Source organism: Paucibacter sp. PLA-PC-4 (assembly GCF_026241155.1).
Lineage (GTDB): Bacteria > Pseudomonadota > Gammaproteobacteria > Burkholderiales > Burkholderiaceae_C > Roseateles_E.
In genome coordinates this window covers 1-100,372 of record NZ_JAPFGP010000020.1, presented here as the reverse complement: position 1 = coordinate 100,372, position 100,372 = coordinate 1, and the positions used below count along the sequence as shown (strand labels likewise).

General features: G+C 64.7%; 82 protein-coding genes and 1 pseudogene. 46 read left to right on the top strand and 37 right to left on the bottom strand.

All coding sequences use genetic code 11. The annotated features are described in order from the left end of the window. Positions 1-377: 377 nt before the first annotated feature. From OOZ63_RS24720 to OOZ63_RS24620, 21 genes are all read left to right on the top strand, one after another. On the top strand, positions 378-968 hold the full coding sequence (locus tag OOZ63_RS24720; protein WP_266008322.1) for an XrtA/PEP-CTERM system exopolysaccharide export protein: 591 nt from the start codon (positions 378-380) through the stop codon (positions 966-968). A 92-nt stretch (positions 969-1,060) separates the two neighbouring features. Then, the gene (locus OOZ63_RS24715) at positions 1,061-2,641 is read left to right on the top strand and encodes an XrtA system polysaccharide chain length determinant (RefSeq protein ID WP_266008319.1); all 1,581 of its coding nucleotides are present in this window, start codon (positions 1,061-1,063) and stop codon (positions 2,639-2,641) included. Then, the gene (locus tag OOZ63_RS24710; protein WP_266008318.1) at positions 2,642-3,574 is read left to right on the top strand and encodes an XrtA-associated tyrosine autokinase; all 933 of its coding nucleotides are present in this window, start codon (positions 2,642-2,644) and stop codon (positions 3,572-3,574) included. A gap of 58 nt (positions 3,575-3,632) precedes the next feature. Next, positions 3,633-5,111: a TIGR03016 family PEP-CTERM system-associated outer membrane protein gene (locus tag OOZ63_RS24705; RefSeq protein ID WP_266008321.1), complete on the top strand. Its 1,479-nt coding sequence runs from the start codon at positions 3,633-3,635 to the stop codon at positions 5,109-5,111. A gap of 3 nt (positions 5,112-5,114) precedes the next feature. Beyond that, entirely contained in the window at positions 5,115-6,212 is a 1,098-nt protein-coding gene (locus OOZ63_RS24700; protein ID WP_266008317.1) for an XrtA/PEP-CTERM system-associated ATPase, read from the top strand. A gap of 29 nt (positions 6,213-6,241) precedes the next feature. Further along, positions 6,242-7,345, top strand: a complete 1,104-nt coding sequence (gene wecB / locus OOZ63_RS24695) for a non-hydrolyzing UDP-N-acetylglucosamine 2-epimerase (RefSeq protein WP_416234781.1) — start codon at positions 6,242-6,244, stop codon at positions 7,343-7,345. A 19-nt stretch (positions 7,346-7,364) separates the two neighbouring features. Beyond that, positions 7,365-8,228, top strand: a complete 864-nt coding sequence (locus OOZ63_RS24690; protein ID WP_416234780.1) for an XrtA system polysaccharide deacetylase — start codon at positions 7,365-7,367, stop codon at positions 8,226-8,228. After that, on the top strand, positions 8,225-9,271 hold the full coding sequence (locus OOZ63_RS24685; RefSeq protein ID WP_266008314.1) for a FemAB family XrtA/PEP-CTERM system-associated protein: 1,047 nt from the start codon (positions 8,225-8,227) through the stop codon (positions 9,269-9,271). Before OOZ63_RS24690 ends, OOZ63_RS24685 begins: the two co-directional genes overlap by 4 nt. Positions 9,272-9,310: 39 nt before the next feature. Continuing rightward, the gene (xrtA, locus tag OOZ63_RS24680; protein ID WP_266008313.1) at positions 9,311-10,858 is read left to right on the top strand and encodes an exosortase A; all 1,548 of its coding nucleotides are present in this window, start codon (positions 9,311-9,313) and stop codon (positions 10,856-10,858) included. A 41-nt stretch (positions 10,859-10,899) separates the two neighbouring features. Continuing rightward, the gene (locus OOZ63_RS24675; protein ID WP_266008312.1) at positions 10,900-12,183 is read left to right on the top strand and encodes a nucleotide sugar dehydrogenase; all 1,284 of its coding nucleotides are present in this window, start codon (positions 10,900-10,902) and stop codon (positions 12,181-12,183) included. Positions 12,184-12,186: 3 nt separating this feature from the next. Further along, positions 12,187-13,362, top strand: a complete 1,176-nt coding sequence (locus OOZ63_RS24670) for a TIGR03088 family PEP-CTERM/XrtA system glycosyltransferase (protein ID WP_266008311.1) — start codon at positions 12,187-12,189, stop codon at positions 13,360-13,362. Positions 13,363-13,367: 5 nt separating this feature from the next. Continuing rightward, positions 13,368-15,329 carry an XrtA/PEP-CTERM system amidotransferase gene (locus OOZ63_RS24665; protein WP_266008310.1) on the top strand — a complete coding sequence of 654 codons (1,962 nt, stop codon included), beginning with the start codon at positions 13,368-13,370 and terminating at the stop codon, positions 15,327-15,329. After that, positions 15,326-16,549, top strand: coding sequence for a TIGR04063 family PEP-CTERM/XrtA system glycosyltransferase (locus OOZ63_RS24660; RefSeq protein WP_266008309.1), 1,224 nt, complete (start codon positions 15,326-15,328; stop codon positions 16,547-16,549). Before OOZ63_RS24665 ends, OOZ63_RS24660 begins: the two co-directional genes overlap by 4 nt. Before the next feature lie 6 nt (positions 16,550-16,555). Then, entirely contained in the window at positions 16,556-18,478 is a 1,923-nt protein-coding gene (gene asnB, locus OOZ63_RS24655; protein WP_266008308.1) for an asparagine synthase (glutamine-hydrolyzing), read from the top strand. Then, positions 18,475-19,704, top strand: a complete 1,230-nt coding sequence (locus OOZ63_RS24650; protein WP_266008307.1) for a TIGR03087 family PEP-CTERM/XrtA system glycosyltransferase — start codon at positions 18,475-18,477, stop codon at positions 19,702-19,704. Before asnB ends, OOZ63_RS24650 begins: the two co-directional genes overlap by 4 nt. Further along, on the top strand, positions 19,701-21,017 hold the full coding sequence (locus OOZ63_RS24645) for a nucleotide sugar dehydrogenase (RefSeq protein ID WP_137940684.1): 1,317 nt from the start codon (positions 19,701-19,703) through the stop codon (positions 21,015-21,017). Before OOZ63_RS24650 ends, OOZ63_RS24645 begins: the two co-directional genes overlap by 4 nt. Beyond that, a complete protein-coding gene (locus OOZ63_RS24640; protein WP_266008306.1) occupies positions 21,014-23,137 on the top strand; it encodes a glycosyltransferase family 4 protein in 2,124 nt (707 codons plus the stop codon). The genes OOZ63_RS24645 and OOZ63_RS24640 overlap by 4 nt, the downstream gene beginning before the upstream one ends. Further along, positions 23,134-24,516, top strand: a complete 1,383-nt coding sequence (locus OOZ63_RS24635) for a phenylacetate--CoA ligase family protein (protein ID WP_266008305.1) — start codon at positions 23,134-23,136, stop codon at positions 24,514-24,516. Before OOZ63_RS24640 ends, OOZ63_RS24635 begins: the two co-directional genes overlap by 4 nt. Next, entirely contained in the window at positions 24,509-25,828 is a 1,320-nt protein-coding gene (locus OOZ63_RS24630) for a putative O-glycosylation ligase, exosortase A system-associated (protein ID WP_266008303.1), read from the top strand. The genes OOZ63_RS24635 and OOZ63_RS24630 overlap by 8 nt, the downstream gene beginning before the upstream one ends. Then, positions 25,828-26,778, top strand: coding sequence for a polysaccharide deacetylase family protein (locus tag OOZ63_RS24625; RefSeq protein WP_266008320.1), 951 nt, complete (start codon positions 25,828-25,830; stop codon positions 26,776-26,778). The genes OOZ63_RS24630 and OOZ63_RS24625 overlap by 1 nt, the downstream gene beginning before the upstream one ends. A 2-nt stretch (positions 26,779-26,780) precedes the next feature. Next, complete coding sequence (locus OOZ63_RS24620; protein WP_266008302.1) at positions 26,781-28,304, top strand: polysaccharide lyase; 1,524 nt, start codon at positions 26,781-26,783, stop codon at positions 28,302-28,304. Here OOZ63_RS24620 and OOZ63_RS24615 read toward each other — a convergent pair. The 20 genes from OOZ63_RS24615 to OOZ63_RS24520 all read right to left on the bottom strand — a co-directional run bounded on the left by OOZ63_RS24615 (position 28,298) and on the right by OOZ63_RS24520 (position 50,624). Further along, complete coding sequence (locus tag OOZ63_RS24615; RefSeq protein WP_266008300.1) at positions 28,298-29,509, bottom strand: hypothetical protein; 1,212 nt, start codon at positions 29,507-29,509, stop codon at positions 28,298-28,300. The two genes, OOZ63_RS24620 and OOZ63_RS24615, sit on opposite strands and share 7 nt — an antisense overlap. Then, positions 29,506-30,600 carry an acyltransferase family protein gene (locus OOZ63_RS24610; RefSeq protein ID WP_266008299.1) on the bottom strand — a complete coding sequence of 365 codons (1,095 nt, stop codon included), beginning with the start codon at positions 30,598-30,600 and terminating at the stop codon, positions 29,506-29,508. Before OOZ63_RS24610 ends, OOZ63_RS24615 begins: the two co-directional genes overlap by 4 nt. 22 nt (positions 30,601-30,622) lie before the next feature. Further along, on the bottom strand, positions 30,623-31,582 hold the full coding sequence (locus tag OOZ63_RS24605; RefSeq protein WP_266008297.1) for a hypothetical protein: 960 nt from the start codon (positions 31,580-31,582) through the stop codon (positions 30,623-30,625). After that, a complete protein-coding gene (locus tag OOZ63_RS24600; RefSeq protein ID WP_266008296.1) occupies positions 31,579-32,196 on the bottom strand; it encodes a hypothetical protein in 618 nt (205 codons plus the stop codon). The genes OOZ63_RS24605 and OOZ63_RS24600 overlap by 4 nt, the downstream gene beginning before the upstream one ends. A 1-nt stretch (position 32,197) precedes the next feature. Next, positions 32,198-33,880, bottom strand: a complete 1,683-nt coding sequence (locus tag OOZ63_RS24595) for an asparagine synthetase B family protein (RefSeq protein ID WP_266008295.1) — start codon at positions 33,878-33,880, stop codon at positions 32,198-32,200. 12 nt (positions 33,881-33,892) lie between these two features. Next, positions 33,893-34,816, bottom strand: coding sequence for a sialate O-acetylesterase (locus tag OOZ63_RS24590; RefSeq protein ID WP_266008293.1), 924 nt, complete (start codon positions 34,814-34,816; stop codon positions 33,893-33,895). Then, entirely contained in the window at positions 34,813-35,847 is a 1,035-nt protein-coding gene (locus tag OOZ63_RS24585; RefSeq protein WP_266008292.1) for an acyltransferase family protein, read from the bottom strand. The genes OOZ63_RS24590 and OOZ63_RS24585 overlap by 4 nt, the downstream gene beginning before the upstream one ends. A gap of 15 nt (positions 35,848-35,862) precedes the next feature. Then, positions 35,863-37,818, bottom strand: coding sequence for an acyltransferase family protein (locus OOZ63_RS24580; protein ID WP_266008291.1), 1,956 nt, complete (start codon positions 37,816-37,818; stop codon positions 35,863-35,865). A 5-nt stretch (positions 37,819-37,823) separates the two neighbouring features. Continuing rightward, complete coding sequence (locus tag OOZ63_RS24575; protein WP_266008289.1) at positions 37,824-39,140, bottom strand: glycosyltransferase family 4 protein; 1,317 nt, start codon at positions 39,138-39,140, stop codon at positions 37,824-37,826. Between the two features lie 60 nt (positions 39,141-39,200). Beyond that, a complete protein-coding gene (locus tag OOZ63_RS24570; RefSeq protein ID WP_266008287.1) occupies positions 39,201-40,403 on the bottom strand; it encodes a glycosyltransferase family 4 protein in 1,203 nt (400 codons plus the stop codon). A 127-nt stretch (positions 40,404-40,530) separates the two neighbouring features. Next, positions 40,531-41,838: a glycosyltransferase family 4 protein gene (locus tag OOZ63_RS24565; protein WP_266008286.1), complete on the bottom strand. Its 1,308-nt coding sequence runs from the start codon at positions 41,836-41,838 to the stop codon at positions 40,531-40,533. 16 nt (positions 41,839-41,854) lie between these two features. Further along, positions 41,855-43,300 carry a lipopolysaccharide biosynthesis protein gene (locus OOZ63_RS24560; protein ID WP_266008285.1) on the bottom strand — a complete coding sequence of 482 codons (1,446 nt, stop codon included), beginning with the start codon at positions 43,298-43,300 and terminating at the stop codon, positions 41,855-41,857. Next, positions 43,297-44,283 (bottom strand): glycosyltransferase family A protein, encoded by a 987-nt coding sequence (locus OOZ63_RS24555; RefSeq protein ID WP_266008283.1) that lies wholly within the window; start codon positions 44,281-44,283, stop codon positions 43,297-43,299. Before OOZ63_RS24555 ends, OOZ63_RS24560 begins: the two co-directional genes overlap by 4 nt. Positions 44,284-44,288: 5 nt before the next feature. Beyond that, positions 44,289-45,374: a GNAT family N-acetyltransferase gene (locus tag OOZ63_RS24550; RefSeq protein WP_266008282.1), complete on the bottom strand. Its 1,086-nt coding sequence runs from the start codon at positions 45,372-45,374 to the stop codon at positions 44,289-44,291. Continuing rightward, complete coding sequence (locus OOZ63_RS24545) at positions 45,371-46,657, bottom strand: glycosyltransferase (RefSeq protein ID WP_266008281.1); 1,287 nt, start codon at positions 46,655-46,657, stop codon at positions 45,371-45,373. Before OOZ63_RS24545 ends, OOZ63_RS24550 begins: the two co-directional genes overlap by 4 nt. Then, positions 46,657-47,883 (bottom strand): DegT/DnrJ/EryC1/StrS family aminotransferase, encoded by a 1,227-nt coding sequence (locus OOZ63_RS24540; protein WP_266008280.1) that lies wholly within the window; start codon positions 47,881-47,883, stop codon positions 46,657-46,659. Before OOZ63_RS24540 ends, OOZ63_RS24545 begins: the two co-directional genes overlap by 1 nt. After that, entirely contained in the window at positions 47,880-48,602 is a 723-nt protein-coding gene (locus tag OOZ63_RS24535; protein ID WP_266008279.1) for an ABC transporter permease, read from the bottom strand. The genes OOZ63_RS24540 and OOZ63_RS24535 overlap by 4 nt, the downstream gene beginning before the upstream one ends. After that, positions 48,599-49,492 (bottom strand): hydrolase 1, exosortase A system-associated, encoded by an 894-nt coding sequence (locus OOZ63_RS24530; protein WP_266008278.1) that lies wholly within the window; start codon positions 49,490-49,492, stop codon positions 48,599-48,601. Before OOZ63_RS24530 ends, OOZ63_RS24535 begins: the two co-directional genes overlap by 4 nt. Then, entirely contained in the window at positions 49,489-50,340 is an 852-nt protein-coding gene (locus tag OOZ63_RS24525; RefSeq protein ID WP_266008277.1) for a hydrolase 2, exosortase A system-associated, read from the bottom strand. Before OOZ63_RS24525 ends, OOZ63_RS24530 begins: the two co-directional genes overlap by 4 nt. Before the next feature lie 32 nt (positions 50,341-50,372). Next, positions 50,373-50,624: an acyl carrier protein gene (locus tag OOZ63_RS24520; protein ID WP_137940664.1), complete on the bottom strand. Its 252-nt coding sequence runs from the start codon at positions 50,622-50,624 to the stop codon at positions 50,373-50,375. A gap of 234 nt (positions 50,625-50,858) precedes the next feature. On the opposite strand from OOZ63_RS24520, the gene OOZ63_RS24515 reads away from it, so the two are divergent. Both OOZ63_RS24515 and OOZ63_RS24510 read left to right on the top strand, forming a co-directional pair. Continuing rightward, positions 50,859-52,484, top strand: a complete 1,626-nt coding sequence (locus tag OOZ63_RS24515; protein WP_266008276.1) for an acyl-CoA ligase (AMP-forming), exosortase A system-associated — start codon at positions 50,859-50,861, stop codon at positions 52,482-52,484. Next, positions 52,481-53,731 carry a pyridoxal-dependent decarboxylase, exosortase A system-associated gene (locus tag OOZ63_RS24510; protein WP_266008275.1) on the top strand — a complete coding sequence of 417 codons (1,251 nt, stop codon included), beginning with the start codon at positions 52,481-52,483 and terminating at the stop codon, positions 53,729-53,731. Before OOZ63_RS24515 ends, OOZ63_RS24510 begins: the two co-directional genes overlap by 4 nt. Positions 53,732-53,738: 7 nt before the next feature. Here OOZ63_RS24510 and OOZ63_RS24505 read toward each other — a convergent pair whose 3' ends face one another. The 9 genes from OOZ63_RS24505 to OOZ63_RS24465 form a co-directional block, all read right to left on the bottom strand. Next, the gene (locus OOZ63_RS24505) at positions 53,739-55,643 is read right to left on the bottom strand and encodes a bifunctional 2',3'-cyclic-nucleotide 2'-phosphodiesterase/3'-nucleotidase (protein ID WP_266008274.1); all 1,905 of its coding nucleotides are present in this window, start codon (positions 55,641-55,643) and stop codon (positions 53,739-53,741) included. Between the two features lie 57 nt (positions 55,644-55,700). After that, complete coding sequence (locus OOZ63_RS24500) at positions 55,701-56,330, bottom strand: sensor histidine kinase (protein ID WP_266008273.1); 630 nt, start codon at positions 56,328-56,330, stop codon at positions 55,701-55,703. Positions 56,331-56,333: 3 nt separating this feature from the next. Then, positions 56,334-57,959, bottom strand: coding sequence for a response regulator (locus OOZ63_RS24495; RefSeq protein WP_266008272.1), 1,626 nt, complete (start codon positions 57,957-57,959; stop codon positions 56,334-56,336). 149 nt (positions 57,960-58,108) lie between these two features. After that, entirely contained in the window at positions 58,109-60,700 is a 2,592-nt protein-coding gene (acnB, locus tag OOZ63_RS24490; RefSeq protein WP_266008271.1) for a bifunctional aconitate hydratase 2/2-methylisocitrate dehydratase, read from the bottom strand. Between the two features lie 49 nt (positions 60,701-60,749). Beyond that, complete coding sequence (locus OOZ63_RS24485) at positions 60,750-61,157, bottom strand: type II toxin-antitoxin system VapC family toxin (protein WP_137940658.1); 408 nt, start codon at positions 61,155-61,157, stop codon at positions 60,750-60,752. After that, positions 61,154-61,420: an AbrB/MazE/SpoVT family DNA-binding domain-containing protein gene (locus OOZ63_RS24480; RefSeq protein WP_266008270.1), complete on the bottom strand. Its 267-nt coding sequence runs from the start codon at positions 61,418-61,420 to the stop codon at positions 61,154-61,156. The genes OOZ63_RS24485 and OOZ63_RS24480 overlap by 4 nt, the downstream gene beginning before the upstream one ends. Before the next feature lie 112 nt (positions 61,421-61,532). Then, positions 61,533-62,135, bottom strand: a complete 603-nt coding sequence (locus tag OOZ63_RS24475; RefSeq protein ID WP_266008269.1) for a hypothetical protein — start codon at positions 62,133-62,135, stop codon at positions 61,533-61,535. Between the two features lie 108 nt (positions 62,136-62,243). Continuing rightward, a complete protein-coding gene (locus tag OOZ63_RS24470; protein ID WP_266008267.1) occupies positions 62,244-63,254 on the bottom strand; it encodes an HpcH/HpaI aldolase/citrate lyase family protein in 1,011 nt (336 codons plus the stop codon). 79 nt (positions 63,255-63,333) lie between these two features. Beyond that, the gene (locus OOZ63_RS24465) at positions 63,334-64,323 is read right to left on the bottom strand and encodes a malate dehydrogenase (protein ID WP_266008266.1); all 990 of its coding nucleotides are present in this window, start codon (positions 64,321-64,323) and stop codon (positions 63,334-63,336) included. Between the two features lie 262 nt (positions 64,324-64,585). Between OOZ63_RS24465 and OOZ63_RS24460 the strand changes: the two genes are divergently transcribed. The 13 genes from OOZ63_RS24460 (at position 64,586) to OOZ63_RS29155 (ending at position 80,728) form a co-directional block, all read left to right on the top strand. Next, complete coding sequence (locus tag OOZ63_RS24460) at positions 64,586-65,347, top strand: GntR family transcriptional regulator (protein WP_266008265.1); 762 nt, start codon at positions 64,586-64,588, stop codon at positions 65,345-65,347. 95 nt (positions 65,348-65,442) lie between these two features. Next, on the top strand, positions 65,443-65,886 hold the full coding sequence (sdhC, locus tag OOZ63_RS24455; protein ID WP_266008264.1) for a succinate dehydrogenase, cytochrome b556 subunit: 444 nt from the start codon (positions 65,443-65,445) through the stop codon (positions 65,884-65,886). Positions 65,887-65,902: 16 nt separating this feature from the next. Further along, positions 65,903-66,262, top strand: a complete 360-nt coding sequence (sdhD, locus tag OOZ63_RS24450; protein ID WP_266008263.1) for a succinate dehydrogenase, hydrophobic membrane anchor protein — start codon at positions 65,903-65,905, stop codon at positions 66,260-66,262. After that, positions 66,262-68,058, top strand: coding sequence for a succinate dehydrogenase flavoprotein subunit (gene sdhA, locus OOZ63_RS24445; RefSeq protein WP_266008262.1), 1,797 nt, complete (start codon positions 66,262-66,264; stop codon positions 68,056-68,058). The genes sdhD and sdhA overlap by 1 nt, the downstream gene beginning before the upstream one ends. 13 nt (positions 68,059-68,071) lie before the next feature. Further along, positions 68,072-68,776: a succinate dehydrogenase iron-sulfur subunit gene (locus OOZ63_RS24440; RefSeq protein WP_137940649.1), complete on the top strand. Its 705-nt coding sequence runs from the start codon at positions 68,072-68,074 to the stop codon at positions 68,774-68,776. 22 nt (positions 68,777-68,798) lie between these two features. After that, entirely contained in the window at positions 68,799-69,074 is a 276-nt protein-coding gene (locus OOZ63_RS24435) for a succinate dehydrogenase assembly factor 2 (protein WP_266008261.1), read from the top strand. 27 nt (positions 69,075-69,101) lie between these two features. Further along, the gene (gene gltA, locus OOZ63_RS24430) at positions 69,102-70,412 is read left to right on the top strand and encodes a citrate synthase (RefSeq protein ID WP_137940647.1); all 1,311 of its coding nucleotides are present in this window, start codon (positions 69,102-69,104) and stop codon (positions 70,410-70,412) included. A gap of 238 nt (positions 70,413-70,650) precedes the next feature. Beyond that, positions 70,651-71,661, top strand: a complete 1,011-nt coding sequence (locus tag OOZ63_RS24425; RefSeq protein ID WP_266008260.1) for a LacI family DNA-binding transcriptional regulator — start codon at positions 70,651-70,653, stop codon at positions 71,659-71,661. 24 nt (positions 71,662-71,685) lie between these two features. Beyond that, the gene (gene rbsK, locus OOZ63_RS24420) at positions 71,686-72,612 is read left to right on the top strand and encodes a ribokinase (RefSeq protein WP_266008259.1); all 927 of its coding nucleotides are present in this window, start codon (positions 71,686-71,688) and stop codon (positions 72,610-72,612) included. Positions 72,613-72,635: 23 nt separating this feature from the next. Continuing rightward, a complete protein-coding gene (locus OOZ63_RS24415; RefSeq protein WP_266008258.1) occupies positions 72,636-73,598 on the top strand; it encodes a nucleoside hydrolase in 963 nt (320 codons plus the stop codon). Positions 73,599-73,608: 10 nt separating this feature from the next. After that, a complete protein-coding gene (locus tag OOZ63_RS24410) occupies positions 73,609-74,931 on the top strand; it encodes a TRZ/ATZ family hydrolase (protein ID WP_266008256.1) in 1,323 nt (440 codons plus the stop codon). Positions 74,932-75,060: 129 nt separating this feature from the next. Continuing rightward, complete coding sequence (purL, locus tag OOZ63_RS24405) at positions 75,061-79,056, top strand: phosphoribosylformylglycinamidine synthase (RefSeq protein WP_266008255.1); 3,996 nt, start codon at positions 75,061-75,063, stop codon at positions 79,054-79,056. 127 nt (positions 79,057-79,183) lie between these two features. Next, positions 79,184-80,728 carry a methyl-accepting chemotaxis protein gene (locus OOZ63_RS29155; protein WP_323055785.1) on the top strand — a complete coding sequence of 515 codons (1,545 nt, stop codon included), beginning with the start codon at positions 79,184-79,186 and terminating at the stop codon, positions 80,726-80,728. 18 nt (positions 80,729-80,746) lie between these two features. Here OOZ63_RS29155 and OOZ63_RS24390 read toward each other — a convergent pair whose 3' ends face one another. Further along, entirely contained in the window at positions 80,747-81,733 is a 987-nt protein-coding gene (locus OOZ63_RS24390; RefSeq protein ID WP_266008254.1) for an LLM class flavin-dependent oxidoreductase, read from the bottom strand. 136 nt (positions 81,734-81,869) lie between these two features. Next, complete coding sequence (locus tag OOZ63_RS24385) at positions 81,870-82,934, bottom strand: S1C family serine protease (RefSeq protein WP_266008253.1); 1,065 nt, start codon at positions 82,932-82,934, stop codon at positions 81,870-81,872. A 29-nt stretch (positions 82,935-82,963) separates the two neighbouring features. On the opposite strand from OOZ63_RS24385, the gene OOZ63_RS24380 reads away from it, so the two are divergent. From OOZ63_RS24380 to upp, 3 genes are read left to right on the top strand one after another with little or no spacing between them, the layout of a single operon-like run. Continuing rightward, the gene (locus OOZ63_RS24380) at positions 82,964-83,680 is read left to right on the top strand and encodes a DUF1624 domain-containing protein (protein WP_266008252.1); all 717 of its coding nucleotides are present in this window, start codon (positions 82,964-82,966) and stop codon (positions 83,678-83,680) included. Next, positions 83,677-84,423 (top strand): 23S rRNA (guanosine(2251)-2'-O)-methyltransferase RlmB, encoded by a 747-nt coding sequence (gene rlmB / locus OOZ63_RS24375; protein ID WP_266008251.1) that lies wholly within the window; start codon positions 83,677-83,679, stop codon positions 84,421-84,423. Before OOZ63_RS24380 ends, rlmB begins: the two co-directional genes overlap by 4 nt. Before the next feature lie 29 nt (positions 84,424-84,452). Further along, positions 84,453-85,085, top strand: coding sequence for a uracil phosphoribosyltransferase (gene upp, locus OOZ63_RS24370; RefSeq protein ID WP_137940635.1), 633 nt, complete (start codon positions 84,453-84,455; stop codon positions 85,083-85,085). A gap of 39 nt (positions 85,086-85,124) precedes the next feature. Here the strand turns inward: upp and OOZ63_RS24365 are convergent, their stop codons facing one another. Genes OOZ63_RS24365 through OOZ63_RS24355 form a run of 3 tightly spaced genes read right to left on the bottom strand, consistent with a single transcriptional unit; the run spans position 85,125 to position 87,269 of the window. Further along, a complete protein-coding gene (locus OOZ63_RS24365; protein ID WP_266008250.1) occupies positions 85,125-85,673 on the bottom strand; it encodes a chromate transporter in 549 nt (182 codons plus the stop codon). Next, complete coding sequence (locus tag OOZ63_RS24360; protein ID WP_266008249.1) at positions 85,670-86,251, bottom strand: chromate transporter; 582 nt, start codon at positions 86,249-86,251, stop codon at positions 85,670-85,672. Before OOZ63_RS24360 ends, OOZ63_RS24365 begins: the two co-directional genes overlap by 4 nt. Before the next feature lie 10 nt (positions 86,252-86,261). Then, on the bottom strand, positions 86,262-87,269 hold the full coding sequence (locus OOZ63_RS24355; RefSeq protein ID WP_266008248.1) for a D-2-hydroxyacid dehydrogenase family protein: 1,008 nt from the start codon (positions 87,267-87,269) through the stop codon (positions 86,262-86,264). A 107-nt stretch (positions 87,270-87,376) separates the two neighbouring features. Here OOZ63_RS24355 and OOZ63_RS24350 point away from each other — a divergent pair, with 107 nt between their 5' ends. Next, positions 87,377-87,883, top strand: coding sequence for a DUF1993 domain-containing protein (locus OOZ63_RS24350; protein WP_266008247.1), 507 nt, complete (start codon positions 87,377-87,379; stop codon positions 87,881-87,883). 13 nt (positions 87,884-87,896) lie between these two features. On the opposite strand, the gene OOZ63_RS24345 is transcribed toward OOZ63_RS24350, so the two are convergent. Further along, positions 87,897-88,373 (bottom strand): hypothetical protein, encoded by a 477-nt coding sequence (locus OOZ63_RS24345; protein ID WP_266008246.1) that lies wholly within the window; start codon positions 88,371-88,373, stop codon positions 87,897-87,899. A 272-nt stretch (positions 88,374-88,645) separates the two neighbouring features. On the opposite strand from OOZ63_RS24345, the gene OOZ63_RS24340 reads away from it, so the two are divergent. The 6 genes from OOZ63_RS24340 (at position 88,646) to OOZ63_RS24315 (ending at position 97,721) form a co-directional block, all read left to right on the top strand. Then, positions 88,646-90,535, top strand: a complete 1,890-nt coding sequence (locus OOZ63_RS24340; RefSeq protein ID WP_266008244.1) for a tetratricopeptide repeat protein — start codon at positions 88,646-88,648, stop codon at positions 90,533-90,535. Next, positions 90,532-92,883, top strand: a complete 2,352-nt coding sequence (locus OOZ63_RS24335) for a type I secretion system permease/ATPase (RefSeq protein ID WP_266008242.1) — start codon at positions 90,532-90,534, stop codon at positions 92,881-92,883. The genes OOZ63_RS24340 and OOZ63_RS24335 overlap by 4 nt, the downstream gene beginning before the upstream one ends. A gap of 13 nt (positions 92,884-92,896) precedes the next feature. Continuing rightward, the gene (locus OOZ63_RS24330; protein WP_266008240.1) at positions 92,897-94,093 is read left to right on the top strand and encodes an HlyD family type I secretion periplasmic adaptor subunit; all 1,197 of its coding nucleotides are present in this window, start codon (positions 92,897-92,899) and stop codon (positions 94,091-94,093) included. Positions 94,094-94,165: 72 nt separating this feature from the next. Then, positions 94,166-95,611 (top strand): TolC family protein, encoded by a 1,446-nt coding sequence (locus OOZ63_RS24325; protein WP_266008239.1) that lies wholly within the window; start codon positions 94,166-94,168, stop codon positions 95,609-95,611. 48 nt (positions 95,612-95,659) lie between these two features. Further along, complete coding sequence (locus OOZ63_RS24320) at positions 95,660-96,625, top strand: WxcM-like domain-containing protein (RefSeq protein ID WP_266008238.1); 966 nt, start codon at positions 95,660-95,662, stop codon at positions 96,623-96,625. Beyond that, positions 96,618-97,721, top strand: coding sequence for a DegT/DnrJ/EryC1/StrS family aminotransferase (locus OOZ63_RS24315; protein WP_266008237.1), 1,104 nt, complete (start codon positions 96,618-96,620; stop codon positions 97,719-97,721). The genes OOZ63_RS24320 and OOZ63_RS24315 overlap by 8 nt, the downstream gene beginning before the upstream one ends. A 4-nt stretch (positions 97,722-97,725) precedes the next feature. On the opposite strand, the gene OOZ63_RS29150 is transcribed toward OOZ63_RS24315, so the two are convergent. Next, positions 97,726-98,199, bottom strand: coding sequence for an acyltransferase (locus OOZ63_RS29150; RefSeq protein WP_323055784.1), 474 nt, complete (start codon positions 98,197-98,199; stop codon positions 97,726-97,728). 105 nt (positions 98,200-98,304) lie between these two features. After that, positions 98,305-100,372: pseudogene (locus tag OOZ63_RS24300) on the bottom strand (heme utilization protein); the annotation flags it as partial.

The window sequence follows — 100,372 nt, the reverse complement described above, 5'->3', positions numbered from 1 at the left end:
CTCTCCGGCGGCAGCATGCGTGCTACCGCTCTGTCCTTGAATGCTTGTCCGTACCTTGCCAACTCGTTCTCACTGCGCCCCCAGGTTCATCGTTCTATCGGGGCGACAAGTATTTTGACGCGGGGGGTTCGTGAGCCAGGTGCCAAGGGTGTCAAATAGTGGGCATCCGCCACGGCGGCTGGGACCGTCACCCCAGGTTTGTTTGCCTTACTGCTGTGGCATGATCCATTGCGCTGGGGCCGCGCGGGCATCGGTATTGAGTCCGAACATGTCATGCCCTTGGATGCTGTAAGGGTCCACACAAGACCAACTGATTTTTGAGAGGACTTGCCTTGAATACTCGCATCGCTTGCACTTCGCGCGGACTCTGTCTGGCTTTGCTGGTGGCGGCCGCTGGCCTATTTGCCGGTTGTGCCAGCAACAGCTCCAAGTATCCGGCAGCGCCGATTTCTGCGGCGACCCAGGACTACAGCTACATCGTCGGTGCCGGTGACAATCTCAATATCATTGTCTGGCGCAACCCAGAACTGTCGATGTCGGTGCCGGTACGGCCGGACGGCAAGATTTCCACGCCTCTGGTCGATGAAATGGTTGCCCAGGGCAAGAATTCCGTGGAAATCGCGCGGGATATCGAAAAGCAACTCGGCCGCTATGTGCGTGATCCGGTGGTGACCGTGATCGTGACAGGGTTTGTTGGCCCCTTCAGCGAACAGATCCGGGTGGTCGGCGAGGCTGCGAAGCCGCAATTCTTGGCTTACAAGCAAAAGATGACACTGCTGGACGTGATGATCGCAGTCGGAGGCTTGACCGACTTTGCCGCCGGCAATCAGGCGACGATTTTGCGCTCCTCCGAAGGCAACAAGCAGTACTCGGTTCGCTTGACCGATCTGATCAAGCGTGGCGAGGTGTCGGCCAATGTGGAAATGCGGCCCGGCGACATCCTGATCATTCCGCAAAGCCTGTTCTGAAGCCAGACCGGGTTTCGAGCCCCCTGGCGAACTGAGTTCAGGGGTTTCTTGTCTATTGCCAGCGTGCCTTGCTTGTCTGCAGGCGAATCTAGATGGATTTATTGATAGCCCAGATTCTTTCCATTGCGCGCAGCATGTGGAAGTACCGCTGGCCCGGCGTCCTGGTGGCCTGGGTGACTGGGGCCGTGTGTGCCACGGTCGTGTTCATGATGCCCGATCGCTATCAGGCCAGTGCCCGCATCTTTGTGGATACACAGTCGATTCTCAAGCCGCTGATGTCGGGCTTGGCCGTACAGCCCAATGTGGAACAGCAGGTCGTGATGCTGAGCCGCACTTTGATCAGCCGGCCAAATGTCGAGAAACTGGTTCGCATGGCCGATCTCGACCTAAAGAATCAATCCAAAGCCCAGCAAGAGGCCACGATAGAGACCGTGACCAAGTCGCTGTCGATCGGAAGCACGGCCCGCGACAACCTCTACACCCTGTCTTATAGGGACGAGGATCCCGAGACGGCCAAGCGGGTGGTTCAGTCCTTGGTTTCTATCTTCGTCGAGTCCAGCCTTGGCGCTAGTCGCAAAGACACGGCGACCGCTGCGACCTTCATCAACGAGCAAATCAAGAATTACGAGGCCAAGCTCGAAGAGGCCGAAGGGCGTCTGAAGGAATTCCGGTTGCGCAACCTGCAGACCATGTCCAGCGATGGCCGTGATTCGGCTTCGCGCTTGACCGAGATGAGCGCTCAACTCGAGCGCGCGAAGCTGGAGTTGCGTGAGGCCGAGAATGCACGCGATGCCACCAAGCAGCAGATCGATGGCGAGCGTTCGCGCGGCGCCAACACGACGACGCAGAGCCTGCTGCAGGAGTCGGCGCTGAACGTGGCCACACCGGAGATCGACTCCCGTCTTGAGGTGCAGCGTCGCAATCTGGACTCTCTGCTGCAGCGCTACACAGACCGACACCCTGACATCATCAGTACGCGCAAGCTGATTGCCGATCTTGAGGAGCAGAAGAAGCTCGAGATGGCCAGTCTGCGAAAGGCGGCGATGGCCGCCCCTCAGGGTACTGGTGCGGGATCGAGTCTTGTGCAGCAGGAGCTTAGCCGCATGCTGGCCACTACCGAAGTTCAGGTGGCTTCCTTGCGCGCCCGTGTCGCCGAGTACACAAGCCGCTATGGGCAGGCGCTGGCCGCGCTGAAGACCGCGCCGCAACTGGAGGCTGAAGCCGCACAACTGAATCGCGATTACGCGATCCACAAGAAGAATTATGAGGATCTGGTGTCGCGGCGCGAGTCCGCGGCGATGTCCGGCGAACTTGACGTGGCATCGGGTGTTGCGGACTTCCGCTTGATCGACCCGCCGCGGGCCTCGTCCAAGCCGGTGGCTCCGAATCGCTTGTTGCTGCTGGGCGGCGCCTTGGCTGTGGCCCTGGCGGCCGGTTTGTTTACCGCTTTTGCCGCGAGCCAGCTGCGCCCCGTGTTTCATGATGGCAATCAGCTGCGTATTCGCACCGAGTTGCCCGTGTTGGGCGTAGTGTCGAGGCTTGCAACCGATGTCGAGCGCCGCAGGGAGCGTATTGACCTGCTTCGCTTCGGTGCGGCGTCGGGCGGTTTGGTGGGTGTTTTTGCCCTCGGTTTGGTGGTCATGGCGCTGCTGATCAGCAGACAGGCGGGTTGAATGAGTAGTCTCATCGAACAGGCGGCGCAGCGCCTAGAGCAACTGCGCAATGCCGGCGTCATGTTGCCCGGCGATACGCTGAGCAAGGGTGCCGAGCCGCTGCCGTCTGCGCTGCCGCGCGCAACGGCAAGTCAGGCGGTCGTCGAGGAGACGGCGCAGTTGCAGCAGTCAAAGAAGGTCGATCTGGACCTCAATGCTCTTGCAGCACAGGGCTTGCTCACCCCCAATGCGCCCCGCACCCATATTGCCGACCAGTATCGTGTCATCAAGCGGCCGCTGATCAAGAACGCGATGGGCAAGGGTGCAACCACGCTGAATCACGCCAATTTGATCATGGTGACCAGCGCCTTGGCCGGCGAGGGTAAGAGCTTTACTTCGCTAAATCTGGCGATGAGCATTGCCGCTGAGATGGACAACACGGTCATGCTGGTTGATGCCGATGTGGCGCGGCCGTCGGTCCTGCGCATGCTGGGTTTGCCGCAAGGCCCGGGACTGCTGGATGTGCTGGAAGACCAGGTCGATATGGCCAGCGTCTTGCTACGCACCAATGTTGACAAGCTGACGATCTTGCCTAGCGGCACACCTCATGCGCGCGCTACTGAGCTGCTGGCGAGCGACGCAATGAGCCAGTTGCTGGAGGACATGGCCAAGCGTTACCCGGACCGCATCATCATCTTTGATTCGCCGCCCCTGTTGCTGACCACCGAGTCGCGCGTGCTGGCCTCCCATATGGGGCAGATTGTCGTCGTGGTGCATGCCGACAAGACGCCGCAAAGCGCGGTACAGCAGGCCGTCGCAACCATCGAGTCCTGCCCGGTCAAGATGCTGTTGCTCAACCAGGCGCGCTCCAATGCGGCCGGCAGCTATGGCTACGGGTATGGCTACGGGTATGGCTATGGCTACGGGCACGACAATGCAATTCAGAAGGTTTGAATCCGGGCTTTTTAGTCGTCGTGCGACTGGCGTGGCCCAATGCGCCCTTGTTCCCGTGATGTTGCTCGGCGCTGTGCAGGCGAGTGCGCAAAGCGCAGCACCCGCATCCAAGTTGCTGGTGCAGCCTCGCATCAGCCTGTCCAGCACGCTGACGGATAATCTACGGCTTCGAGATGAGGGCAAGGATGCCGCTCTGATCACGACGATCGCACCCGGTATCAGTGTCAGCAGCGGCACGGGGCGTGTGCGTGGTTCGCTGGACTATTCGCTCAACGGTGTGATCTACACCAAGAGCGAAGCCTCGGGCCAAGTGCAGAACAATCTGGCGGCCAAACTCAGCGTCGAGGCGATCGACAATTGGTTCTTTGTCGATGCCCAGGCCAGTGTCGGACAGCAAACCGTATCTGCCTTCGGTACTCAGTCCACGGACCCCACGCTGCGTAGCGGCAACAGTTCTGAGGTCGCCAGACTCAATGTCTCGCCCTATATCCGGGGCCAGTTGGCGGGCATCGCCAGCTACCAGGTGAGCGCTAATCTACTGGAGAGTCGAGCGAAGGATTCAGTGGCTGGCGATTCCAGCAGCCGCTCCCTTTCCATGCAGCTCAATGGCTTGAGTCCGGGCAGCCTTGTGAATTGGTCTGCCTCGTTGAGCGATCAGCTCTCGCAGGCGCGTGGCGGGCGTGAGGTACAGACCCAGTCCGCAACGGCCACCTTGGTGGTCAGGCCCGATGTCGACTGGGACTTCGGCGTGACCGGCGGTGCCGAGCGTCAGAACTTCCAGAGTCTGGCCGAACAAAGTAGCACCATCTACGGGGTCAACGGGAACTGGACGCCGACCGTGCGCACCAAGCTGGCGGCGAACTGGACTCACCGCCGCTATGGCAATTCTCACGGCCTGACTTTCGAACACCGCATGGCCCGCTCGGTTTTGCGACTCACCGACAACCAATCGGTGAACACAGGCGGCTTGCAGGGACAGGCCAATGTGCTGAGCAACTACGAGCTGTTCTACATCCAGTTTTCCTCCCTCGAGCCCGATCCGGTGCGGCGTGATCTGCTGGTCCGCAGTTTTTTGCGCAATCTGGGTCTGGATCCGAACGCACTGCCGAGCGGTGGCTTTCTGGGCGGCGGCGCCAGCCTGAGCCGGAGCCAGGCCTTGTCGCTGTCCGTTCAAGGCGGGCCCAGGACCACGCTCACCATGACATTGAGCCAGACCAAGAGCCGCAATCTGGACCAAGACTCGCCGAATAATGGGGACCTGTCCCAGACCGGCCTCGTCAACCAGCGCATGGTGTCGATGAGTCTGGCCCATCGACTGACACCGAATTCCTCGGCCAATGTGCTGTTCTCCCAGCAACGCAGCCGCGGTTCAGCAAGCGGGCAGCAAACCGATATGAAGTCCCTGACGGCCAACTGGAACGGCAAACTTGGCGTGCGCACTAATGTCCAGTTCGGCCTGCGCCATACCCGTTTCGACAGCCCGTCTCAGCCTTACCGCGAGAGTGCGGCAACCGCCACCGTCGTCCAACAGTTCTAGCCCATGTATGAAGCATTTTTTGGGCTGAGCAGCAAGCCGTTCCAACTCAGCCCAGACCCCAACTTCTATTTCGGTAGCAAGCAGCACCGGCGCGCCAAGGCCTATCTCGACTATGGCGTGTTGCGCAATGACGGCTTCATCGTCATCACCGGCGAGATTGGTGCTGGCAAGACCACCTTGCTGCGCGGCCTGCTGGACAGTCTGAACCGCAGCAATGTCGTGATCGGCAATCTGGTCACGACCCAGCTCGATGCCGAGGACACCTTGCGCATGGTCGGTGCGGCCTTCGGCGTACGGGTCAAGGACCTGCCTAAGTCCGAGCTGCTGATGACCTTGGAGGCCTTCTTCGTCAATCAGACCAGCCAGGGCAAGCGCTGCCTGCTGATCGTCGACGAGGCGCAGAACCTGACTGCGCGGGCTGTCGAAGAGCTGCGTATGCTGTCCAATTTCCAGTTCGGCAACCAGTCTTTACTGCAGACCTTTCTGGTCGGCCAGCCCGAGTTCCGCAACATCCTTCAGCGCCCCGAGATGGAGCAGTTCCGGCAGCGTGTGGCTGCCACTTGCCACATCGGACCGTTGGATGAGGACGAGACGCAGCGCTATATCGAGCACCGCCTCAAATGCGCCGGCAGCAGCGGTAGACCCAGCTTCGAGCTCGATGTCTTTCCTCTGATCTACAAGTCCAGCCAGGGCATCCCGCGGCGCATCAACTCGCTGTGCGACCGCTTGCTGTTGCTCGGTTTCATGGGTGGCAAGACCCATCTGCAGGTGGCTGATGTCAACGAGGTCCTGCGCGATTTGGCCCAGGAAAGCGAGACACCGCTGAAGGCAAGCCCAGGTGGCGCGGCCGGGGTGCCGCTGGATGTGGATCTGAGCCGGCTCAAGCTAGGCGATCTCAGCGGCCTGTCCGGCGAGATCGCGGCGCTGAATCAGGACCAGCAATCAGAGCGACTGCAGCGGCTGGAGAGCAGCCTGATCAGGCTGGAGCGCATCAATCTGCAGACACTGGGTCTCTTGCAGAAGCTGGTGGAGGCGGTGCGCCCCGCAGGCGCCGCAGCAGCCCCCAGCGCACCGACCGCCGTGCCGACCGAGACCAAGTAATGACAGACACAGTGACACTGGCCCCCGTGATGTGCGTGGTGGGCGCGCGGCCTAACTTCATGAAGATGGCGCCAATCCTGCGCGCTTTGGCCGCTCATCAGCCGCCGATCCCGGCTCTGCTGGTGCATACCGGCCAGCACTACGACACCGACATGAGTAAGAAGCTCTTTGTCGACCTGGGACTGCCGCAGCCCGATCTGAACCTCGAGGTCGGCTCGGGCAGCCATGCCCAGCAGACGGCCGAGGTGATGCGCCGCTTCGAACCGGCGCTGGATGAGTACAAGCCCTCCTGCGTCCTGGTGGTTGGCGATGTCAACTCGACCCTGGCCTGCACGTTGGTAGCCGTCAAGAAAGGCGTGCCGGTGGCCCATGTCGAGGCGGGCCTGCGCAGCTATGACCGCAAGATGCCCGAGGAGATCAACCGCCTGCTGACCGACCAGGTGGCCGATCGCCTCTACACCACCGAGCGCAGCGCCGCGGACAATCTGGCACGTGAGGGCATCGCACTTGAGCGGATATGCTTTGCCGGCAATGTGATGATTGACTCGCTGGAGGCCAGCCGCCCGCTGGCGCGCGCGCCGGCCCAAACATTGCGCGATCATGGCTTGGATTCGGCGCTGGTGTCCGGGGCTTACGGCGTTGTCACGCTGCACCGCCCATCGAATGTCGATGACGCCGCGACTCTGAAGCACCTGCTCGGCCTGCTGGCCCAGGTCGCGCAAGACCTTCCCCTCGTGTTCGCCCTGCACCCGCGTACCCGCAGCAATATTGAGCGCTTCGGCCTGCAGACCATGCTAGATCCGGCCCGCGTGGCCTTGCTGCCGCCCCAGGGGTATCTGGAGATGCTGGGCCTGATGGCCGGCGCCGCCATCGTGCTGACAGACTCTGGCGGCCTGCAGGAAGAGACCACGGCGCTGGGCGTGCCCTGCCTGACGCTGCGCGAGAACACCGAACGTCCGATCACGGTGGAGCAGGGCACCAACACCTTGATCGGGCTGAACGGCGAGGCCTTGCTGCGTGGCGTCGCCGAGGTGCTGGCCGGTCACGGCAAGCGTGGCCGTGTGCCCGAATTCTGGGACGGCCATGCCGCCGAGCGCATCGCCGCCGATTTGTGGCAATGGCTCAAACCTTAACGAGAACAGCCCTATGTTGATGCCCAGCCGCCAGCCGCGCAATGCGATGACGATCGACGTGGAAGACTATTTTCAGGTCTCGGCCTTCGCACCCTATATCGCCCGTAGTGACTGGGACGCGCGCGAATGCCGAGTCGAGCGCAATGTCGATCGCATCCTTTGTCTGCTGGAGGAAAGCGGCACCCACGCGACCTTCTTCACCTTGGGTTGGGTGGCCCAGCGCTATCCCGCGCTGGTGCGCCGAATCGTCGCCGGCGGCCATGAGCTGGCCAGCCACGGCTACGGCCACGAACGCGCCAGCGACCTGAGCCCGGAGGCCTTCCGCAGCGACATCACGCGTGCCAAGGCGCTGCTCGAAGACATCGGTGGCCAGCCGGTGCTGGGTTATCGCGCGCCGAGCTTCTCGATTGGCGAGGGTAATCTTTGGGCGTTTGATGAGTTACTGGCCGCCGGCCACCGCTATAGCTCCAGTGTCTACCCGATCCAGCACGACCACTACGGCATGCCCGACTCGCCGCGCTTTGCCTATCCGGTACGAGAGGGTTTGCTTGAAGTGCCGGTGACAACCCTGCGCCTGGGCGGTAAGAACCTGCCTTCCAGTGGCGGTGGCTATTTCCGGCTGCTGCCTTACGCGCTGTCGCGCTGGCTGATAGCCCAGGTCAACCGAGTCGACCAGCAGTCGGCGGTGTTCTACTTCCACCCCTGGGAGATTGATGTCGACCAGCCGCGAGTGGCCGGCATCGACGCTAAAACGCGTTTCAGGCATTACGTCAATATCCCCCGCACCGAGGCCCGCATTGTGCGGCTGCTGCGGGACTTTGCCTGGGGCCGGATGGACGAGATATTTCTGGGTCAGACCGCGTCCGTCGCGACCCAACGATGAGCGCTCCCGTCACCATCCGACGCCTGCATGCAGGCGATGGCCCGGCCGTGACAGCTTGGGATGCCTTTGTTCTGGCCTGCCCGCAGGCAACCTTCTTCCACCGCGCCGGCTGGCAGCGCCTGGTCGGCGAGATCTTTGGCCACCGCTGCTTCTTTCTCTATGCCGAGCGGGAAGGCCGTATCGAGGGCGTCTTGCCGCTGGCTCAGGTCAAGAGCATGCTGTTCGGCCATGCGCTGGTGAGCTTGCCCTTTGGCGTCTATGGCGGTGTGGCCGCCGAGACCGAAGCTGCTGCCGATGCGCTCGAGGACGAGGCTCAGCGTATTGCCAAGGAGCTCGGTGCCGATCACCTGGAGCTGCGCCATGTCCGGCCCCGCCACAGCGACTGGCCGCGCCAAGATCTCTATGTGACCTTTCGTAAAGAGATCCTGCCAGAGGAAGAGGCCAACATGCTGGCCATCCCGCGCAAGCAGCGGGCGATGGTGCGCAAAGGCATCAAGAACGGGCTGCAAAGCCATATCGATGCCGACGCCGGCCGCTTCTTTGCGCTGTATGCCGACAATGTGCACCGACATGGGACGCCGGCCATGCCCAGACGCTATTTCGAGGCATTGCTGCGCGAGTTTGGTCGCGACTGCGAGGTACTGACGGTCACCGATGCCCAGGGCACCCCCCTCAGTTCGGTGGTGAGCTTTTATTTCCGTGACGAAGTGCTGCCCTACTATGCCGGCGATGCAGAGGCGGCGCGCGAACTGGCCGCCAATGACTTCAAATACTGGGAACTGATGCGGCTGGCCTGTGCGCGCGGACTGAAAGTCTTTGACTACGGCCGCAGCAAGCAGGGCACCGGCTCCTATGCCTTCAAGAAGAACTGGGGCTTCGAGCCGACGCCGCTGACCTACGAATACTGCCTCTACAAGCGCGATACCGTGCCTCAGAACAACCCGTCCAACGCCAAGTACCAGCTCTTGATCAAGACCTGGCGCCGCATGCCCTTGGCCTGGGCGAACTGGTTGGGTCCTTTCATCGTCCGCAATCTTGGCTGAGGAGGCCGCGATGTCCGTGCTGCACCGGTCGAGATTCGCATGAGCAGCGTGGCTCCGCAGCTGTCAGCTCCATCGCTGCCCCAGGCTTGGCGCTTGGCGCTGCCTTTGTTCGGGCTGCTGCTCCTGCTCGTGCTGCTGCTGTTTCGCGAGACAGCTCTGGTGATGGTGGGCATCTGGCAGCGCTCGGACACCTTCGCCCATGCTTTCGTCGTGCCGCCGATCTCGCTGTGGCTGATCTGGCGTCAGCGCGAGGCCCTGGCCCGGCTTGTGCCGCAGCCAAGTTTCTGGTTTGCCATTCCCTTTCTGGCGACTGCCCTGGCCTGGCTGCTGGGCGATCTGGTCGCGGTCAATGCGCTGACTCAGCTGGCCTTGGTCGCCATGCTGGTACTCAGCGTGCCTTTGGTACTGGGTCACCGGGTCGCCTGGCAAATTGCCTTTCCACTGGCTTTTCTGTTCTTTGCTGTGCCGATCGGCGAGTTCATGATGCCGGCGCTGATGGAGGCGACAGCGGACTTCACCGTGGCCGCACTGCGCGTAAGCGGGGTGCCGGTCTACCGCGAAGGCCTTCAATTCGTGATCCCTTCGGGCAACTGGTCGGTGGTCGAGGCCTGCAGCGGCCTGCGCTATCTAATGGCCTCGGGCATGGTGGGCACCTTGTTCGCCTACCTGAACTACAACTCGCTGCGTCGGCGTCTGGTCTTCATGGCCTTCGCCTTTGCATTGCCGCTGCTGGCGAACTGGCTGCGCGCCTACATCATCGTGATGCTGGGCCATTTGTCCGACAACGCGATTGCCACCGGCGCCGACCATCTGGTCTATGGTTGGGTGTTCTTCGGCATCATCATGTTGGCCATGTTCATGGTCGGCGCGCGTTGGGCCGAGCCGCCGGAGTCCGTCCAGCTCCCGATGGTGCCGGCCCAACCAGGCTCGCGATCCGTCTGGATCGGCGCGCTGTTGGCTCTGGTGATTGCGCTGTTGCCGCTGTCGGCACTGATGCTGATGCCCGGTGGGAGTGGTGGGCGCGCGCCGGCGCTGACGGCTCCCAAGCTGCAGGCTTGGGCCCAGACACAGGCCGGCCTGCCTGACTGGACACCTATGTACCGCAAGCCGGCGGCCGAGCTGCAGGCGGCCTATGTCGGACCGACGCAGCAGCCGGTTGGGCTCCATATTGCCTACTACCGCAGCCAGACCTATGACAGCAAGCTGGTCAGCTCTCTGAATCAGTTGGTGCGATCCGAAGACAAGCAATGGACGCGCATGGGCGGCCAGAGCCAGACCTTGAACCTGGATGGCCACAACCTGTGGCTGCGCGGCAGCGAGCTGCGCTCGGCCGGAACCCGGATGCTGGTCTGGCAGTTCTACTGGATCGATGGCCGCCTGACAGCCAGTGATGTGCGAGCCAAGCTCTACGGCGCCTGGCAGCGCCTGAGCGGTCGGGGCGATGACGCCGCAGCGGTCATCGTGTACACAGTCAAAGACACGGACAATGCGGCTTCGGCACAAACGCTGCTGCAAAGCTTTTTGCAGCAGAACTGGGGCGCCATCGAGGCGCAACTGCAGCAAGCGAAAAAAGAAGCGGCGCGCTGACAGCCGCGACATAGGCATCTGGGATGAACAAGGAACAAGCGATGAGCTCGACGGTAGCGGTGATCGGACTGGGTTATGTGGGCCTGCCCCTGGTGGTGGAGTTCGGCAAGCATATGCGCACCATCGGTTTTGACATTGCGCAGGCCAAGGTCGAGTCCTGCCAGCGCGGTGTCGACCCTTCGCGCGAGCTCAGCGACGAACAGGTGCGCGAGGCCACCCATGCGGTCTACACGGCCGACCCTGCCCTGTTGGCCGAGGCCGACATCATCATCGTCGCCGTCCCCACGCCGGTGGACGAGGCCCATATCCCCGACTTCCGTCCGCTGATCGGATCGAGCACAAGCGTCGGCCGCCATATGAAGAAGGGCGTGACCGTGGTCTATGAGAGCACCGTCTACCCTGGCGCCACCGAGGAGGTCTGCATCCCTGTGCTGGAGCGCGAGTCTGGCCTGAAGTGGAAGGAGGACTTCTTCGTCGGCTACAGCCCTGAGCGCATCAACCCGGGCGACAAGGAACATACGCTGACCAAGATTCTGAAGATCGTCTCCGGCGATACGCCGGCCACGCTTGACAAGGTCGCCAAACTCTACGAGACCATCATCATCCCGGGCGTTCACCGGGCCTCCAGCATCAAGGCCGCTGAGGCCGCGAAGGTGATCGAGAACACCCAGCGAGACCTGAACATCGCGCTGATGAACGAGCTGGCCATCATCTTCGACAAGCTGGGCATCGATACCAGCGAGGTGCTGGAAGCGGCCGGCACCAAGTGGAACTTCTTGAAGTTCAAGCCGGGCCTGGTCGGTGGCCATTGCATCGGCGTTGACCCTTACTACCTGACGCACAAAGCCGACATGATCGGCTACCACCCCCAAGTCATTCTGGCGGGCCGGCGCATCAACGACAGCATGGGTAAGTTCATCGCCGAGCAGACCATCAAGCACATGATCGCCAGCGGAAGCTATATCAAGGGGGCCCGGGTCAACGTGCTTGGCCTGACCTTCAAGGAGAACTGCGGCGATCTGCGCAACTCCAAGGTGATCGACATCATCAACGAGCTGAAGACCTATGGGGTCGAGGTCTTCGTGACCGACCCGCAGGCCGAGGCAGATGAAGCAATGCATGAGTACGGCGTGCGTCTGCTGCCCTGGGACGAGCTGCCGCGCGCCGACGCCATCGTCGCGGCGGTCGCGCACAAGGAATACGCCTCCTTGGGCATCGACGACCTGGGCAAGAAGCTCGTCAAGAATGGCGCCTTCATCGATGTCAAGGCTGCCTTCGATGCGCCGGCCCTGATTGAGGCCGGCTATAAGGTCTGGCGTCTGTGAACGATGAGTGATGATTGCCGCCCGCTGATCCTGCACGTCGTGTATCGCTTCGATACCGGCGGGCTCGAGAACGGGGTGGTGAATCTGATCAACGAGATGGACCCGCAGGCCTATCGCCATGCGGTGTTGGCGCTGACCGAAGTGACCGAGTTCCGGCAACGTGTGCGTCGAAGCGATGTGAAGTTCATCGCGCTGCACAAGCCGCCCGGCCATGGCTTCTGGCTCTACCCCAAGCTCTACCGCTTGCTGCGCGAGCTCAGACCGGCCGTCGTGCACACCCGCAATCTGGCCGCGCTGGAGGTGGTGGTGCCAGCCTGGGCCGCCGGTGTGCCAGTGCGTGTGCATGGCGAGCATGGGCGCGATGTCGGCGACCTGGACGGCACGCACCGAGGCTACCAGCGGCTGCGCCGTCTTTATGGCCTGTTCGTGCACCGCTTCGTCGCACTTTCGCGCGACCTTGCCGGCTATCTGCACGGCAAGGTCGGGTTGCCGCAAGCGGCGATCCGCCAGATCTACAACGGCGTCGACATCCGGCGCTTCCAGCCTGCCGCGAAGCGTGAAGCGCTGGCCGGATGCGACTTCGGAGCACCCGAGCATTTCATCATCGGTACGGTGGGCCGCATGCAGACCGTTAAGGACCAGACGAACCTGGCCCGTGCCTTCGTGCTGGCCCTACAGCAGCGTCCCGATTTGCGGCCCCGTTTGCGCCTGGTGATGGCCGGTGCGGGTCCGCTGCGCGAGCAGGCGCAGCAGTTGCTGGCCGAGGCCGGCGTGGCCGAGCTGGCCTGGCTGCCCGGCGAGCGCGCCGACGTGGCCGGCTGGATGCGTGGGCTGGATTGTTTCGTGCTGCCCTCGCTGGCCGAAGGGGTGTCGAACACCATTCTGGAAGCGATGGCCTGCGGCCTGCCGGTCATCGCGACCGCGGTGGGCGGCAACGTGGAGCTGGTGGAAGAGGGCCGCAGTGGGTTGCTGGTGCCCGCCGCCGACCCCCAGGCCTTGGCGGCGAGCCTTGTCAAGTTGGCCGATGATGGAGCGTTGGCGCGCCGACTCGGCGCGACGGGGCGTCGGTCGGTCGAGCAGCGCTTTGCCATGCCGGTGATGGTGGCGGGCTACCAGGGCCTGTATGACGAGCTGCTAGCCGCCAGGGCGCCCGAGCGGATTCAAATGATCAAGAGCTGACGAACATGTGCGGAATCACCGGTATTTTTGACACCCGCAATGCACGCGAGATCGATCCTGCGCGGCTGCAGCGCATGAACGACTCGCAATGGCATCGCGGCCCCGACGAGGGCTCGCTGCATACTGAGCCAGGTCTTGGCTTCGGCCATCGCCGCCTGTCCATCATCGACATTGCTACCGGTCAGCAGCCGCTGTTCAATGCCGACCGCTCTGTGGTCATCGTCTTCAATGGCGAGATCTACAACTACCAGAGCCTGATGACCGAGCTGCAGGGGCTTGGCTACCAGTTCCACACCAAGAGCGACACCGAGGTCATTGTCCATGCCTGGGAGGCCTGGGGCGAGGCCTGCGTGCAGCGCCTGCGCGGCATGTTCGCGTTCACGATCTGGGACCGCAACAAGCAGACCCTCTTCATCGCGCGCGACCGCCTGGGCGTCAAGCCCATGTATTACGCGCTGCTGGATGACGGCCATCTGCTGTTTGGCTCCGAGTTGAAGTCGCTCCTAGCCTATGACGACGGGCGGGGCGGTATGAAGCGTGAGCTCGACCCGTTGGCGGTCGAGGAATACTTCGCGCTGGGCTATGTGGCCGAGCCGCGCTGCATCTTCAAGCAGGCCAGAAAGCTCTCGCCGGGCCACAGCCTGTGCCTGCGCCGGGGCGAGCCGATGCCCGAACCCAAGGAGTACTGGGACGTACGCTTCACGCTCGACAACCCGATGAGCGTTGAGGACGCCAGTGCCGAGCTGCAGGCGCGGCTCAAGGAGTCGGTGCGGCTGCGCATGATTGCCGAGGTGCCACTGGGTGCCTTCCTGTCCGGAGGCGTTGATTCCAGTGCGGTGGTCGCGACGATGGCCGGCCTCTCCGACGGCCCCGTCAACACCTGCTCGATCGCCTTCGACGATCCTGCGTTCAATGAATCGGCCTTCGCCCAGATCGTCGCCGACCGCTACAAGACCGACCATCGCGTCGAGACTGTCAAGAGCGACGATTTCGATCTGATTGATCTGCTCGCCCGACTCTACGATGAACCCTATGCCGACAGCTCGGCGATCCCGACCTACCGCGTCTGCCAGTTGGCGCGCAAGCATGTGACGGTGGCCTTGTCCGGTGATGGCGGCGACGAGAGCTTTGGCGGCTACCGCCGCTACCGGATGCATCTGATGGAGGAGCGCATGCGCGGCGCGCTGCCGGCCGGGCTTCGCCAGCCGCTGTTCGGCATGCTGGGCCGTCTGTATCCGAAGGCCGACTGGGCGCCGCGGGTGTTTCGAGCCAAAACCACCTTCGAAGGCATGGCGCGCAGCTCGGTGGAAGCCTATTTCCACTCGATCTCCATCCTGCGCGGGCCGATGCGCGAGCAGCTGTTCAGTCCGCGCTTTAAGACCGAGCTGGCTGGCTACAACGCCGAGGCCGTGTTCGATCGCCATGCCGCCAAGGCCGGCACCGACGACCCGCTGGCCCTGATCCAGTACCTGGACACCAAGACCTATCTGGTCGGCGACATCAACACCAAGGTCGACCGCGCCAGCATGGCCCACTCGCTGGAAGTGCGCGAGCCGCTGATGGACCATGAGCTGGTCGAATGGCTGGCGACTCTGCCGTCCAGCCTGAAGATCCGCGGCCAGGAGGGTAAATACCTGTTCAAGAAGTCGATGGAGCCGAAGCTCAGCGACGAGATCCTCTACCGCCCGAAGATGGGCTTTGCCGTGCCGCTGGCACGCTGGTTCCGTGGCCCTTTAAAGCAGCGAGTGCGAGACGCGGTGCTGGGTGATCGCCTGGCAGCAACCGGCTGGTTCAACCCGGCCTATCTGCGTCATCTGGTTGATGCCCATCAAAGCGGTGCCAGCGATTACAGCGCGCCGCTGTGGACCTTGCTGATGTTCGAGGCCTTTTTGCGCCAGGTTGTCGATGGCGGCAACAGCACCTTGAGCCAGCCGACCGGCGCCAAGGAAGCGGTGGCCTTCACATGAGTCTGCGCGTTCTCCATGTGCTGGACCATTCGCTCCCTCTGCACAGCGGCTACAGCTTCCGCACTGCCTCCATCTTGCGCGAACAGCGGGCCCTGGGCTGGACCACCTTGCACATGACCACACCCAAGCAGGGCCACGGCCCGGCGCTGGCCGAGGAGGCCGGGGGGTGGCGTTTCCATCGCACGCCCAGCGAGCCCGGCACCGGCCTGATCCGCCAGATGCAGCTGACTGCGAAACGTCTGCGCGAGCTGGTGCTGGCCGAGAAACCGGACCTGATCCACGCGCATTCGCCCTTGCTCAATGCCTTGCCCAGCCTGTGGGTCGGGCGGCGCCTGCGCCTGCCGGTGGTCTATGAGATGCGCGCCTCCTGGGAGGATGCGGCGGTCGACCATGGCACGACCACCGAGGGCAGCCTGCGCTACCGTGTCTCGCGCGCGCTGGAGAGCTTCGCGCTGGCGCGTGCCGACCAGGTGACGACGATTTGCGAAGGGCTGCGCCAGGACATCGCGATCCGCGGCATTCCGAACGAACGTATCACGGTGATCCCAAACGCGGTCGATGCCGAGGCCTTCCAGTTCGGCGTCCCGCCCGATGCCGCACTGCGCGAGCGTCTGGGCCTGAGCGGCGCCACGGTGTTGGGCTTCGCCGGTTCCTTCTACGGCTACGAGGGCCTGCATCTGCTGCTGGAGGCGGCGGCCCGGCTGATGCCGTCGATGCCGCAGCTGCGCCTGCTGCTGGTCGGCGGCGGGCCGCAGGAAGAGGCGCTGAAGGCGCAGGTGCAAGCCTTGGGTCTGCAGCAGCAGGTGATCTTCACCGGCCGGGTGCCGCATGCCGAGGTGCAGCGCTACTACGAGCTGATCGACATCCTGGCCTATCCCCGCCTGCCGATCCGGCTGACCGAGCTGGTCACGCCGCTGAAGCCGCTGGAGGCGATGGCCCAGGGGCGCATGTTTGTGGCCTCCGATGTCGGCGGCCATCGCGAACTGGTGCGGCACGGCGAGACGGGCCATCTGTTCAAGGCCGGTGATGTTGGGGCCTTGGTTGCCGCGATCAGCGCTTTGCTGGCCGAGCGCGAGCGCTGGCCGCAGATTGCCGCGCAGGCCCGGCGCTTTGTCGAGCAGGAGCGCACCTGGGCGCGCAGCGTGGCGCGCTACCAGGAGGTGTACCGCCGGGCTCTGCAGCGCCATGGCCGCACGATTCCCCAATCTTTCGAGGCCTGAACCCCTATGTGTGGCATTCACGGCATCTACCGTTTCGATGCAGCGCCCGTCAATCCGGCCGAGCTGTCGGCAATGGGGCGCGTCACCCAGCACCGTGGCCCCGACGATGAGGGGCTGCATGTCGATGGCCCTTGCGGCATCGCGATGCGTCGGCTCTCCATCATCGACCTCTCCGGCGGCCACCAGCCGCTGTCGAATGCGGATGGCAGCCTCTGGCTGGTCTGCAATGGCGAGATCTACAACTACCGCGAACTGCGCGCCGAGCTGCAGGCCAAGGGTTTTCATTTCAAGACCGGCTCCGACAGCGAGGTGCTGCTGCATCTCTACGATGCCGAAGGCGACGACTTCGTCCATCGTCTGAACGGCATGTTCGACTTCGCGCTTTGGGACGCGCGCCGCCAGCGCTTGCTGATCGGGCGCGACCGGGTCGGTGTCAAGCCGCTGTATGTGATGCAGGACGGCCAGCGCCTGGCCTTTGCGACCGAGGCCAAGGCCTTGTTGGCCCTGCCAGGAGCCAGCGCCGAGCTCGACCGCTCGGTGCTGGCCAGCTACTTGCAGCTCGGTTATGTGGCCGCGCCGGGCAGTATCTTCAAGGGCATTCGCAAGCTGCCGCCGGCGACGCTGCTGGCGGTCGAGCGTGGCCAAGTGCGCGAGTGGCGCTACTGGCGGCTTGCGCCCGGCGTGCGCCATGATCTGGACGAGCGGGGGTGGATCGACCGGGTGCGCAGCGAGTTGGACCGCTCGGTGCGCATGCAGATGGTCAGCGATGTGCCGATCGGGGCCTTTCTGTCCGGCGGCGTCGATTCCAGCGCGGTAGTCGGCTATATGGCCCAGCATTCCAGCGAACCGATCCGCACCTATGCGATCGGCTTCGAGGGCGGCGAGGCCGAGGCGCTCTACAACGAGCTGCCCTATGCGCGCCAGGTGTCACAGCTGTTCGGCACGCAGCACAAGGAGATCCTGGTCAAGCCCGATGTCGTCGGCCTGCTGCCGCAGCTGCTCTGGCATATGGACGAGCCGCTGGCCGACACTGCCTTCATCACCACCTATCTGGTCTCTCAATTCGCCCGCCAGGACGTCAAGGTGATCTTGTCCGGCGTTGGCGGCGATGAGCTGTTCGGGGGCTATCGCCGCTATCTGGGCGGCCACTATGCGCAGCGCTACCAGGCGCTGCCGGGCTGGATGCGTGGACTGATCGGTGCCGCCGCCGCGCGGTTGCCGGCCGACCGCCATTCCGGCCTGCTGAACACGCTGCGTCTGGCCAAGGGCTTCATCGCCTCGGCCGATATGGGCGCCGATGCCAGATACCAAAGCTATCTGCAGGTGCTGCAGCCGCAGTTGATCGCCGGCCTGCTGCTGGACGGAGGCGCGGGTAAGGACCCGCTGGCCCGTGCCTTCGAGACCGCCGGCCATGCCGACGAGCTCAACCGAATGCTGGCCGTCGATGCCGAGACCCAGCTGCCCGACGATCTGCTGCTGCTGACCGATAAGATGAGCATGGCGGTCTCGCTGGAATGCCGCGTGCCTCTGCTCGATCATGAGTTGCTGGAGCTTGCGGCCTCGATGCCGGCGGCCATCAAGGTCAAGAACGGCCGCCTCAAGCATGTGCTGAAGCAGGCGCTCGACGGCATGCTGCCGCCCGAGATCCTGGATCGCAAGAAGCGCGGCTTCGGCACGCCGATGGGCGCCTGGCTCAAGCGCGAGCTGGCGCCGCTGCTGCGCCGGCTGCTGAGCCCCGAGGTCATACGAGCTCGGGGCCTGTTCGTGCCCGGCGTCGTGGCCGCGCTGATAGCCGACCACGAAGCCAACCGCATCGACGGCACCGACTCACTGCTGGCGCTGATGAATCTGGAGATCTGGAGCCGTATCTATTTGGACCGGCGCGACCCGGCCGATGTGGCCCTGGAACTGAAGTCCTATCTCGCATGAACATTCTCTATCTCTGCCACCGCTTTCCGTTCCCGCCCAAGCGCGGCGGCAAGATCCGGCCCTTCAACATGATCCGCCACCTCAGCGCGGCCGGCCATCGGGTGACCGTGTGCTCACTGGTGCGGGCCGAGGACGAGGGCGTCGAAGGGCAGGGCATCGCGCCGCACTGCGAGGCCTTCGAGATGGCGCGGGTGCACAACCCGGTGCAGTTTCTGAGGATGATCGTGCGTCTGCCGCTAACGACGCCCTCGTCGATGGGCTACTTCTATTCGCCGGCGCTGCGCGCGCGCGTCGACACGCTGCTGGCTAGCCGGCGTTGGGACCTGATCTTTGTCCACTGTTCGTCGGTGGCACAGTATGTCGAGCATGTGCAGGACATTCCTAAGATCCTGGATTTCGGCGATATGGACTCGCAGAAATGGTTGGAGTACGCGAACTACAAGCCGTTTCCGCTCTCGCTGGGCTACCGGCTCGAGGGCTACAAGATGCTGGCGGCAGAGAAACGCCTGGCGCGGCGTTTCGATATCTGCACCGCGACCACGCGTGCCGAGTGGGAGACGCTGGACGGCTACGGCACCGGTGCGGCCACGGATTGGTTCCCGAACGGGGTTGACGCCGAGTTCTTCTCGCCCGGCGAGCAGCCCTACGATGCCGACACCGTCAGCTTCATCGGCCGCATGGACTACTACCCGAACCAGGAGTGCATGGCACGCTTTTGCGCCGACGTTTGGCCGCTGCTGCGCGCACAGCGGCCGGCGATGAAGCTGCTGATCATCGGCGCCGATCCCTCGCCGCAGATGCGCCAGCTCGGCGAGTTGCCGGGCGTCACGGTGACCGGCTCGGTGCCCGATGTGCGGCCCTATGTGAGGCAGTCGGCCGTGATGGTTGCGCCCCTGGCGATCGCGCGCGGCACGCAGAACAAGATTCTCGAGGCGATGGCGATGGGCGTGCCTGTGGTCACCAGCAGCTGCGCGGCCGGCGGCGTGGACGCCGAGGATGGTGCCCACTTGCTGGTGGCAGACACGCCGCAAGAGATCGTCGCGGCCATCCTGCGTGTGGCCGGCGATGCACAGGAACGCGAGCGGCTGGCCCGGGCCGGGCGTGAGCGCATGCTCAGCCACCATGCGTGGCCGCGTTCGATGCAGCGGCTCGATGGCATCATTGCCCGGCTCGTCGACCCATCCGGAACGAAACACAATACAAAGCAAGAGGCAGGTGTGGCATGAAGATCAGTATTTTTGGGCTCGGCTATGTTGGCGCGGTGTCGCTGGCCTGTCTGTCGCGCGACGGTCATGAGGTGATCGGCGTCGATATCGAACAGGCCAAGCTGGAGCTGATCCGCGCCGGCAAGACGCCGGTGGTGGAGGAGGGCATGGTCGAGCTGATGGCCAATGTGGCGAGCAGCGGCAAGGTCAGCGTCACAGTCGATGCGAAGCAAGCTGTGCTGGCCAGCGAGATCTCGCTGATCTGCGTCGGCACGCCCTCGGCGCCCAATGGCAGCCAGGACCAGGGTGCGGTGCTGCGCCTGGCCGAGCAGATTGGCCAGGCGCTCGCCGAGAAGAGTGAGCCGCACGTGGTGGTGTTCCGCTCGACCCTGGTGCCGGGCACCGTCGAGGACGTGCTGCGTCCAATCATCGAGCGGGTTTCGGGCAAGCGTGATGGTGTCGACTTCCACCTGTGCTTCCAGCCCGAGTTCCTGCGCGAGGGCAGCTCGATCCGCGACTACGACAAGCCGCCGTTCACCATCATTGGCGCCAACCACGACTACCCCATCGAGCGCCTGCAGGCTTTGTTCGGCCATCTACCGTGCAAGTTCATCAAGACCTCGGTGCGCTCGGCCGAGATGATGAAGTACAGCTGCAACAACTTCCATGCGCTGAAGATCACCTTCGCCAACGAGACGGCCCGGCTTTGCGATGCGCTTGGTGTCGATCCCTTCGAGGTGATGGATCTGGTCTGCCAGGACACGCAGCTGAACATCTCGCGCGCCTACTTGCGCCCGGGTTTTGCCTTCGGCGGCTCCTGCCTGCCCAAGGACCTGCGCGCCACCACCTATCTAGCCAAGACCCATGACCTCGAACTGCCGATGCTGGCCGGCATCCTGCCTTCCAACCGCCAGCATCTGGACCAGGCTCTCAACAAGCTGCTGGCCCAGGGCAAGCGTAAGGTCGGCTTCATCGGCCTGTCTTTCAAGACCGGCACCGACGATCTGCGCGAGAGCCCGCTGGTGACCCTCGCCGAGCAACTGATCGGCAAAGGCATGCAACTGTCTGTCTACGACCCCGAGGTCCATCTGGCCAGTCTGCTGGGCGCCAACCGCAGCTTCGTGCAGAAGCATCTGCCGCATATCGGCGAGATGCTGAAGGCGGATCTGGCCGAGGTGGTGCAGGACTCCGAACTGCTGGTCATGGGCCTGTCCGGCGCCGAGATCGCCAGCGCCGTGGCCGAACTGGCCGGTCCGCAGCACTATGTGCTGGACCTGGTGCGGGTGCCCAATCCCGGCGCCTTCAAGGCCAGGCTGGAAGGGCTCAGCTGGTGACTCAGCGGCCGCCGGCGTCGGGCTGGCGCTGGTGTCGGCGCCTGAGTCTGCTGGCCTTGCTGGTGGGCCTGGGCCTGATCGCGCCCTATTTGGGCAGCGCCACCGAGCTGGTGCGTCTGCGCAATGCCTGGCTGCTGAACACGCAGTTCGACCCGCTGCAGCCCTGGACGCCCGCGGCCGTGCCTCCGGCCTTCCTGAGCGAGAAGGCTGCGCCGGCGCCCGAGATGGTGAGGCTCGTCGAATCGCTGGGCGTGGCGACCGCCCCCGACGACTGGGCACGCGCTCGCCTGATCAGCCAGCATCTGCTGGGCAGCAGCCCTAAGCTCAATGGCGGGGCGATTCAGTCGGATCTGCGGACAACCTACCGCCGCATCGTCGAGCAGGGTGACGGCTATTGCGCCGATTTCGTCCAGACCTTCGAGGCGCTGGCTCATGCTGCCGGCCTGTTCAGCCGCTCCTGGGCCTTCTCCTTTGATGGCTATGGCGGCCATGGCCATGTGTTCGCCGAGATCTGGAACCGCCAGGCCGGCCGCTGGCAACTGCTGGACGTCTTCAACAACTACTACTTCAGTCTCGGTGATGAAGGGGCGCCGCTGGCTGCGCTGGAGTTCCGTGCCGCACTGTTGCGCCGCGACCCCAGCTTGCGCCTGCATGCCCTGCATGCGCCGGCGCGGCCGGGTTTTGTCATCGAGGCCAAGGCCTGGGACTACTTCCAACGCGGCGCCGGCCAGTGGTATCTGTGGCTGGGCAACAATGGGCCGAGCCATGACCAACAGCCGCTGGTCGGGGCGCTGGCTCGTGTTTCGGTGCATGCCGAGCAGTTGGCAGCGATCGGCCTGGGCCTACAGCCGCAGCTCGCGATCGCGGCCAGCGGCAGCCCGCCGGAGCCTATCGTGCGTCTGCGGCAGTTGCAGCAGCGCCTGCTGCTGCTGGCTTGGCTGATGCCGGCGGCGCTGGCGCTGTTGCTGCTGAGCCATCAGCGCCTGCGGAGACGGGACGGCGGACGAGTCCGGGCCCAGGTCGCTGGCGCGCTGACAGGTCCCATCCTGATCGTCGGGCCGCTGCCACCGCCGGCCGGCGGCATGGCCAACCAGTGCGAGCAACTGCTGCGCCTGCTGCGCGCCGAAGGCCTGGAGGTGCGGCTGCTGCGCACCAATGCGCCATACCGACCGGCCTTCGCCGGCAAGCTGCCAGTCGTGCGGGCCCTGGTGCGACTGCTGCCCTATCTCCTGCAGGCGCGCCGTGAGCTGCGCGCGGCAGCGGTCGTGCACATCCTGGCCAATTCCGGCTGGGCCTGGCATTTGTTCGTGCTGCCGGTTGCCCGGATGGCGCGTCGCCGTGGTGTGCCTTTCATCATCAACTACCGTGGCGGTCTGGCGGACGAGTTTTTCAGCCAGGGACCGGCCCATGTGCGTCGGCTGTTGGGACAGGCAACGCTACGGGTGACGCCTTCGGCATTTTTGCAGCGCGTCTTTGCCAAGCATGGGCTGAGCGCCGAGATCATTCCGAACATCGTCGACCTGTCTCGCTTCGAGGCGCGGCCGCTGCGTGATGTCGGCCCGGCGCCGCGCCTTCTGGTAGCGCGCAATCTGGAGGCCATCTACGACAACGCCACCGCGATCCGTGCCTTCGCCCTGGTGCGCGAGCACTACCCGCTCGCCACCCTGGTGGTTGCCGGCGAAGGGCCGCAGCGCGAGGAACTGCTGGGGCTGGCGGCTCATTTGGGGCTGGGTGGTGCGGTTGAGTTTGTCGGCCGTGTTGACAATGCCGGGATGCCGCACTGGTATGCGCAGGCCGATTGCGCCCTGAATGCGAGTACCGTCGACAATATGCCGATCTCGATACTGGAGGCCTTTGCCAGCGGTGTTCCGATGGTCAGCACCAGCGCCGGTGGTATTCCCGATCTGCTAGAGGACGGCCAGACCGGCCTACTGGTCCCCATCGGCGACCATCGTCGCATGGCCGACAGCGTGCTGCGCCTGCTGGCTGATCGCGAGCTGGCGCAGCGGCTGCGCTCGGCTGCCCTGCTGCAGGCGCAGCGCTACGCGTGGCCGCAGGTCCGACCGCTGTGGCTGGATGCTTACCGGCGCGCCATCAATTCGCGAGAAACGATATCTTGAGTAGCCTCTACACCGCCATGTGCTCGCACCTGCTGTTCCCTCTGCATGAGGCGGTGAAGGGCCATGCCAGCGTCGCCGTACGAAAACGCCTGGAGCGCAGCCAGTGGCTGAGCCCGGGCGCGCTCGCGGACGAGCAACTGAGCCGGCTGCGTACTTTTCTGAGCGAGGTCGGTGGCCGTGTTCCCTACTACCGCGCGCTGTTTGAGGCCCACGGATTCGATCCGCAGGGCCTGAGCTCGGTGGCCGAGCTGGCCCGCCTGCCGCTGCTGGACAAGACTCTGATACGCCGCCATACCGAAGCGCTGAAGGCCGAGGGCCATGGGCCGCTGACCCGCTACAACACCGGGGGCTCTTCCGGCGAGCCTCTGATCTTCTTCATGGGCAAGGCTCGCAAAAGCCATGATGTCGCAGCCAAGTGGCGGGCTACCCGCTGGTGGGGAGTGGACATCGGCGACCCCGAGCTGGTGGTCTGGGGCAGCCCGGTCGAGCTCGGCGCCCAGGACCGGGTGCGGCAGTTGCGCGACGCGGTGATGCGCAGCAGCCTGCTTCCCGCCTTCGAGATGTCCGAGGGCAATCTGGACCGATTTGTCGCCGAGATCGTGAGCAAGCGACCGGCGATGCTGTTCGGCTATCCGTCCAGCCTGTCCCTGATCGCCGCCCATGCCGACAAGCGCGGCATCGCACTCGACGGATTGGGCATCAAGGTCGTATTCGTGACCTCCGAGCGCCTCTATGATGATCAGCGCCAGACCTTGGAGCGGGCTTTCGCCTGCCCGGTGGCCAATGGCTACGGTGCCCGCGACGCGGGCTTCATCGCCCATCAGTGCCCCAGTGGCAATCTTCATATCAGCGCCGAGGACATCGTCGTCGAGATCGTCCGCGCCGATGGCACGCCGGCCGACTCCGGTGAGCTCGGCGAGATCGTCGTCACCCATATGGCAACGGCGGACTTCCCGTTCATCCGCTACCGTACCGGCGACGTCGGCCGCCTGGGCCAACAGGCCTGTGCCTGCGGTCGTGGCCTGCCGGTCCTGGAGGAAGTGCAAGGCCGCACGACGGACTTCGTCTATGCCAAAGATGGCACTGTGATGCATGGCTTGGCGCTGATTTATGTGTTGCGCGATCTGCCGACCGTGCAGCGCTTTCGAATCGAGCAGTTGACCCTGGACGAGACCGTGGTGCAGGTGGTGCCCGGCGCCGGCTTTGACCAGGGTCTGATCGCGCAGATCCAGCAGGCCTTCCAGCGTCGCCTCGGTGCTGAAGTACGGGTGCGGGTCGATTGCGTGGACGAGATTCCGGCCGAGGCGTCTGGCAAGTTCCGCTATGTGCTCAGCCGGGTCAAACCGGACGAGCTGGCCAAGGGAGCCGCCCATGCGTGACCTCGCCCTGGTAGGCATCTTCCTGGCCATCCTGCCCTATGCCTTCCGACACACCTGGGCCGGCGTGCTGCTGTGGACCTGGGTCAGCATCATGAACCCGCACAAGCTGGCCTTCGGCTTTGCCCACACGATGCCTTTTGCCGCGATGGCCGCGATCGCCACCCTGGTCTCGGTGATGGTGAACCGCGACAAGCTGAAGCTGGACTTCACACCCCCGATCAAGGTGCTGTGCGTGTTCATCGCCTGGATGTGCCTGACCACGGCTTTCTCGGTGCACTTCGACCCCTCGCTGGACTATCTGAAGAAGGTGCTGAAGATTCAGCTGATGACTTTGATCGCTGCCGCCGCGCTGCGCGAGCGCAAGCACATCGAGCTGTTCATCTGGGTCAATGCGATGTCGGTCGGTTTCTACGGCTTCAAGGGAGGGCTGTTCACGATACGCAGCGGCGGCGCTGAGCGGGTCTGGGGCCCGCCAGGCGGCTTCATCGAGGGCAACAACGAGTTGGCGCTGGCCCTCGTGATGACGATCCCGCTGATCAACTATCTGCGTATGGTGGCTACCGATAAGCGCCTGCGGCTCGGCCTGCTGGTGCTGATCGGCCTGTGCGCTATCTCGGCGCTTGGTAGCCAGTCGCGCGGTGCCTTGCTGGCCATCTCGGCGATGGGACTGGTGCTTTGGACCCGCTCGGACAAGAAGTTCGCGATGGCCGCCGTGCTGCTGGTGGCCGGCTTGCTCTTGCTGAGCATGATGCCGGAGTCCTGGTGGGAGCGCATGCAGACCATCCAGACCTATGAGGAGGACGGCTCGGCGATGGGCCGCATCAACGCCTGGTGGTTTGCCTTCCATCTGGCCAATGACCGCCCGCTCGGCGCCGGCTTCGCGACATCGACACCGTGGCTGTACAGCATCTATGCACCCAATCCGGACATCGTTCTGGTGGCCCACAGCATTTACTTCTCGGTGCTGGGCGAGCATGGCTGGGGCGGACTGGTGCTATTCCTGCTGCTGTGGATCGTGCTCTGGCGCATGGCCTCGGCGATCCGCAAGGAGGCCAAAAATGAGCCGGAACTCAGCTGGCTTTACCATCTGGCCGGCATGTGTCAGGTCTCTATCGTTGGCTATGCGGTCGGTGGCGCCTTCTTGAGCCTGGCCTATTTCGATTTGCCTTACAACATCCTGGTGATCTTGTCGACGAGCTATGTTTGGATGAAGGCCAAGCGCTGGCAGACCGACAAGCAGGGCGCTTTTGGCGCCGGCGCACCGGTCAGCCAGATCCGCACTGCAGCGATGAAGAGGGCCCAGCCTTGGTAATGAAAACCGCGTTCACGATGCTGTCCCCGCCGGGCGCGCGGGCACGGCTGTCCATACTGATCTTTCACCGGGTGTTGCCGGCACAGGATCCGATCTTTCCGGGGGAGGTCGACGCGCCGCGCTTCGATGAGATCTGCTCCTGGCTAAAAGGCTGGGCCGAGGTGCTGCCGCTGGACGAGGCCGCCGCTCGATTGGCCAGCGGCAGCCTGCCGGCACGCGCCTGTGCGATCACCTTCGACGATGGTTACGAGGACAACCGCTCAGTAGCCCTGCCCATTCTGCAAAAGTATGGGCTGAGTGCCACCTTCTTTATTGCCACCAGCTTCTTGGGCAGCGGACGCATGTGGAATGACCGCGTGATCGAGGCCCTGCGGCGCGCTCCGAATGGATTGCTTGACTGCCGCGAGCTGCTGGGTCAGGTCGGCGCCAACTTTGCGCTGGCCGGACCGGACAGCCGTCGCGAGGCAATCGAGGCCATCCTTGCCGCAATCAAGTACCGAGATATCGACGAGCGCCTCGCGCTGGCGGTCGAACTCGAGCGTAGGGTAGGTGTGCCCGCGTCGCTACGCCTGATGATGGACGACAGCCAAGTCCGCGAGCTGCGCCAGGCCGGCATGCAGGTCGGAGCCCATACCTGCTCGCATCCGATACTGGCGACGCTGGACAGGCCCCAAGCCCGCCGAGAGATCGGCGACAGCAAGCGCTATCTCGAGGACGTGTTGCGCGAGCCGGTGTCGCTATTTGCCTACCCCAATGGCAAGCCGGGTCGCGACTACTCGCCCGAGAGCGTGGACATCGTCAAAGAGCTGGGTTTCGAGACGGCCGTCAGCACCGCCTGGGGAGCTGCCTCTGGCCGCAGCGATCGCCATCAGCTGCCGCGCTTCTCGCCGTGGGACCGCACGCGCCTGCGCTGGCGTGCCCGTCTGCTCGGTAACCTGTGGCAGGGCTGAGAATGGCTGGCTCATTTCGCTGGGTCGCGGCGCGATGCCTGGCCTTGCTAATCGGCCTGGCATCGGCGTTGAGTGCGCGCGCTATGCCGGAGGGTTTCGAGCTCGGCGATGCGTCGGTCGGCCCGACCTGCGCTCACTATCTCGGTATGGGACCAATGGGCTGGCGCCAGCGCGGCGGCGACTGGGTCGATGCCCAAGGGCAGATGCGCGGCCCGCGTCCATTCTCGACCATGGTTGTGGCGCGTGGCCAAGGGCGTCCCTTTGTCGAGATGGACCTGAGTCCGCTGTTGCGGGCCTGGCAGGCGCAGCCGCATCTACCGCATATCGTTGTCCTGCGCGCGGTCGGCAAGTCCGCCGGCAGCGATGTGATCGATTTCCACAGCCGCGAGTCAAGCGATATCACCGCTCGGCCGCTGCTGAAGTTGACGCTCAGGGACGGCCGTCGTCTGCGCCTGGCGCCGGCCGCCGACACCTTCCTTGACTGTAGCTCGCTGAGCAGCCTGGGGCGGCGCGCCGATCTCAAGACGGGTGGCGAACGCAGTGTGCTGCTGCGCTTCGAGCTGCCCAAGAACCTGGCCGAGGTCGAATCGGCCGCACTCTTACTGAGCAGCGACAAACAGTACGGGGCCGCGGTCCAGACCATTGGCAGCTTTGCGCTGAGGCCCGCCTACACTGAGGTCCATGAACCCCGGCAAGGCTTGGCGGCCACAGCACCGGGCGATCGGGGGCTGGAGGGCCATCCCGATGTCCTGTTCACCGCCGGCTTCGAGGAGACGGCCTGGATGGCACGCTTCGGCGAGCTGGCCTTGCGCGGCGATGCCGAGAGCATCGATTCGGACAAGGCGGGTGGCTTCATCCCCTTCGCCGGGCGGGCGCTGAAGGTGACGATGCGCCGCGGCAAGAACCTTGGCCTTGATCTGCGCTACCGTTTTGCACGCCACGGTCAGGCGGAGCCGCAGGAACTCTACTTCCGCTACTACCTGCGCTTCGCCAGAGACTGGAACCCCAGTGGCGACGGCGGCAAGCTGCCTGGCATCGCCGGCACTTATGGCAAGGCCGGCTGGGGCATGCGTAAGCCCGACGGGTTCAACGGCTGGTCTGTACGCGGCGGCTTCGCGCGCCGGCCCGGCGACGATCCCTCAGTGGCTCGGCTGACCGGGCTGGTGTCCTATGCCTACCATGTCGACCAGAGCGACAACTCCGGCGCCATCTACGGCTGGGGCGAAGGACTGTCCGGGGTGCTCAGCAACGAGCGCTGGTACTGTGTCGAGCAGTACGTCAAGCTCAATGACCCGGGGCAGCGCAACGGTATCGTGCGCGCCTGGGTGGATGGCAGCCAGGTGCTGGAGCAGAGTGGTTTGCGCTTTCGTGACACCGACAAGCTTGCCATCGAAGAGGTCTGGCTGGATGTCTACCATGGCGGCGTCGCGCCGGCCCCGCATGACCTGACCCTCTACATCGACAATGTGGTCGTCGCCCGCCGCTACATCGGCCCGGCGGTCTTCAAGGCTTCTCGGGATCAGTGACGCCGCAGCAGATTGCGTATGTCCTGCAAGAAGGGCAGGGGGTCGCGCCAGCTCCAGACGTAGTAGCACACCGCAGGGCGGAAGTAGTCCGCGACGAAGCGGCTCAGCTCCTGGATGGGGCGCCGCCGAAACTGCCGGTCGATGATCTTCTGCGGCTGCAGCAGGATGCGCAGCAGACGCTTGAGCTCGGTCGCCACCATGCGAGCCCGCATCCGTGAAGCAGGCGCAGGTAGTGTTGGCACACCGGCACCCGCCTGCACCGAGTGACTGATCAGGGCGAAACCGGCCCCGGCACGCAGGGCAAGCGGGTAACTGCCCCAGAAGCGGCCGTTAATCTCCATCAGCACCGAGCGCCCCGTCACGCCGTCGTGGCGATACTCCACCATGGCCACCCCATGCCAGCCAATACGCTGCAGCAGCGCGATCGAGCGCTCTTGCAACTCCCGATGCATATCCAGAGGCACCGCATCGCAGACGCTGGAGAAGCCGCCCTCGGGCGGCCACTCAGCAATGCGCAGGTGCTGAAAGCGCCGCACTGCCTGGCCGCGATGCATGAAGAAGAACTGGCCCAGCCCGGTGCCTGAGCAGTACTCCTGCACCACCGGCCACTGTCCCAGCGGCCGGTAGCGTGCACAGGCGGCGATCAACTGCTCGGCCGAGTAGACATGTTCGGCCTTCTCCAGTGTTAGGCCCAGCTCGGTCAGGCGGCCCGCCACCTTGGCCGGATCGGCCCATTTCAATACGACCGGAAAACGGCAGCCGACCGCCAACTGCTCGACCTCGGCCCAGCTCGCCGGGCTGGCCGTCTCGGGCACGTCGATACCGACCGCCCGGGCCGCCTCGAGCGTGCGCGTTTTGTCGAGCACGATGGCAAAGGCCCCGGCATCCGGCAGCACCGGGCTGAGCACGCCAAGCGTTTCCCTTTCGTCCATCAACCATTGCAGATTGGCCTCTGAGACGGCTAGCAACGTGCCGGGACCGAAGCGTTCGCCAATGGCGCGAAGTTCCGCCAGACCCTGCGGGGTGCGCGGCGAATGCAAGAGTGCGGCATGGCTCAGGTAGCGCGAGCGCAGCCCCAGCGCGGTCTCGTCCTGAGCGATGCCGATGACAGTGACGCCAGCGGCCCCAAGCTCACGCACCAGGCTGAGCCCGATCTGCGTTTCGAGGCCAAGTACATAGCAGCGGGTCGATGAGAGATCGGTCATGTGTAGTGGCGCTGCGTGGCTTGGCCGCGACGCAGCAGGGCCAGCGCCCAGTCGCGCAGCAGGCCGCGTTTGTTCTCGGTGAAATGGCCGACCAGGCCGACCGTCGCGAACGTCAGTAGCGTCACGCTGAGCCAGTAGGCGGGCGCGTCCGGATTGCCACGCAGCACTGCACCCCAGAACAGGAACAGCGGTTGGTGCAGCAGGTATAGCGTGAAGGTGTACTGGGCGAGAAAGCGGGTCGGACGTTCAATGGCCTGGAAGAAGCCGCCAGCGTGAACCGCTAGCACCCTCATGCAGGCAAAATTTAAGAATACAAGGGGGCCTAACAGATAGTCGGATAGGAAAAATTTGGAGAAGGTCAGGTTGCGGTGCAGCTCAGCGCCCAGCTGCTCGCTGAGCCACGCACTGCAGGCCGCCTCGACATCCAGCCAGTGGAAGACGACGATGCCGGCGATGCTGGAAAGCAAGCCCAACAGGGCTGCCGGCGCCGGCAGCTGGGCGAGCGAGCGCCAGCGATGCAGCAGCACGCCCAGCCACCAGATCGGTGCCAGCAGCGCCAGCTTGGGCCCCAGCAGCACAAAGATGGCGACGAACGCGAACCAGGCCGAGCCGCCACGCAGAAAGTGCAGACACGCAAAGGCGATGTAGTACCACCATTCGTAGCCAATCGACCAGTAGGGCACGTTGGAGAAGAAGGTGACCGAGATCAGCCAGGTCTCGTTCATCAGCAGGCTGCTGGCCAGCAGGCGCAGGCCGAACTGGTCGAAGGGATAGCCGCTGTAGATGGCCGGGTAGAGCTGGCGGCCGATCGTGTCGGCGCACAGCGTGACCAGGATGGCCGGCACGACAACCGAGAACACACGCGAGAAGCGGCTGGCCATGAAGACTCTCCAGTCGTTCTCCTTGGTGTCGGTGATGTAGGAGATGATGAAGCCCGACAGCACAAAGAACACGATCACCGAGCTGTGGCCAAAGTGGCTGGCCGGCAGCAACTCGGTCGACAGAAAGCGCTGGTTCGAGTGATAGATGTAGACCAGCACGGCCGCACTGAAGCGCACCAGGTCCAGATAGATCGAGAAGGGCTTGTTCATCGCATCGATTCGACGGTGGGCTTCACAAGAGGCGCCGAGCGAGTTGCTCGAGATGGCGTCGCGCACTGGCCAGCAAGGGCGCGCGGATGGCGGCTGGCGGGCCGCCGAGGCGGATACCGAAGCCCGGGCTGTTGAACCCGCAGACGTCGTAAGCATCGGCGTGCGCGGCGAGATAGGCGCACAGCTGCTCGAAACGCGCGACGACAAAGCGGTCGGGCTTGGTCGATCCGGGCACCAGGGTCTCGAAGTTGTGCGACAGGATCATGAAGTGTTCGAGCCCCTGCGCCTGCGCCGATTCCAGCGCCGCTCGCATCTCGGCGAAGCTGCAGGCGCCGACCTGGGCTGGCCGGGGCTTGCCCAGACCGTCGCGGAAGACCGTCATCGGAATGGTCTCGACCGCATCGATGCAGCTCGGGCGGTAGAAGTCCTGTTGCGCACGCAGGTCCAGACCCGAGTCCGGGTGGTCCGGGTTAAGGCTGCTGTCGTAGTGCAGGCCGATCTGGCTCAGCGCCTTGAAGGTGTCGGCGTTGCAGGCAAAACTGCCAGCCCTGAAGGCCTTGATCGGGTGAGCTCCGGCCTCGGCGAGCAGGCGCAGACCTAGGCCCAACAGAGCCACCTGCTCGTCCAGGCTGTAGTACGACAAGTGCTGTCGCTTTACACGCGCCCCCTCGAAAGGCAAGGGGCGAATCTCGTCGGCCCACTCCGGATGCAGGTGCAGCTGAACCTCTTGCCCGGCGTCCTGGATCAGCGCGACGATCTCGCGCAGAGGCTCGATGCCGAAACGACCGGCGAATAGGGGCTCGACGAAGAAGACTGCCTGCAGACCATGCCTGGACAGCACATTGAGCGCATGCGGCAGCGCGAAATCACCGGCCGCCGACCGTCCATAGACATAGCGCTCGAACTGAACCGGGAACTTGCGATCCAGCTCGTCCCAGCCATCGCACCAGATCTCGACGTCGAAGCTGAGATGGACCTTCATTGCGCGAGGGCCGCCGGGCTGCCGGCGAGCCGCAGATGGGAGCTCAGGCAGTGGACGGCGGCGTGCAGTTGCGCAAAGCAGGTCTGAAAGTACTCCTCACTGAGTGTGTGGGGATCGTGCAGATGGATGCGATGCGGTCGCGACCAGTGGCCGAGAAAGCCGATGCGATGTTTCGGTATGCCAGCCTTGATCAGGCGGTGCAGGTGCCGCACTTCCATGACGAGGTAGTAGTCGCCGTCCTGGCGATGGTGGTCGGTGAGGTCGGTGGCGCTGTGAGCCTCCAGCGAGTAGCCGAACTCCCTGGCCGTCTGCTGGGCCAGGTGGAAGGCGGGCGCGCCGGTCGTCGTGGCCAGGCCTATCGAGCAGGTGCGTAGGCCCAGGCGCTCGGCGACCGCATTGGCGAAGGCGCTGCGATTGATGTTGCCCAGGCAGACGAAGACCAGACGCTGGACCTGTTCGGGGCGAGCCGGGCGCAGATGAGCGTCGAGCCGGCCCAGCAGGAATTCGACCTCGCCAAGCAGGGTGCGCACATAGCCGCGAAAGGTGCCGAAGTTGCAACGCGTTAGCGCGGCCAAACTCGTGGCCGGACCGGTGGGGGCAGGGATCTTGCTCATGTCAACGGACGGTCCAGTGGGGTCGGTGGGCGCGCAGCCATTGCTCCAGCATCATCAGGATCCAGACCATTTCGCCGTAGTAGCCGGGATGGGCTGGCAGCTGCTGGTCGAGCAGCTGTTTGATGTAGTCGGAGCGCACGATGCCGCGGTCGGCCAAGCCATGCAGGGAATCCTCGGCCAGCGCTCGCAGCGCTGGCGTACGGGTGGTCCAGACGCCGAAGGGCAGGCCGAAACCCTGCTTGCGTTTGCTGATGATCTCGTCAGGCAGGAAGCCGCGCAGCGCCTCCTTGAAGAACCAACGCAGCTGCTGGCCCTTGAGCTTGTAGTCGACCGGCAGGCGCAAGGATAGCGACAGCAGCGCATCATCCAGCATCGGAAAGCCCACCGAAACGCCACCCAGCGCGGTCGCTGCTCTGACCTTGGGCAGATCGCTCTCGGCTAGCGTGTAGCGCCAGTCAAATGCCAGTTCCCGGTTGAGTGGGCTGCAATCGCCGGGCTCGCGCCAGGTCGCCTGCTGGTGTCGCAGCGGCGCGGCCAGATCGATGCGCGAGAGCATCTCGGGCGACAGCACCTGGGCCGGGCCAACCCGGGTGATCAGGTTGTAGAGCTGTAGTCGGTCGGGCATTGGGGTCGCAGCCTGCTCCACATAGCTGGCGCCCTTGCGCAGCAGTGGAAGCTTGCCAAGCAGCGTCCTCAGCAGCAGCGGCTCCAGCAGGCCACGCTGCAGCAGGCTAGGCACCTGCTGGTACATATCGAAAAGGCGCTGCTTGGCATAGCGTGAGTTACCACCGTAGAGCTCGTCACCGCCGTCCCCAGCCAGCAAGCGGCTCACGCCGTCCTGCCTGGCCATCTTGGCACAGTAGTAGGCCGGAAGCACCGAAGAGTTGCCGAAGGGCTGGTCCAGATGCGCAGCCATCTCAGGTATGCCGCGCACCAGGTCGTCCGGCGTCACGTAATACTCGTGGTGACGGGTGCCGAAATGGCGAGCGGCGAGCCGCGCATAGGCCATCTCGTCATAGCCCTCGGCATCGAAGCCGATCGAGTAGCTGTCCGCGCCTGCTCCGATCTCGCGCGCGATCATGCCGGCGACGGTGGAGCTATCCGTGCCGCCGCTGAGGAAGCAGGCCGGCTTGCTGCCGTCCAACTGGCGCCGCACGCCGTCTTGCAGATGACTGAGGAACGTCTGCTTCAGGGCCGCGAAATCGGCCGGCCCCTGCTCATCGAAGCGCGGCGTCCAGTAAGGCTTGACACTGATACGGCCCTGGCTGAACCAAAGGTAATGGGCCGGCGGCAGGCGCAGGACACTCTTGAAGATAGTACTTGGCGAGGGAATGCAGTGGAAGTACAAATAGTGGTAGATCGCCTGCACATCGATTTCGTCGCCGGGCTGGGCCAGGTCCTTGGCGGCCGGGCTGACCAGCAACTGGCCGTCGATCAGCGCGTAGCACAGCGTGTGCGTCGCGAACTTATCGGTGGCCAGGAATACGTCGCCGTCCGCGTTGCTCAGCGCGACCGCGAAGTCGCCCTCCACTTGCTGCAGCGCGGCTTCGGGTCCGTTCTTCAGGGCTTGGCGCCAGGCCTCTGCAGCTCCGGCACTGTTGGCCAGCGCGGCCAAGTCGCGATCCCGAAACTGTGGGCGACCCAGGAGGATCTGGATGGGCTGGTTCTTCACTCTCGTGTGCATAGGGTCGTGGTGCTAGGGTCTGAGTGTCGGCTCTTGGCCGGTGGCGGACCACAGGGTTGATGCTGGGCGTGCGGCTGCCTCGCCAATTTTCAAGGCGCGCAGCGCATCGTCAATGGCGCGAGCCCAGAGCCCGGCCGCCTGGGTCAGCCCCGGCTGCGAGAAATGACAGGCCCCGAAGCGGGCAGCTGCCGCGTCGAGCTGATCTGTATCGGGGCCGGCCAACAGGTCTGTATGCCGGCGCTGCAGATCGTCGATAGCTGCGCGCACCTGCTCGCTGCGCCGACCGGCGCAGAGGGTCGAACGCGCTAGCAGCATCGGCGCTGCAATGCCCTGCTCCCGCAGGCTTAGCCGCAGGCGCTCGAAACCCTCCTTGTACTCGGCCTGAGCCGTGCCTTTTCGCATGTCGGCCTCGCCCTGCTGCCACAGCACCAGATCGGGCTGCCAGCCGGCCGCATTCAGCGCTTGCAGACGTTGCCGCAGATGCCGGCCCAGCGGACCCTTGGCATCGCTCCAGTCGGAAATACTACTTGCGTCGACTGCGATGACGGCCAGGCTCAGTCGATGCCGCCGACCGAGCGTCTGCAGCGCATCGGGCAGGTGCGACCAGATGCTGCCACCCGTGCCGCTACCGCCGGGCAAGGGGTCGGTGGCCTGCACACAACCTTGCGGGGTCCAGAGGTCCAGAAGTGCGTGGTCGTCCTTGTTGGCGGGCGCACCATGGTTGCCGGCATTCGATTGGCCCAGGATCAGCAAGCGCAACCCCGATTGCCCAGCACCAGCGCATGACGGCAGGGCAGCGGCCCGTGCGAAATTGGGCAGACGTTGCGCCAGGCGACGCTCCTCCGAGTCGCCCAGGTGCAGACCGCTGACTTGCCAGGCCGCCGCCAGTCCGAGCCCTGCAATCACCGAGGTTGCGAGCAGCCGCCCGCGGCTCATGTCGGCACGGCGGCTGTTTGCCGCTGGCGATAGCGGCTGCGGATAAGTGCCATCGCGGGTTTCTCGACGCAGCGGGTGATGGCCCATGCCAGCAACAGCGACAGGGCGATCACGATCGCGATCGAGACGTTCGGATCAAAGCCGTGGGCCTTTAGTCTCAGCAACACGGCCCAGCCGATGTTCTCGTGCACCAGGTACAGCGTATAGGAGATCTCACCCAGCCAGGTCAGCACGGCGATGCGCAGCAGAGGCAGGCGCCTGCTCGCGGCCAGATAGAGCAGGACGGTCAGCGCGGCAGCAAGTGCGCCCAAGAAGGGCGACTCCGTGATGCCCAGGGTCAGAACGGCAGCGGTGACCAGTGCCCAATCGAGGCCTCGCGTGCTGCTGTCGTGGCTGAGCCGGTAGACCATGATGCCGCAAGCGAACCAGGAAATAAAGGGCAGTATCAGCAGCTGAGACAGGGTCCAAGGCAGGTCGATGCCGAAGGCTTGCGCGGCGACGAAATAGACCAGACGCAAGGCCAGCGCGGCGGCCAACAGCAGATGGATACGCGCCAGCAGTCCGAGTCGGAAAGCCAGGAGCGACCAGGCATAGAACAGCAGTTCGACCAGCAGCGTCCAGTAGACGCCGTCGACATTGGGCACCTTGAACAGACTATGGAACATCAGCAAATTCAGAATTGCGTCGCCCCAGCCCACCGTCTTGCCTGGTAGGCCCAACCACGCGGTGACGCCAAACGTCAGCCCGACCGCGAACCAGTAGGCCGGATAGAGACGACTGAAGCGCGAGACGATGAAGTCCGCCGGCTCTCGTGTGCGCGCCAGAGTCATGAAGATTACAAAGCCACTGATCATGAAGAACAGATTGACACCGTAATGTCCCCAGGGCAGGGCAAAGGCGGGTGCGCTGACGTGTCCATACAGCTCGTCGAACTTGCTCGTGAAATGAAATAGCACGACCATCAGCGCGGCGATGCCGCGCAGTGCGTCGATCTCTTGCAGTCGGTTCGATGAGGGTTGCCGAGTTGTCACTTTGCTTGATGTCGCTTATTTGATGTGTTGCGCCCAGTTCATCTGCCTGGCCAGCAAGCGTGATCCCTCATGGGAGAGGTGACCCGAGTCACGGTAAATGATCGTACCGTCGATCTGTGTCTTGCAGCTTTGCTCGCCACACAGAAACCTGTCGATTCGTATGACCTCAAGCCCGGCGAGCTCGACGGCATCGAGCAGCTCGATCACGGCCGCGCGCTTGTCGCGGTAGATGGCCAGTGGCACTTCACATCCCTCATAGCCGCCTAGCGCAATGCGCCCGCTCAAGCGACGTTCCAGACAGGCACCGATATTGAAGTCCGCGCTGGGCGGTGGGGCGACCAGTACGACCTCCTTGCCTGCAGCTCGCAGTTCAGCGACGGTTGCAAGCAGCGCCTTGGCTGCCAGGGTCGGTGTCGGTGAGACCGCGGCGATGCCGGTTTCTCCGCGCACCAGATGGGTCCATCTGGCCCCGTCGACGTACTGCAACAGTGGACTCGACAAGACCACGGTCTTGATCGACTCGCTAGTGCGGACTGCCTCAATGACGGCCTGGTTGAACTCCAGGCATTGCAGCGCCCAGTTGCGGTCATAGACAGGCCCGGGCCGGCTGTTGATCAAGCGTTGCGGACCAATGCCGAGTACTGGGCCGCAGGAGGTCTTTGTCGCTTGGGCCACACCACCCAGCTCCGGCAACGCCAGCAGGCCTGGCAGCAGGTGCATTGCGTAGGAGTCCCCCCAGACCAGAATCTTGGGATTGGGTGCGCTGCTGCACTCGGGCTTGACGGTATAGGGCGTACTTTGGTCGCAGGCGGCATCAAGCCCGAAGTTGATCTTGCGTATCTGCTGGAAGTCGACCGTGGATCGCGTCGCGAACAAGCTCAGCGGGGCGATCAGCACCAGTAGCAGCGAGATCACCACCGTCTTCGCCAGCGCCCCCGCCGTCCAACGCAGCTGAGCGCGCCGCAGTGGGTCTTCGACGAAGCGGTACATCGGATAGGCTGCGGCGAATGCCAGCAGCAGGGCGGTGAGCCGCAGTGACAGCGGCAAGGCGCCATCGAGGCCTACCCAGGCATTCTTGATCAGTGCCACGATAGGCCAGTGAACCAGGTACAGCGAATAGGACATATCGCCGATGCGCGCGAAGCCGCGGGTCAGCCGCAGTTGCTCAATGCCGGCGTGGCGCCGCAATATCACCAGCAGAGTCGCAAGACAGATCACCAATGCGGCCGGGCCGGGATGGTCTGCCTGCAGGGGATAGAAGGGTAGGACCAGCAGGGTCAGAAGGGCAGGATAGAACAACAAGCGCAGCAAGGGCGCAGTGGCGAGGCGGTCGGGATGGGCATGACCGGTGACCAGCAGGGCCGCTATCGATCCGATCAGCAACTCCCAGGCGCGTGTGGGCAGCAGATAGAAGGTGGCGACCGGCTTATATTCGGCGCCGAGCACGCACAGCCCGAGGCTGATCAGCAATGCGACCAGCACGGCCGGCTTCCACCAGGCCCGGCGGAGTAGCAGTAGTGCGGCAGGCAGCAGCATGTAGTACTGCTCCTCAAGCGACAGCGACCACATATGCAGCAGCGGCTTGAGGTCGCTCGCGCCCTCGAAGTAACCGGTCTGCTGCCACAGCACCATATTGGCGGTGAAACTGACCGAGCCCAGTACCTGCAGCGAGAAGTCATGTAGCTCCTGGCGATTGAGGAACCAGGGGGCCAGCAAGGCGGTGAGTAGGATCGTCAGATAGGCGGCCGGCAGCAGACGCTTGGCTCGCCGCAGATAGAAGTCCGCCAGCCGGAAGTCACCGCGCTGAATGCCCGTAGCAACCAGCGTCGTGATCAGATAGCCAGAGATCACGAAGAAGATGTCGACACCCAGATAGCCGGCGTCCACGCCGCCGATCTGTACGTGGTACAGCAGCACCACCAGCACGGCCAAGCCGCGCAATGCCTGGATGTCGTTGCGTAGGACCTGCATGGCGATCAGAGGCCTTCTGTCTCCAGAATGGTCTGCAGGTGGCTCCTGAAGCTGGCAAAGGTGTGGTTCTTCATCATCTCCTCACGGCCGCGCCGGCCTTTCTCGAGCCTTTGCTTCGGGTCGGCGACGATGTTTCTGATCTGCTTATCGAACCGGCTGAGCGCTTCCTCGTCCAGCCCCTCGCCACGAACCTCGCCAGTGAAGTAGCCGAAGTTCGTCACCTCGAAGTCTGGGTCGTGGCAGGACACCACGCACTTGCCGTAAGAGAATGCCTCGAGAAAGCTGACCGGCTCGGCCTCGTGCACGCTGGTATTCAGCACGCCCCAGCAACTGCGCAGCAACCTGTCTTTGGCCGGGCCGTCGACATGGCCGAGCAGCTTCAGGTTCGGCAGGTGTTTGTAGCGCTCAATCCAAGGAGCCATCAGCTCGACGTTATGGGCCTGACCGGCGATCAGGAAGTCAATGTCCGGATGGCGTTTGGCCAGCTCGAACGCAATCCAGGGGCGCTTGACTGCGTCGAGTCGACCGAGATACAGGAGGCTGGGGTGTTCCGAGAACTCTATGTCGTCGACCTCCGGGATCTCAATCGGATTGGGCAGCCAGTAGGCGGATACCGGCTTCATCGCATAGGTACGCTCGGCACGGGGAAGCAGGGTCCGAGCCGTGGTGGCGAAAACGATCTTGCGCGGCAGCAGTTGCTGGAGCTCGAACAGGCGCTTGATCGATACGCTCTTCTCGCGCGCACGAGCGATCAACTGCTCGGATGACTGCAGCCCCTGGAAGTGCATTTCATCGGCAACCTCGGCGATCTTCTCCCACTCCTCCTGGTCGCGAGGATCATGGATCCAGATGATCAGCGGCGTCGCATTCAGCCCATAGCTCGGGACGGCGTAGCTAGGATACCAGTCGATGGAGATGAGCACGCGTGGCTTCAGGCCCGCGATCAGGTCGGCATAGGCATCGAGGGTCGCGATGGCGGGTCGGGGCTCATCAGGGCGCAGCACGACGCTGGTCTGGTGGTAGGTCCTCACCTCAGGGACGGTAACCAGGTCGGAGACCTTGGGGTAGGCCAGCACGACCCGGGTGTCGTCTCCTGCCTTACCGTTGTAGTGGTCAGCGATGTTCTTGACCGTTTTGCCAAAGCCACCATAGCCGCGCAAATCTGGATGGAAGAACTCCTCGCACAGGAAGACAAGGTGCCGAGGCTGATCTTCGGTGGCTTCGGCCTGGCGCTGGTGGCGTGACTGTGCCCAGTCACGCATCGCCTGCTCCTTTTGCCGGTCCCAGCGCCAGTTCTTCAGTCTCTTGATCAGTTGCCGCATGTGGAGCGTGCTTTCATGTGTTGCCCTGAGGCCCCGCGTTCGCCTGGGCCTCGAGGTGAGTTAATGCGATGAGATTTGCTGGCTCCAAACGCCGATGAGCTGCTGCGTGCACTTGGCGCGATCAAAGCCCGCCAGCACGGTCGCCCGCCCGCCCAGTCGCAAGCGCTGCGCCATGGCTGGATCGGCCTGCAGTGTGGCTATCGCCTCAGCCAGCGCGACCGCATCTCCGGCCTCGACGAGCAGGCCACTGACGCCATGATCGATCAGCTCCGGAATGCCGGTGATACGGCTGGCGATGCTGACCGTGCCCATGGCCATCGCCTCGATGCAAGCGACCGGCAACCCCTCGGCCCGCGAAGGCAGCACGAATAGATCAGCGCGCTGATGCAGCTGTCTGATCACCTGCTCGGGCTGCACGCCGTGAAAGGTGATGAAGCCCGCCAGGCCCAGCTGATCAGCGAGTGCTTTCAGTGCCTGCTCCAGCTCGCCGCCACCGACGATGTCCAGATGCAGCTGCAGCCCCTGCTGCCGCAGTCGGGCAAGCGCGTGCAGCAGCAGATCCTGCCCCTTCTCTGGCGCCAGCCGGCCCACATTGAGTAGGCGCAGCGGCGCACCTGCGGGCGGCGCCGAGCGCGCGAAAAGAGCGAAGCGCTCGACGTCGACACCGCAGTGGACGACGCTGATCTTGGCCTGCGGCAGGCCGTAGCGCTGAACCATATAGCGGCGGTTGTACTCGCTGATGGTCACAATGGCGTCGGCCTTCCGGTAGAGCTCACTGGCGCCGTCGTAACCAAGCGGATCCTCGCGAAGGTCGTAGCCGTGGGTGGTGACGCCGAAGGGGATGCCGCTCCAAGCCGAGATGCAGGCCGCGTACTGGAAGTTCACATCGGCGAAGTGCGCGTGCAAGAACTGCACACCTTGTTGCCGGCTCCACCATGCAGGTCCGAGCGCCTGGAAGTAGCACCATCGGTTGGGGTGGCGCAGTGCTTGGCCGAGCGTTCGCAACGTTCTGATGGGGGCGACAGTCATCCACCGACAGAGGTTCTTGACCGCCGAAAAGGCGCTTGCGGCGGGCACGAGCAGACGTGGCGCCATTTGGAGCAAGGTTTGCGCCGCTGGATGCACGACGGCCGCGCTACCGTCCTTTAAATGAATGATGCAGGGCTGGATACCCGCACGTATCAATGATGCGGCTTCTTCAGCGATAAATGTCTCGCTCGGCTCCGGGAAAGAGCGAATGACATAGGCGACGGACTTGAGCATATATAGCTGGCGATTGGGTATGAGCATCATGCCGCGCGGGCAACAGCGCGACCGCCATCCCCAGGATGGACGAAGTCATCGGAGCAGCGCCGGATGATGACGGGGAGGTGTAGGTCATAGGCGCGGGTCACAACGCAATACCCTCCAGATCGCATATTCGACGCAGCGCACCCAGGAAGGCACCATGTGAGTGTTCCTGCATGATGAAGGCGCGCGCAGCCGAGCCTCTCGCATGAGCCTGGGCCTGGTCATCGAGCAATGTGCGTACCGCCTGATCCAGGCGTTGTTGCGAGGCTGGGTCCAGCCCGTCGCCGAGCAGCGGACCGCCGAAGATGCCAAAGCGCCGCACCTCCTCGTCTTCAGCATGGCAGGCGATGACCGGCTTGCCGTAAGAAAAGGCTTCCATGAAGCTGATCGGCTCGGTTTCGTGCACACTGGTATTGAGCAAGGCCCAGCAGCTGCGCAGCAAGCTGTCCTTCTCGGCACCTTCCACGTGCCCCAGCAGCTTCAGGTTTGGCAGCGAGCCATAGCGTGACAGCCACGGGGCCAGCAGCTCTGGCTGGTGCGCCTGGCCGGCCACCAGAACATCCAATTCCGGATGGCGAGCCGCCAGCGCGAACGCGATCCAGGGTCGTTTCACTGGGTCCAGTCGACCGAGGAAGAGCAGGCTTGGGCGCGCGCTGCGGTGGGAATCGATGTCGTCGAGTTGTGGCGTCGCAACCGGTGTAGGCAGATGGTGCGCCTGCAGGTCTGGCAGACCGTAGGTGTTGGCCGCGCGGGGCACGATCCAAGGCGCCTTGGCGCAGAACACGACCTTGCGGCCGGTCCGACGTGACTCGGCCAGCAAGCGGCGCATTGCATGGCGCTTCTGCTCCGCCAGGGCCAAGAGTTCGCTTTGCCCGTTCAGTCTGCGGCTTTCCTTCTCGCCCGGCACACCGGCGATGCGTTGCCAGGCGGCCTCGTCGCGCGGGTCGCGAATCCAGATCAGCAGCGGCGTATGCGGCAAGGCCAGGACCACATTGAGGTAGGAGGGGTGCCAGTCGACGCTGAGCAGCACACGCGGACCCAGTTGAAGCAGCAGTTCGCGCTGCAGTCGCAGGTTCTGGATGACATCACCCTGCGAGGGCCGCAGCACCACCGGGGTGTCGTGGTAGTCACGGCGTTCGACCCGGGTGACTGTTGTCGAGGCCTGGGCCAGCGTAGCGGCGAAGCAGGCCCCCAACTCCGGTCGCTTGTTGAAATGCTGAGCCACACTGCTTGCTGCTTTGCCGAAGCCACCGAAGCCTCGCAGCTCGGCATGGAAGAATTCCTCCGTGACGAAGAGCGCGGTGCAGCCCGGGCTTGCGGACGGATCGGCGGCCAGCGAGCGGCTCCAGCGCAGCAGGTTTCGCCGCCGCATGACGACCCAGTAGTGCTGCTTCAAGCGCTCAAGCATGGTGGGCTCCCGGTTGTCAGCTCAGCATTCGCTTCAGAGGTGCTGGAAGCGGCAGGTATCCAAGGACCGGATGGTGCAGCGTGCGGGCGAGCAGCAGCCAGATGGCAGCACCCACTGGGACGGCAACAGTCAGACGCAGCAGCGGCAGCATTTCGACCCGGTGAAGCAGCAGACCCAACAATGCGAAGAACGCGGCGCAGCCAAGACCTAGCCAGACGCTGCGACTCATGCCGCGGAATAACTCGGCGCGCGTGCAGCCAAGCAACTGCGGCAGGGTGCGGGCATACAACGTCGGGCCGAGCAGCGAGCCGCTAGCAAAGGCCATGGCCACAGCCATCAAGCCATGCGGTGCCGCTAGCACAACGGCGCAGACATGCCAGACGGCGACGATCAAGGTAAGGCGCAGGCGCACCTTGATCTGCCCGATGGCTACCAGGGTGCTAGGCCCCAGCGTGGTGAAGTAGCCCAGCATGCTGCCGCAAGCCAGCACGGAGGCCACCGTTGCCGCGGCCAGCCACTGCGGTCCGAAGAGGGCAGCGATGATGTCGCTGGCGAACAGCGCCAGGAAACTGAGCATGGGCCAAGCCAGGCCGGAGATCAACACAGTGGTCTCGGCATAGCGCTTCGGGATTGAACGGCCTTCGCGCCGGTCTTCCGACATCAGCGGTGTGCTGACGCGTAGGATGGCTGCGGTGAAGTTGTTGTAGAAGAGATCGAGCAGGCCTAGCGAGCGACTGAACAGACCGACGGCGGCAAAGCCCTGGTAGCGGGCGATTAGGAACTCATGCACGTTGCGCGAGAGGGTTTCGATGACCCTCGTCAACGCAAAGGTACCGCCATACTTGAAGATGCGTCTCGCCTGCAAGAGACTAGGCCAAATCAGCACCTGCTGCGGGCGCAAGAAGGTAGTGATGACGATCTGCAGGGCAATGCTGGCCACGGGCGCCCAGGCAAGGGCCATGGTGCCAAAGCCATGGTAAGCCAAGCTCACAGCGACCACGGCCTGCGCGGCGTTGCAGACGGTCTGGATGTAGAAGATGGTGCGGAAGTGCATTTCCCTCGACAGCACGGCAAAGGCGGGCGAAGCGAAAGGCAGCAACAGGAAATTCAGTGTCAGCACGCCCAGCACCTCGCGCACCACCGGCTCTCGGTAGTAAGCCGCCAGCGGGTCGCGGACGAGAAAAATCAGTGCGCCCACGCTCCATCCAATGACTAGGGCGACACCAAAGGCATTGCGAAGCTTTTCGTGATCCAGTTCCTTCTCCTGGATCAAGTACTCGCTGACCCCGAAGTCGCGCAGGATCCCGGCGATCGTTACCGCTGCCGCGCACAGGGAGAACACGCCAATCTGGGCCGGTGTTAGCAGGCGGGCCAAGATCATGGTGCTGGCCAGTGAAACAATCAGGCTGGCGTAGCGCTCGGCAAAAGACCAGAGCAGGGCGCCTCGGGCGGTCAGGCTCATGCCTTGCCGCCCATCAGCTTGGCGCGAAGAATGCTGAAGAGCTGCTTGAGCGCCGCCAGACTCAATGGGTTCTCGTGGTAGAACAGCCGCACCGTTTGCCAACGCACCGGCTTGCGGTGACGCAGGCGGTGAACCACATCCTGCAGCATGCCGCTCTGCAGCTCGGCCAAGCGCTGCCGCAAGCTGCGTTTGGTGTCCTCGGTACGCGCATGCTGTTCCAGCACTTTGCGACGGAAACGCGCCTCGTCGACGATGCGCATTGCAAGGCCGTCCGTACCCCAGCCGCTGCCGTACCACATATTGATGCCCTGGCCGCAGCGCACCTCGGGCTCGGTAGAGTAGACGAAGCGTGCACCGTGGCGTATCAAATCCATCCAGTACAGATAGTCACCGCCACCATGGCGATGCGCCAACGGAAAGCGGGCCTTCCCCAGCGCGTCGACCCGTATTACCAAGGATGGCATGAAGATGATGTTGGCCGTGGCGATCTGATGGACCATATCGCCCTGGTAGGCGCGCAGGCTGGGGTCATCGGCGACGCTAGGATGGTCCTCATGGCGGACGCGTTTAGCCTTGTCGAACTCGTTGGTCGAGTCGCCGAGGTGAAACAGATTGGCGAAATATGCGCTGTAACCCGCGTTCAGTGCCCGCACGGCCCGGGCCAGGTGGTCGCCGATCCATTCGTCATCGGAGTCCAGGTAGGCGACCAGATCAGTGTCGGGTTCCAGGCCTGCCAACGCGGTATTGCGGGCCTCGTTGGGACCGGCGTTGGCCTGGTGCAGCACCGTGATGCGCAGGCTTGCCGCTGGAGGATGGTCGCGCAGTTCTTGCACAGCCGGGCAGGGCGAGCCGTCGTCGACAACCAGCACATACAGGCTCTCAGATGGGTAGGCCTGCGCGGCGATCGAGGCCAGCGAGCGGGCAAGGACGCCGGTCTTACGCTGGAAGAACGGAATGATGACAGCGATCTTCGGGTGGGCCATCGGGTTCACTCCTTGTCGCCTGTCGGCGCATCGGCCAGAGCCGGCTGCCGGCGCGCTGCCAGGCGCTGACGGTGACGCGCCAGCTGGGCATGTACGGTGCCGACCAGCGGCCAGCGGTAGCAGGTGGCGTGGTAGATCGGCCGGGCCTTGTCGGTCCAGCGGGTGTGCCACTCCATGACTTTGCCGTAGAACTCAATGCGTCGGTGGCGGGCCTGCTCAAACAGCTGCTGGAACTGCTCCTGACGCATCAGCGTCGACGGCGACACGGTCCGGTAGCTTTCGTCATAGGCCGTCTTCAGGATCACGATGACGGGCCCGCTCTCGATGCACAGGTCCATCGACACGACCTTGTCGCCGAATCGATAGCGGTAGATGCGGCCGCGCCCTTGTGCGCAGAAGTTCTCGAGCATCTTGCGGTAGAAGCGGCCCTGGGCATTATCTGGATGAATGGCCGTGCCGTCGGCCGCCTTCCAGCCCGCACTCTCCAGCGCACCGTAGTCGGCGATGGCCTGGGCCACCGCTGCCGGTTCGCTGATGCACTCCAGCTGGGTTTGCAGCCCTTCGGCGGCCAGCTTGTTGCGCTGCTTCTTGCTGTTTTGGCGCAGGTTCTTGCCCCGCGACTCCCAATAGGCGTCGAAGCCACCGTCAACATCGACCCAGGCGGTCTCGATATAGTCCTGTGTCCTCAGGCTGGCGCTGTTGGCAGGGCGGGGTAGTAGCAGCGAATCAAGCTGAGGAAGGCCCAGACTCAAGGCATAGCCGGGCAGCGCGGACAGCAGGGCCTTAGCCTGTTGCTCCAGCGAATGCCCAGAGTCCTTGATCATCCAACTACCCAATGGCAGTTGCGACGGTTGGAAGACCTCCCACCGGCCTGCCCCACAGCGGCGCACGATCGCGCCGGCGCGCAACGATTTGCCATCGTCTTCTGCTTGCAGCGCGAGCAGGAGTTCCTGCTCAGCGCCGAACTCCTGCAGCAACGGGAGCAAAAAGGCCGACTCGAGAAAGACCGCGTGCCCGAGCGACTGTGTCAGTTGATCCCAGCGGGCGGCATGCCTCGGGAAATCGGCGATCGGATGAAGAGTCCAGCTCATGGCTTTGATGTGTTCGGGATGAGGCTGCGGGACGAACCTGCAGCGGCGGTCATTTCGTTCAGGAGTCCGGCCAAGGTCGCGGTCCGTGCCTCACGCGAGGCCGCACCGACCAGGCTGTCGTTGATCATGGGCGAAGCGCCACTGTGCAGGTCCGCGACCAGTGCCAGCAAGGCCTCGGCAATCTGCTCCGAAGGGGCTTCCAGCGCGCATATCGGGCCCACCGCGGCGGTGCGCAGGATGCCGGCGGTGTCGCCCTGAGGGTCGGTCAATCCCAGAATCGCTTTGCGCGCACGCAGGTATTCGTAGACCTTGGCCGGCACCTGATCATTGCAGTCGGCCGACTGCAGGGCCAGCAAGGCGTCAGCAGCCAGCATTTCCGTCAGGGCTTCGACATAGGGCAAAGGCGGCAGGATCTCAACCATGAAGCCCAAGCCGTAGCGCTCGGCCAGATCGGCCAGCCAGCGATCATGAACCGGCGCACGAAAGCGCAGCCGCAGCGTCTCTGGTCGGATGGCACCGACGCTCAGCAGGCGCTGCAGTGCCTCGAACAGCCCGCTTGGATTGCGCCATTGGGGATAGACGATGCCGCTGTGCAGCAGGGTCAGGCTACCGGGATTCAATGCGGCGCCGTGCGGCAGATCCGATGCACGCTGGAAGGTGTCTTCGTCATATCCGTTCTCGATCACCCGGATTCGCTCAGCCTGCCTCGGGTAGCGCTGTCGGTACAAGCGGGCTGCGCCTGGCGTTGAGAAGACCGCCCGGGAGGCCTGCGAAAACACCTTCTTCTCGACGCTCAAGAAGCTCTGCCAGGTCCTGGCATCGGCTGGGTAGCCGTCGTGGGCCATCGGATCGCGGAAGTCGGCTACCCAGGGCAGGCCGCTCAGTCGCGCCAAGCTGTAGCCTAGTAGATGGGCGCTCGCTATCGGGTATGTGCTCCAGATCGCGGCCGGTCGATGGCGTCGGATCATCGCCATGCCGGCAGGCACCGCGCCGAGCAGCCAGCTCAGCCAGCGGTCCGGCCGCGCCAGCCAGCCGGGGTAACGCCCGGCGATGGCCAGGTGGCGGCTGGCATCCAGTGCAAAGGCCCGCACCACTTCGAGATTGGCCGGGAGCTCGGTAAGTAGATCAGTACCCGTGTGTTCATAGGCCCGCGTATTGACGCTCAGCACAGCAGGCTGCCAGCCGTGGCGGGGCAGCTGCTGGGCAAAGCGCAGGCTGCGCTGGATGCCGCTGCTACCCGCCAGCGGCGGGAAGTGGTAAGCAATCATCAGAAGCCGCTTCATCACGCCGGCTTGTCCGTGGCGTAAAGCTCGATCACGGTAGCTGCAATGGCCCGGACCTCTTCATCGCTGAGGTCTTGATGACAGGCCAGTTGCAACACATGGTGGGCCCAGGTTGGTCCGACATCGGCGTCAATCGTCGGCAGGCCCGGCCACAGACGGTCCCAGCGCGATACTGGGATGCCCATTTGGCGCAGCTTGGCATAGCCTGGGTCGGGGTGATCGACCCAAAGAGGAAAGACATAGGGCGCGGCGCCGTCGGGCAGGTCGGTGTGCAGCGGTCGCAGACCTTGATGGCCGCCGAGCAGTCGTATCAGGTGGGCGAAGTGATGACGGCGGCGCTCGACAATACGTGCCCTCGGTGTGCTGCGGGTCACCCAGGCCGAGGCCCAGGTCAGCGCGCGATGCGACAGCAGCGGGTCCAGCGTGAAACCGTCCGCAGCGGGCGCAACTTCGCCTGCGGGTGTCGGGATCACGAGCGGCGCTCTGCTGCGGCGCTTCACCAGATGCCGCAGGGAGAATACGCCCAGCAACAGTGAATTCAGCCCGGTCAGGCGGCCGTGACTAGCCGCCACATGGACGATGTCAGCGGCGGCCTTGATCTGCTGCAGCAGTGAGGGCTGCTGTAGCATCAGCTTGAGGTCATTGCTGATGTTGACCTGCAGGCAGCCGCCTTCGGGTACGGGCAGGAACTTGGTCAGGCTGCCGATGGCGATATCACCCCAGCGTCCGACGGGCCGGCTACCGCTAACGCCGAACAGCGCATGGGCACAGTCTTCGATCAGCGCGATACCGTGCTGGTCGCACCAGCGACGCAAGGCCTGCATCGGCTGAGGCAGGCCAAAGTAATGGGCCGCGAGCAGAGCCCGAACGCCTTCCAACGGCTGGCTTTCCAGCCACTCGATCTGCGCGCCGCCATGGGCGCCAATCGGGTAGAAAACCGGCTCGACGTTCAGCGCCACTATGGGGGCGATCATCGTCGGGCAGTGGTAGGTAGGCACCAGAACCTTGTCGCCCGGCTTCAGGCCCAGCAGTTCGACGGCCAGCAGGATAGACGCACGGCCGCTGGTGCTCAAACGCAGTCCCGGCTGTTCGAGCAGGCATGGCAGTGGAGCCCGCCGCTGGCCCGAGAACGACTGCCAGCTCAGCACTGGCAGGCGCGGGATGGGCCGGGCGGGTGCTCCGGTCGACGCGTGCGAACTCAGCACGCCGGGCGCGGAAATGCTCATTGTCCCGCTCCACTGGCCGTTGGCGCACTGGCAGCAGCAGCGGCAGCCGGGTCGCGCCAATGACCGGCTGCAATCAGGCGGTCCTTCAGTTCGGTGCGCAGCATGCCCAGCTCGCTAGCACGGTGGGCCTGCGCCAGTGCCCGGTCGAAGATCTGCATATCGGCATAGATCATGCCGATGTTGTAGTGGCTGAAGGGATTGTCCTTGGCCAGTTGCGTGGCGGCTTCGAGCTGTTTGATAGCATCGTCGCGTCGGCCCTTGCTGCCCAAGTAGTTGGCATAAAGCATGCGAACAATGCCGTCATCGGCTTGGAACCGGATCGCACGCTCGAACCAGCAATCGACGCTGTAGCGCGCACCTCTGGGCTGGTCGATCTTCTGCTTTTCGGCCAGGCGCGTCATGGCCAGCAGCGCGCGATGGTGGTTCGGAAATGCGCGCAGCGTGTAATCCAGCTCGGGTCCGACCTCGCTGCCGGGCGTACGGCCTCTGATCAGGGCCTCCATCTCGGGCCGGAAATGCGCGCTCTCGACCAGGAACAGTGGATTGGTCGTGCTCCTCTTCGCGTCCGGATTGCCCGCTTCCTTCCTATAGTCATGCGGGCCGAAGGCATTGGCCAAATCGCCGCACAGCGTGGCGGTTTGAGCCCCGGCAGCCAGGCTGATACTGGTGCCGCATAGCACACTCAGTAGCTGCAGGGCGAAGCGTCGATTTCCGTTCATGATGGCCTTCTCCTAGCGTGCTCTGTCAGGGCATGGCTGCTCAGCCAGTCGAGGCAGATCTGCTCGAGCTGCCGGCGATGTGCGTTCTCCGAGAAAGTGTGGTCGGCCAGGGGCAGATCCTCTCGGGTGATGTTCGGGCCGTTCAGCACGCCCGCCCAGGCGGGCGCTGTTGCAGCCGTGTCGATGAATTCCTTGGCGGTTAGGTCCTGACCGCTGAGCAGCAGCAGCACCGGGCCATCGAAGCTCTTCCAGGCCTGGGCCATGGCATTGGGAAATGACAACCGTTCCTGTCTGTCTGTCGGGGCCGGCGCCGTCCTTGCTTGTCGCAGATTCGCAAGCAGTCCGCGAACCGCCTGTGTCGCGACACCGCCACGCAGCAGCTTCAGCCAAAAGCTGCGCTGCATCAGCCGCTCGCGGTAGTAGTGCTTCACCCGCGCCCGTGCCAGGGTTTCGACTGAGCGCACCCACGGATTGACCAAGCACAGCCCGTGCACGTCGGTCCGCACTGCCCGCGAGCGCAGATACAAGAGGATGGCCGAGGCACCGTCACACAGCCCCCACAGCACGATCCGTTGTATCGCCGGCGAATGGGCGCGCAAGGCCACGATCGCAGCGTCAATGTCCGCCTCGACCCCCTCGAAGTCCCTCGCCTCACCGCTGCTGTCACCCATCCCTCGGTAATCGAAACGTAGGCAGGCATGCCCCTGCGCGGCCAAAGCACGGGCCAGCAACACGAACTGACGGTGGCTGCCGGCCCGGTACTGAGGGCCGCCAACGACGATGAGTACGCCGACGCCGGAGCTCGCCACGGGCGCCGCCGGGCTGCTGACAACGCCCAGCAGCGCGTCGCCGGCGCAGCTGAAATGCAGAGCTTGTTCTCGCACGCTCATGGTGGTGTCGCGGTCGGTTGCGGCAGGGACTGCCCGAGCATTGCGGTCGCTGCCTCAATGAGCTGCGGGGCGATCTCGATCTCGCTGGTCTGCCAGAACGCTGGGCCGAGCACGCAGCGCGCGTCGATCCGATAGCCCGCTTGCTGCCAGCGCGCCAGGGTCTGAGACGCGACCGGCGTCAGCTCGGCACCGAGCTGGCCGCTAAGTTCCAGCCAGGCCAGACGGGGGGCGCCATCGCACCAAGTCGGCGGCAGCATCGTTGCCGCCTCCAGGCCCTGGGCCAGAGCGCCAGACAGGCGGTAACCGGCGATCTCCACCGTTTCGCCGGCGGCCAGCGATTGGCGCAGTGCCGTCATTAAGCCTTTGTTGTCGCCGTCCATCAGCCCAGCGGCCAGCTTGAGCCGCAGAAACTGCTGTAGCAGCACCTTGCCGCTCGCCGGAGCCTGCATCAGCAGCAAATCGGCCGGTTCACTCAGGCGACGAGCCAGTTCAACTGCGAGCAGGCTACCGGCCCGCAGGCCCCACAAGCAAAGCGGCGTTGAAGGGTCAGCCTGAAGGCGCAGCCATTCGATGCCGGCCAAGCCATCATCGATCCAAGCCTGCCAACTGGCGTCGCCGAAATCGCCCGAGCTATCTCCGCAGCCCAGCAGGTCGATCTGCAGCACATCAAATCCGGCGGCTGCAAAGGCCCGGGCCTGCAGCGCACTCATCCGCCGCGTCTTGTTGAGCTCTTCAGCGAAGGGATGCAGATGCAGGATCTGCCCGCGCGCGCGGCCGCCCTGGGCCGGGTAGTAGATGCAAAAGCGCTGGCCGCCGTCCCCGGGGCGATCGATGTAGAAGGCTTGCATCTTGGCGAGGGCTGCGGACGCGGCGCCGGCGTTCAGCTCGCCAGCTTGCCCGCGACGAAATCCGCCAGCGAGCCTACGCTGGCAAAGGTGGCACCGTCGATCTCATCGTCGTCTACCGTGAGGCCCAATTGCTCTTCCAGCGCGGTGATCAGGCTGACCACGGCCATTGAGTCGAGCTCCGGGATGGCGCCGAGCAGGGCGGTATCGCGGTCAAAGCCGGCGCTGCGGCCGTTCAGGCTCAGGACCTCGTCAAGAATGCGCAGAACTTGCTTTTCGGCGTCCATGTTTTTTCTGTAATTTTCCGAGGGCGAAGCTGCCCACAACAGCGGCGCATCTTAACTGGGCGCCCGCGACGATCTGTGGCCTGCTGCCCCCTTATCCTGAGGGGCACACCCACAATATGTCACGCAGGTTTCGCGTACGCTCCACGGGGCACGCGATCGTGCAGCCTGTAGGATGCCAAAGTGGCTGCGGCGAACACCTGCCGAGGCGGCGTGTCCCCTATTTCAATGAGTTCCATGACAGCTGAACACGTGGATTTTTCTGGCGACAGTGTGCTCTTGCATGAGTTGCCCCTGCGCAGTGCGCTGCGCTCGCCCGCAGCGCCGGCCCTGAGTCTGGCGGACCGCCAGCTCTCCTACGGCGAGCTGGCGCAGCAGGTTCAGGCGCTGGCCTCCGGCTTGCGTGCCCTGGACCTGCGGCGCGGCGAGCGTGTTGCGATCTATCTGGAAAAGCGCTTCGAGACCGTGATCGCCAGCTTTGGCGCGCCGGCCGCCGGTGGCGTTTTCGTGCCGCTGAACCCACTGCTCAAGCCCGAGCAGGTCGGCTTTATCCTGCGCGACTGCGAGGTGCGGGTGCTGATCACCTCGCCTGAGCGCTTTGCGCTGCTGCGCGAGACGCTGCCGGGATGTCCGGGGCTGCGTCATGTCGTGCTGACCGAGGCGCCGAATGCTGGCGCTGCGGATGGCACAGGTCTGCCGTTGCACCGTTTCGCCGATCTGCTGGACGCGCCTGCGCAGGCCGGCCACCGCGTGATCGACAGCGATATGGCCGCCATCCTCTATACGTCGGGCTCCACCGGCCGGCCCAAAGGCGTGGTGCTGTCGCATCGCAATATGGTGGCCGGCGCCAAGAGCGTGGCTTCCTATCTGGAGAATCGGCCCCAGGACAGCCTCCTGGCCGCATTGCCGCTGTCCTTTGATGCCGGCTTCAGCCAGCTGACAACGGCCTTCCATGTCGGTGCGCGTGTAGTTTTGCTGAACTATCTGCTGCCGCGTGATGTGCTCAAAGCTATGGAGCGCGAGCGCATCACCGGGCTGACCGCCGTGCCGCCGCTCTACATCCAGCTGTCCCAGCTGGAGTGGCCGGCGGCGATTGACCAGCAGCTGCGCTACTTCGCGAACACTGGCGGGCGCATGCCGCGCGAGACCCTGCAGCTCCTGCGCCAGCGCGTCCCCTCGGCCAAGCCCTTCCTGATGTATGGCCTGACTGAGGCCTTCCGCTCGACCTATCTGCCGCCCGATCAGGTCGATCTGCGGCCCGACTCGATCGGCAAGGCGATTCCGAACGCCGAGATCCTGGTGCTGCGCGAGGATGGCAGCGAATGCGCGGCCGAGGAGCCGGGCGAGCTGGTGCATCGCGGTGCGTTGGTGGGGCTGGGCTACTGGAACGATGCAGAGAAGACAGCCGAGCGCTACAAGCCGCTGCCGGTCGGAGCCGGTGCCCGCGAGGCCGGACTGCAGTTACCCGAGTTTGCCGTGTTCTCAGGCGACACGGTGCGTCGCGATGCCGAGGGCTACCTCTACTTCATCGGACGGCGCGACGAGATGATGAAGACCTCGGGCTACCGGGTCAGCCCGACCGAGGTGGAGGAGGTGCTGTATGCAACCCAGCTCGTCGGCGAATGCGTGGCCTTCGGCGTCGACCATGCGGCTCTGGGCCAGGCCATCCAGGTGATCGCAACACCGCCCGCCGGCAGCCAGGCGCTGGACCTGGCCGCGCTGCAGGCCGAGTGCAAGAAGCGCATGCCAGCCTATATGGTGCCGGCTGGTATCGAAGTCCAGGCCGGCCCGCTGCCGCGCAACCCGAACGGCAAGATCGACCGCAAGCTGCTGTCGACTGCCTGGGTGGAGAAGAATCTATGAGTGACAGTCCCGTAAAGAAGCCGCCGCAGCATGCGGCGATGGATCAGTTTGCGCTGCAGGGCGGCGAGCTGGTCGTCGGCGGCAAGCGGCTCTCGCTGCTGGCCGAGCAGGTCGGCCAGACGCCGTTTTACGCGTATGACCGGCGCTTGCTGCGCGAGCGCGTGGCAAGCCTGCGCGCCGCGCTGCCTGCCGCTATCAAGCTGCACTACGCGATGAAGGCCAACCCGATGCCGGCCGTCGTCTCGCTCATGGCCGGCCTGGTGGACGGCATCGACGTGGCCTCGGCGGGCGAGCTGAAGGTGGCGCTGGATGCCGGGGCCGACCCGGCCGAGATCAGCTTTGCCGGACCGGCCAAGCGCGATATCGAGCTGCGCCAGGCGGTGGCCGCCGGTGTGCTGGTCAATGTGGAGAGCCTGCGCGAGCTGCCAGTACTGGCGGGTGCGGCGGCCGAGCTGGGCGTGCCGGCACGGGTGGCGATACGCGTCAACCCAGATTTCGAGCTGAAGGGCTCGGGCATGAAGATGAGTGGCGGCCCCAAGCAATTCGGCATCGATGCCGAGCTGGTGCCAACCGCGCTGGCCGAGGTGGAGCGCATGGGCTTGGCGTTTGAGGGGTTTCATCTGTTCGCCGGCTCGCAGAACCTCAAGCCCGAGGCTATTTGCGAGGCTCAGCAGAAGTGCTACGAGCTGGCGCTGCGCCTGGCGGCCGATGCGCCCGGCCCGGTCAAGTTCCTGAACCTCGGTGGCGGCTTCGGCATCCCCTACTTCCCCGGTGAGCAGGCGCTGGACCTGGCGCCCATCGGCGCCAATCTGCAGGCCATTGCCGAGCGAGCGGTCCGCGAGATGCCCCAGGCGGAACTGGTGATCGAGCTGGGTCGCTATTTGGTAGGCGAGGCAGGGGTTTACGTGACGCGCATTGTCGACCGCAAGGTCTCGCGCGGCCAGGTCTACCTGCTCTGTGATGGCGGCCTGCACCACCACCTGTCAGCCTCAGGCAATTTCGGCCAGGTGATACGCAAGAACTATCCGGCGATGATCAGCCAGACACGCGCTGAGGCTGCGGTCGAGAGCGCCTCAGTGGTGGGGCCGCTGTGCACGCCACTGGATCTGTTGGCCGACAAGATGGAGCTGGCGGCGGCCCAGCCTGGAGATATGGCCGTCGTCTTTCAGTCCGGGGCCTATGGCGCCAGCGCCAGTCCGCAGGGATTTCTGGGCCATCCGGCGGTGGTCGAGGTGCTGGTCGGCTGACCGCAGCTCAGTGCGCCAGCTCGTACAAGGCGGAGCCATCGCCCTGATTCCGGACCAGGCGCACGGACGGCGTGCGCGGCAGGTGCTGGATGCCGCTGGCGCTTGAGCTGAAGCGCAGTTGGATGCCCGGTACCGGCAGGATGCGCCAGTTGCCGTCGGCAGATGGGTTGAAGCGCTTGACCGTGGTCAGGTACTGCGCCAGCGCTTCGCGGTTCTCATCAGGCGCGTCGATCACGATGCGCTCGGCGCTCAGGCCCGGGAAACCGCCACCGCCATTGGCACGGTAGTTGTTGGTGACGACCAGGAACTCGGCCGCCGCGTCAATCGGCTTGCCTTGGTAGCGCAGATTGACGATGCGATGGCCCTGGGCGGTGCTGCGTTTTCCCTCAACATCGTAGCGGGCGGGCTGGCTGACATCGATCTCGTAGCTGACGCCTTCGATCATGTCGAAGTTGTAGGAGCGAAAGCCCGGCTCGATCAGGGCCTGCTCGGCCGGCCCCTTGGGGTCGATCTGCCGGAACTGGCCGGCTGACATCTCCAGCCACTCACGCAGCTCGGCGCCGGTAATCTTCACCGCCTTGATGGTGTTGGGGTAGACGTAGAGATCGGCCACATGCTTGATCGCCACCGGGCCGGCCGGGATGTCGGTGTAGTTGCTCCAGCCCTGGCGCCCGCCTGCCTTGAAAGGGGCGGCGGCCGAGAGTAACGGCAGTTTTTCATAGGCCGTGCCGCGCACCGCGCGCGCCACATAGGCCAGCTGTGCCTGGGCGACGACTTGGACCGAAGGGTCGTCTGCCACCTGGGCGAAGTAGCTGTGGATGGGCGCCTCGGTGATTGCCACCTGGCCGCGCACATAGTCCAGCGTCTGCTGGTGTTCTACGGCAATCGTCTGTGCCACCAGCGGATCGGCCTCTACCAGCGCACGCCGGTTGCTGCGTTGGTAGATCGCACGGATCTCGGCGCGGCTGTCGACCACCTTCCAGGCGCCGCTGCTGTTGTCCAGCTTCAGATCGATCACGCCTAGATGATCGCCCCAGCGGCCCGGCATCACGCTGGGCACGCCGTGGATGCTGCCGCGCGCCAAATCTACGCCGGGGTAGCCGGCGAAGGCGGGGCTGGGGAACTCAGCATGGGCATGGCCCAGCAGCAAGGTGTCAACCCCTGGAACCTGGGCCAGCTGGGCTGCTACGTTCTCTGCGAATTTGGGCTGCTCGGTCTTCTCGAAGCCGCTGTGCGCGATCGCCACCACCAGCTCGGCACCGGCCGCGCGCATCTCGGGCAGATAGCGCCGGGCCGCCTCGATGATGTCCAGCGCCCGGACCCGGCCTTCCAGATGCTGGCGATCCCATTGCATGATCTGTGGCGGGACAAAGCCGATCACGCCGATCTTCAGCGCATGGCTCTGACCGGCCTCGTCGACGAGCGTGCGCTGCAGGATCACATAGGGCTTAAAGGCCGGCTTGCCGCTGCCGGCCTCGACCACGTTGGCGCTGACATAAGGGAATTGCGCGCCGGCGATGGCCTGGCGGAGAAAGGGCAGACCGTAGTTGAACTCGTGGTTGCCGATATTGGCGGCATCGACACCCAGCAGGTTCAGTACTTTGTACGCGGGATGCACAGCGTCCTTGGCCAGCGGCTTGACGCGCGCCACCACATCGCCCAGCGGACTGCCTTGCAGCAGATCACCATTGTCGAAGAGCAAGCTGTTCTTGGCCTCGGCCCGAGCCGCCTTGATCAGGCTGACCGTCTTGGCTAGGCCGTATTCATCGGTGCTTCGGTCCTGGTAGTAGTCGTAGTTCAGTAGATTCATGTGCACATCGCTGGTCTGCAGGATGCGCAGCTTCAGCTCGACGGCTTGGGCGCCGCTGGCAAGGAACATCAGGGCCAGGACGAGGGCACGGATCGAATTCATCGGGATGGGCGAAGGCAGGGGAGGGACCTGGCATGCTAGCAGGCTGGTCTTGACGTATCAGGGCAGAAACAGCTCGAACACCGCGCCACCGTCCGCATGGTTGCGCAGTACGCTGCGGCCGCTGCGGCCCTTGTTGCGATGGGCCTTGGCGACCTCGTCGCAGACCAGGCGGCCCAGACCCGTCGAGTTATGGGCTGGCGTGGCCTGCAGGCCTGGGCCGTCGTCGCTCACTGAAAAGCACAGCTGGCCGTCCTCGACCCGCAGACCCAGCACGATGCGGCTGCGTGCGAAGCGCAGCGCGTTGTAGAGCGCCGAGTCGAGCGCGAGCCGCACCAGGTGCTGGTCGAAGAACCAGAAGGCCGGCACCGCAGCAGCTATCTCCAGCTGCAGTTGTAGCCCGCCGTGTATCAGCATCTGTGCCTCGGAATGCATGTCCTGCAGCATCGCCTCAGGAACCTCCTCGGCCGCGGCGGCGCGCAGACCGCCTGCCTCGCTTGCCTGCTGGGCGGTCAGGAACTCGACGAGTTTGCGGGTCAGCACGTGGGCCTGCTCATGGGCCTGGCGCGCATGCGAATGGGCCTGGGCCGGCAAATCCAGCCGGCCGAGTTTGGTCAATTCGTCGCTGAGGATGGCCAGGCGGTTCTTCAGGTCGTGCAGCACCGCCGCGTTGAGGTAGCGATCCAGCATGGCTCAGACAGCGCCGGCGCGCTCACGATAGAACTTGCGGGCGGCCGCCACGCGGTCGTGATTCGGATGGCTGTGCTCCAGCCGGGCCAGCAGCTCGGCGGCGCGCGCGCGGTGCTGCTCGCGCGAGTCCGCGGTCTGACGCCCCATGGCGATCAGGTGCAGGCTGCACAACTCGATCAGCACATTGAAGTTCTGCGGCGACAGCACCAGCGCTTGCTCGCCGAGCTCCAATGCGCCCGCCACATCACCGCTGCGCTTGGCCTGCTGCAGCGAGTTCATGGCCTGCGCCATCTCGCGGCCGACTTGCTCGACCAGGGCCCGGCACTCGGCCTCGGCCGGCGTGCCCTCGGCGGCGCGTAGCGCACTGGCCAGCAGCAAGGGGCGGTCGCTGTGGTTGCGCGCCAGCTCGGTGATCAGCTGCTGGCCCAGCGCTGTATGGCCGGTAGCCAGCGCGCTCTTTGCAATCAGCAGCTTGTGCTGCTCGTCCAGCGGCGTTTTGGCCATGCATCGCTCGACCTCCAGCATCAGCGCGGTCGCGGCAGCAGCATTGCCTAAGCGCTGCTGGGCCTGGGCGCTGAGCGCCTTGGCCAGCAGACCCGCGTCGGGCGCGTCGGCAAACTTCTTCGCCAGCTCGCCGGCCAGGCCCAGCGCGCGCAAGGCGTCTCCTTTGTCCAGCAGGGCCTGGGTCAGCAGCAACTGGGCCTGCGGCGTCGGTTGAACCGCGTGCTTGTTCTTCGCAGTGGCCTGCTCCAGAGCTTTCAGCGCCGTTTCGGTCTCGCCTGCGCCCAGGGCTAGGCTTCCCAGGCGCAGCTTGCGCTTGGCGTTCGGCACCAGATCGGCGACGGTCTGGGCGATTCCCATCGCCGCCTGTGCGTCGCCCTGGTCTTCGGCCATCTCCAGCAGCACGTCATAGGCGCTGGCGTAGGCCGGTTGGTCGCGTGTAAGCTGCTCCAAAGCGGCACGGGCCTGGTCCGTCTTGCCCTGCGCACGCAGGGCCTGGGCCTGACCCAGCTGGGCCCAGGACAGTTCGGAGTTCAGCTGCAGCGCCTGCGCGTAGCAGGCGCGGGCGTCCTCGAAGCGGGCCAGCCGCATCAGCGCCTGGGCCTTCTGCTTCAGGCCCTCGACGCTGAGTGCGTCGCCGCGCCGGATGAAGCTCTCGGCGGCTTCCAGCACCTTGTCCCACTGCTGGGCCTCGACGGCCAGCAGCAAGGGCGCCAGCGTCTGCTTGCGAGTCGACAGTGCCTCGATATAGCGCGACAGCAGCTGGTCGGTGAAGGGCTTGACGATATAGCCGTCGGGCATGAAATCGCCGGCCGCCAGGATGTCGGTGCGCAAAGCATTGGCGGTGATGTAGATCCAAGGTGCGACCGGGCTCAACAGTTTGGCGCCGCGCGCGGCTTCCAGCAGCTGCTGGCCGTCCGGGCCTTCGCCAAGGTTGTAGTCGCTGAGCACCAGGTCGATGCTGTCGCCACGCATGGCTTTCAGCGCCTCGGCAGCATTGCCGGCCATCAGCACCGTACGGATGCCCAGTCGGTACAGCGACTCGCGGATGATCTGGCGCATCTGCTGCTGGTCGTCGACCACCAGTACCTTGTAGGCCGATGTCGGTTTGGGCTGAGCTGCACTCATGGCATCACTCCGGCGCGGTGGGCGTCATCGGATCGACTGTAAGTGAAAGCGCAGGCGCTTCATGCGACTTTGTACCGTGTCGGCTAAAAAGACAGCGGCCCGCCGACTTTGCGTCGGCGGGCCGCTGATCGATTCAGCCTGATTCAGACTCAGGCCGTCACGCCCTTGGCAGTTTCGGCGTACTCCTCGATCTGGTCGAAGTTCATGTACTTGTAGATCTTGCTACCGTCTGCATTGATCACGCCCATGTCCGCGTGGTACTCGGCCACCGTCGGGATGCGGCCCAGCTTGGAGGCGATCGCAGCCAACTCGGCCGAGGCCAGGTAGACGTTGCTGTTCTTGCCCAGGCGGTTGGGGAAGTTGCGTGTGGAGGTGGACACCACGGTGGCGCCTTCCTTGACCTGGGCCTGATTGCCCATGCACAGTGAGCAGCCCGGCATTTCCATGCGCGCACCGGCCGTTCCGAAAGTGCCGTAGTGGCCCTCCTTCGTCAGCTCTTGCGCGTCCATCTTGGTCGGCGGGGCGACCCACAGCTTCACCGGGATGTCGCGCTTGCCTTCCAGCAGCTTGGATGCGGCACGGAAGTGGCCGATATTGGTCATGCACGAACCGATGAAGACCTCGTCGATCTTGGTGCCGGCCACATCGCTGAGGAACTTGGCATCGTCCGGATCATTCGGGCAGCAAAGGATGGGCTCCTTGATATCGGCCAGGTCGATCTCGATGACGTGGGCGTACTCGGCGTCGGCGTCGGCCTTCATCAGCTTCGGGTCGGCCAGCCAGGCTTCGACGGCCTGGATTCGGCGCTGCAGGGTGCGAGCGTCGGCATAGCCGTCGGCGATCATGTTTTTCATCAGCACGATATTGCTGGTGAGGTACTCCTTGATCGGCTCTGGGTTCAGGTGCACGGTGCAGCCGGCGGCGCTGCGTTCGGCTGAGGCATCGCTCAGCTCGAAGGCTTGCTCCACCTTCAGGTCAGGCAGACCTTCAATTTCCAGGATGCGGCCCGAGAAGGCGTTGATCTTGCCGGCCTTGGCGACGGTCAGCAGGCCCTGCTTGATCGCGTACAGCGGGATCGCGTGGACCAGGTCGCGCAGTGTGATGCCCGGCTGCATCTGGCCCTTGAAGCGAACCAGCACCGACTCGGGCATGTCCAGCGGCATCACCCCAGTGGCGGCGCCGAAAGCCACCAGGCCGGAGCCGGCTGGGAAGGAAATGCCGATAGGGAAGCGGGTGTGCGAGTCGCCGCCGGTACCGACGGTGTCTGGCAGCAGCAGGCGGTTCAGCCAGCTGTGGATCACGCCGTCGCCGGGGCGCAGTGAGACGCCGCCTCGGTTGCTGATGAAGGCAGGCAGCTCGCGGTGGGTCTTGACGTCGACCGGCTTCGGATAGGCGGCGGTGTGGCAGAAGCTCTGCATCACCAGGTCAGCCGAGAAGCCCAGGCAGGCCAGGTCCTTCAGCTCGTCGCGGGTCATTGGGCCGGTGGTGTCCTGCGAGCCGACCGTGGTCATCTTGGGCTCGCAATAGGTGCCGGGGCGCACTCCCTGGCCTTCAGGCAGACCGACGGCGCGGCCGACCATCTTCTGCGCCAGCGTGAAGCCAGCCTTGGTGGCAGCCGGAGGCTGGGGCAGGCGGAAGCTGGTGGAGGCCGGCAGGCCCAGGAACTCGCGCGCCTTGGCGGTCAGCGAGCGGCCGATGATCAGGTTGATGCGTCCGCCGGCGCGCACTTCGTCGAACAGCACATCGCTCTTGAGCTGGAACTCGGCCGCGACCTTGCCGTCCTTCTCGATCTTGCCCTCGTAAGGGTAGATGTCGATCACATCGCCCATCTCGAAGGCCGAGACATCGACCTCGATCGGCAGCGCGCCGGAGTCTTCCTGCGTGTTGAAGAAGATTGGTGCGATCTTGCCACCCAGCGTGACGCCGCCGAAGCGCTTGTTCGGCACGAAGGGGATGTCCTGCCCGGTGGCCCAGATCACGCTGTTGGTGGCGCTCTTGCGCGAGGAACCGGTGCCGACCACATCGCCGACATAGGCCACCAGATGGCCCTTGCTCTTCAGGTCCTCGATGAACTTCATCGGGCCGCGCTTGCCGTCTTCCTCGGGCACGAAGGCCGCGCCGGGACGAGTGTTCTTCAGCATCGCCAGATAGTGCAGCGGGATGTCCGGGCGGCTCCAGGCGTCGGGAGCCGGCGACAGATCATCGGTATTGGTCTCGCCAGGCACCTTAAACACAGTCACTGTGATTTTCTTGGCGACTTCGGGACGCGAGGTGAACCATTCGGCCTCGGCCCAACTCTGCATCACTGCCTTGGCCTGCGCATTGCCGGCCTTGGCCTTCTCGGCGACATCGTTGAAGAAGTCGAACATCAGCAGTGTCTTCTTCAGACCGGTGGCGGCGACCTCGGCCACGGCAGCATCGTCCAGCAGTTCGATCAGCGGGTGGACGTTGTAGCCGCCGACCATGGTGCCCAGCAGTTCGGTGGCCTTGGCCTTGGAGATCAGGCCGACGGTCACATCGCCATGGGCCACGGCGGCCAGGAAGCTGGCCTTGACCTTGGCGGCGTCATCGACGCCCGGCGGCACGCGGTGGGTCAGCAGATCCAGCAGGAAATCGCCTTCGCCAGCAGGTGGCGCCTTGATCAGCTCGATCAGCTCGGCCACCTGCTTGGCGTCCAAAGGCAAAGGCGGGATGCCCAGCGCGGCGCGCTCGGCGGTGTGTTGGCGATAGGCTTGCAACATAGCTACTCCTGGGGGCTAGATGGGGTCAGCGGGCGGGTCAATGGGCGGCTCAGCGAACCTGGGGAACGATGAGCCTTAGGCCCTTGTAGTAATCGCGAAAAAATCCTTCGTCGCGGGTGATCAAGGCTTGGCACTGCAGCAGGGCATGGGCACCGATCAGGAAATCGGCCACCACCCGCTCGCGCTTGCCGCCACGGTCGCGGTAGCGGCGCTGCATATGGCCGGCGCGCACAGCGGCGGCCTGCTGGATGGGTTCGAAGCGGATGCCGAATTCATTGAGTGCGTCCATCACCGTCTCGCGCGTGTCGAGCAGGGTTTGGACCTCGGCCACGACAGCTTCGCTGATGACGACCTCGCCCTCGCTCAAGGCCTTGGCCAGCACCAGCGAGGATGCCTCACCGTACTCGGCATCGCCGGTCAGCACGTCGACCAGTACGGAGGAGTCAACGGCGATCATGCTTCGTCTTCGCTGGGCGCGGGATAGGGGTCGCCCGGGGCGCGGCCACGCAGCGCACGCATCGCGTCATTGGTGCTGGTGAAGCCTTCGGCCAGCTTGAAGCGTCCGCGCAGCTTGGCCAGCGCGTCATCGACGTTCTTGCTCAAGATGATGCGGCCGCCGTCAAGTTCGACCTTGAGTGTGGTGCCCTTGCTCAGGCCCAGCGCATCACGCACTGCCTTGGGCAGGGTGATCTGGCCGCGTTCGGCAACGGTGGCTTCCATGGCAGGGCTCCGGGTTGGGCGCCGGTATGGCGAGGAAAGTATGCATTGATTCTACATACTTTGGCCTCGCCCGGGAATCCCCGGGCGCCGGTAGGAGTCTGCCGGGCCGGCTTTAGCTGCCGCGCTTGGCGGGGCTGGGCGCGATCCCCAGGCTGCTGGCGTCGGCTTCGACCTCCAGGCCGGAGGCGGCGGCCGATGCGGCGGCAGCGGCGCGGGCAATCTTTGCGGCCTCGATGGCAGCGCGGTGCTCGGGGTGCAGGCACTCATCGACCAGGCGGCGGCCGATGTGGGTGTCCATCAGCATGGACTTGTTGGCGATCTGAATCATCAGGGTGCGGCCGGTCACGTCTTCCAGGCGCAGCGCGCCGGTCGAGGACAGTACCGGCTTCATCGTGAAGGTGTCCTTCTGCCACATCACGTCCAGATATCCCGGCTTGGTATTGCGGGTGATGCTGACCGATTGCTTGAACTCGCAGTCATAGGTGCCCAGATAGGCGCGCTCGGTGGCGGCCAACTGCTCCTCCGATGCGTCCGCCAGCGGCGGCGGGGGCGGCGGCACTGGCTTGACTGCAGGCTTCCCGCGCGGCTTGACCGGGGTCTTCTTTACTGCTTGTTTGGAAGCCGGTTTGGCGGCGGCAGGGGCGGCGGACTGGGCCATCACGGCACCAGCGCTCGCCAGGCTGATCAACAGGGTCAGGGTGGGGAAGATTTTCATGGTTATCTCTGGGTACGGCAGGGAAGGTTCGCGCTGCAATGTAGCCGCATCGGCGACCGGCTCGGGTGAGCGATTGTCACCGCCGTCGCAACGGCGCTGTCCCCTGCTTTACCCCAGTTGGGTGGCGTCGCCGAAATAGGCCTGCTCGACTTCAATTGGCAGGGTCTGGCCCGTGCGGTGAGCGCGCTCCAGTAACTGCCAGAAATAGCGGTAGCTGGCGCGGTCGTGCAGATGGTCGCGGTATTGGATCGGCGCCCAATGTGCCGCCTGGGCGGCATGGATGATGTCGATGGCCTCGTCGATCTCGGCCACGCTGGGTGCGAAGGCGTCGATGATGGGTTGGATCTGGCTCGGGTGAATGCTCCACATCCGCGTGTAGCCGAACTCTCGCGCGGCGCGCCGCGCGGCTTCCTCGATCGCTGCGATTTTCTTGAACTCGGTAACGACACAGTGTGACGGTGTCTTGCCGAAGCCGTGGGCGGCAGCTGCGATCTCGAGCTTGGCGCGCACCACCAGCGGATGGCTGAATTGGCCCTGCAAGCTCATGCCCTGGCGAGGGATTGCGCCGCGATGGGCCGAGACGAAGTCCATCAGGCCGAACGACAGGGACTCGATGCGAGGGTGGGCGGCGATCTGCTGCACCTCGCGCAGCGCGCCGTGTGTCTCGACCAGTGCATGGACTGGCAGTGCGCGGGCGATGCCGTGGCGGGAAAGGCTGGCGTCGATGAAGGCGCAGGCTTGCTCGACATCCTTGATGCCGCGCGGCTTGGGCACCATCAGATAGGCCAACTTCGCGCCGGCGCCGGCGATCAGACCGTCAACATCGGCCTCGAAGCTGGGGTGATCCAGCGGATGGACGCGGGCGCCCACGCGGCCGAATCGATTGTTCGCACTATGGAGCATCGCGAGCACCAGTTGCACATGCTCGGCCTCGCCGCCGATCGGCGCGCCGTCCTCGCAGTCCAAGGTGATGTCGAACACCGGTCCCATCTGAGCCTGCAACTCTAGGCTCTTGGCCATGCGGGCTTCGACGCCGCAGTAGTGGTCGACCACGGGCAGGGCGGCGGCGGCATCGCCTTCCTCAAACAGGGCCAGGCGGGGGTGGAGTGGGGTGGTCACGATGGCGGTCTCAATAAAAAAAGGCCGGCAAAAGCCGGCCTTTGGTTTTGCTCAAGCGAGTGTCGCTCAAGCCTGAGGCTCAGAGCAGGTGCTTGACGCCCGCTTGCTCTTCCAACAACTCGTTCAGCGTCTTGTTGATGCACTCTTGCGAGAAGGCATCGATCTCAAGGCCTTCGACAATCTTGTATTCACCGTTATCGCAGGTGACCGGGTAGCCGAACATCACCTCCTTCGGGATGCCGTACTCGCCGCCCGAGGGGATACCCATCGTGACCCACTTGCCGTTGGTGCCCAGGGCCCAATCCCGCATGTGGTCGATCGCCGCATTGGCGGCCGAGGCGGCCGAGGACAGGCCTCGGGCCGCGATGATGGCGGCGCCGCGCTTGCCCACGGTAGGCAGGAAGGTCTCGCGGTTCCAGGCTTCGTCGTTGATCATGGCCTTGACCGAGGCGCCAGCAATGGTGGCGAAGCGGTAGTCGGCGTACATGGTCGGCGAGTGGTTGCCCCACACGGCCAGCTTTTCGATCTCAGCGACCGGCTTGCCCGTCTTGGCTGCGAGCTGGGAGGCGGCGCGGTTATGGTCCAGGCGCAGCATGGCGGTGAAGTTCTTGGCCGGCAGGTCCGGGGCCGACTTCATCGCAATATAGGCATTGGTATTGGCCGGATTGCCGACGACCAGCACCTTGACATTGCGCGATGCCACAGCGTTCAGGGCTTTGCCCTGGGCGGTAAAGATAGCGCCGTTGATTGACAGCAGCTCCGAACGCTCCATGCCAGGGCCACGCGGGCGCGAACCAACCAGCAGCGCATAGTCGGTGTCTTTGAAGGCCGTCATCGGGTCGCTGTGGGCCTCGATGCCCACCAACAGCGGGAAGGCGCAATCCTGCAGCTCCATGATCACGCCCTTCAGCGCGTTCTGAGCCTTCTCGTCGGGGATCTCCAGCAGCTGCAGGATCACGGGCTGATCCTTGCCCAGCATTTCGCCGGAGGCGATGCGGAACAGCAGTGCATAGCCGATCTGGCCGGCGGCGCCAGTGACGGCAACGCGAACGGGTTTCTTTGTGCTCATGTGAAAGCTCCGGGTGATGACGAAATGTGGGGTTATTTCATGCCCGCTGGCGTGCCGGATGCCAAGCTCCAGCGTTCCGGCGAGTGTGATGCAAGTGTAGGCCAGTCCGAGGGCTTACCCGGGCTGGACCGCCGGCGCGAAATGCCTCAAGCGCGCGATTATGCGATGTTTTCGGGATTTCTTCAGAGCATCTTATGTCTTATAGAAGATATCACTCAACTTTGATGGACGGATGGTACTAACCTGTGCTGCAATGCCGGCCATGTCGACCGCCCCACCGCTGTCCGGCGATTCCGCACGCCCGGACGCTGGCCCCTCTTTCAGTCCGCTGTACCGCCAGATCAAGGGGCTGATCATCGCCAGCCTGCAGGCCGGCGAATGGAAGGCCGGTGAAGCCATTCCCAGCGAGATCGAGCTGGCGACCCGTTTCGGCGTCAGCCAGGGCACGGTACGTAAGGCCATCGACGAGCTGGCGGCCGACAATCTGTTGGTACGTCGCCAGGGCAAGGGGACTTTTGTTGCGACCCACGCTGAGCAGAAGATTCAATACCGCTTTCTGCGTCTGATGCCAGACGAGGGTCAGGAGGCTCTGGGCCGCCAGCTGCTGGACTGCAAGCGCCAGCGCGCACCGGCTTGGATCGCCAAGCAGCTACAGATGCGTGCCGGCGATCCGATGGTCGAGGTGCGTCGGCTGCTGCACAGCAAAAACCATCCGGTGGTGCTGGACGATATCTGGCTGCCCGGCGCCTTGTTCAAGGGGCTGACGGCCGAGCGGCTCGAAAAACATCGCGGGCCGTTCTATGGCCTCTTCGAGGCCGAGTTCGGCGTGCACATGATTCGCGCCCAGGAGCAGATTCGCGCGGTTGCAGCCGATGCCGAGGCCGCCGCACTGCTGCGGGTGACGCCGGGCACGCCGTTGCTGAGCGTCGAGCGCCTGTCCTTCACCTATGGTGATAAGCCGGTCGAGCTGCGGCGCGGCCTCTATAACACCGCTTCACACTTTTACCGCAATGAGCTGAACTAATCCTTGCGCGTTGCGTAGCGCGCACTGCCGCCGCAGAGGTCCTGCTGCATTGCAATAAAATCCTTGGGTTTCATGTTGATTACAGAAGGTTGGGTATGACAAGCACCACCAACGGTACCGCCAAGAAAAGACCGGTCTATCGCAACATCAATATCTTCACCGATGTGCGAACCTACCGGCTGCCGCCGGCCGGCTTTGTGTCCATCCTGCATCGAGTCAGCGGTCTGCTGATGTTCCTGCTCTTGCCCTTCATCATCTGGATGTTCGACAACAGCTTGACGTCTGAGATCTCCTACGACGCCTTCACCAATGCCTTCGTGGCCGGCATCGGCTTTGTGCCGGCTTGGTTCGTCAAGCTGGTGGTGCTGGGTCTGGCTTGGGCCTATCTGCATCACTTCATTGCTGGCGTTCGCCATCTGTGGATGGATGCGACGCACAGCGTGAGCAAGGAACAGGGCCATTCGTCGGCGGTGTTCACGCTGGCCGCCAGCGTGCTGCTGACCTTGGCCGTTGCGGCCAAGCTCTTCGGCCTCTACTGAACGCGAGGTTAAAACAATGAGTACTTTTGGTTCCAAGCGCATCGTCGTGGGGGCGCACTATGGTCTGCGCGACTGGCTGGCACAGCGCATCACGGCCGTGCTTATGGCCTTGTTCACCGTCGTGTTGCTGGTGCAGTTTTTGATGCCCGGCGAGCTGGGCTATGACCACTGGGCGGCGATCTTCTCATCTCAGTGGATGAAGGTGCTGACTTTTGTCGTGATCATCTCGCTGGCCTACCACGCGTGGGTGGGCATGCGCGATATCTGGATGGACTATGTGCAGCCCGTCGGTGCTCGCCTGTGCCTGCAGGTGTTCACGCTGGTATGGCTGGTGGGGTGCGCCGGCTGGGCGATCCAAGTGTTGTGGAGACTGTGATGACGGTGGCAAATTCGATTCCTAAGCGCAAGTTTGATGTCGTGATCGTCGGTGCCGGCGGTTCCGGCATGCGTGCCTCCTTGCAGCTCTCGCTGGCCGGCCTGAATGTGGCCGTGCTGTCCAAGGTTTTTCCGACCCGCTCGCACACCGTGGCCGCCCAGGGCGGCATCGGCGCCAGCCTGGGGAATATGTCGGAAGACAACTGGCACTACCACTTCTTCGACACCGTCAAGGGCTCGGACTGGCTGGGGGACCAAGACGCGATCGAGTTCATGTGCCGCGAGGCGCCCAAGGTCGTCTACGAGCTTGAGCATTTCGGCATGCCCTTCGACCGCAATGCCGACGGAACGATCTATCAGCGCCCCTTCGGCGGCCACACCGCCAACTACGGCGAAAAGCCAGTTCAGCGCGCCTGCGCGGCGGCCGACCGCACCGGCCACGCGATGCTTCACACGCTGTACCAGCAGAATGTCAAGGCCAAGACACAGTTCTTCGTCGAATGGATGGCGCTGGATTTGATCCGCGACGCCGAGGGCGATGTGGTGGGCGTGACCGCGCTGGAGATGGAGACCGGCGAAGTCCACATCCTCCAGGCCAAGACCGTGCTGCTGGCCACCGGTGGGGCAGGGCGCATCTTCGCCGCCTCGACCAATGCCTTCATCAACACTGGTGATGGTCTGGGCATGGCGGCGCGAGCCGGCATCCCGCTGGAAGACATGGAGTTCTGGCAGTTCCACCCGACCGGCGTGCACAACGCCGGCGTGCTGCTGACCGAAGGCTGCCGCGGCGAGGGTGCGATTCTGCGCAACAGCAATGGCGAGCGCTTCATGGAGCGCTATGCGCCGACCCTGAAGGACCTCGCGCCGCGCGACTTCGTTTCGCGCTGCATGGACCAGGAGATCAAGGAAGGGCGCGGCTGCGGTCCGAACAAGGACTACATCCAGCTGGACATGACCCATCTGGGCGGCGACACGATCATGAAGCGCCTGCCTTCGGTGTTCGAGATCGGCCACAACTTCGCCAATGTCGACATCACCAAGGAACCGATCCCCGTGGTGCCGACCATCCACTACCAGATGGGTGGCATCCCGACCAATATCCACGGCCAGGTGGTCGTGCCCAAGGACGGTAAGCCCAATGCGGTGATCAACGGCCTGTACGCGGTGGGCGAATGCGCCTGCGTCAGTGTCCACGGCGCGAACCGCCTGGGTACCAACTCGCTGCTCGACCTGCTGGTGTTCGGCCGGGCGGCCGGCAACCACATCGTCGACGCCGGCCTGAAGGCCCAGCAGCACAAGGACCTCCCTGCTGATGCGGCCGACCGCTCGCTGGCCCGCCTTGCCCGCCTGGACGCAAGCACCAGTGGCGAGTACGCGCAGGATGTTGCCAACGATCTGCGTGCCGCAATGCAGCAGCATGCCGGCGTGTTCCGCACCCAAGCCATGCTCAATGAGGGCGTGGCCAAGATCGCCGAGATCGCCAAGCGCGTGGCCAATATCACGCTGAAGGACAAGTCCAAGGTCTTCAACACCGCCCGCATCGAGGCGTTGGAGGTCGAGAACCTGATCGAGGCGGCTCAGGCCACCATCGTCTCCGCAGCGGCCCGCACCGAGAGCCGCGGCGCCCACACGGTGGACGACTATGGCGACACGCCCGCCCATCCGAATGGTCGCAATGACGAGCAGTGGATGAAGCACACGCTGTGGTACTCGGAAGGCAACCGCCTGGACTACAAGCCGGTCAACTTGAAGCCGCTGACGGCCGAGTCGATTCCGCCCAAGGTCCGTACGTTCTAAGAGGTAAATCATTATGACCAAGCGTACTTTTCAGATCTACCGCTACGATCCGGACAAGGATGCCAAGCCCTATATGCAGACCCTCGAGGTCGAGCTGGACGGCTCCGAGCGCATGCTGCTGGACGCACTGAACAAGCTCAAGGCCGTTGATCCCAGCTTGAGCTTCCGTCGGAGCTGCCGTGAGGGCGTCTGCGGCTCGGACGCGATGAATATCAACGGCAAGAATGGCCTGGCCTGCCTGACGAACATGCGTACCCTGCCGGGCACCATCGTCTTGAAGCCGCTGCCGGGCCTGCCGGTCGTGCGCGACCTGATCGTCGACATGACGCAGTTCTTCAAGCAGTACAACTCGATCAAGCCCTATCTGGTCAACGACACGCCGCTGCCCGACAAGGAGCGTCTGCAGTTCCCTGAAGAGCGCGAAGAGCTCAACGGCCTGTACGAGTGCATCCTGTGCGCCAGCTGTTCGACCAGCTGCCCCAGCTTCTGGTGGAACCCGGACAAGTTCGTCGGCCCCGCCGGCCTGCTGCAAGCCTATCGCTTCATCGCCGACAGTCGCGACGAGGCCACCGGCGAGCGTCTGGATAATTTGGAAGATCCGTACCGCCTGTTCCGCTGCCACACCATCATGAACTGCGTCGATGTCTGCCCGAAGGGGCTGAACCCGACCAAGGCCATCGGCAAGATCAAGGAATTGATGGTCCGGCGCGCCGTCTGACGATGCCCGGCCACGCTCAGTCATGACTGCTGTCAACACCCTGATCGACGAAAGGGCGCTCTCCAAGCTGCGCTGGCGCTGCCGGCGTGGCCTGCTTGAGAATGATCTCTTCATCGAGCGTTTTTTCGCTCGATACGACCGCAGTCTGACCGAGCATCAGGCCGAGGGCCTGCGCGTACTGATGGATCTGTCCGACAACGATTTGTTGGACCTGTTCTTGTGCCGCAAGGAGCCCGAAGGCGAACTCGATCGCGCCGATGTGCAAGAGGTCCTGGCCATGCTCAGGACCGCCCCCTGAATCCCCAAGAAGTCATAAGGAACGCCCATGACCCCGTCTGACGTCAAAGCCACCCTGTCGTTCTCCGATGGCAGCCCGCAAATGGATCTGCCGCTGTACAAGGGCACGATAGGCCCGGATGTGATCGACATCCGCAAGCTGTACGCGCAGACGGGCAAGTTCACCTACGACCCAGGCTTCCTGTCGACAGCTTCGTGCAACTCGACCATTACCTATATCGATGGTGACAAGGGCGAGCTGCTGTATCGCGGTTACCCGATCGAGCAGCTGGCCACCAGCTGTGACTACCTCGAAACCTGCTATTTGCTGCTGTACGGGGAGCTGCCCAACCCAGCTCAGAAGGAAGACTTCGTCGCCCGTGTGACCAACCACACTATGGTCAACGAGCAGATGCAGTTCTTCCTGCGCGGCTTCCGCCGCGACGCGCATCCGATGGCTGTGATGACCGGCCTGGTCGGCGCGATGTCCGCCTTCTATCACGACTCGACCGACATCAACAATCCCGAGCACCGCGAGATCGCCGCGATCCGCCTGATCGCAAAGATGCCGACCCTGGTGGCGATGGCCTACAAGTACACCATTGGCCAGCCCTATATCTACCCGAAGAACGATCTGAGCTACGCCGGCAACTTCATGCGCATGATGTTTGCCACCCCGTGCGAAGACTACAAGCCCAACGATGTGCTGGTGCGTGCGATGGACCGCATCTTCACGCTCCATGCCGACCACGAGCAGAACGCGTCTACGTCGACCGTGCGTCTGTGCGGCTCTTCGGGCACCAACCCGTTTGCGGCCATCGCGGCCGGCGTGGCCTGCTTGTGGGGCCCGGCTCACGGTGGGGCCAACGAGGCGGCGCTGAACATGCTGGGCGACATCCAGAAGCAGGGCGGAGTCGCCAAGATCGGCGAGTTCATCAAGCAGGTCAAGGACAAGAACAGCGGCGTCAAGCTGATGGGCTTCGGTCACCGCGTCTACAAGAACTACGACCCTCGCGCCAAGCTGATGCGCGAAACCTGCCACGAAGTCCTGGACGAGCTGGGTTTGCACAACGACCCGATGTTCAAGCTCGCGATGGAGTTGGAGAAGATCGCGCTGGAAGACGAATACTTCGTCGCCCGCAAGCTCTACCCGAACGTCGACTTCTACTCCGGCATCGTGCAGCGCGCCATCGGCATCCCGGTGCCGCTGTTCACGGCGATCTTCGCTCTGGCCCGCACGGTCGGCTGGATCGCCCAGCTGAACGAAATGATCGGCGACCCGGAGTACAAGATCGGCCGCCCGCGCCAGCTCTTTGTCGGCTCGACACCGCGCGACGTCAAGCCAATCGCGCAACGCTGATCCAGCGCCAGCGGGCCGCCTGCCCGCTGGCTGTTGCGAAACCCGCCCGGCCATGCGGCCCGGCGGGTTTTTTGACGTCTTAGCTGCCAAACCAGGGAAAGCCCCAGGCCGCCAGACCCGGATATTTGCGCAAACCGCGCTGCCTGCCTGCTGTAGCGCTGCTTGTTTCAGCTATGCTTTGCGGTTGGCAAACGTTTGCCACTGTGTGATCATTGATGATGGAAAGCACTGAGTCCTTGTGAGTACGATCAAAGATGTTGCGGCCCTGGCGGGGGTATCGTTCACCACAGTCTCCCATGTGCTGAACGACACCCGCCCCGTCAGTGCCGATGCTCGGCGCCGGGTGCTGGCGGCGGTCGAGGAAATCGGCTATCTGCCGAGCGCGGTGGCACGCTCGTTGCGCAAAAGCGAGACCAAGATCGTGGGTGTGCTGGTGCCCAACGTCAACAATCCCTTCTTCGCCGAGCTGGTCTGCGGCGTCGAGGAGTGCTGCCGGTTGGCCGGCTACTCGGTGTTCCTGTGTAATTCCGACAACGACCCGAAACGCCAGCAGCAGTACATGCGCACGCTGCTGGAGAAACGCATCGACGGGCTGTTGCTGTCCTCGGCCGGCGATGCTGCATCGCTGGCCCGCATCTTCAAGCTCGCCACCGTGCCCTCGGTAACGGTGGACCGGCTGGTGCCCGGTGCGCGCGCCGACCGGGTCAGCGTCAACAATGCCGATGGCGCCTACAAGGCGGTCAAGCATCTGCTGGATCTCGGCCACCGCCGCATCGCCTGCATCAGCGGGCCGGCCGAATTCGAGGTCACTGCAGAGCGAGTCGACGGGTGGCGCCGTGCGCAGCTTGATCGCGGTATCACGCCTGATGAGAGTCTGCTGATCGAAAGCGACTTCAGCAGCGCCGGCGGCTACGAGGCGGCGCGCCGCCTGTTGCGTGCGCAGGCCGGTATCACGGCATTGTTCGCCAGCAATGACATGATGGCCTTGGGCGCGCTGCGCGCAGCCGCCGAATCGGGGCTCAAGGTGCCGCAGCAGCTCTCCATTGTCGGATTCGACGATATCGAACTGAGCGGCTTTGTCTACCCAGCGTTGACCACGGTGGGTTGTTCGATCAAGGAGCTTGGTCGCGAAGCCGCCCGGGTTCTGGTCGATCGCATCGAGAACCCGGCGGCGCCGCTGAAGGATGTGCTGCTGACGCCGCGTCTGGTGGTGCGTGAAAGCACCTCCGCGCCGCAGCGACTGGGCTGAAAGAAAACAAAGGAAAGAAGTTTCATGACGCAGCGCGCAAATGCAGCCCCCCAGGTGGTGGTGGTCGGCAGCATCAACATGGACATGATCTCGCATTCCCGGCGTCTGCCCGGGCCCGGCGAGACCCTGATGGGTGAGGCGTTTGTGATGGCGCCCGGCGGCAAGGGGGCCAACCAGGCCGTGGCTGCGGCCCGGCTGGGCGCGCCGGTGGCCTTTGTCTCGCGGGTCGGCACACGCCAGCATGGCGCGGAGCTGCTGGCCGCGCTGGCCGAGGAGGGCATCGCGACCTCCGGCGTAGTTGTCGATCCGGCGGCGCTGCCCGGTGTCGCCGTCATCATGGTGGCCAGCGAGGGGGGTGAGAACTCCATCGTCTATGTGCCCGGCAGCAATGCCCAGCTCAGCGCAGCTGATGTGCAGGCCAGCGCTGCGCTGCTGCAGTCGGCCAAGGTCGTCGTAGCCCAGCTGGAGGTGCCGGTGCCGGCCATCACCCAGGCCTTCGAGCTGGCCCGCGCGGCCGGCGTCACGACGATTCTGAATGCGGCACCAGCGCTGCCGGTCGGCGATGCCTTGCTGGCCTTAAGTCGCTGGTTGATCGTCAACGAGACCGAGGCCGGCCAGCTCGCGGGCATGGCCAGCGGTAGCGTCGACGAGGCAGGGGCTGCCGCTCGGGCGCTGCTGCAGCGCGGCCCACAGCAGGTCGTGGTGACGCTAGGTGCGCAAGGCGTGCTGCTGTGCAGCGCGGCCGGCGTCCAGCATCTGCCGGCCCGCGTCGTCCAAGCGGTCGACACCGTCGGTGCCGGCGACACCTTTGTTGGTGGCCTAGCCGCAGGTCTGGCCGAAGGTATGAGCGCGGCCGATGCGGTGCGCCTGGGCCAGGCTGCGGCAGCCATTGCGGTCAGTCGCAGCGGCGTTCAGTCGGCAATGCCGCGCCGCACCGAAGTTACTCTTTGAACAACCGAACTGGTGCTTGCAGTATGAAAGCCTCTGCCGTAATTTTTGACACCGACCCCGGCATCGACGACGCGATGGCGCTGCACCTGCTGGCGCGCCACCCGGCCATCGAGCTGCGTGCGCTGACCACTGTGTTCGGCAACGCCCCCATCGCGACGACCACTCGCAATGCGCTGAGCCTGTCTGCCTTCTACGGCCTGGACCTGCCTGTGGCACAGGGCGCGGCTGGCCCATTGCACACGCCGGCCGAGCAGGACTTTCCGGCGCATGTGCACGGTGACGACGGTCTGGGCGGTATGTTCACGCGGCTGCCGCCGAGCACGGCCCAAGCGGATGCTCGCCCGGCCCATCAGCTGATTTGCGACCTGATCAATGCAGAACCCGGCGAGATCACGCTGCTGGCCGTCGGCCCGCTGACCAATGTCGCGCTGGCCCTGCGCCATGACCCGACGATCACATCCAAGGTCCGCCAGGTCGTCGTGATGGGCGGCGCCTTCGGCACCCATGGCCATGGCGGCAATGTGACGCCGGTGGCCGAGGCCAATATCATCAACGATCCCGAGGCGGCCGACATCGTCTTCACGGCCGACTGGCCGGTCGTCATCGTCGGCCTTGACGTGACCCAGGAGGTGGTGATGAAGCATCACTACTTGGCCGCACTGCAAGGCAAGGACGGCGCCGTTGGCGACTTCCTGTGGGAGGCGACCCGCCACTACCAGGACTTCTATCATGAGCGCGACGGCATTGGCGGCATCTACTCGCATGACGCCAGTGCGGCGGCGTTCTGCATCGCACCCGAGCTGTTCAGCCTGCGCAGCGGCCCGGTGCGCGTCGTCACCGAGGGTATCGCCCGCGGCCAGACCATTCAGGACTTCCACAAGCCCACCGGCGAGCAGACGCCCTGGAGCAGCTGTCCGCCGCAGCAGGCCTGCATTGCCGTCGATGCGGCCGGCGTGCTGAATCTGTTTGCCCAAGCCTTCAATTGAGGAGATACCCATGAGCCAAGCCCAACAAACCCTGCTGAAGGCCCGCTGGATCGTCTCCATGGCGCCCGGCAGCGAGGTGCTCAACGAGCATGCGCTGGTGATGCAGGGAGAGCGCATCGCGGCCATCCTGCCCTGGGCCGAGGCCGAGGCTCAGTACCCGAATGCGGCCAAGGTCGAGCTCGGCTCGCATGTGCTGATCCCGGGCCTGATCAACGGTCATACCCACTCGGCGATGTCGCTGCTGCGCGGCGTGGCCGACGATGTGCCGCTGATGGACTGGCTCAATAACCACATCTGGCCGCTGGAGAAGAAATGGGTCAGCGAAGACTGGACCTACCAGGGCTCGCTGCTGTCGGCGGCCGAGGCGCTGCGCGGCGGCGTGACCTATCTGAACGATATGTACTTCTTTCCGACCGCAATGGCGCGCGCCGCGGTCGACTCGGGCATACGCGCCGGTGTGTCTATCAACGTGATCGATTTCCCGACCGGTTATGCCTCCGGCCCGGACGACTACATCGCCAAGGGCCTGGCCGCGTATCAGCAGTTCAAGGGCGAGAAGCTCTTGGACTGGACCAGCGCGCCGCACGCGCCCTACACCGTGTCGGACGAGACCTTCGTCAAGCTGCGACAGCTGGCCGAGCAGCATGAGATGCAGATGCACTGCCATATTCACGAGACCCAGGACGAGGTCGATGGCAGCTTGAAACAGTACGGCATGCGGCCGCTGGAGCGCCTGAACAAGTTGGGCCTGCTCAATGAGAAGATGATGGCCGTGCACATGGTCCATCTGAACGAGGACGAGATTGCGATGCTGGCGCGTCAACGGGTGCACCTTGTCCACAACCCCAACTCGAACATGAAGTTGGCCTCGGGCGTCTGCCCGGTGACGGCGCTCGAAGCCGCCGGCGTCAACACGGTTCTGGGCACTGACGGCGCGGCCTCCAACAACCGCCAGGACATGTTCGGCGAGATCCGCGCGGCGGCCCTACTGGCCAAGGGTTCGACGCAGAATCCGACCACCGTCTCGGCCCGCACCGCGCTGGAGATGGCTACGCTGCGCGCCGCCAAGGCCATGGGCCGAGGCGATGAGCTCGGTTCGTTGGAAGTGGGCAAGCTCGCCGACGTCGTTGCCGTCTCGCTGGACGCGCTGGAATGTCGGCCGGTCTACAACCCACAGGCCCAGCTGGTCTATGTGGCAGGCCGCGAACATGTGTCCGATGTCTGGGTTGGCGGCCGTCAGGTCTTGAAAGACCGCGAGCTGACCACCATAGACCAGAGCACCTTGCTGGATCGCATCGAAGGCATCGTCGCCAAGATGAAGACCGAGCGCTGAGTTCGCTTACTGGATGGTGAAACTTGCCGCCTTTGCGGGCGGCAAGACCAAGACCCAGGCCAGCCTCGGTAGAATCCCGCACTTCATCGAAGGTCGGCCGTCTCGGTCCGGCTAGCACTGCGGGATTCCATGGCTTCCACCAAGCATCTGCTTTCGTTCGAGGGCGGCAACGCTCTTTCCGCGTTCCGGGCCCAGGCCTTGCTGCCTCGGCTGCAGGCCGTCAATGCGCGCATCAGCGCGGTCCATGCGCGTCATGTGCATTGGGTCTGGAGTGATAGCGCGCTGAGCAGTGAGGACCAAGCCCGGCTGGCAGCGCTGTTGAATTATGGCGATGCCTATGAAGGCGGGGCCGAAGGTAGTCTGGTGCTGGTGGCCCCACGCTTGGGCACCGTCAGCCCCTGGGCCTCGAAGGCCACCGATATCGCCCACAACTGCGGCCTGGGCATCCTCCGCGTCGAGCGGGTCACCGAGTATCGCGTGCAGCTCAAATCGGGCTTGCTCTCCAGCCTGGGGGGCAGCGCCAAGACCCTGAGTCAGGCCGAGCTGATTGCCTGTGCCGAGTTGCTGCACGACCGCATGACCGAGAGTGTGCTGCTGGCCCGCGAGGATGCCGCACATCTGTTCGACGAAAAGACCGCGCAGCCGCTGGCTCATGTCGATGTGCTGGCACAGGGCAGGGCGGCGCTGGAGACGGCAAACAAGGACTTCGGGCTTGCCTTGTCCGACGACGAGATCGACTATTTGGTGACGGCCTTCACCGGCCTTAAGCGCAATCCCAGCGACGTCGAGCTGATGATGTTTGCGCAGGCCAATAGCGAGCACTGCCGTCACAAGATCTTCAATGCCAAGTTCACGGTGGATGGCGTTGAGCAGCCGCTGAGCCTGTTTGGCATGATTCGCAATACGGAGAAGCTGAGCCCGCAGCATACGGTTAAGGCCTATTCGGACAATGCCTCGGTAATGGAAGGCCACCGAATCGAGCGCTGGATGCCGGCGGGCGACCAGCGCGCGCCGCGCTACGAGGCGCGTGAGGAACTGGCCCATGTCTTGATGAAGGTCGAGACCCACAACCACCCGACCGCCATTTCGCCTTTCCCCGGAGCCTCGACCGGTGCCGGCGGCGAAATCCGGGACGAAGGCGCCACCGGCCGCGGCTCCAAGCCCAAGGCCGGCCTGACCGGCTTCTCGGTCTCCAATTTGCACCTGCCGGGCCTTTGCGAGCCCTGGGAGCAAAACCCCGTGGGCAAGCCCAGCCATATCGCCAGTGCGCTGCAGATCATGATCGAGGGCCCGCTGGGCGGCGCGGCCTTCAACAACGAGTTCGGCCGGCCCAACCTGAATGGCTATTTCCGCGTCTACGAGCAGGAAGTGGACGGCGTCCAGCGCGGTTACCACAAACCCATCATGATTGCCGGTGGCTTGGGGGCGATTCGCGACGACCAGACGCAGAAGATCGAGTTCCCCACCGGCTCCCTGCTGGTGCAGCTGGGCGGCCCGGGCATGCGCATCGGCATGGGGGGCAGCGCCGCCAGCTCGATGGCGGCCGGCACCAATACCGCCGACCTGGACTTTGACTCGGTTCAGCGCGGCAATCCGGAGATCGAGCGTCGGGTGCAGGAGGTCATCAACCACTGCTGGGGCCTGGGCGACAAGAACCCTATTCTGGCCATTCACGATGTCGGGGCGGGCGGTATCTCGAACGCCTTCCCCGAACTGGTCAACGACGCAGGCCGCGGCGCGCGCTTCGATCTGCGCAAGGTGCCACTGGAAGAGTCCGGCATGGCGCCCAAGGAAATTTGGTGCAACGAGAGCCAGGAGCGCTATGTGCTGGCCATCGCACCGGACAGCCTGGCCTTGTTCCAGCGCATGTGCGAGCGCGAGCGCTGCCCCTTTGCGGTGGTGGGCGTGACGACCGAGGCGCGCGAGCTGATCCTGGAAGACGGGCCCGGCGGCCAGCGTGCAGTAGACATGCCGATGGATGTGCTTCTGGGAAAGCCGCCCAAGATGCACCGCGAGGTGAGTCGGCTCGAGCGCGATGCGGGTCGTCTGGAACTCACCGGTGTCGATCTGGCCAAGGTCGCCGTCGAAGTGCTGCGCCACCCGACCGTGGCCTCCAAGCGTTTCCTGATCACGATCGGCGACCGCACGGTCGGCGGGCTGAACAGTCGCGACCAGATGGTCGGCCCCTGGCAGGTGCCGGTGGCTGATTGCGCCGTCACGTTGGCCGACTTCAAGGGCTTTGCTGGTGAGGCGATGAGCATGGGCGAGCGCACGCCGCTGGCCGCCGTCAACGGGCCAGCCTCAGGCCGCATGGCCGTTGCCGAGGCCATTACCAATCTGCTGGCCGCGCCGATCGAGCTCTCGCGTGTCAAGCTGTCCGCCAACTGGATGGCGGCCTGCGGCGAACCCGGTGAAGACGCCGCGCTGTTCGACACTGTCAAGGCGGTGGGCATGGAGCTGTGCCCGGCGCTGGGCATCTCAATCCCGGTCGGCAAGGATTCGCTGTCGATGCGCACGAAGTGGCACGACGGGGCTGACAAGCAGGTCACCGCGCCGGTCTCGCTGATCATCAGCGCCTTCGCCAGCATCGCTGATGTGCGCGCAACGCTGACGCCCGAGCTGCAGCCCGGCGACACCAGTCTGATTCTGGTGGACCTGGGTCAAGGCCGGCACCGCATGGGCGGCTCCATCCTGGCCCAGGCGCTGAACCAGTTCGGTGGCGCAGTGCCCGATCTGGACGATGCGTCGCTGCTCAAGAGCTTGGTCGCGGCCGTCAATCAGCTGCGGGCCGAAGGGCGTCTGCTGGCTTATCACGACCGTGGCGATGGCGGCCTGTGGGCCTGCGCCTGTGAGATGGCGTTTGCCGGCCACATGGGCATCAGCCTGAATGTGGACATGCTGGTGACCGAGAGCGACGGCGTCAATGACAGCCGCGCCGACTTCGGCGACTCGAAGAACTGGGCCGCCCAGGTCAGTGCGCGCCGCGAGGAACTGACGCTGAAGGCGCTGTTCAACGAGGAGCTGGGCGTGCTGCTGCAGGTGCCCACCGCCGAGCGCGATGCCGTGATGCAGGTGCTGCGCGCCCACGGCCTGTCCAGGCTGAGCCATGTGGTGGGCAAACCCAACACCACGGGCAAGGTCGAGATCTGGCGCGATGCCAAGACCGTGTTTAGCGCAGCGCTGGAGTCGCTGCATAAGAGCTGGGACGAGGTGAGTTGGCGTATCAGCCAGCTGCGCGACAACCCGGCCTGTGCCGACAGCGAGCATGACCAGGCCGGCCTGGCCGCCGATCCCGGCCGACATCTGCATCTGAGCTTCGATCCGCTGGAGGATGTGGCCGCACCCTTCATCAACAGCGGCTCGCGGCCCAAGCTGGCCATCCTGCGCGAGCAAGGCGTCAACTCGCACATTGAGATGAGTTATGCGATGGCGCTGGCCGGCTTCGATACCTACGACGTGCATATGAGCGATCTGCAAGCGGGCGCGGTCGGCCTTGATCAGTTCAAGGGCTTTGTCGCCTGCGGTGGTTTCAGCTACGGCGACACCCTGGGGGCCGGTGAGGGCTGGGCCCGCTCCATCATGTTCAACCCGCTGCTGGCTGAGCAGTTCAAGGCCTTCTTTGCGCGCCCCGACAGCTTCGCGCTGGGTGTGTGCAACGGCTGCCAGATGATGGCGGCGCTGTCGCCCATCATCCCGGGTGCTGCGGCCTGGCCTAAGTTCACCCGCAACAAGAGCGAGCAGTTCGAAGCGCGCCTGGCCATGGTCGAGGTGCTCGACAGCCCGAGTCTGTTCTTCCAGGGCATGGCCGGCAGCCGGCTGCCGATCGCAGTGGCTCATGGCGAGGGCTTTGCCGACTTCTCGCAGCGCGGCGACGCCAGCACGGTGGCGCGCGCGATGCGCTATGTCGACCATGCCGGCGCGCCTACCGAGATCTATCCGCTGAACCCTAACGGCAGCCCCCAGGGCCTGACCTCGGTGACCACGCCGGATGGCCGCTTTACTGTGCTGATGCCGCACCCTGAGCGCGTCTTCCGCAATGTCCAGATGAGCTGGACCTCGGGCGACAAGAGCGCCTACAGCCCCTGGATGCGCATGTTCCGCAATGCGCGCAAACAGCTAGGCTGAGCGCCTTTTCATCCTCAAGACTCGCCACTCCTGGCCGATAGCCTGGGGTGGTCTCGACGGAGCTCAAGACCTGACCCCGGCGGCTATGGTGTCCCGGGGCGGCTATCAAGAGGAGTTGTGAGTGAGGATGTTTGCCAATTTGTCGATCGGCCGCCGTCTGGCCGTGGCCTTTGCTGCGGTGATCGGCGTGTTCCTGCTGGTGGTCTGGACCGCTTTGGGGAGCGGCGCCAAGCTGGCCGAGGCGGAGAAGCTCAATGTTCACACCTACGAGGTGCTGGACCGCGGAGAGAAGCTCTTGCAGTCCATGGTCAGCATGCAAACCGGCGGCCGCGGCTATCTGCTGGCCGGCGAGGATCGTTATCTGGAGCCCTGGAAGATCGGCCAGGCGGCCTTCGAGAAGAGCTGGGCCGAGGCGAAGCAGCTGACGGTCGACAGCCCTGAGCAGCAACAGCGCCTGGACCAGATGAAGCAGCGCCAGCAAGAGCTAAAGGCGGCCATCGAGGCGCTGTTCCCTGTGCGCCAGGAGGTGCGTGCCGGCAGCAAGATCATCGACGATCTGGTGTCCGCCTTTATGCTGGGCGGCGACAAGGCTGCAATGGATGGCTTTCGCGCCGTGCATGCGGAGTTCTACAAGGTCGAGCGCGAGTTGCAGGCGCAGCGCAGCGCCGAGGCCGAGGCCAACCGCAGCCTGAACCGCTGGCTGATTTTGGGTGGCAGCTTGGTGGCACTGGTGATCGGCGTCCTCTTGAGCATCGGGATCACTCGCAGCATCGTCGCTCCGATCCGGCAGGCCGTGCGCCTGGCTGAGACCGTGGCCGCCGGTGATCTGAGCTCGCGCATCGAGGTAAAGAGCCACGATGAAACCGGCCAGCTGCTGCAGGCCCTGAAGGCGATGAATGAGAGCCTGGTCAAGGTCGTATCCACCGTTCGCCAGAGCAGCGACTCGATAGCAACCGGCTCCAGCCAGATCGCCACAGGCAATGCCGACCTGAGCCAGCGCACCGAGGAGCAGGCAAGCAATCTGCAGCAGACTGCCGCATCGATGGAACAGCTGGCCGGCACCGTGCGCTCCAGCGCCGACACTGCCCAGCAGGCCAACACCCTGGCCGGCTCGGCCCGCGCGGCGGCTACCCAGGGCGGCGACGTGGTGGCCCGAGTGGTCGGCACGATGGACGAGATCAGCGCCTCAAGCCGGCGCATCAGCGACATCATCAGCGTGATCGACGGCATCGCCTTCCAAACCAATATCCTGGCGCTGAATGCCGCCGTCGAGGCTGCAAGGGCTGGCGAGCAGGGGCGAGGTTTCGCCGTCGTCGCCTCCGAGGTGCGCAGCCTGGCGCAGCGCAGCGCGAATGCTGCCAAGGAAATCAAGAGCCTGATAAACGACAGTGTCGAGAAGGTCGAGACCGGCACTCGTCTAGTCGGTGACGCAGGTCAGGCGATGGAAGGCATCGTGGCCCAGGTCAAGCGCGTGGCCGATCTGATCGGCGAGATCAGCACCGCCACTGTCGAGCAGACCTCGGGCATAGGCCAGGTCAGCGACGCGGTGGGTCAGCTCGATCAGGTCACGCAGCAAAACGCTGCGCTGGTGGAGCAGAGTGCCGCCGCCGCCGAGAGCCTGAAACACCAGGCCGGCCGCCTCGTCGAAGCGGTGCAGATCTTCAAGCTCTGAGGAGCGTTTAGAAAACGCCTAGCGGCCCAGGTGCGCTAGCAACTCGTAGGAGCGCCGACGTGCCGTCTGGTCGTGCACTGCGCAGGCGACAATGAACTCGTCAGCACCTGTGCGTTGCTGCGTCGCGCGCAGGCCCGCACGTACCGTCACCGGCGAGCCGACGAGGGATTCGGCCAGCATGCGTGCCACGCCCGCCTTCTCGGCCGTGTTCCAGCGCGACTCCATGTCGTCGACCGGCCGTGGCAGCAGCCCGCGCTGGCCGCGCTGCATGCCCAGAAAGCGCTGCTGCAAAGAGGTGAAGAGAAAGGCCGCCTCGGCATCGCTGTCAGCCACGACCACGTTCAGTCCCACCATCGCATAGGGCTTGGGATGTCTGGCACTGGGGCGGTACTGGTTGCGGTAGAGGTCCAGCGCCTGCATCAGCAAGTCGGGCGCGAAATGGGAGGCAAAGGCAAAGGGCAGGCCCAGATAGGCGGCCAGTTGGGCGCTGTACAGGCTGGACCCGAGCAGCCAGATCGGCACCTCGGTGCCCTGGCCAGGGATCGCGCGCACGACCTGCCCCTCCTTGGCCGGGCCCAGATAGGCCTGCAGCTCTAGCACATCCTGTGGAAAGCGGTCCTCGGCGGCCGTGCTCAGGTGGCGGCGCAGCGCCCGCATGGTCGGGCCGTCGGTGCCCGGCGCGCGGCCCAGACCCAGGTCGATGCGGTCGGGAAACAGCGTGGCCAGCGTGCCGAACTGCTCGGCAATCGTCAGCGGCGCGTGGTTGGGCAGCATGATGCCGCCGGAGCCGATGCGCAGGGTCTGCGTGGCCTGCGCCAGCTGGCCGATCAGCACGGCGGTGGCAGAGCTGGCGATGCCGTCCATATTGTGGTGTTCAGCCACCCAGAAGCGGGTGTAGCCCAGCCCTTCGGCATGTCGGGCTAGCGCGATGCTGTCGTGCAAGGCCTGGGCGGCGGTACCGCCTTCGACGATGGGGGCGAGATCGAGGATGGAAAGAGGACTCATGAAGCCAGTCTAGGAGTGTCACGCCAACCTTGCCGAAGCAAGGCCTTGCCGTGGCGCGCTGGCCGCCGGCGCCTCAAGCTGCCTGACCAAGCCGCTGGAGATTGCTCAGGTCCTGTGGTCTATCGATGCGGCCTTGTCAGTCTGAGCTTCCCAGTACGACGCTGAGCACCCGGGTCTTGCCGCCGCGCCAGACCGTCAGCCGGACCGTGTCGCCGCTTTGGCGGCGCTCCAGCTCGCTGAGCATGTCATCGAGATCGGCCACAGCGACCTCGCCGACCGCGGTGATCACATCGCCCTGAATCAAGCTGCCGTCGCGCGCCCGGGCGAATGCCTGCAGACCGGCCTTGGCGGCCGGGCTGCCGGGCGTCACGCGCAGCAGCGCCACGCCCTTGGGCAGCTTCAGCGCGCGGTGCAACTGCTCCGGCGCCGCGCTGACGCCCAGGGCCGGGCGGATGAAGCGGCCGTCCTTGATCAAGCGGGGCACGACACGGTTGACCTCGTCCACAGGGATCGCGAAGCCGATGCCGGCGCTGGCACCGCTGGGGCTGTAGATCGAGGTGTTGACGCCGATCAGGCGGCCGGCCGAGTCCAGCAACGGGCCACCGGAGTTGCCGGGGTTAATGGCCGCATCGGTCTGGATCGCGCCTCGTATGCTGCGTCGTGTCACAGACTCGATCTCGCGGTTCAGCGCCGAGACGATGCCGGTCGTTAGCGTTTGGTCAAGGCCGAAGGGATTGCCGATCGCATAGACCTGCTGGCCCACCAGCAGGTCTCGACTGGCGCCCATTGGGATCGGCGGCAGCTTGTCGCGAGGCGCCTTGATGCGCAGCACAGCCAGATCGCGGTCCTCGAAGGCGCCGACCAGCTCGGCGTCGTAGCTGCTCTGGTCATTGAGCGTGATGCGGGCCGCGTTGGCGCCCTGGATCACATGAAAGTTGGTGACGATATGGCCTTGCTCGTCCCAGATGAATCCGCTGCCGGTGCCGCGCGGCACCTCGGAGACATTCATCGAGAACATATCTCGGCTCAGGCCCAGCGTGGTGATGTGGACCACCGAGGGCGAGACCCGCTTGAAGACATTGATGTGGTTAAGCTCGGCCGCCTGCAGCGGGCCGCGCGGCTGGACCTCGCGGGGCTGCTGGGCCTGGGCGGCACCGAGGCTCAATGCGGCGAGCAGGGTGGGCAGGAGTAGACGATGCATGGCTGGTTTGTCGATAGACTGCGGCGCTGATGATAAGACCTGACCCCGCCCTCCGATATCAACGCCTGGACGCGCTGCGCGGCGGCGCCGTCGTCTGGATGGCGATCTTCCATTTCTGTTTCGATCTCGATCATTTCGGGATGATTGCGGCCGATTTCACGCACGACCCATTCTGGACTTGGCAGCGCACGGCCATCGTCAGCCTGTTCCTCTTCTGTGCCGGGCTGGGCCAGTCGGTGGCGCTGGCCGGCGGCCAGCGCTGGCCGCGGTTTTGGCGCCGCTGGGCCCAGGTGGCTGGCTGTGCGGTGCTTGTCTCGGCCGGCTCCTGGCTGATGTTCCCGCGCAGCTTCATCAGCTTCGGCGTGCTGCACGGGATGGCGCTGATGCTGCTGGTCCTACGGCTGCTGGCGCCGCGGCTGCCGCTGGCCGGGCTATTCGGCCTGGGCCTGCTGGCGCTGGTCGCGCCGGCGCTGTGGCAGCACCCGGTGTTCGACAGCCGTTGGACGAACTGGGTCGGTCTGGTCACCGCCAAACCCTTCACCGAGGACTATGTGCCGCTGCTGCCCTGGATCGGCGTGATGCTGTGGGGCTGTGCTTTGGGGCGCTGGCGGCCGGCGTTGCTGCAAGGGGCGCTCCCGGCCATGCTGGCGCCGCTGGCGGCGTTGGGGCGATGGTCGCTGAGCTTTTATATGCTGCACCAGCCCCTGCTGATCGGCTTGCTGATGGCAGTTACCATGGCGCCATGAGCACTAGCAATAAAATTCTGTTTGGCTTTCATGCCGTTACCGTGCGGCTAAAGACGCATCCCAAGTCGATCAGCGAAGTCCATGTCGACGCTACGCGGCGCGATCAGCGCATGCGCCAGTTCGTCGAACGCGCTAAGGAAGCGGGCATGAAGATCGTCGACAGTGACGACGAGCGCCTTTCCAAGCTGGCGGGCTCGAGCCGCCACCAAGGCGTGGTCGCCCGCGTCACCGCTCTGGCGATGCTGCATTCGCTGGACGAGGTGATGGAGGGATTGGAGGCGGCCGAGGTGGTGCCGCTGCTGCTTGTGCTGGACGGCGTCACCGATCCGCACAATCTTGGCGCCTGTCTGCGCGTGGCCGATGGGGCGGGCGCGCATGCAGTGCTGGCGCCCAAGGACCACGCGGTGGGACTGAATGCCACCGTGGCCAAGGTGGCCAGCGGCGCTGCCGAGACCGTGCCCTACCTGATGGTCACGAACCTGGCCCGCTCGCTCAACGAGCTCAAGGAGCGCGATGTTTGGATCATCGGCACCTCGGACCAGGCTGAGAAGTCGATCTACGATATCGACCTGCAACGACCGGTGGCCTTAGTGCTGGGCGCCGAGGGCGACGGCCTGCGCCAGCTGACAGCCAAGACCTGCGATGAGCTGGTGCGCATCCCGATGAAGGGCGCGGTCGAGAGCCTGAATGTCTCGGTGGCGGCCGGTGTGTGTCTGTATGAGGCGCTGCGCCAGCGCGGATAATCGCGACATTCAACGAAAGAACCAGCGCCATGTCCGTCATCGAAGTCCACCACCCCCTGATCAAACATAAGATTGGGCTGATGCGCGAGGGTGACACCTCGACCAAGAAGTTCCGCGAGCTGACCGGCGAGGTCGCGCGCCTCTTGGCCTATGAGGCTACGGCTGATTTCCCGCTGGAGAAAACCACAATTGAAGGCTGGTGCGGCCCGGTCGAGATCGACCAGATTGCGGGCCGCAAGGTCACCGTGGTGCCGATTCTGCGGGCCGGCCTGGGCATGCTGGACGGCGTGCTGGACATGATTCCAAATGCCAAGATCAGCGTTGTGGGACTGGCCCGCGACCATGAGACGCTGCAGCCGGTGCACTACTTCGAGAAGTTCGTCGGCCAGCTCGACGAGCGAACTGCGCTGATCGTCGATCCTATGCTGGCCACCGCCGGCTCGATGATCGCGACTATCGACCTGCTCAAGCGCCGTGGCGCCAAGGACATCCGCGCCCTGGTGCTGGTGGCCGCGCCCGAGGGCATTGCCGCGCTAACCAAGGCCCACCCCGATGTGCGCTGCTGGACCGCCGCGATCGACAGCCATCTGAACGAGCAGGGCTACATCATCCCGGGACTGGGTGATGCGGGTGACAAGATATTCGGCACTAAAGAGGCCTAAAGTCCCAGTGCGGCTTCCGGCCTTCTCCAAAGCTAAGGATCAGACGATCCCCATCGCCCCCAGCACCCCGCCGCCCAGCACCAGCCAAACCAGGCTGATGCGGGTCTTGACGGTCAGCAGCACGGTCAGCGCGATGACGGCCAGCGTGGCCAGGCGGTGCTCGGGATCGCGCACGTAGGGTACGGCTAGCAGCCAGCCGGTGGCGATCAAGAGGCCCAGGGTCAGCGGTGCCATGCCGGCAGTGAAGGCCCGCACGCCTACCGTCTGCTTATGCTCGCGGGCCCAGCGGGTGGCGGCCAGCACCAGGGTGGTGGAGGGCAGCATGATTCCTGCCATCGTTGCCAGCGCGCCCAGCGGGCCAGCCACATTCCAGCCAAGCACCGCAACAAACAGGATGTTGGGCCCCGGCGCGGCCTGGGCCAGTGCGATCGAGCTGGTGAACTGGGTATCAGTCAACCACCCCTGCTGGCCTACAAGATAGCGATGCATCTCCGGCGCGGCTGTGATCGCACCGCCGATGGATAGCAGCGAGAGCATCAAGAAATGCAGGAACAAGCCACCGAACTGGGCCAGGCTCAGCTCGTTCATGCCCGTTCATCCCCATCGTCCCGCGACAGCCGCCGCCAGGCCAGGAGCATGCCGATGCCGCCCAGGCCCAGCACCACCCAGAACAGCGGGGTGCGAGCCAGCGCAATGGCGCCAAAGGCGGCTAGTGCCAGCAACAGGGCCCAGGCGCGCCCGACCGGATTGCGCTTTAGCGAGGGCAGCAGCTTCAGCCCGGTAGCGATGATCAGGCCGGCCGCCACCGCGCCCATGCCGCGCAACGCGCCGGCCATGGTCTGGAGCTGCAGCAGCGCGTCGGAGATTGAGGCCAGGCCCAGCACGATGACCGAGGGGAAGAGCAGCATGCCGGCCAGCGCCGTCAGCGCGCCGCGGATGCCGAAGAAGCGGTCGCCTATCATCAGTGAGAGATTGACCACATTGGGCCCGGGCAGCACCTGGGCGATGGACAGCATCTCGACGAAGTCCTGGCGGCTGAGCCAGCCCAGGCGCTCGACCAGCTCGCGCTGCGCCACCGCCAGCACACCGCCGAAGCCCTGCAGTGCCAGGCGGTTAAAGGCCCAGAACAGCATGCTCAGCGAAGCGGGCCGCGCCGTGCCACTCATCACCTGAACCTCACCGCTTGACTTTCAGTGCGTCCGGGTTGACGAGATTGCTGGGGCTGCCCTTGAGAAAGTTCAGCACGTTGTCGAAGGCGGCATCGAAGTACATCTCGTAGCTGTCCTGCTCGACATAGCCGATATGGGGTGTACAGACCGCGTTCTCCAGCCGCATCAAGGGGTGGCCCTGCAGAGGCGGTTCGCTCTCAAACACGTCGATTGCCGCCATGCCGGGCCGGCCGCGGTTCAGTGCCGAGACCAGCGCGCCATCGGCCACCAGCTCGGCACGTGAGGTGTTGACTAGCAGGGCGGTCGGCTTCATTCGTGCCAGATCCTCGGGCGTGACCAGTCCGCGGGTGGTGTCCGACAGACGCAAATGCAGGCTCAGTACGTCGCTGCTCTCGAAAAAGTTGGCTCTACTTTCGGCTGCCAGATAGCCGTCGGCCACCGCCTTGGCCCGCGAAGCCTCGCTGCCCCAAACCTGCACCTGCATGCCGAAGGCGCGGCCGTAGCCGGCCAGCAGCTGGCCGATCTTGCCGTAGCCCCAGATGCCCAGCGTCTTGCCGCGCAGCACCATGCCCAGCGCGAAGTTCGGCGGCATCGACCCGCTCTTAAGCCCGGACTGCTGCCAGGCCCCATGCTTGAGATTGCCAATGTACTGCGGCAGCCGCCGCATCGAGGCCATGATCAGCGCCCAGGTTAGTTCGGCTGGCGCGACAGGAGAGCCCACGCCCTCAGCCACCGCGATGCCCAGCCGGGTGCAGGCCTCGACGTCGATATGGCTGCCGACCCGGCCGGTTTGCGCGATCAGCTTGAGCTTGGGCAGTTTCTCAAGCAGCTGGCGGGGGAAATGAGTGCGCTCGCGTATCAGCACCAGGACCTCGGCATCGCGCAGCCGTATCGACAGCTGGCCAATGCCCTTGACGGTGTTGGTGAAGACCTTGGCGTTCAGCGGGTCCAGCTTGGCGGCGCAGCGCAGCTTGCGCACCGCGTCCTGGTAGTCGTCGAGGATGATGATATTCATGGTGTGCTGCTTGCCATTTTGCCCTGGCTTGCGGGCATCTCTGACCGCTCTGCAGCGAATGAGCCAAATCGTTACGATCGCGCCACCCTTGACACACGGAGACACCCATGACGATTTCGATGCACTCGGCCAGCGCGCCGGTCTTTATCCGCATGTTTGGCAATGCGCTGAACTGGCTGGACACCGCCAAAGCCCATGCTGAGGCCAAAAAGTTCGACACCAGCGTCTACATGACTTTGCGCCTGGCACCGGACATGCTGCCGCTGCCGCGCCAGATCCAGATCGCAAGTGATGCCGCGAAGGGCTGCATTGCTCGCCTATCAGGCCAGCAGGCACCCAAGTGGGAGGACACTGAAGCGACGCTGGACGAGCTGATTGAGCGCATCCGCAAGACGATGGACTATGTGAATTCGGTGCCGGCAGCCTTGGTGGACGGCAGCGAGGATCGCGCGATCGAGATCCCGACTCGCGCCGGCGAGCCGCACCGCTTTAATGGTGAGGACTATCTGCGCCACTTCGCTCTGCCCAACTTCTACTTTCACCTGACCACCACTTACGCGCTGCTTCGCCATGCCGGAGTCAGCCTGGGCAAGATGGACTATCTGGGCCGCTGAACCTGCGCCGCCCTCACTGCCGCCGGTTCGGGCCGCTGAAAAAGAAGGCGTCCAGTGGATCGGTGAAATGGCGGTTGATATGGGCCAGCCGCAGCTCGGCCTCGCGCTGGCTCAGTGCGCGGGCCACCTCGGTATAGAGCCAGCCGCGCAGATGCCAGAAATCGTCGAGGCTGCGGCCGCGCTTGATGCTTCGCCGCAACTCATCGGCAGCCGGAACATCGCACAGCGAGGCCTCGAAATCGGCGCGCAGTTGCGGCAGCAACTGCGCGCAGCGTGCCCGCGCCTGGGCCGGCGTGTCACCCCAGGGCTCGGCTTCGCGCGGCAGCCAGCGCAGCAGGCTTTGCAGCAGCGAGTCGTCGGGACGCTGGCCGGGCGGATGGATGGCCGCGCCACGGACGGTGCTGGGCTCGGATGGCGGCTGGGACGTTCTGGACCTGGACTGCTTCCAACGCGGTAAGAGCTTGTTCAGCATGGCTTGTCTTGTTTTCATCAGCGGACGGCACCTGTCCCCCTCCGGGCGGCACGATGCAGATTCTGGTCAGACCAGGCGCATTCCAAGCGGCGATAAAAGCGGCTTTGCGGCCCCAGATCCGCCTCAATGGCCGTGAATATGTGCCGTCCCCCCGGACTTCTTCCGGCGCAAAGCCGACGGCGAGGCGATTTGGCGGTGAAATGCGCGCCTAATCACTGGCTGCGTGTCCGGGTCAGCCCCTACCATCAAAGTCAATCTGTTCTACGGCCGTCGACCGACGGCTTCTTGTCATGGACATGTCTCAGCCCAGCCTCCAATCGCTTGCCGTACCCGACGCCCATGCCGCTGCTTGGCAGCGCGCGATGGCGCAGGCCAGCACCGCTGCCATCGGCCTGCCGGAGCTGATGGCCGAGGCGGGACGCTGGCAGAACCTGGGTCTGGCGGACGCGGCGGCGGCGCTGTACATGGCCTGGATCGCCGCGTCGGACTCGCCGCTGCGCACGGTCGCCTGCTACAACTGTGGCACCTTGCTGGGCAATCTGCGACGCCATGCCGAGGCCGAGCAGCTCTACCGACAGGCGCTGGCGCTCAAACCGAATTTCGCCCAGGCGCGCCTGAATCTGGGTCACCAGCTTGAGCATTTGGGCCGTGTCTCCGAGGCCCTGGCGGCCTGGCAGGAGGTGGCCGAGAGCACGCACGGCCTGGACAGCGTCGGCGGCGATCCGCTGGAGCTGAGCCTGCATGCGATGAACAATCTGGCCCGGCTGCTGGAGCTGCAAAAGCGCTTTGCCGAGTCACAGTCCTGGATGCAGCGCAGCCTGGCGCTCAAGCCCGACCAGAGCGATGTGATGCAGCACTATGTGCACATACGCCAAAAGCAGTGCGAATGGCCTGTCTACCAGCCGGTCGGCGAGGTCACCTACAACCAGCTGCTGTGCAGCACCTCGCTGCTGGCCATGCTCAGCATCAGCGACGATCCGGCGCTCCAGCTGATGACCTCTCAGCGCTTTGTGCTGGAGAAGGTGCTGAAGTACAAGGGCCGGCCCTATCACCATCTGCATGCGGCCAGCCCGCGCCAGGGGCGCCTGAAGATCGGCTATCTGTCCGGCGATCTGTGCATGCATGCAGTGGGTCTATTGACGCCCGAGCTGTTCGAACTGCATGACCGCGGTCGCGTTGAGGTCCATGCCTTTTGCTGGAGCCGGGAGGACGGTACGGCCCAGCGCCGGCGCATTCTCGACGCGATGGACCGGGTGCATCGTATCGGCGAGCTCGAGGACGAAGCGGCCGCCCGCCTGATTGCACAGCAAGGTATCGACGTGCTGGTGGATTTGCAAGGCCTGACCAGCGGGGCCCGCCCCAACATCCTGGCCTACCGGCCGGCGCCGGTGCAGGTAAGCTATCTGGGCCTGCCGGCCACCTCGGCGCTGCCGGGCGTGGACTGGATCATCGCCGACCGCTACGTGATGCCGCCGGAGTACCTGAGCTTCTGCACCGAGCGCCCAATCACGCTGGAGCATTGCTACCAGGTCAGCGACCGCCAGCGCGAGGTGGGCCCGACGCCCAGCCGTGCGCAGTACCAGCTGCCCGAGGAGGCTTTCGTCTTCTGCTCCTTCAACAACAATCACAAGTTCAACGAAGAGATGTTCGCGGCCTGGATGCGCATATTGCAGCAGGTCAGCGGCAGCGTGCTGTGGCTGCTGGCCGACAACGAATGGGCCAAGCGGAATATGCTGGCCACTGCGGCCGCCCACGGCGTTGCGGCCGAACGACTGATCTTCGCGCCGCGGGTGGCGCCGCCCGAATACCTGGCGCGCTTCGTGCTCGCCGACTTGGTGCTGGACACCTTCCCCTACAACGCGGGCACCACGGCCAGCGACTGCCTGTGGATGGGCGCGCCCATCCTGACCCGCTCGGGGCGCAGCTATATCTCGCGCATGTGCGGCAGCCTACTGACCCATGTGGGATTGCCCGATCTTGTCACCTATTCTCTGCAGGAGTACGAGCAGCGGGCCGTGCAGATTGGCCAGAACCCGGCGCGCGCTGCCTCCTACAAGCGCTATCTGGGCGAGCATGGCCGGGCCTCGACCCTGTTCGATATTCCCGGCATGGTGCGCGAGCTGGAGGACAAGTTCGAAGCCCTGGCGCTGCCCAAGCGCCAGCCTGAAGGAACGCGGTGACGCAGAAAAAGCACGATCCCTTCTTCGACGGCGCAGGCAGGCCGCCCGGATCGCCGGGGCTGTACCTGGCGGCGGACGGCTCTGCGCCCGCGCCGGTCGAGGAGCCGCGCGACTGGGAGGCCGAGGCCGGGCCGGACATCGGCGATCCCCTGCTGCATGCCCTGGTCTGGCTGACCCGGCACCACGGCCGGGCCCGCTCTGCCGAGTCCTTGCGGGCCGGCATGCCGACCGAGGGCGCCCTTGGGCCAGATCAGGCCTTACGGGTGATGCGCGAAGCCGGCTACAACGCCGGCCTGTCGCGCAAGAAGATCTCCGACATCAGCCCATTGCTGTTGCCGGCCGTGCTACTGCTCAATGGCGGTGACGCCTGCGTGCTGGTGGCCCGCCACGAGGCTTCCGAGGCGGGGCAGGCCACCTATGACGTGGTGTTCCCAGGCGCCGACGCCAATGTCTGCCGCGCCTCGCTGGCCGAGCTGGAAACCGAGTTCACCGGCTTCGTGCTGCTGGTCACCCTGCCCGAGGTGTCGCAGGCCGGCGCCGCCCAGGGACGCGGCGAGCCGCTGCTGCGCGCCGAGGGCAGTCACTGGCTGTGGGGCACGCTGCGACGCTTCATTCCCTACTATCGTGCGGCCATGGTGGCTGCCCTGCTCAGCAATGTGCTGATGCTGGTGTCCGGCTTGGTGACCATGGTGATCTACGACAAGGTGATCCCGAACCAGAGCTTCGTGACCCTGTGGACCCTGGCTGTCGGCGCCACGCTGGCGTTGCTGTTCGATCTCTTTGCCAAGCAGCTGCGGTCCCACTTGATCGATATCGCCGGGCGCAAGGCTGATCTGATCATCGGATCCAAGCTGTTTCGCCAGACCCTGGGCGTGCGCATGGAGCACAAGCCCGAGTCGGCCGGCTCTTACGCCCATACCCTTGCGCAGATCGAGGTGGTGCGCGACTTCTTCGCCTCCGCCAGCATGTCGGTGGTGTCGGATCTGCCCTTCATCATCCTGTTCGTCACGATGGCGTTTGTGATCGGCGGGCCTTTGGGCTGGGTGCTGGTGATTGCGATTCCGCTGATCCTGTGCATGACCTGGGCCATCCAGGGCCGCATGCGACGGGCGGTGCGGGCCAATATGACCGAGATGGCCGACTTGCAGGGAACATTGGTCGAGGCGATCGAGGGCCTCGAAGACCTGAAGACCTCGGGTGCCGAGGGGCGCTTCATACGCCGCTATGAAACCAGCAATGCTGTGGCGGCCGAGGCCGGCATGCGCACCCGCAGCATGCACAGCTGGAGTAGCAATATTTCATCGTCCCTGCAGCAGGCGATCACCCTGGTCATGCTGGTCTGGGGCGTCTATCTGATCGAGGCCGGCAGCATCAGCGCTGGCGCGCTTATAGGCGCGGTGATGTTCGCCGGCCGCGCGATCGCGCCACTGGGCAGTGTCGTGAGTCTGGCCGCCCGCTACCAGGGCGCGCATGCGGCGCTTGTTTCGCTGAACCAGCTGATGGCCAAGCCCACCGAGCGCAGTGCCCATCGCAACTACGTGCCGCTCAACGGCATCAGCGGCAGCATGGGACTGCAGGATGTCGGCTTTGCCTATCCGATGAGTGGCGAGGGCAATGCGCCCAAGGTTCTCAAGGGCGTCAACCTGCGCCTGAAGGCCGGCGAACGGGTGGCGGTGCTGGGTCGCATCGGTAGTGGCAAATCCACCGTGCTGCGCCTGCTGGCCGGGCTGTACCAGCCGACCGAGGGCATGGTGGAGGTTGACGGCATCGATCTGCGCCAGATCGATCCGGCAGAGTTCCGCGCCCGGGTCGGCTTCGTGGCCCAGGAGCCGCGGCTGTTTCACGGGACCTTGCGCGACAACGTGCTGATGGGCCGGGCTCATATCGATGCGGCGCGCCTGGTCGAGGTGGCGCGGCTGACGGGTCTGGACCGCGTAATCGCCGGCCATCCCCTGGGCTGGGACCTGCCGGTCGGAGAGATGGGCGGCCTGTTGTCGGGCGGCCAGCGCCAGCTCGTGGCACTGGCACGCAGCCTGGTGACAAAGCCCCAGGTGTTGCTGATGGACGAGCCCACCAGTTCCATGGACGCACAGTCCGAAGTGGCTTTTCTGCGCCAGCTGCGAGATGCGGCGCCCGAGTGCACCCTCGTGGTGGTGACGCACAGGCCTGCGGTGCTGGAGCTGGTCTCGCGGGTAGTCGTGATGGATGCCGGCAAGCTGGTGCTGGACGGACCACGCGACCAAGTGCTGGCTGCGCTGTCTGGCATACGTCCCGCACCGGCCGGGGAGGGCTCGAACCTGCACATGCATCCGAGCGCCCAGCCAGTCCAGCGGTCGGCTTCGGTATGAGGGGATGGCTGCAATGAGCGCATCTCGCGACGAGGGCATGTTCATGAGCGCGCTGGCCGCGGCCCAGGTGGATGAGCCGCTGCCGCGCGTGACCTGGGTGCTGTACCTGCTGCTGGCGGCGGTGCTGGTGGCCATCGTCTGGTCGGCACTGGCCGAGGTCGAGCAGGTCAGCCGCAACGATGGCCGCATCGTGCCAGACGCGCGCGAGCAGGTGATTGCCAGTGCCGAGGTCGGCATCCTGCGGGAGCTGCTGGTGCGAGAGGGCGACCGGGTCAGCCGGGGCCAGGTGCTGGTCCGCCTAGATCCTACCCGGGTCGAGGCGCAGCAAAACGAGGGTCAGGTCAAGCGTCTGGCCTTGCAGGCAACGATTGCGCGGCTGGCGGCCGAGGCCGCCGGGCGGCCGCTGCAGTTTCCTGCCGAGCTGCGCGATCACAAGGCTTTGATGGAGGCCGAGACCGAGTCATTCGAGGCGCGCCAGCGCCTGCTGGAGGAGGCCGTAGCCAGCATCGGCCGCAGCGCCGCGCTGCTGGGGCGCGAGATGCGCATCGCGCAGAGCATGGCGGCCAAGGGGCTGATGTCCGATGTGGAAGTGATGCGACTGTCGCGCCAGGTCAACGAGCTGCAGCTGCAGCGCAGCGAGCGAGTCAGCCGTTTTCGGCAGGAGGCCAGCGCCGAGCTGGTCAAGTTGCGCAACGAACTGGCCCAGCAACAGGAGCAAATGGTCGTCCGGCAGGATGCGCTGACCCGCACGGTGCTGAGCTCCCCGGTCGATGGTCTGGTCAAGAACATCCGTGCCAACACTCTCGGCGGTGTCATCACGACCGGCGCACCCATTATGGAAATTGTGCCACTTACCGAGCGCATCCTCGTCGAGACCCGCATCAAACCGGCCGAGATCGGCTATCTGCGGGTCGGCCAGAAGGCCACGATCAAGGTTGCCGGCTTCGACTACAACGTGTTTGGTGGCCTGCAAGGCAAGGTCGAGTACATCAGCCCCGATGCGCTGGGCGATGCCGACAAGGGGGGCGACGGCCGCTACTACCGTGCCTTGGTCCGCACCGAGCGAAGTACCCTGCGCTACAAGGGTGAGGCGGTCGAGGTCATTCCGGGCATGAATGCCTCGGTCGAGATCAAGACCGGCGAGCGTTCGGTGCTGAGCTTTCTGCTCCGGCCCATGCTCAAGACCCAGGAAGCGATGCGCGAGCGCTGAGCTCGATTTGCACCCCGGCAGCGCCTTTGTTCCGCGCATTGCAGCGCCCCCAGGCGTGATCCAGTAGGGGCTATGCTGAAAACACTGCTCGCCGTCTCGCGCCAGGGCCTGCGCCGGGTCTTGATCCTGCCGCTTTCGCTGGCGCTGCTGGCGCCCGATCCACTGCTGGCCCAGACCAGGAACCGTCCCAAGAAGGCGGCCCCGGCGCCGGCGGCCTTCGCTGCGGCCGAAGTCAGGCAAAGCCGCTGTGGCGAAGAGGATGTGCTGCCGACCACGCTGGGACGCGGGGCGCTGAACTTCGAGACCAGCAGCACCGACCCGCGCAGCCAGCTGCAGCAGCTGGTCGAGCTGGCCCAGCAACGCAGCCAGGGCCTGGGCGCGGCCAACTTGCTGGCCCAGGCCGCCCGCTCCGAGTGGGAAGAGGCCAAGGCCGCACGCATACCCCAGGTCAATCTGGGCGGCACGCTGGCCCAGACGGGCAACAAGACCGAGGGATTTCCCGGCCAGTCGGGTATCCAGGGCAGCGCCAATCTGAGCGTCAGCGCGCCCTTGTATGACTCTGGCCGGAACGCCCAGCTCGCGAACTGGCGCAGCCAGCTGGCCGAAGCGGCCCGTCATGGCCTGGTCAGCGTCGAGCAGCAACTGGCGCTCCAGACCGTGTCCCTGGCCATGGATCGCAGCCGCTACCAGCTGCAGGCCCAGGTCTACGCCCAGTATGTACGCAAGATGGCCTGCCTGGTTGAGGCGCTCGACACCATTGTGCAGGCCGACCGCGGCCGTGCCAGCGAGCTGGTGCAGGCGCAGAAAAACCAGCAGCAAGCCGAACTGGCGGTGGTTCAGACTCTCAGCGTGCTGCGCCAGGTCGAGTCGCGGCTACGCCGCTTCGTCGGCGACCGGTTGCCGCCCAGTGCCAGCTACTCGGCCTTGTTGACCCAGGTGCCCGAGCTGGCCGAGATGCAGCGCGATGCCGAGTTGGCGCCAGAGCTAGCCCAGTTGGAGGCCCAGGCCCGCGCTCAATCCAGCTATGCAGAGTCGGTCGTGGCCAGCTACAAGCCTCAGGTCAATCTGCTGATGGGCGGCACCGCCACGGCCGGCAAGATTGGCCCCAGCAAGAGTGCCGAGTTCGTCGCCGGCGTCAGCGTCAACATCCCGATCTACAACGCCGGTGCCGAGCACAGCATCAGCGCTGCCCGCAAGCGTGCCGAGGCCGTGCGCCTGCAGCGCGAGGACCAACTGGAAGCCCGCCGCTACCGCATGGTCGACATGCATGAGGCTGCCGTTTCCTCCTTCGACCGGGCGCGTCTGATAGTCGACATCCTGCGCAATAGCGAGAGGGTGCGGGCATCGACCTTGCAGCAGTGGCAGCAACTGGGCCGGCGCTCCCTGTTCGACGTCATGGGCGCGGAGGCGGATTACTATTCGCTACGCGTGGCCCAGGTCAATGCCCTGGTCGACGGCCAGCAGGCGGTGGCCTTGCTGTGGTCGATGGGCCGTGGCGTGCTGACGCCGCTGCGCTGAGACCGGGCGGCCGGAGCGCCAGAGCCCGACAAGATGCAAAGGAAATCCATGAGCGAGTTGCTCGACAAGCGGTCCGTGTTCGTCCATTCTCATGCGCTGGTCGAGTCCAGCCGCATCGGCCCTGGCAGTCGGATCTGGGCCTTCGCCCATGTGCTCGCCGGCGCCGAAATCGGCGCCGAGGCCAATATCTGCGACCATGTCTTCATCGAGAACGATGTCTGCATCGGCGACCGGGTCACCGTCAAATGCGGGGTGCAGCTTTGGGACGGCATTCGCATCGAGGACGATGTCTTCATCGGGCCCAACGTCACCTTCTCCAACGATCCCTTCCCGCGCAGCAAGCAGCGTCCGGAGCGCTTTGCACAGACCCGGGTTCGCTGCGGTGCCAGCATCGGCTCCGGAGCGACCATCCGGCCCGGCATCACCATCGGGCCGGGCGCCCTGGTCAGCGATGGCGCGGTGGTTACCCGCGATGTGCCGCCAAATGCCATCGTCGCGGGGAATCCCGCCCACATCACCGGCTATGCCGATACGCCGCAGGTCGAGACCACCGTGGCAGCCGTGGCCGCCAGCAAGGCCGATGCGGTGCCGGCACTGCAGGCGCGCGGCGCTCGGCTGCATCCGTTGCCAAAGATCGTCGACCTGCGTGGCGCGCTGTCTTTCGGCGAGATCGGAGTCCACCTGCCGTTCGAGCCCAAGCGCTTCTTCATGGTCTATGACGTGCCCAGCCTGGAGGTGCGCGGTGAGCACGCCCATAAGGCCTGTCACCAGTTTCTCGTTTGCGTGAAGGGCTCGCTGAGTGTGGTGCTGGACGACGGCGAGCGCCGCGACCAGGTGCTGTTGGACAGCGCCAAGATGGGGCTGCACATCCCGCCGATGGTCTGGGGCATACAGTACCGCTTCTCGCCTGATGCCGTGCTGCTGGTGCTGGCCTCGCACTGCTACGAGGCCGAGGACTACATCCGCAACTACGACGAATTTTTGGCCGCCGTGGCCGCACAAGCCCATGTCTGAACCCATCCCCTTCCTCGATCTGCAGCCCTGCTATCGCGCCTCGCAGCCGGCCATTGATGCGGCGCTGGCCCGTGTGGCAGCCAGTGGCTGGTTTTTGTTAGGCAAGGAGCTGGTCGCCTTCGAGTCGCAGTGGGCTGGCTACTGTGCAAGCGCCCATGCCGCCGGTGTCGCCAATGGCCTGGATGCGCTGCATCTGAGCCTGCGCGCACTGGGCGTCGGGGAGGGAGACGAGGTGATCGTGCCCTCCAACACCTATATCGCCACCTGGCTGGCGGTCAGCCAGTGCGGCGCCAGACCGGTGCCCGTCGAGCCCGATCCGCTGAGCTTCAACCTCGACCCGGCGCGCATCGAGGCCGCGATCACCCCCCGCACCCGGGTTCTGCTGCCGGTGCACCTCTACGGCCAGCCGGCAGATATGGACCCCATCATGGCGCTGGCCGAGCGACACGGGCTCAAGGTGCTTGACGACTGCGCCCAGGCCCACGGTGCCGCCTACAAGGGCCGCCCGGTCGGCGGCCTGGCCCATGCCTCGGCCTGGAGCTTCTATCCCGGCAAGAATCTGGGCGCAATGGGCGATGGCGGCGGTGTCACGAGCGCTGACGCCGACCTGATCGAGCGCATCAAGGTGTTGCGCAACTACGGCTCGCGCATCAAGTATCACAACGAGCTCAAAGGCATCAACTCGCGGCTGGACGAGATCCAGGCGGCAGTGCTCAGCGCCAAGCTGCCCCAGCTCGACGAGGCCACAGCGCAACGGCGCTCGATCGCGGCGCGGCTGCTGGAAGGCCTAGCCGACACCGGTCTTCAACTGCCGCAGGTGCCGGCCTGGGCGGAGCCGGCCTGGCACCTATTCGTGGTCCGTCATCCGGCGCGTGACGCCCTGCAAGCACGCCTAGCCGAGCGGGGTCTTGGCACCTTGATCCATTACCCGGTGCCGCCGCATCTGCAACCGGCTTATGCCGAACTGGGCTATGGCCCTGGCGATTTCCCGATTGCCGAGGCCATGCACCGGGAGGTGCTCAGTCTGCCCCTGTGGCCTGGCATGAGCTCCGCACAGATCGATCGAGTGATCACGGAAGTCCGCGCCTGCGTCTGAACGATCAGCGCTGAGGCACCGGCCCGCGGGAGCGGGCTGGGTTGCCGACCCACAGCTCGCCAGCCGGCACATCTCGCGTCACGACGCTGCCCGCGCCGACCATCGCGCCCTCGCCGATGCTCAGCCCGCCCAGGATCGTTGCATTGGCGCCGATCGAGGCGCCGGCGCCGACTTGGGTGCGCTGGAAGGCCGGCGGGTAGTGCTTAGAGCGCGGGTACTTGTCGTTGGCAAACGTAACGTTCGGGCCGACGAAGACATCGTCGGCCAGGCTGATGCCATCCCACAGTTGCACGCCGCACTTGACGGTTACCCGGTCGCCGATTTGCACATCGTTTTCGATGAAGCACTGCGCATTGATATTGCAGTCTTGGCCGATGCGCGCGCCGGCCAGCACGACGCAGAACTGCCAGATGCGGGTGCCGGCGCCGATCTCTCGGGTCTGTACATCGGCGCTGGGATGGATATGGGATTCGTTCATAGCGGTGATCCGGGTGAGCGCTGCGAGCATAAATGAAGAAGCCCCATCCGGCGGCTGTGCCGGATGGGGCTGGTGGCCGGCAGCACAGGGCTGCCAGGCTGCCGATCAGATCAGCGGCGGCAGGCGGTTCTCATCCTCATCGGCCAGCGGCTTGGCCAAGGGGTGGAGGGGGGCAGCCCCGTGTCCGGCCACCGACAGTCCGGTGGAGGCCGCCGTGCCGCCCAGCAAATTGCTGCTCGGCCCGGTCAGCACATCACCCAGGCTGACGCTCGGCGTCCTGTCCTTGGCGAACCAGACGTCGGCCATGGCCATCGTCTGCCCGTCGGTGGTCTTGTAGTCAGAGACCAGGCCGATGAAGTTGCCGTTGTCGACCTCGGTGCCCTTCTGGGCCTGCAGATTGAGCTCAGCAACCCCCAGCTCTTCCAGCGACTTGAGCTCACCGTTGTCGGTCTTGCCGTCACTATTGGCATCGACCCAGACCTGCAGCTGCGCCCAGCTGGCATCCAGCGCGCTGAGCTTGCCATCGCCGTTGCTGTCTTCCTGGCTCATCGCGTGGTAGCCATCGGCGGCGCGGCGGCCGTCGGCAAGCATGGTGCCGGAGCCGAACAGCTCGCGACCGTCATTGATGCTGCCGTCGCCGTTGCGATCCATCACCAGCAGACCGTCGCCACTGCCGGCCCAGCCCCAGCGCTGCACATGGCCGGTGCCGGTCAGATCGAAATCGACGCCGTCGGCGGCTGCCAGCGTCTGGATGCCGTTGCCATCCAGATCCAGCATGATGGGCGTGGACAGGAAGAGCGCGCCGACCTGGGCGCCGGTCATCGCACCGATTTGATCGGAGCTGAAGGCCAGCGACTGGTCCATATTCATCGCGCCCAGGTCCTGGGTCTCGAAACCGGCGATCTGGTCGGTGGTGAGGGCCTGGATGTGGTCGGTGCTAAGCCCCTTCACCGAGGCTGTGGTCAGCTGCGCCAGGTCCTGGGTCTCGATGGCCCTGATCTGATCCGTGCTCAGGCCGGCAATCTGGCTCGAGTTCAGTGCTGCGAACTGATGGGTTTGCATGGCCTCGACATTGTCAGTGCTCAGTGCGCCGATCTGCTCGGTGCTCAGCACCCTCAGCTGGGCCGAGTTCAGCGCCCTGAGGTCATCGCTCTCCAGCGCCGCGATCTGCTCGGTCTCGAGTCCGCGGATCTGGTTGGTACTGAGTGCGGCCACCTGCTCGCTGCGCAAGGCCTGGATGTTGTCGGTGGACAGGGCGCCGATCTGGTCGGAGTTCAGTGCACGGATCTGGGCGCTGCTCAGTGCACGCAAGTCATCGCTCTCCAGCGTGGCGATCTGGCTGGTGCTCAGTGCCGCGATATGGCCGGTGTTCAGGGCCTTGAACTGGTCGGTGCCCAGGGCGTTGAGGTCATCGCTGCCGAGGTCGCGGATCTGGGCCGTAGTCAGTGCGGCGACTTGAGCTGTACGCAGCCCACCGATCTGGTCGGAGTTGAGGGCCGCGAGCTGATCACTGTTGAGCGCACGCAGGCTGGCCGTGCCCAGGGCACGCAGATCGTCGGTCTCCATCGCCGCCATCTGATCAGTGCTCAGGCCGCGGACCTGGGCCGTGCTCAGCACCCCGACCTGCTCGCTGCGCAGGGCCTGGATGTTGTCGGTGGACAGGGCGCCGATCTGGTCGGAGTTCAGGGCACGCAGCTGGGCGCTGCTCAAGGCACGCAGATCATCGCTCTCCAGCGTGGAGACCTGGGAGCTACCCAGCGCGGCAATTTGTGCGCTGTTGAGGGCCTTGAACTGGTCAGTACTCAGCGCGTTGAGGTCGGCGCTGCCGAGCTCGCGAACCTGGCTGCTCGATAGCGCTCCCACCTGCTGGGTGCGCAGCGCGCCGATCTGGTCAGAGTTCAGGGCCGCAAGCTGATCGCTGTTGAGCGCACGCAGGCTGGCGGTGCCCAGCGCACGCAGATCGTCGGTCTCCAGTGCACCGATCTGGTCGGTGCTCAGGCCGCGGACCTGCTGGGTGCTCAACGCACCGACCTGTTCAGACTTCAGCGCCTGGATGTTGTCGGTGGACAGGGCGCCGAGCTGGTCGGAGTTCAGGGCGCGAAGCTGGGCGCTGCCCAGGGCGCGCAGATCGTCACTCTCCAGGGTGGAGACCTGGGAAGTGCCCAGCGCGGCG

What these genes read in the sequence shown, in the direction of transcription:
- OOZ63_RS24715 (WP_266008319.1), top strand. Translation starts at nt 1,061, where the DNA reads ATGGATTTATTGATAGCCCAGATTCTTTCCATTGCGCGCAGCATGTGG.
- OOZ63_RS24710 (WP_266008318.1), top strand. Translation starts at nt 2,642, where the DNA reads ATGAGTAGTCTCATCGAACAGGCGGCGCAGCGCCTAGAGCAACTGCGC.
- OOZ63_RS24705 (WP_266008321.1), top strand. Translation starts at nt 3,633, where the DNA reads ATGTTGCTCGGCGCTGTGCAGGCGAGTGCGCAAAGCGCAGCACCCGCA.
- OOZ63_RS24700 (WP_266008317.1), top strand. Translation starts at nt 5,115, where the DNA reads ATGTATGAAGCATTTTTTGGGCTGAGCAGCAAGCCGTTCCAACTCAGC.
- wecB (WP_416234781.1), top strand. Translation starts at nt 6,242, where the DNA reads ATGTGCGTGGTGGGCGCGCGGCCTAACTTCATGAAGATGGCGCCAATC.
- OOZ63_RS24690 (WP_416234780.1), top strand. Translation starts at nt 7,365, where the DNA reads ATGCCCAGCCGCCAGCCGCGCAATGCGATGACGATCGACGTGGAAGAC.
- OOZ63_RS24685 (WP_266008314.1), top strand. Translation starts at nt 8,225, where the DNA reads ATGAGCGCTCCCGTCACCATCCGACGCCTGCATGCAGGCGATGGCCCG.
- xrtA (WP_266008313.1), top strand. Translation starts at nt 9,311, where the DNA reads ATGAGCAGCGTGGCTCCGCAGCTGTCAGCTCCATCGCTGCCCCAGGCT.
- OOZ63_RS24675 (WP_266008312.1), top strand. Translation starts at nt 10,900, where the DNA reads ATGAGCTCGACGGTAGCGGTGATCGGACTGGGTTATGTGGGCCTGCCC.
- OOZ63_RS24670 (WP_266008311.1), top strand. Translation starts at nt 12,187, where the DNA reads ATGAGTGATGATTGCCGCCCGCTGATCCTGCACGTCGTGTATCGCTTC.
- OOZ63_RS24665 (WP_266008310.1), top strand. Translation starts at nt 13,368, where the DNA reads ATGTGCGGAATCACCGGTATTTTTGACACCCGCAATGCACGCGAGATC.
- OOZ63_RS24660 (WP_266008309.1), top strand. Translation starts at nt 15,326, where the DNA reads ATGAGTCTGCGCGTTCTCCATGTGCTGGACCATTCGCTCCCTCTGCAC.
- asnB (WP_266008308.1), top strand. Translation starts at nt 16,556, where the DNA reads ATGTGTGGCATTCACGGCATCTACCGTTTCGATGCAGCGCCCGTCAAT.
- OOZ63_RS24650 (WP_266008307.1), top strand. Translation starts at nt 18,475, where the DNA reads ATGAACATTCTCTATCTCTGCCACCGCTTTCCGTTCCCGCCCAAGCGC.
- OOZ63_RS24645 (WP_137940684.1), top strand. Translation starts at nt 19,701, where the DNA reads ATGAAGATCAGTATTTTTGGGCTCGGCTATGTTGGCGCGGTGTCGCTG.
- OOZ63_RS24630 (WP_266008303.1), top strand. Translation starts at nt 24,509, where the DNA reads ATGCGTGACCTCGCCCTGGTAGGCATCTTCCTGGCCATCCTGCCCTAT.
- OOZ63_RS24625 (WP_266008320.1), top strand. Translation starts at nt 25,828, where the DNA reads ATGAAAACCGCGTTCACGATGCTGTCCCCGCCGGGCGCGCGGGCACGG.
- OOZ63_RS24620 (WP_266008302.1), top strand. Translation starts at nt 26,781, where the DNA reads ATGGCTGGCTCATTTCGCTGGGTCGCGGCGCGATGCCTGGCCTTGCTA.
- OOZ63_RS24615 (WP_266008300.1), bottom strand. Translation starts at nt 29,509, where the DNA reads ATGACCGATCTCTCATCGACCCGCTGCTATGTACTTGGCCTCGAAACG.
- OOZ63_RS24610 (WP_266008299.1), bottom strand. Translation starts at nt 30,600, where the DNA reads ATGAACAAGCCCTTCTCGATCTATCTGGACCTGGTGCGCTTCAGTGCG.
- OOZ63_RS24605 (WP_266008297.1), bottom strand. Translation starts at nt 31,582, where the DNA reads ATGAAGGTCCATCTCAGCTTCGACGTCGAGATCTGGTGCGATGGCTGG.
- OOZ63_RS24600 (WP_266008296.1), bottom strand. Translation starts at nt 32,196, where the DNA reads ATGAGCAAGATCCCTGCCCCCACCGGTCCGGCCACGAGTTTGGCCGCG.
- OOZ63_RS24595 (WP_266008295.1), bottom strand. Translation starts at nt 33,880, where the DNA reads ATGCACACGAGAGTGAAGAACCAGCCCATCCAGATCCTCCTGGGTCGC.
- OOZ63_RS24590 (WP_266008293.1), bottom strand. Translation starts at nt 34,816, where the DNA reads ATGAGCCGCGGGCGGCTGCTCGCAACCTCGGTGATTGCAGGGCTCGGA.
- OOZ63_RS24580 (WP_266008291.1), bottom strand. Translation starts at nt 37,818, where the DNA reads ATGCAGGTCCTACGCAACGACATCCAGGCATTGCGCGGCTTGGCCGTG.
- OOZ63_RS24575 (WP_266008289.1), bottom strand. Translation starts at nt 39,140, where the DNA reads ATGCGGCAACTGATCAAGAGACTGAAGAACTGGCGCTGGGACCGGCAA.
- OOZ63_RS24570 (WP_266008287.1), bottom strand. Translation starts at nt 40,403, where the DNA reads ATGCTCAAGTCCGTCGCCTATGTCATTCGCTCTTTCCCGGAGCCGAGC.
- OOZ63_RS24565 (WP_266008286.1), bottom strand. Translation starts at nt 41,838, where the DNA reads ATGCTTGAGCGCTTGAAGCAGCACTACTGGGTCGTCATGCGGCGGCGA.
- OOZ63_RS24560 (WP_266008285.1), bottom strand. Translation starts at nt 43,300, where the DNA reads ATGAGCCTGACCGCCCGAGGCGCCCTGCTCTGGTCTTTTGCCGAGCGC.
- OOZ63_RS24555 (WP_266008283.1), bottom strand. Translation starts at nt 44,283, where the DNA reads ATGGCCCACCCGAAGATCGCTGTCATCATTCCGTTCTTCCAGCGTAAG.
- OOZ63_RS24550 (WP_266008282.1), bottom strand. Translation starts at nt 45,374, where the DNA reads ATGAGCTGGACTCTTCATCCGATCGCCGATTTCCCGAGGCATGCCGCC.
- OOZ63_RS24545 (WP_266008281.1), bottom strand. Translation starts at nt 46,657, where the DNA reads ATGAAGCGGCTTCTGATGATTGCTTACCACTTCCCGCCGCTGGCGGGT.
- OOZ63_RS24540 (WP_266008280.1), bottom strand. Translation starts at nt 47,883, where the DNA reads ATGAGCATTTCCGCGCCCGGCGTGCTGAGTTCGCACGCGTCGACCGGA.
- OOZ63_RS24535 (WP_266008279.1), bottom strand. Translation starts at nt 48,602, where the DNA reads ATGAACGGAAATCGACGCTTCGCCCTGCAGCTACTGAGTGTGCTATGC.
- OOZ63_RS24530 (WP_266008278.1), bottom strand. Translation starts at nt 49,492, where the DNA reads ATGAGCGTGCGAGAACAAGCTCTGCATTTCAGCTGCGCCGGCGACGCG.
- OOZ63_RS24525 (WP_266008277.1), bottom strand. Translation starts at nt 50,340, where the DNA reads ATGCAAGCCTTCTACATCGATCGCCCCGGGGACGGCGGCCAGCGCTTT.
- OOZ63_RS24520 (WP_137940664.1), bottom strand. Translation starts at nt 50,624, where the DNA reads ATGGACGCCGAAAAGCAAGTTCTGCGCATTCTTGACGAGGTCCTGAGC.
- OOZ63_RS24515 (WP_266008276.1), top strand. Translation starts at nt 50,859, where the DNA reads ATGACAGCTGAACACGTGGATTTTTCTGGCGACAGTGTGCTCTTGCAT.
- OOZ63_RS24510 (WP_266008275.1), top strand. Translation starts at nt 52,481, where the DNA reads ATGAGTGACAGTCCCGTAAAGAAGCCGCCGCAGCATGCGGCGATGGAT.
- OOZ63_RS24505 (WP_266008274.1), bottom strand. Translation starts at nt 55,643, where the DNA reads ATGAATTCGATCCGTGCCCTCGTCCTGGCCCTGATGTTCCTTGCCAGC.
- OOZ63_RS24500 (WP_266008273.1), bottom strand. Translation starts at nt 56,330, where the DNA reads ATGCTGGATCGCTACCTCAACGCGGCGGTGCTGCACGACCTGAAGAAC.
- OOZ63_RS24495 (WP_266008272.1), bottom strand. Translation starts at nt 57,959, where the DNA reads ATGAGTGCAGCTCAGCCCAAACCGACATCGGCCTACAAGGTACTGGTG.
- acnB (WP_266008271.1), bottom strand. Translation starts at nt 60,700, where the DNA reads ATGTTGCAAGCCTATCGCCAACACACCGCCGAGCGCGCCGCGCTGGGC.
- OOZ63_RS24485 (WP_137940658.1), bottom strand. Translation starts at nt 61,157, where the DNA reads ATGATCGCCGTTGACTCCTCCGTACTGGTCGACGTGCTGACCGGCGAT.
- OOZ63_RS24480 (WP_266008270.1), bottom strand. Translation starts at nt 61,420, where the DNA reads ATGGAAGCCACCGTTGCCGAACGCGGCCAGATCACCCTGCCCAAGGCA.
- OOZ63_RS24475 (WP_266008269.1), bottom strand. Translation starts at nt 62,135, where the DNA reads ATGAAAATCTTCCCCACCCTGACCCTGTTGATCAGCCTGGCGAGCGCT.
- OOZ63_RS24465 (WP_266008266.1), bottom strand. Translation starts at nt 64,323, where the DNA reads ATGAGCACAAAGAAACCCGTTCGCGTTGCCGTCACTGGCGCCGCCGGC.
- OOZ63_RS24460 (WP_266008265.1), top strand. Translation starts at nt 64,586, where the DNA reads ATGTCGACCGCCCCACCGCTGTCCGGCGATTCCGCACGCCCGGACGCT.
- sdhC (WP_266008264.1), top strand. Translation starts at nt 65,443, where the DNA reads ATGACAAGCACCACCAACGGTACCGCCAAGAAAAGACCGGTCTATCGC.
- sdhD (WP_266008263.1), top strand. Translation starts at nt 65,903, where the DNA reads ATGAGTACTTTTGGTTCCAAGCGCATCGTCGTGGGGGCGCACTATGGT.
- sdhA (WP_266008262.1), top strand. Translation starts at nt 66,262, where the DNA reads ATGACGGTGGCAAATTCGATTCCTAAGCGCAAGTTTGATGTCGTGATC.
- OOZ63_RS24440 (WP_137940649.1), top strand. Translation starts at nt 68,072, where the DNA reads ATGACCAAGCGTACTTTTCAGATCTACCGCTACGATCCGGACAAGGAT.
- OOZ63_RS24435 (WP_266008261.1), top strand. Translation starts at nt 68,799, where the DNA reads ATGACTGCTGTCAACACCCTGATCGACGAAAGGGCGCTCTCCAAGCTG.
- gltA (WP_137940647.1), top strand. Translation starts at nt 69,102, where the DNA reads ATGACCCCGTCTGACGTCAAAGCCACCCTGTCGTTCTCCGATGGCAGC.
- rbsK (WP_266008259.1), top strand. Translation starts at nt 71,686, where the DNA reads ATGACGCAGCGCGCAAATGCAGCCCCCCAGGTGGTGGTGGTCGGCAGC.
- OOZ63_RS24415 (WP_266008258.1), top strand. Translation starts at nt 72,636, where the DNA reads ATGAAAGCCTCTGCCGTAATTTTTGACACCGACCCCGGCATCGACGAC.
- OOZ63_RS24410 (WP_266008256.1), top strand. Translation starts at nt 73,609, where the DNA reads ATGAGCCAAGCCCAACAAACCCTGCTGAAGGCCCGCTGGATCGTCTCC.
- purL (WP_266008255.1), top strand. Translation starts at nt 75,061, where the DNA reads ATGGCTTCCACCAAGCATCTGCTTTCGTTCGAGGGCGGCAACGCTCTT.
- OOZ63_RS29155 (WP_323055785.1), top strand. Translation starts at nt 79,184, where the DNA reads ATGTTTGCCAATTTGTCGATCGGCCGCCGTCTGGCCGTGGCCTTTGCT.
- OOZ63_RS24390 (WP_266008254.1), bottom strand. Translation starts at nt 81,733, where the DNA reads ATGAGTCCTCTTTCCATCCTCGATCTCGCCCCCATCGTCGAAGGCGGT.
- OOZ63_RS24385 (WP_266008253.1), bottom strand. Translation starts at nt 82,934, where the DNA reads ATGCATCGTCTACTCCTGCCCACCCTGCTCGCCGCATTGAGCCTCGGT.
- OOZ63_RS24380 (WP_266008252.1), top strand. Translation starts at nt 82,964, where the DNA reads ATGATAAGACCTGACCCCGCCCTCCGATATCAACGCCTGGACGCGCTG.
- rlmB (WP_266008251.1), top strand. Translation starts at nt 83,677, where the DNA reads ATGAGCACTAGCAATAAAATTCTGTTTGGCTTTCATGCCGTTACCGTG.
- upp (WP_137940635.1), top strand. Translation starts at nt 84,453, where the DNA reads ATGTCCGTCATCGAAGTCCACCACCCCCTGATCAAACATAAGATTGGG.
- OOZ63_RS24365 (WP_266008250.1), bottom strand. Translation starts at nt 85,673, where the DNA reads ATGAACGAGCTGAGCCTGGCCCAGTTCGGTGGCTTGTTCCTGCATTTC.
- OOZ63_RS24360 (WP_266008249.1), bottom strand. Translation starts at nt 86,251, where the DNA reads ATGAGTGGCACGGCGCGGCCCGCTTCGCTGAGCATGCTGTTCTGGGCC.
- OOZ63_RS24355 (WP_266008248.1), bottom strand. Translation starts at nt 87,269, where the DNA reads ATGAATATCATCATCCTCGACGACTACCAGGACGCGGTGCGCAAGCTG.
- OOZ63_RS24350 (WP_266008247.1), top strand. Translation starts at nt 87,377, where the DNA reads ATGACGATTTCGATGCACTCGGCCAGCGCGCCGGTCTTTATCCGCATG.
- OOZ63_RS24345 (WP_266008246.1), bottom strand. Translation starts at nt 88,373, where the DNA reads ATGAAAACAAGACAAGCCATGCTGAACAAGCTCTTACCGCGTTGGAAG.
- OOZ63_RS24340 (WP_266008244.1), top strand. Translation starts at nt 88,646, where the DNA reads ATGGACATGTCTCAGCCCAGCCTCCAATCGCTTGCCGTACCCGACGCC.
- OOZ63_RS24330 (WP_266008240.1), top strand. Translation starts at nt 92,897, where the DNA reads ATGAGCGCATCTCGCGACGAGGGCATGTTCATGAGCGCGCTGGCCGCG.
- OOZ63_RS24325 (WP_266008239.1), top strand. Translation starts at nt 94,166, where the DNA reads ATGCTGAAAACACTGCTCGCCGTCTCGCGCCAGGGCCTGCGCCGGGTC.
- OOZ63_RS24320 (WP_266008238.1), top strand. Translation starts at nt 95,660, where the DNA reads ATGAGCGAGTTGCTCGACAAGCGGTCCGTGTTCGTCCATTCTCATGCG.
- OOZ63_RS24315 (WP_266008237.1), top strand. Translation starts at nt 96,618, where the DNA reads ATGTCTGAACCCATCCCCTTCCTCGATCTGCAGCCCTGCTATCGCGCC.
- OOZ63_RS29150 (WP_323055784.1), bottom strand. Translation starts at nt 98,199, where the DNA reads ATGAACGAATCCCATATCCATCCCAGCGCCGATGTACAGACCCGAGAG.